General features: G+C 44.5%; 108 protein-coding genes, 7 pseudogenes and 1 riboswitch (1 of these 116 running past the window's edge). Of the genes and pseudogenes, 56 read left to right on the plus strand and 59 right to left on the minus strand.

The window, feature by feature from the left end; all coding sequences use genetic code 11:
- Nucleotides 1–1493 carry the 5' portion of a glycosyltransferase family protein gene (locus FN782_RS06560; protein WP_185956091.1) on the minus strand. 148 nt of this gene lie to the left of the window's left edge, so 1493 of the gene's 1641 nt are visible here — the first part of the coding sequence; its start codon is at nt 1491–1493; its stop codon lies beyond the left edge, outside the window.
- A 292-nt stretch (nt 1494–1785) separates the two neighbouring features.
- On the opposite strand from FN782_RS06560, the gene FN782_RS06565 reads away from it, so the two are divergent.
- The 3 genes from FN782_RS06565 to FN782_RS06575 all read left to right on the plus strand — a co-directional run bounded on the left by FN782_RS06565 (nt 1786) and on the right by FN782_RS06575 (nt 5336).
- The gene (locus FN782_RS06565) at nt 1786–2199 is read left to right on the plus strand and encodes a MerR family transcriptional regulator (protein ID WP_142504975.1); all 414 of its coding nucleotides are present in this window, start codon (nt 1786–1788) and stop codon (nt 2197–2199) included.
- 27 nt (nt 2200–2226) lie between these two features.
- Entirely contained in the window at nt 2227–3567 is a 1341-nt protein-coding gene (gene glnA, locus FN782_RS06570) for a type I glutamate--ammonia ligase (protein ID WP_142504976.1), read from the plus strand.
- Nucleotides 3568–3845: 278 nt separating this feature from the next.
- A complete protein-coding gene (locus tag FN782_RS06575; protein WP_142504977.1) occupies nt 3846–5336 on the plus strand; it encodes an MDR family MFS transporter in 1491 nt (496 codons plus the stop codon).
- A 67-nt stretch (nt 5337–5403) separates the two neighbouring features.
- Here the strand turns inward: FN782_RS06575 and FN782_RS06580 are convergent, their stop codons facing one another.
- The 5 genes from FN782_RS06580 to FN782_RS16730 form a co-directional block, all read right to left on the minus strand.
- Nucleotides 5404–5805 (minus strand): hypothetical protein, encoded by a 402-nt coding sequence (locus tag FN782_RS06580; RefSeq protein ID WP_142504978.1) that lies wholly within the window; start codon nt 5803–5805, stop codon nt 5404–5406.
- A 12-nt stretch (nt 5806–5817) separates the two neighbouring features.
- Complete coding sequence (locus FN782_RS16725) at nt 5818–5973, minus strand: hypothetical protein (protein ID WP_185956092.1); 156 nt, start codon at nt 5971–5973, stop codon at nt 5818–5820.
- Between the two features lie 464 nt (nt 5974–6437).
- Nucleotides 6438–7613 carry an ArsA family ATPase gene (locus FN782_RS06590; RefSeq protein ID WP_142504980.1) on the minus strand — a complete coding sequence of 392 codons (1176 nt, stop codon included), beginning with the start codon at nt 7611–7613 and terminating at the stop codon, nt 6438–6440.
- A gap of 56 nt (nt 7614–7669) precedes the next feature.
- Nucleotides 7670–8146 (minus strand): MarR family winged helix-turn-helix transcriptional regulator, encoded by a 477-nt coding sequence (locus FN782_RS06595; protein WP_142504981.1) that lies wholly within the window; start codon nt 8144–8146, stop codon nt 7670–7672.
- Between the two features lie 200 nt (nt 8147–8346).
- Nucleotides 8347–8559 (minus strand): hypothetical protein, encoded by a 213-nt coding sequence (locus tag FN782_RS16730; RefSeq protein ID WP_185956093.1) that lies wholly within the window; start codon nt 8557–8559, stop codon nt 8347–8349.
- 132 nt (nt 8560–8691) lie between these two features.
- Here FN782_RS16730 and tnpA point away from each other — a divergent pair, with 132 nt between their 5' ends.
- The 10 genes from tnpA to dhaL all read left to right on the plus strand — a co-directional run bounded on the left by tnpA (nt 8692) and on the right by dhaL (nt 17484).
- Entirely contained in the window at nt 8692–8946 is a 255-nt protein-coding gene (gene tnpA / locus FN782_RS06605) for an IS200/IS605 family transposase (RefSeq protein ID WP_425462688.1), read from the plus strand.
- Nucleotides 8925–9077 (plus strand): transposase, encoded by a 153-nt coding sequence (locus FN782_RS17445; protein WP_425462692.1) that lies wholly within the window; start codon nt 8925–8927, stop codon nt 9075–9077. Before tnpA ends, FN782_RS17445 begins: the two co-directional genes overlap by 22 nt.
- Complete coding sequence (locus FN782_RS06610; protein ID WP_142504983.1) at nt 9077–10165, plus strand: RNA-guided endonuclease InsQ/TnpB family protein; 1089 nt, start codon at nt 9077–9079, stop codon at nt 10163–10165. The genes FN782_RS17445 and FN782_RS06610 overlap by 1 nt, the downstream gene beginning before the upstream one ends.
- A 579-nt stretch (nt 10166–10744) precedes the next feature.
- Nucleotides 10745–11215, plus strand: coding sequence for a VOC family protein (locus tag FN782_RS06615; protein WP_142504984.1), 471 nt, complete (start codon nt 10745–10747; stop codon nt 11213–11215).
- Between the two features lie 264 nt (nt 11216–11479).
- Nucleotides 11480–12415, plus strand: coding sequence for an aldo/keto reductase (locus FN782_RS06620; protein WP_142504985.1), 936 nt, complete (start codon nt 11480–11482; stop codon nt 12413–12415).
- Between the two features lie 195 nt (nt 12416–12610).
- On the plus strand, nt 12611–12937 hold the full coding sequence (locus FN782_RS06625) for a YnfA family protein (protein WP_142504986.1): 327 nt from the start codon (nt 12611–12613) through the stop codon (nt 12935–12937).
- Between the two features lie 238 nt (nt 12938–13175).
- Entirely contained in the window at nt 13176–14465 is a 1290-nt protein-coding gene (gene asnS, locus FN782_RS06630) for an asparagine--tRNA ligase (RefSeq protein ID WP_142504987.1), read from the plus strand.
- A 122-nt stretch (nt 14466–14587) separates the two neighbouring features.
- The gene (locus tag FN782_RS06635) at nt 14588–15319 is read left to right on the plus strand and encodes a DnaD domain protein (RefSeq protein WP_185956094.1); all 732 of its coding nucleotides are present in this window, start codon (nt 14588–14590) and stop codon (nt 15317–15319) included.
- A gap of 135 nt (nt 15320–15454) precedes the next feature.
- A complete protein-coding gene (gene dhaK, locus FN782_RS06640) occupies nt 15455–16456 on the plus strand; it encodes a dihydroxyacetone kinase subunit DhaK (RefSeq protein WP_142504989.1) in 1002 nt (333 codons plus the stop codon).
- Nucleotides 16453–17484: a dihydroxyacetone kinase subunit DhaL gene (gene dhaL, locus FN782_RS16735; RefSeq protein WP_185956095.1), complete on the plus strand. Its 1032-nt coding sequence runs from the start codon at nt 16453–16455 to the stop codon at nt 17482–17484. Before dhaK ends, dhaL begins: the two co-directional genes overlap by 4 nt.
- A gap of 32 nt (nt 17485–17516) precedes the next feature.
- On the opposite strand, the gene FN782_RS06650 is transcribed toward dhaL, so the two are convergent.
- Nucleotides 17517–18497, minus strand: a complete 981-nt coding sequence (locus FN782_RS06650) for a UDP-N-acetylmuramoyl-tripeptide--D-alanyl-D-alanine ligase (RefSeq protein WP_142504990.1) — start codon at nt 18495–18497, stop codon at nt 17517–17519.
- Between the two features lie 16 nt (nt 18498–18513).
- A complete protein-coding gene (locus tag FN782_RS06655) occupies nt 18514–20043 on the minus strand; it encodes a recombinase family protein (protein WP_142504991.1) in 1530 nt (509 codons plus the stop codon).
- 139 nt (nt 20044–20182) lie between these two features.
- Here FN782_RS06655 and FN782_RS17135 point away from each other — a divergent pair, with 139 nt between their 5' ends.
- The gene (locus FN782_RS17135; protein WP_246064872.1) at nt 20183–20335 is read left to right on the plus strand and encodes a hypothetical protein; all 153 of its coding nucleotides are present in this window, start codon (nt 20183–20185) and stop codon (nt 20333–20335) included.
- On the opposite strand, the pseudogene FN782_RS17450 reads toward FN782_RS17135, so the two are convergent.
- A pseudogene (locus FN782_RS17450) lies at nt 20332–20472 on the minus strand (Tn3 family transposase); the annotation flags it as partial. The gene FN782_RS17135 and the pseudogene FN782_RS17450 sit on opposite strands and share 4 nt — an antisense overlap.
- A gap of 51 nt (nt 20473–20523) precedes the next feature.
- On the opposite strand from FN782_RS17450, the gene FN782_RS06665 reads away from it, so the two are divergent.
- Together FN782_RS06665 and FN782_RS06670 are read left to right on the plus strand one after the other, a co-directional pair.
- A complete protein-coding gene (locus tag FN782_RS06665) occupies nt 20524–20727 on the plus strand; it encodes a hypothetical protein (protein WP_142504992.1) in 204 nt (67 codons plus the stop codon).
- A gap of 235 nt (nt 20728–20962) precedes the next feature.
- On the plus strand, nt 20963–21190 hold the full coding sequence (locus tag FN782_RS06670) for a hypothetical protein (protein ID WP_142504993.1): 228 nt from the start codon (nt 20963–20965) through the stop codon (nt 21188–21190).
- Between the two features lie 341 nt (nt 21191–21531).
- Here FN782_RS06670 and FN782_RS06675 read toward each other — a convergent pair whose 3' ends face one another.
- The 5 genes from FN782_RS06675 to FN782_RS06690 form a co-directional block, all read right to left on the minus strand.
- The gene (locus tag FN782_RS06675) at nt 21532–22836 is read right to left on the minus strand and encodes an MFS transporter (protein WP_142504994.1); all 1305 of its coding nucleotides are present in this window, start codon (nt 22834–22836) and stop codon (nt 21532–21534) included.
- A gap of 64 nt (nt 22837–22900) precedes the next feature.
- Nucleotides 22901–23137, minus strand: a complete 237-nt coding sequence (locus FN782_RS06680; protein ID WP_185956097.1) for a hypothetical protein — start codon at nt 23135–23137, stop codon at nt 22901–22903.
- Nucleotides 23138–23297: 160 nt separating this feature from the next.
- On the minus strand, nt 23298–23453 hold the full coding sequence (locus FN782_RS16740) for a hypothetical protein (protein ID WP_185956098.1): 156 nt from the start codon (nt 23451–23453) through the stop codon (nt 23298–23300).
- A 7-nt stretch (nt 23454–23460) separates the two neighbouring features.
- Nucleotides 23461–24081 carry a class I SAM-dependent methyltransferase gene (locus FN782_RS06685; protein WP_142504996.1) on the minus strand — a complete coding sequence of 207 codons (621 nt, stop codon included), beginning with the start codon at nt 24079–24081 and terminating at the stop codon, nt 23461–23463.
- An 18-nt stretch (nt 24082–24099) separates the two neighbouring features.
- The gene (locus FN782_RS06690; protein WP_142504997.1) at nt 24100–24282 is read right to left on the minus strand and encodes a helix-turn-helix domain-containing protein; all 183 of its coding nucleotides are present in this window, start codon (nt 24280–24282) and stop codon (nt 24100–24102) included.
- A gap of 150 nt (nt 24283–24432) precedes the next feature.
- On the opposite strand from FN782_RS06690, the pseudogene FN782_RS06695 reads away from it, so the two are divergent.
- A pseudogene (locus FN782_RS06695) lies at nt 24433–26026 on the plus strand (peptide chain release factor 3).
- A 557-nt stretch (nt 26027–26583) separates the two neighbouring features.
- Here FN782_RS06695 and FN782_RS06700 read toward each other — a convergent pair.
- The 6 genes from FN782_RS06700 to FN782_RS06725 form a co-directional block, all read right to left on the minus strand.
- On the minus strand, nt 26584–27045 hold the full coding sequence (locus FN782_RS06700) for a DoxX family protein (RefSeq protein ID WP_142504998.1): 462 nt from the start codon (nt 27043–27045) through the stop codon (nt 26584–26586).
- 4 nt (nt 27046–27049) lie between these two features.
- A complete protein-coding gene (locus FN782_RS06705; protein WP_142504999.1) occupies nt 27050–27508 on the minus strand; it encodes a hypothetical protein in 459 nt (152 codons plus the stop codon).
- 5 nt (nt 27509–27513) lie between these two features.
- Nucleotides 27514–28098 (minus strand): TetR/AcrR family transcriptional regulator, encoded by a 585-nt coding sequence (locus tag FN782_RS06710; RefSeq protein ID WP_142505000.1) that lies wholly within the window; start codon nt 28096–28098, stop codon nt 27514–27516.
- A gap of 269 nt (nt 28099–28367) precedes the next feature.
- Nucleotides 28368–28640 (minus strand): Mur ligase family protein, encoded by a 273-nt coding sequence (locus FN782_RS16745; RefSeq protein WP_185956099.1) that lies wholly within the window; start codon nt 28638–28640, stop codon nt 28368–28370.
- Between the two features lie 269 nt (nt 28641–28909).
- Entirely contained in the window at nt 28910–29587 is a 678-nt protein-coding gene (locus FN782_RS06720) for a TerC family protein (protein WP_142505002.1), read from the minus strand.
- Between the two features lie 71 nt (nt 29588–29658).
- Nucleotides 29659–29746, minus strand: a riboswitch (yybP-ykoY riboswitch).
- A gap of 54 nt (nt 29747–29800) precedes the next feature.
- A complete protein-coding gene (locus FN782_RS06725; protein ID WP_142505003.1) occupies nt 29801–30175 on the minus strand; it encodes a transcriptional regulator in 375 nt (124 codons plus the stop codon).
- A gap of 1008 nt (nt 30176–31183) precedes the next feature.
- Between FN782_RS06725 and FN782_RS06730 the strand changes: the two genes are divergently transcribed.
- A complete protein-coding gene (locus FN782_RS06730) occupies nt 31184–31963 on the plus strand; it encodes a sulfite exporter TauE/SafE family protein (protein WP_142505004.1) in 780 nt (259 codons plus the stop codon).
- A gap of 184 nt (nt 31964–32147) precedes the next feature.
- On the opposite strand, the gene FN782_RS06735 is transcribed toward FN782_RS06730, so the two are convergent.
- Nucleotides 32148–32333, minus strand: coding sequence for a DUF896 domain-containing protein (locus tag FN782_RS06735; protein ID WP_142505005.1), 186 nt, complete (start codon nt 32331–32333; stop codon nt 32148–32150).
- Between the two features lie 83 nt (nt 32334–32416).
- Between FN782_RS06735 and FN782_RS06740 the strand changes: the two genes are divergently transcribed.
- Both FN782_RS06740 and FN782_RS06745 read left to right on the plus strand, forming a co-directional pair.
- Nucleotides 32417–33094: a YneB family resolvase-like protein gene (locus tag FN782_RS06740; RefSeq protein ID WP_185956100.1), complete on the plus strand. Its 678-nt coding sequence runs from the start codon at nt 32417–32419 to the stop codon at nt 33092–33094.
- A 20-nt stretch (nt 33095–33114) separates the two neighbouring features.
- A complete protein-coding gene (locus tag FN782_RS06745) occupies nt 33115–34179 on the plus strand; it encodes a M42 family metallopeptidase (RefSeq protein WP_142505007.1) in 1065 nt (354 codons plus the stop codon).
- 188 nt (nt 34180–34367) lie between these two features.
- Here FN782_RS06745 and arsC read toward each other — a convergent pair whose 3' ends face one another.
- Genes arsC through FN782_RS06760 form a run of 3 tightly spaced genes read right to left on the minus strand, consistent with a single transcriptional unit; the run spans nt 34368 to nt 36195 of the window.
- A complete protein-coding gene (arsC, locus tag FN782_RS06750; RefSeq protein ID WP_142505008.1) occupies nt 34368–34787 on the minus strand; it encodes an arsenate reductase (thioredoxin) in 420 nt (139 codons plus the stop codon).
- Between the two features lie 13 nt (nt 34788–34800).
- Complete coding sequence (gene arsB / locus FN782_RS06755) at nt 34801–35853, minus strand: ACR3 family arsenite efflux transporter (protein ID WP_281285919.1); 1053 nt, start codon at nt 35851–35853, stop codon at nt 34801–34803.
- Between the two features lie 15 nt (nt 35854–35868).
- The gene (locus tag FN782_RS06760; RefSeq protein WP_142505009.1) at nt 35869–36195 is read right to left on the minus strand and encodes an ArsR/SmtB family transcription factor; all 327 of its coding nucleotides are present in this window, start codon (nt 36193–36195) and stop codon (nt 35869–35871) included.
- Between the two features lie 316 nt (nt 36196–36511).
- Here FN782_RS06760 and FN782_RS06765 point away from each other — a divergent pair, with 316 nt between their 5' ends.
- Nucleotides 36512–37129 carry a TetR/AcrR family transcriptional regulator gene (locus FN782_RS06765; RefSeq protein WP_142505010.1) on the plus strand — a complete coding sequence of 206 codons (618 nt, stop codon included), beginning with the start codon at nt 36512–36514 and terminating at the stop codon, nt 37127–37129.
- A 97-nt stretch (nt 37130–37226) separates the two neighbouring features.
- A complete protein-coding gene (locus FN782_RS06770; protein WP_185956101.1) occupies nt 37227–39617 on the plus strand; it encodes an FAD-dependent monooxygenase in 2391 nt (796 codons plus the stop codon).
- 65 nt (nt 39618–39682) lie between these two features.
- Here the strand turns inward: FN782_RS06770 and FN782_RS06775 are convergent, their stop codons facing one another.
- Nucleotides 39683–40585, minus strand: a complete 903-nt coding sequence (locus tag FN782_RS06775) for a PhzF family phenazine biosynthesis protein (protein WP_142505086.1) — start codon at nt 40583–40585, stop codon at nt 39683–39685.
- Nucleotides 40586–40864: 279 nt separating this feature from the next.
- Between FN782_RS06775 and FN782_RS06780 the strand changes: the two genes are divergently transcribed.
- Nucleotides 40865–41389: a spore germination protein gene (locus tag FN782_RS06780; RefSeq protein WP_142505011.1), complete on the plus strand. Its 525-nt coding sequence runs from the start codon at nt 40865–40867 to the stop codon at nt 41387–41389.
- A 15-nt stretch (nt 41390–41404) separates the two neighbouring features.
- Here FN782_RS06780 and FN782_RS17595 read toward each other — a convergent pair whose 3' ends face one another.
- Nucleotides 41405–41620: a YczF family membrane protein gene (locus tag FN782_RS17595; RefSeq protein WP_484177358.1), complete on the minus strand. Its 216-nt coding sequence runs from the start codon at nt 41618–41620 to the stop codon at nt 41405–41407.
- A gap of 202 nt (nt 41621–41822) precedes the next feature.
- Here FN782_RS17595 and FN782_RS06785 point away from each other — a divergent pair, with 202 nt between their 5' ends.
- From FN782_RS06785 to FN782_RS06800, 4 genes and pseudogenes are all read left to right on the plus strand, one after another.
- Nucleotides 41823–42812 carry a zinc-binding dehydrogenase gene (locus tag FN782_RS06785; RefSeq protein WP_142505012.1) on the plus strand — a complete coding sequence of 330 codons (990 nt, stop codon included), beginning with the start codon at nt 41823–41825 and terminating at the stop codon, nt 42810–42812.
- A 17-nt stretch (nt 42813–42829) separates the two neighbouring features.
- Nucleotides 42830–43395, plus strand: a pseudogene (locus FN782_RS06790) (short chain dehydrogenase).
- A 320-nt stretch (nt 43396–43715) separates the two neighbouring features.
- Nucleotides 43716–44273 carry a TetR/AcrR family transcriptional regulator gene (locus tag FN782_RS06795; RefSeq protein ID WP_142505013.1) on the plus strand — a complete coding sequence of 186 codons (558 nt, stop codon included), beginning with the start codon at nt 43716–43718 and terminating at the stop codon, nt 44271–44273.
- Between the two features lie 105 nt (nt 44274–44378).
- Complete coding sequence (locus FN782_RS06800; protein WP_142505014.1) at nt 44379–45497, plus strand: MFS transporter; 1119 nt, start codon at nt 44379–44381, stop codon at nt 45495–45497.
- Nucleotides 45498–45606: 109 nt separating this feature from the next.
- Here the strand turns inward: FN782_RS06800 and FN782_RS06805 are convergent, their stop codons facing one another.
- Nucleotides 45607–46980, minus strand: a complete 1374-nt coding sequence (locus FN782_RS06805) for a PepSY-associated TM helix domain-containing protein (RefSeq protein ID WP_142505015.1) — start codon at nt 46978–46980, stop codon at nt 45607–45609.
- Between the two features lie 760 nt (nt 46981–47740).
- Between FN782_RS06805 and FN782_RS06810 the strand changes: the two genes are divergently transcribed.
- Nucleotides 47741–48517, plus strand: coding sequence for a pectate lyase (locus tag FN782_RS06810; protein ID WP_142505016.1), 777 nt, complete (start codon nt 47741–47743; stop codon nt 48515–48517).
- 308 nt (nt 48518–48825) lie between these two features.
- On the opposite strand, the gene FN782_RS06815 is transcribed toward FN782_RS06810, so the two are convergent.
- From FN782_RS06815 to FN782_RS06825, 3 genes are all read right to left on the minus strand, one after another.
- The gene (locus tag FN782_RS06815) at nt 48826–50019 is read right to left on the minus strand and encodes an MFS transporter (protein WP_185956102.1); all 1194 of its coding nucleotides are present in this window, start codon (nt 50017–50019) and stop codon (nt 48826–48828) included.
- A 115-nt stretch (nt 50020–50134) separates the two neighbouring features.
- Nucleotides 50135–50518, minus strand: a complete 384-nt coding sequence (locus FN782_RS06820; protein WP_142505018.1) for a MerR family transcriptional regulator — start codon at nt 50516–50518, stop codon at nt 50135–50137.
- Nucleotides 50519–50628: 110 nt separating this feature from the next.
- Nucleotides 50629–51483 (minus strand): LysR family transcriptional regulator, encoded by an 855-nt coding sequence (locus FN782_RS06825; RefSeq protein WP_142505019.1) that lies wholly within the window; start codon nt 51481–51483, stop codon nt 50629–50631.
- A 117-nt stretch (nt 51484–51600) separates the two neighbouring features.
- Between FN782_RS06825 and FN782_RS06830 the strand changes: the two genes are divergently transcribed.
- Both FN782_RS06830 and FN782_RS06835 read left to right on the plus strand, forming a co-directional pair.
- Nucleotides 51601–52341 carry an SDR family NAD(P)-dependent oxidoreductase gene (locus FN782_RS06830; RefSeq protein ID WP_142505020.1) on the plus strand — a complete coding sequence of 247 codons (741 nt, stop codon included), beginning with the start codon at nt 51601–51603 and terminating at the stop codon, nt 52339–52341.
- Nucleotides 52342–52508: 167 nt separating this feature from the next.
- Entirely contained in the window at nt 52509–53009 is a 501-nt protein-coding gene (locus FN782_RS06835; protein ID WP_142505021.1) for an arsinothricin resistance N-acetyltransferase ArsN1 family A, read from the plus strand.
- Nucleotides 53010–53129: 120 nt separating this feature from the next.
- Here FN782_RS06835 and yunB read toward each other — a convergent pair whose 3' ends face one another.
- Both yunB and FN782_RS06845 read right to left on the minus strand, forming a co-directional pair.
- Nucleotides 53130–53837 carry a sporulation protein YunB gene (gene yunB, locus FN782_RS06840; protein ID WP_142505022.1) on the minus strand — a complete coding sequence of 236 codons (708 nt, stop codon included), beginning with the start codon at nt 53835–53837 and terminating at the stop codon, nt 53130–53132.
- A gap of 299 nt (nt 53838–54136) precedes the next feature.
- Nucleotides 54137–54748 carry a flavin reductase family protein gene (locus FN782_RS06845; RefSeq protein ID WP_425462689.1) on the minus strand — a complete coding sequence of 204 codons (612 nt, stop codon included), beginning with the start codon at nt 54746–54748 and terminating at the stop codon, nt 54137–54139.
- A 94-nt stretch (nt 54749–54842) separates the two neighbouring features.
- On the opposite strand from FN782_RS06845, the gene FN782_RS06850 reads away from it, so the two are divergent.
- The 6 genes and pseudogenes from FN782_RS06850 (at nt 54843) to FN782_RS06875 (ending at nt 59126) form a co-directional block, all read left to right on the plus strand.
- The gene (locus FN782_RS06850; RefSeq protein WP_142505023.1) at nt 54843–55538 is read left to right on the plus strand and encodes an ArsR/SmtB family transcription factor; all 696 of its coding nucleotides are present in this window, start codon (nt 54843–54845) and stop codon (nt 55536–55538) included.
- A gap of 16 nt (nt 55539–55554) precedes the next feature.
- A complete protein-coding gene (locus tag FN782_RS06855; protein ID WP_142505024.1) occupies nt 55555–56001 on the plus strand; it encodes a GNAT family N-acetyltransferase in 447 nt (148 codons plus the stop codon).
- A gap of 2 nt (nt 56002–56003) precedes the next feature.
- Nucleotides 56004–56394: pseudogene (locus FN782_RS06860) on the plus strand (hypothetical protein).
- 340 nt (nt 56395–56734) lie between these two features.
- Nucleotides 56735–57253, plus strand: coding sequence for a hypothetical protein (locus FN782_RS06865; protein WP_142505025.1), 519 nt, complete (start codon nt 56735–56737; stop codon nt 57251–57253).
- Between the two features lie 334 nt (nt 57254–57587).
- Nucleotides 57588–57797, plus strand: a complete 210-nt coding sequence (locus tag FN782_RS06870; protein WP_246064874.1) for a YunG family protein — start codon at nt 57588–57590, stop codon at nt 57795–57797.
- A gap of 81 nt (nt 57798–57878) precedes the next feature.
- Complete coding sequence (locus FN782_RS06875; protein WP_142505026.1) at nt 57879–59126, plus strand: MFS transporter; 1248 nt, start codon at nt 57879–57881, stop codon at nt 59124–59126.
- Nucleotides 59127–59256: 130 nt separating this feature from the next.
- Here the strand turns inward: FN782_RS06875 and pdxR are convergent, their stop codons facing one another.
- On the minus strand, nt 59257–60639 hold the full coding sequence (gene pdxR / locus FN782_RS06880; RefSeq protein WP_142505027.1) for a MocR-like pyridoxine biosynthesis transcription factor PdxR: 1383 nt from the start codon (nt 60637–60639) through the stop codon (nt 59257–59259).
- A gap of 120 nt (nt 60640–60759) precedes the next feature.
- On the opposite strand from pdxR, the gene FN782_RS06885 reads away from it, so the two are divergent.
- The 3 genes from FN782_RS06885 (at nt 60760) to FN782_RS06895 (ending at nt 63163) form a co-directional block, all read left to right on the plus strand.
- Complete coding sequence (locus FN782_RS06885; protein WP_142505028.1) at nt 60760–61383, plus strand: FMN-binding negative transcriptional regulator; 624 nt, start codon at nt 60760–60762, stop codon at nt 61381–61383.
- A 385-nt stretch (nt 61384–61768) separates the two neighbouring features.
- Nucleotides 61769–62389, plus strand: a complete 621-nt coding sequence (locus tag FN782_RS06890; RefSeq protein ID WP_142505088.1) for a LysE family translocator — start codon at nt 61769–61771, stop codon at nt 62387–62389.
- A gap of 63 nt (nt 62390–62452) precedes the next feature.
- Nucleotides 62453–63163 (plus strand): B3/B4 domain-containing protein, encoded by a 711-nt coding sequence (locus FN782_RS06895; RefSeq protein WP_142505029.1) that lies wholly within the window; start codon nt 62453–62455, stop codon nt 63161–63163.
- 248 nt (nt 63164–63411) lie between these two features.
- Here the strand turns inward: FN782_RS06895 and FN782_RS06900 are convergent, their stop codons facing one another.
- The 7 genes from FN782_RS06900 to FN782_RS06930 form a co-directional block, all read right to left on the minus strand.
- Nucleotides 63412–64626 carry an MFS transporter gene (locus tag FN782_RS06900; RefSeq protein WP_142505030.1) on the minus strand — a complete coding sequence of 405 codons (1215 nt, stop codon included), beginning with the start codon at nt 64624–64626 and terminating at the stop codon, nt 63412–63414.
- A 39-nt stretch (nt 64627–64665) separates the two neighbouring features.
- The gene (locus FN782_RS06905; protein WP_142505031.1) at nt 64666–65133 is read right to left on the minus strand and encodes a MarR family transcriptional regulator; all 468 of its coding nucleotides are present in this window, start codon (nt 65131–65133) and stop codon (nt 64666–64668) included.
- A gap of 505 nt (nt 65134–65638) precedes the next feature.
- Entirely contained in the window at nt 65639–66919 is a 1281-nt protein-coding gene (locus FN782_RS06910; protein WP_142505032.1) for an MFS transporter, read from the minus strand.
- A gap of 298 nt (nt 66920–67217) precedes the next feature.
- Nucleotides 67218–68393, minus strand: coding sequence for an MFS transporter (locus tag FN782_RS06915; protein ID WP_142505089.1), 1176 nt, complete (start codon nt 68391–68393; stop codon nt 67218–67220).
- A gap of 113 nt (nt 68394–68506) precedes the next feature.
- Nucleotides 68507–69235, minus strand: a complete 729-nt coding sequence (locus FN782_RS06920; protein WP_142505033.1) for an MBL fold metallo-hydrolase — start codon at nt 69233–69235, stop codon at nt 68507–68509.
- Nucleotides 69232–69510, minus strand: a complete 279-nt coding sequence (locus tag FN782_RS06925; protein ID WP_142505034.1) for a rhodanese-like domain-containing protein — start codon at nt 69508–69510, stop codon at nt 69232–69234. Before FN782_RS06925 ends, FN782_RS06920 begins: the two co-directional genes overlap by 4 nt.
- 19 nt (nt 69511–69529) lie before the next feature.
- A complete protein-coding gene (locus tag FN782_RS06930; protein ID WP_142505035.1) occupies nt 69530–70183 on the minus strand; it encodes an ArsR/SmtB family transcription factor in 654 nt (217 codons plus the stop codon).
- Nucleotides 70184–70422: 239 nt separating this feature from the next.
- Between FN782_RS06930 and FN782_RS06935 the strand changes: the two are divergent.
- The 6 genes and pseudogenes from FN782_RS06935 to ppsA all read left to right on the plus strand — a co-directional run bounded on the left by FN782_RS06935 (nt 70423) and on the right by ppsA (nt 77574).
- Nucleotides 70423–70750 (plus strand): annotated as a pseudogene (locus FN782_RS06935) (YnfA family protein).
- Nucleotides 70751–70769: 19 nt separating this feature from the next.
- Nucleotides 70770–71386 (plus strand): annotated as a pseudogene (locus tag FN782_RS17455) (DUF4158 domain-containing protein).
- Nucleotides 71341–73416 carry a Tn3 family transposase gene (locus FN782_RS06940; RefSeq protein WP_425462690.1) on the plus strand — a complete coding sequence of 692 codons (2076 nt, stop codon included), beginning with the start codon at nt 71341–71343 and terminating at the stop codon, nt 73414–73416. The pseudogene FN782_RS17455 and the gene FN782_RS06940 overlap by 46 nt, the downstream one beginning before the upstream one ends.
- A 5-nt stretch (nt 73417–73421) precedes the next feature.
- Nucleotides 73422–73706 (plus strand): Tn3 family transposase, encoded by a 285-nt coding sequence (locus FN782_RS17460; protein ID WP_425462691.1) that lies wholly within the window; start codon nt 73422–73424, stop codon nt 73704–73706.
- 138 nt (nt 73707–73844) lie between these two features.
- Nucleotides 73845–74429, plus strand: coding sequence for a tyrosine-type recombinase/integrase (locus tag FN782_RS06945; protein WP_246064884.1), 585 nt, complete (start codon nt 73845–73847; stop codon nt 74427–74429).
- Between the two features lie 532 nt (nt 74430–74961).
- Entirely contained in the window at nt 74962–77574 is a 2613-nt protein-coding gene (gene ppsA / locus FN782_RS06950) for a phosphoenolpyruvate synthase (protein ID WP_142505036.1), read from the plus strand.
- Between the two features lie 403 nt (nt 77575–77977).
- On the opposite strand, the gene FN782_RS06955 is transcribed toward ppsA, so the two are convergent.
- A complete protein-coding gene (locus FN782_RS06955; RefSeq protein ID WP_142505037.1) occupies nt 77978–78670 on the minus strand; it encodes an HAD family hydrolase in 693 nt (230 codons plus the stop codon).
- Nucleotides 78671–79027: 357 nt separating this feature from the next.
- On the opposite strand from FN782_RS06955, the gene FN782_RS06960 reads away from it, so the two are divergent.
- From FN782_RS06960 to eat, 7 genes are all read left to right on the plus strand, one after another.
- Complete coding sequence (locus FN782_RS06960) at nt 79028–80425, plus strand: sensor histidine kinase (RefSeq protein WP_142505038.1); 1398 nt, start codon at nt 79028–79030, stop codon at nt 80423–80425.
- 1 nt (nt 80426) lies between these two features.
- Complete coding sequence (locus FN782_RS06965; RefSeq protein ID WP_142505039.1) at nt 80427–81014, plus strand: ANTAR domain-containing response regulator; 588 nt, start codon at nt 80427–80429, stop codon at nt 81012–81014.
- A gap of 81 nt (nt 81015–81095) precedes the next feature.
- Nucleotides 81096–81866, plus strand: a complete 771-nt coding sequence (locus FN782_RS06970; RefSeq protein ID WP_185956103.1) for a gamma-glutamyl-gamma-aminobutyrate hydrolase family protein — start codon at nt 81096–81098, stop codon at nt 81864–81866.
- The gene (locus tag FN782_RS06975) at nt 81856–83298 is read left to right on the plus strand and encodes an NAD-dependent succinate-semialdehyde dehydrogenase (RefSeq protein ID WP_142505041.1); all 1443 of its coding nucleotides are present in this window, start codon (nt 81856–81858) and stop codon (nt 83296–83298) included. The genes FN782_RS06970 and FN782_RS06975 overlap by 11 nt, the downstream gene beginning before the upstream one ends.
- Before the next feature lie 24 nt (nt 83299–83322).
- A complete protein-coding gene (locus FN782_RS06980; RefSeq protein WP_142505042.1) occupies nt 83323–84720 on the plus strand; it encodes a glutamine synthetase family protein in 1398 nt (465 codons plus the stop codon).
- 18 nt (nt 84721–84738) lie between these two features.
- On the plus strand, nt 84739–85506 hold the full coding sequence (locus FN782_RS06985) for an SDR family NAD(P)-dependent oxidoreductase (protein ID WP_142505043.1): 768 nt from the start codon (nt 84739–84741) through the stop codon (nt 85504–85506).
- 118 nt (nt 85507–85624) lie between these two features.
- Nucleotides 85625–87007 (plus strand): ethanolamine permease, encoded by a 1383-nt coding sequence (gene eat / locus FN782_RS06990; RefSeq protein ID WP_142505044.1) that lies wholly within the window; start codon nt 85625–85627, stop codon nt 87005–87007.
- A gap of 248 nt (nt 87008–87255) precedes the next feature.
- Here eat and FN782_RS06995 read toward each other — a convergent pair whose 3' ends face one another.
- The 5 genes from FN782_RS06995 to FN782_RS16750 all read right to left on the minus strand — a co-directional run bounded on the left by FN782_RS06995 (nt 87256) and on the right by FN782_RS16750 (nt 91600).
- The gene (locus tag FN782_RS06995) at nt 87256–88053 is read right to left on the minus strand and encodes an ABC transporter permease (RefSeq protein ID WP_142505045.1); all 798 of its coding nucleotides are present in this window, start codon (nt 88051–88053) and stop codon (nt 87256–87258) included.
- Entirely contained in the window at nt 88046–88687 is a 642-nt protein-coding gene (locus FN782_RS07000) for an ABC transporter ATP-binding protein (protein WP_142505046.1), read from the minus strand. Before FN782_RS07000 ends, FN782_RS06995 begins: the two co-directional genes overlap by 8 nt.
- 813 nt (nt 88688–89500) lie before the next feature.
- The gene (locus tag FN782_RS07010) at nt 89501–89875 is read right to left on the minus strand and encodes a hypothetical protein (RefSeq protein WP_142505048.1); all 375 of its coding nucleotides are present in this window, start codon (nt 89873–89875) and stop codon (nt 89501–89503) included.
- Nucleotides 89876–89996: 121 nt separating this feature from the next.
- Nucleotides 89997–91244, minus strand: a complete 1248-nt coding sequence (locus FN782_RS07015; RefSeq protein WP_142505049.1) for an MFS transporter — start codon at nt 91242–91244, stop codon at nt 89997–89999.
- A gap of 188 nt (nt 91245–91432) precedes the next feature.
- Complete coding sequence (locus tag FN782_RS16750) at nt 91433–91600, minus strand: hypothetical protein (protein WP_185956104.1); 168 nt, start codon at nt 91598–91600, stop codon at nt 91433–91435.
- Between the two features lie 319 nt (nt 91601–91919).
- On the opposite strand from FN782_RS16750, the gene FN782_RS07020 reads away from it, so the two are divergent.
- The 3 genes from FN782_RS07020 (at nt 91920) to FN782_RS07030 (ending at nt 94067) form a co-directional block, all read left to right on the plus strand.
- Nucleotides 91920–92207 carry a metallophosphoesterase family protein gene (locus tag FN782_RS07020; protein WP_142505050.1) on the plus strand — a complete coding sequence of 96 codons (288 nt, stop codon included), beginning with the start codon at nt 91920–91922 and terminating at the stop codon, nt 92205–92207.
- Nucleotides 92208–92401: 194 nt separating this feature from the next.
- A complete protein-coding gene (locus FN782_RS07025; protein ID WP_246064875.1) occupies nt 92402–92842 on the plus strand; it encodes a MarR family winged helix-turn-helix transcriptional regulator in 441 nt (146 codons plus the stop codon).
- A gap of 7 nt (nt 92843–92849) precedes the next feature.
- Nucleotides 92850–94067, plus strand: coding sequence for an MFS transporter (locus FN782_RS07030; RefSeq protein ID WP_142505052.1), 1218 nt, complete (start codon nt 92850–92852; stop codon nt 94065–94067).
- Nucleotides 94068–94086: 19 nt separating this feature from the next.
- Here the strand turns inward: FN782_RS07030 and FN782_RS16755 are convergent, their stop codons facing one another.
- The 12 genes from FN782_RS16755 to FN782_RS07085 form a co-directional block, all read right to left on the minus strand.
- Nucleotides 94087–94233 carry a hypothetical protein gene (locus FN782_RS16755; RefSeq protein ID WP_185956106.1) on the minus strand — a complete coding sequence of 49 codons (147 nt, stop codon included), beginning with the start codon at nt 94231–94233 and terminating at the stop codon, nt 94087–94089.
- Between the two features lie 51 nt (nt 94234–94284).
- Nucleotides 94285–95277, minus strand: coding sequence for a tagatose 1,6-diphosphate aldolase (locus FN782_RS07035; RefSeq protein ID WP_142505053.1), 993 nt, complete (start codon nt 95275–95277; stop codon nt 94285–94287).
- A gap of 21 nt (nt 95278–95298) precedes the next feature.
- The gene (locus tag FN782_RS07040) at nt 95299–96237 is read right to left on the minus strand and encodes a hexose kinase (protein ID WP_246064876.1); all 939 of its coding nucleotides are present in this window, start codon (nt 96235–96237) and stop codon (nt 95299–95301) included.
- Between the two features lie 108 nt (nt 96238–96345).
- Nucleotides 96346–97761 carry a PTS galactitol transporter subunit IIC gene (locus FN782_RS07045; RefSeq protein WP_246064877.1) on the minus strand — a complete coding sequence of 472 codons (1416 nt, stop codon included), beginning with the start codon at nt 97759–97761 and terminating at the stop codon, nt 96346–96348.
- Between the two features lie 23 nt (nt 97762–97784).
- Complete coding sequence (locus FN782_RS07050; protein WP_142505054.1) at nt 97785–98087, minus strand: PTS sugar transporter subunit IIB; 303 nt, start codon at nt 98085–98087, stop codon at nt 97785–97787.
- Nucleotides 98088–98567, minus strand: coding sequence for a PTS sugar transporter subunit IIA (locus FN782_RS07055; protein WP_185956107.1), 480 nt, complete (start codon nt 98565–98567; stop codon nt 98088–98090).
- Between the two features lie 18 nt (nt 98568–98585).
- The gene (gene lacB / locus FN782_RS07060; RefSeq protein ID WP_142505056.1) at nt 98586–99104 is read right to left on the minus strand and encodes a galactose-6-phosphate isomerase subunit LacB; all 519 of its coding nucleotides are present in this window, start codon (nt 99102–99104) and stop codon (nt 98586–98588) included.
- A gap of 12 nt (nt 99105–99116) precedes the next feature.
- On the minus strand, nt 99117–99545 hold the full coding sequence (gene lacA / locus FN782_RS07065; protein WP_142505057.1) for a galactose-6-phosphate isomerase subunit LacA: 429 nt from the start codon (nt 99543–99545) through the stop codon (nt 99117–99119).
- A 24-nt stretch (nt 99546–99569) separates the two neighbouring features.
- Nucleotides 99570–100349 (minus strand): DeoR/GlpR family DNA-binding transcription regulator, encoded by a 780-nt coding sequence (locus tag FN782_RS07070; protein WP_342778369.1) that lies wholly within the window; start codon nt 100347–100349, stop codon nt 99570–99572.
- A 724-nt stretch (nt 100350–101073) separates the two neighbouring features.
- Nucleotides 101074–103101 (minus strand): glycosyltransferase, encoded by a 2028-nt coding sequence (locus FN782_RS07075; protein ID WP_142505059.1) that lies wholly within the window; start codon nt 103099–103101, stop codon nt 101074–101076.
- 205 nt (nt 103102–103306) lie between these two features.
- Nucleotides 103307–104950: an alkaline phosphatase D family protein gene (locus tag FN782_RS07080; RefSeq protein WP_246064879.1), complete on the minus strand. Its 1644-nt coding sequence runs from the start codon at nt 104948–104950 to the stop codon at nt 103307–103309.
- 141 nt (nt 104951–105091) lie between these two features.
- Nucleotides 105092–106057 carry a site-specific integrase gene (locus FN782_RS07085; RefSeq protein ID WP_142505060.1) on the minus strand — a complete coding sequence of 322 codons (966 nt, stop codon included), beginning with the start codon at nt 106055–106057 and terminating at the stop codon, nt 105092–105094.
- 155 nt (nt 106058–106212) lie between these two features.
- Here FN782_RS07085 and FN782_RS07090 point away from each other — a divergent pair, with 155 nt between their 5' ends.
- Nucleotides 106213–106392: a hypothetical protein gene (locus FN782_RS07090; protein WP_185956108.1), complete on the plus strand. Its 180-nt coding sequence runs from the start codon at nt 106213–106215 to the stop codon at nt 106390–106392.
- A 300-nt stretch (nt 106393–106692) separates the two neighbouring features.
- Here the strand turns inward: FN782_RS07090 and FN782_RS07095 are convergent.
- Nucleotides 106693–107007, minus strand: a pseudogene (locus FN782_RS07095) (esterase/lipase family protein); the annotation flags it as partial.
- Nucleotides 107008–107207: the final 200 nt, after the last annotated feature.

Genomic DNA, 107207 nt, shown 5'->3' on the forward strand with positions numbered 1-107207 from the left:
GACCCTCTTTTCTGTGGAGCAAGCGTGAGACAGATACCATGATTGGACTTTTTGCCAGAAATCCACTGTTGAACCAGTGAAGTCAAATCCAAGCTATACCAATTGTACTTCCAAGGATAATTCGTATCGAAAGGTTTGTCTATGGTTATAGATCCAATCGGCTCTTTTGATATCGAGGGATACTTTCTATCTATTAAGTGTTGAATACTCCAGGACGATTCGACCGCATAGCAGTTTAGAACAGGATTCCCTATGGATGGCATGCCCATAAACAGTTTCAGTGTTGCTGCAGTAACTTCAAAGAAGGCCTCGGAATCCAGTTTAAACTGTATGTAAACCTGAGTTTCCTCGTTGTGATTGGATGTTTCACGGGTGATCGTAAGATACTCCTCTTTTAACTCAGTCTCTACTCTGTTGGAAGCAGTCACATCATATTTCGGACGCACTTCTTTTCTTACTTGTTGGGGAAGAGCAAAAATCGTTTGATTCTCTTTCTTGGCTTCTACATAGGGTTGGATCGTATCCATCATCTTTTTGATTCTAGCGGTATAGGTATGGTTGGCATGAACCTCTTTCTGACCGCTTGTTGCAATATGTTTACGTAAACCGGGGTTGTGTAGCAATCGGTTTACCTGCTGAAGGGTTTCTGTTCGATTGGAGCTGATTGCTACATGCCGGTCTCTTATAAAATGATTTCTGACAGCGGGCGTATCGATGGTCAGGAGAAGCCCACCACTTCCCATGCATTCAAAGGTTCTTCGGGTGAGTAAGATCGGTTCATTTTGTATTCCCAAAATGATTTTGGCTGAATTGTATATTTTAGGTACATACTGATAGTCAACAGGTTCCTTAATGTACTTTTCGGGCAGATCAAAAGGAAGTTTATGACGATGCTCTTTCCAGCCGTTGCCCCAAATTGCGATGTCGTATCCCTCTTTGATCAGAGGTTCCAGCAAAATTTTCAGGCTTTCCATCCGAAGGGGAACGGAGTTGATGCTTAAGGGGTTGAAACTGCCGACCAGAGCAATGTCGGATTGGAATTCAGGGATCGGAGTTTGACTGCAATGAAGGGTGGGTTTAATGGCGAAAGGCAAATAGGCGGAAGGGATTCCAAGCGTTTTATATACGTTTTCAAAACCGATGGCATGGGTAAAAATAAAGTCAGGTGCTGCCATCTCAGCCATATATTTTCCCCAAATATCCGTATGGTTTGGATCTTCAAATGACCAGAATACATGAAAAGCACGGTGATCCCTACAATAATTACGCACGATTTCAAGATATCTTTCTCTTTGAAAATGAGTCCATCCCGTAGTTAAGATAATATCCGGACGAACCGTTTCCAAATGCTTTTTTAGTTTTATAGTAGTAGCAGGAAGCTCAGGAATAGGAGAATAGTTGGGTATAGCTAGAGGAATATTTAAGTCTTTAAAAGCATCTGGAATTGTTTCAAGGAAGAAGTCATGGTGTTCTAAATGAAACCACTGTTTCATCGTACCACTCCTATAGCATCTTATTGATCCAATCATATTCCTGTTCCGATTGCAGGATGACAACGTTTTGTATGCAGTTTAGTTTGGGTGAAGCCGTAGGCTCGTCATATGTAATCTGTTTATCCAAAAAGGAGAATCTCATGAATATGAGTAGGGAGAATAAAGGAAAGCAATTAATATACCAACAGGCAGTGCTCCTAACTTTTTATGTTAAATTTCCTTACATGCATTGACAATATAACCTCACATGGGTATAATGATATCAAAGTTGAATGTAAAGGAGGCGCTGCTGATGAGCGATGAAATCCGTCGGAATATGCCTCTTTTTTCGATGGGAATTGTTACGGACCTGACAGAACTGTCATCTCGACAGGTTCGCTATTATGAGCAGCAGGGCCTGATTCGTCCAGTTCGGACGAAGGGGAATCAGCGGTTGTTCTCGTTTAATGATGTTGACCGGTTGCTTCAGATCAAATCCCTGATGGAAAAAGGGGTTAATATTGCCGGTGTCAAGGAGATGTTGCGTGAAAAGGATCAGCAACAAGCTCAGGAGGCACAGCCGGAGCCGCAGCCACAGGAAGTGACCAAGCCGGATCTGTCGGATGCGGAGCTTCACAAGCTTCTGAAGCGGCAATTGTCGGAGCTGGGATCGCGACCGAATCAGAGCCACTTGATTCGCGGAGAATTGTCTCGTTTCTTTCATTAATCACACAACTTGAAGGGAGTTCCGTTGATGGCGAAAAATATGACAAAAGAAGATGTCTTGAAATCGGTTGAAGAGAACAATGTGGAGTATATTCGGCTTCAGTTTACGGATCTTTTGGGAACGATCAAGAATGTGGAAATACCGAAATCCCAATTGCCCAAAGCATTGGATAACAAACTGATGTTTGACGGTTCTTCAATTGAAGGATTTGTCCGAATTGAAGAATCCGACATGTATCTTTACCCGGATTTGGATACGTGGATTATCTATCCCTGGGGGGGTACGGAAGACTCCCGCGTTGCCGGTCTGATCTGTGATGTCTATACTCCTGACGGAAAGCCTTTTGCCGGCGATCCGCGCGGCATTCTGAAAAAGGTGTTGAAAGAAGCGCAGGACATGGGCTTTTCTGCCTTTAATGTCGGTCCAGAGCCGGAGTTTTTCCTCTTCAAAACCAACGATCAGGGAGAACCGACGATGGATCTGAACGACAAGGGCGGATATTTTGATCTCGCTCCATTGGATCTGGGTGAAAACTGTCGTCGGGATATCGTGGTCACGTTGGACAAAATGGGTTTTGAGATGGAGGCTTCTCATCACGAAGTGGCTCCTGGGCAACATGAGATTGATTTTAAATATGCCAATGCAGTGACGGCAGCCGACAATATCCAGACCTTTAAGCTGGTGGTCAAAAATATCGCCCGTCGCTACGGTTTGCATGCTACCTTTATGCCGAAGCCGCTTTTCGGGGTAAATGGTTCTGGAATGCATATCAACCAGTCCTTGTTTCGGGAGAACGAGAACTCATTCTATGATCCGTCAGATGAATTGGGATTATCCCAAACCGCTCGCCAATATCTAGCCGGTATTTTGAAGCACGCCAGGGCATTTACAGCTGTCACCAATCCGTTGATTAACTCCTATAAACGTTTGGTTCCCGGTTATGAGGCTCCCTGTTATGTAGCCTGGTCACCGACAAACCGGAGTCCCCTGGTTCGCATTCCAGCCTCCCGCGGAATGTCGACCCGGATTGAGGTGCGAAGCCCGGATTCCTCTGCCAACCCGTACTTGGCACTTGCAGTCATGTTAAAGGCAGGCTTGCATGGAATTAAAAACAAGATGGAACCACCGAAAGAAACGGACCGGAACATCTATGTGATGGATGAAGCAGAGCGGGAAAAGGCCGGAATCCAGAGCTTGCCGGCAACGTTGAAAGAGGCGTTGGATGAGCTTAAGAAGGATGCAGTCATCGGTGACGCCTTGGGTGAACATGCTCTTGCTCACTTTATCGAAGCCAAAGAGATTGAATGGGATATGTTCCGTACCCAGGTTCATCCCTGGGAGCGGGAACAGTATATGTCACTGTACTGAACAAAAACCCCCGAAAGGGGGTTTTTGTTTGCTGATAAAAATACTTTCAAAAAAAGATATGGAGTCAATTACCCTAAACCCCCTTTCGGGGTGCTTATATTTTCAAACAAGTTTGTTTTACAAACAAAATAAATCGATCAAAGAAATCCATAATAAATTCAAAAGCTTATATAAGAGTGATTCAGGTTTGACGTTGATGGTATGATACATTTATGGGATTCAGAAATGGATCTCCAGTCAATGGACAACAAATGTATGTACATAAAAGGAGAATGATCATGGAAGAGGCGAATTCCAGGCAATCCTATGAATTTTTGGCTGATGATCCAAACTTCAACGTTAAGCCCGTTATCATTTCATTAATTATCGGCGCTTTCTTTGCCATATTGAATGAAACACTATTAAATATTGCATTTACCACATTGATGGAACAATTTTCCATATCCGAATCGACGGTTCAATGGATGGCAACAGGTTTTATGCTGATCATGGGGATTATGACACCCATATCCGCATTGTTCATTCAATCATTTACCACAAGACAAATGTTTTTGGGTACCATGATCATTTTTACAGTAGGTACAGTTATTTGTGCCATCGCTCCTGCTTATTCGACCTTGCTTGCTGGAAGATTATTGCAAGCGGTGGGCACAGGTTTATTGATCCCGGTTATCTTTCATACCTTTTTGCTGGTGTTTCCTCCTCGCCGTCGTGGAACGGTGATGGGAACCGTTGGGCTGGTGATTATGTTTGCCCCAGCGATTGGACCCACTTTATCCGGTATTATTGTAGAATATCTGGGCTGGAGATATCTGTTTCTTACCGTTGTCCCATTCACTCTTTTCTCCATTGTATTTGCTTTTATATTTCTTAAAAATGTGGGTGAAGTGACCAAACCCAAGCTGGATCTCCTGTCTGTTTTGCTCTCAACCACTGGTTTTGGAGGGATTGTTCTGGGGTTTAGCCTGACAGGGGAAGGGAATTCAGGATTCTCTGCCCCCGTTGTGTGGAGTTTGATCGGTTTGGGGATGGTTTCCCTTGTATTATTTACGCTCAGACAAATTCAATTGCCGGAACCTCTTTTGGATTTGCGTGTGTTTCGATATCCAATGTTCACTCTAGCGCTGATACAATTTATGATCATTATGATGCTGATGTTTTCATCTGAAATTATTTTACCCATGTACCTGCAGGGATCGTTAGATGTCCAGGCTGCGACTGCAGGACTGATTTTACTGCCGGGTGCCTTGTTAAATGGTTTTATGTCACCGGTAATGGGGAGGCTGTTTGACAAGTATGGTCCCCGAATGCTGATGATCCCAGCAACGTTTGTGTTAACTGTAACCATGTTTGCGTTAAGCCGAATTGGGTTGACCACCCCGCTCTGGTATATCATGATTTGCTACCTTTTATTGATGTTGTCTGTTTCTGCGGTCATGATGCCGGCGCAAACCAACGGATTGAATGAACTTCCGAAAAGGCTTTATCCACACGGAACAGCGATGATGAATACACTGCAACCCGTATCTGGAGCGATTGGTGTCTCCGTATTTATAGGGATGATGACATCCAAAAAGAACGCGTATTTGGAGAATGTCCAAAACCCTCAAGACCCCGATGCGGTTCGTCAAGCGCTTGTCTCTGGAGTGGAGTTTGTCTATCTGGTTGTATTTGCAATTGCGGTTATTGCATTTATCCTTTCATTGTTTGTCAAAAGAGCCATGCCGAAAGATGTAACTTCAGATGCAATAGGGAATGAAGGGACGTAGACAAAAAGAGGGCTTTCAGATTTAGAAAGCCCTCTTTTTGTTTTCTGCCCGGTGACGCTCATTCCCATCAAGTCATGGACCCCCAGAAAACCAAACCGCCAATGATATATAGGAGGCTCCATTGCCATAGCCGAAAATAGTTGTAAGGAAATGGTTTGGATATCTTAATCGTTATCAGCCATACCGTTCCATAGCCAAAATAGTAAAGCCCTAATAGAGTAAGCAGAAACTGTTCATGAATGATGATGTTTGTAAAAAGGATAAGAAACAGAACTGTGGAGGTAGCGAATAGATCAAAACTGATCCAGTGCCATCCACAACGGGACATTGTCCACTTCTCCATTCTGTTATGAGCATCATCTTGTTTTTTCTCTGGTCTTAACAACTGGATTTCTCTGTCTCCCATAAATGTGTGTGCAAGAAAAGCCAGTCCGCTTAAGACAGCAGCGATCAAAACAGGGACGTTCATCCAATCACCCCATCACCTATTGTTTTTGATGATCTCTTCGCCAATGATTTTCAACATTTCACGTTGAATCCATCCACTGAAATAGCGAATCACAAGCCAATACAAGGAGAACTTTCTCTTGGCAACGTGTGAGGTACAATGAATTCGGGTTTCTGTACGGATGTTCATATATCTTTCTCCGATCTGTTCAAACGAGAAATTCCAAACCACTTTTACATAGTTCGGTTGTTGAAAAGTCCTGAAATTTTCTCTAGCGATCTCCAATAAATTCCCCTTCAATGTCCACGGTTGTCCAACTATTCCCAGCACTATTTCATGTTCATTTTCATCCAGGAATATGAATCCCTTGTTTATAAGACCGTTTATCGTTATTTTTCGAGCAGGTACAACACCACGCAGAGAAAAAAGAATTCTGATGATGGATGAGACTCCAAAGTCCACATGATAAACAAGTGATATATCAGAGATGGTTTCCGATATCAACGAATATTCATTTTTCTTATCAAAATCCCAGTTCGGCAGGTATTGATCAATTAACATGGAATCAATCCCTTTATATATTACGATATCGCAATAATCGTTTAAAAAAGACAGGTTCTTACATTTTCGTTTTTTGGTGAAGGTGAATCGTTTCAAAAACGACGATCGCCAAAATATATATTCAATTTTTGATGAACAAACCTTGCACCTGTTACAGGTCTTCCCATGAGAACACGTGGAAGAGTAACCTTTCTTTTGTGATTTCCTGCTAAAATTGTCAATTCATCACCCCTTTGCAATACATTCACTTCATCTTTTGTAATGAAAGGGAGTATCAGTTTTAGTACGTATTTTCCCTGTTCCCACTTGATTTCTTCAATCATTCCCTTATACAGCACGGAACCCGCATCCACGTGGGCAAATGCCTCGTCAGCAACTCTGTTCAATGATGGAAGTCCTGTTACTTCGTTTTGCATGAATGGAACGTTTAGAATCGGTATGGGGGAAAAAGAAGCTTTAATTTCCTGTAGATATTCATTCTGTTTTGTATGCCAACCTTGAAAATAGCCCATGCCGGCTTCTTCAGGGAATATCTTGTTGACGACAATGGCATCCGTACGAAAACCAAAGAAATTTAAATATGTAAAGGAACGGCGGGCTTCAGAGATGACCATTTTTTCAGGATTTATGACGATGCGTACAGAGGTCATATCGGACTGAAAAATGAGGCGATGCATTTCTTCCAATTCGCGCCCCAACTGTTCGATGGAATCCATTGTCTGCGGATTAGGGAGTTCCAGTCCTCCGGTAACTGTCTTAGCCACTGGTCTCATAACTTTTACCAACTGCTTTTCATATGGAAAGATTTTTTCCAGCCACCATTTTAATAGGTTTGGGTAGCTTAACAGTCGAAGTGTTTCGCCTGTAGGGGCGCAATCGACAATAATGGTGTCAAATGTACTACTTTTCATATATTGTTTGATTTTCAGGAGACTAAATAACTCTTCCATTCCTGGGAAAACAATCATTTCTTCTGAGGTGATATCATCTAAGTCCGCCCACTCCATGACTCCTTGAAACCATTTTTGAACAGCACCCCAATTTTTTTCAGTTTCTTTTAAAGGGTTTACTTCCACCCCCCACAAGTGGTCTGAGATGGGAACAGGATCATTCTTGAGAGGGTGATTAAAAGAATCAGATAAGCTATGAGCGGTATCGGTACTCAATACTAATGTACATTTTCCTTCTTCCGCCAATCGCAATCCAGTAGCGGCAGCAATACTTGTTTTCCCAACACCGCCTTTTCCTGTGTACAAAATCACTCTCATACCTTATCACTCCATACTATTACGATATCGTAATATTTATCTAAAAAAACAGGTGTTCAATCCTCAATTGGAATATTTCTCAATTTTGTTTCTTTGTTTCTTTGCGGTTGATCTGACTCATTTTGTATGGCTTTAGCCACTTTTACAGCCAAGGACATAAATTGTTGCAATTCTTGTGGGGTTAAAGCCATCTGTACACGATCAAAGAGGTGATTGATTTTTTTCTTAGCCGTTTGAGTAACACCCTCACCGTCAGCCGTCAATTTTACAAGATATATACGACGATCTTTCAAGTCTTTCTCACGCTGGATCAGCTTTCTCTTTTGTAAACGATGGATCATACTGGTTAATGTACTTAATGGTGCTCCTAACTGTTGAGCTAACTCAGACATGCTTAATTCACCATAATAATCCAAGAAAAGCAAGGTCGTCAGTTCGGAATGGGTTAACTTTTGCTCCAGCTCTTCCATCAGAGTATCCAGTTGAAATGGACGAAGTCCTTTTTTTAAGAAAAACTCCATCAGTTGTTCCATGAATATTCACCTTTAGACAGCGATTTTATTACGATATCGTAATATTTATTTGTACTTTACTACGATTATCATGGTTAGTCAAGGGATTTGGGGTAAAAGAATCAAACGTTGATTTCGACATCAATTGAAAAACATTTTCCAGATCTACTGAAACCACTGTTGAGATCACTATTCCACCACACAGTAAAATGATATTTGAATTAATTGGCATATTTACAAAGCAGGACGTCTGTTTTAGGAAATGCGAACGGGAATCCTTCCCATTTCAATGGGGTAGATGAAAGCGAGCGCACCACGGACGACCGAAGGGAATGCCTGTGGTGCACTTCCTTCGGTCGCACCACGGGCACTTCCTTCGGTCGCACCACGGGCACTTCCTTCGGTCGCACCACGGGCACTTCCTTCGGTCGCACCACGGGCACTTCCTTCGGTCGTCGGACGAGGGGGGGATTCCCCCCCTCGTCCGACAATCCGATCAGACCATATGTTAAAGAAAACTCGCTTGAAATATAGCCAATTTCCATTATTTTCACTATACTACATGTATGGGAAAAGAGAACATCAAGCATGCGAGAACCTGTGTCTATAACGTCAATTATCATATCGTTTGGTCCGTCAAATACCGCAGAAAAATACTGGATGCGGAAATCGAATCCTATCTGAAAAAGCTTTTTCAAGAGATCGCGGAAGAAAAGGGCTTTGAAGTGGTCATGATGGAAGTCGGTGAAAATGATCATGTCCATGTATTCGCTTCCGCTCATCCAAAGGTGGTCCCCTCATACATAAGGGGAACTATCTAAAGAAGAGGCTTTGGGGAGGACATCTTTGGAACCATAGTTTCTACATCAGTTTCTACATCGAAACCATCGGTTCCATCTCAGAGGATACCATCCAAAGGTATATCGAAAGCCAGAAGAAAGGGGGAGGGTGATGCTTCGCACCTACAAATTCCGGTTATACCCGAAGACGGAACAACAGGAACGAATCGACTTCACTCTGGAACGGTGCCGCTTATTGTATAATCGCCTTCTGGACGAACGGATTCATGCTTACCGAATGGAAGGCAAGACGTTGTCCTACTATGAGCAGAAGAAAACACTTCCCGTTCGGAAAAAGGCCATCCCAGCCTTAAAGGAAGTTCATTCGCAAGTACTGCAACATGTAGTCGAACGACTGGACAAAGCATATCAATCTTTTTTCAACCGTGTACAAAACGGAGGAAAAGCGGGATTTCCCCGGTTTAAAGGGGTGAACCGTTACCGTAGCTTTACGTATCCGCAAAGCGGATTCGCCCTGAAGGGGAAATATTTGAAGCTGTCCAAAATCGGGGAGGTTCGAATCCGCCTGCACCGCCAGATCGCCGGAACCATCAAGACCTGTTCCATCGTCAAGAAAAATGGGAGGTACTACGCTTGCCTCGCCGTGGAGCAGGCTCTTAAACCGTTACCGAAAACGGGGAAGGAAGTCGGTGTGGATCTGGGAATCAAGCACCTGGCTGTGACATCGGATGAGCAGTTCTTTGCTTCTCCCCACCACTTGCGAAGATCGGAACGCAGACTCAAACGGCTTGGGCGGCTCGTATCCAAAAAGAAAAAAGGTTCCCATCGCAGGAAAAAGGCGATCCGTCTTCTTGCCCGAATGCATGAGAAAATCGCCAATCAGCGGAAGGATTACGCCCATCGGATCAGTCATCAGCTGGTGAAGCGATACGATTTGATTGCGTTTGAAGATCTGAACGTCCAGGGAATGGTAAAGAACCATCACCTGGCGAAAAGCATCGTCGATGCTGGATGGAGGCAACTGGTCCAATACACGACTTACAAGGCTGAAAGTGCCGGTAAGCGTGTGGTCCAGGTCAACCCCCATCAAACCAGTCAACGATGCGCCAGCTGTGGTGACATCGTCAAAAAAACATTGGCCGAACGGGTCCATCGTTGCCCTTTTTGTAGCTATGAACAGGATCGGGATATCAATGCGGCCATCAACATTCTACAACTCGCTAAACAAGAAGCTTCTTAAAACTCAATCAGGCCAGGAACTGGCCTTCGTGGAGAGTGCGGCAAAAGTCGGCTCGATGAAACGAGAAGCTCGCCATTTCAATGGCGAGAGGTTCACTATCCTTTGTTTGGTTTGTATCTCTCACAATTGCCGGAAGCCTTCTGAAAAAGCTACAGTTTGGTGTCATTCCTGTTTTTAATAAAATATCGGCTTTAATTATTTGGGGAAGTGCGATCTATCTGATTATTAACTTTTTGTAGATCAGTCTCAATTCAGTTCAATCCAACTGCATATTCATTCCGTTTGATTGTTTCAACAATACAACTCAAACAAGTCTGTTTCTCAGACTATATAAAACAGAAATATCAACTGGTTCCATCAACAGATGATAAGGGTTGTGTAATTCCTGTTACAAATATGGACGTTTACCTGACCAAAAGTCTGAGTTTAAAATAGATATTTTGACTGATGAGGTTCAGAAGATGATCGGGTAGATTGGTTTGCAGAGGGACCAAACGCAGGGAAATAAAATGAGGAGTGAAACATTTCATAAAGTCTTGAGATTCTATGGCCGGTCGTTAAATAAAAGGGGGAGTTCCAATGATTAAAGGATTGTATGAAGCTCATTTACCTGTCAGTCATCTTGAAACATCCATTGATTTCTATCAAAGGTTAGGCCTCAAATTGGCTCATCGAAAGGGAAGCATTGCTTTTCTTTGGATTGAAAAAGAAAAAAGCTGGCTTGGTTTATGGGAGTGCGAACAGGTTAAAATCCCTTATCATCCTTCCATCAGACATATCGCATTTCAGGTGGATCTTGAAGATATCCAAAAAACAAAAGCTTGGTTGGAAGAGAGGAATATAGAGGTAAGAGAAGCTTTTGGGTTTTTGCCAGAACATCAGCCCCTTGTGTTACCAAATAATCCACAAGCTCATGCTTCTATCTATTTTCGAGATCCGGATGACAATTCGTTGGAGTTGATTGCACCGCTGAGAATAGACGTGGTAGAAGATTTTGAGATGATGAGTCTGGATGACTGGTATAAACAAAAGGGGTTATCACTCGATTAATGTAGAACCGGACAAACGGGAGAGATTAAGGGAAGCAATTTCAAAAGCATTCAGAGGAAAACCTGTTTGGAGGGAGGCATAAGAAACTCCCTTTACAAAAAAGAGTAACAATTCTCCTGTTACTCTTTTTTGTATTTTATAAATATTTACTTGACGAAATAAATTTGATCCTGTTAAATGACTGTGTACGTGATTTCGTGTTAAGGGTATATTCCTTGATGTAGGCTCTTTCGTTGCTTTAAAAAGAAAGGAGCGTATTACGCTATGGATGTTATATCGCTAAAGAAAGCAGATCTTCATGTATCAAAAATTGGTTTGGGTACCAATGCAGTTGGCGGTCATAACCTTTTCACTGATCTGGACGAGGAACAGGGTAAGAGAATGATTGCTGAAGCTTTGCATCAAGGAATCACTTTTTTTGATACAGCAGATGTATATGGCTTTGGTCGCTCGGAAGAGTTATTAGGTGAAATGTTGAAAAACAACCGTACCGATGTCGTGATTGCTACAAAAGGCGGCGTAGAACAATTAAGTGATGGAAAAACACGCATCAACAATCATCCAAGTTATCTGCGAAATGCCTTGGAGAAAAGCTTACAGCGGCTTCAGACTGATTTTGTGGATTTATACTATATCCACTTTCCGGATCAACATACACCGCTTGCAGAATCCATTGGAGAATTGACCCGTTTTAAGGAAGAAGGGAAAATACGAGCTATTGGGATCTCCAATGTCAATCTTGATCAGTTAAACGAAGCGAACCAACATAATGACATCACTGTTCTGCAATCTCCTTATCATATGCTGGATCGACGTGCTGAAAAAGACCTGCTTCCCTATTGCATCCAAAACGAAATTTCCTTTATTCCTTATGGTCCACTTGCTTATGGGATTCTTGGAGGGAAATATACAGAGGATTTCAAGCTGAGTGAGAAGGATTGGCGCAAGGATGTTCCACTGTTCCAGGAAGAAACATTCAAAAACAACCTGTTAAAGGTGGAACAACTTAAACAGCTGGCTGCTCAAAAGAAAACAAGTCTACCCAATTTAGCCCTGTCGTGGTTACTCGCCCAAAACGGGATCGACACAGTTATTCCCGGAGGAAAAAGACCCGAACAAGTCATCGAAAATGCTAAAGCTTGTGATGTCCATTTATCCGAAAACGATTTGGAAACGATTGAACGTATTCTAGTGAGCTAAATCTAATATCAAACAAAAAAGAGTATCTGGGGTCCTCTGGTGATTCCATAGATACTCTTTTATTATACCGTTTTCTTGCAATGTTTTTGGTTGTCAGACTTTTTTCAGCAAGGTTGGCTGGTATGATAAAAAGAAAGTACCAACGCTCCCCTTTCTGGAAATGTTACATTTTTCAAGATCAAGGAGGAAGGTTTTATGGGACGAGCTATTTTATTGTTTTTTATTGCGGGATTAGCTGAAATTGGTGGCGGATATCTCATTTGGCTTTGGTTGCGGGAAGGAAAATCGGCTTGGGTTGGGGGGATCGGCGGTATAACTTTGGCCTTATACGGTGTAATCGCCACCTTGCAAACCTTCCCATCCTTTGGTCGAGTGTATGCAGCATATGGAGGTGTGTTTATTCTGCTTTCAATTCTCTGGGGTTGGGGGATCGATCAAAAGACTCCAGATCGATACGACTGGGTCGGAGCTGCCATCTGTATGGTCGGTGTGTCCGTCATGTTATGGGCTCCTCGGAATTAAGTGAGATGGAAGAGGATACTCTCGCCAGCTTTCAAAAAAATATAAACCAGTTTGCGAAACAAACAATCAATAAAAAAGTATCTGCCCGTTATAAAACGGGTAGATACCGTTTAGGCAGCTTATGACCCCAGCCTGTAGTACTGATATATTCAGTGAAATAGCAAGATGGGTTCGTTGACTCAAGAATGTCGGCAAGGGTATAATGGACGGGTCAATATTGGGATGTGGAGGTTAAAACGTGCTTACCACGATAGGTGATATTTCCGCCCGTGTTGGAGAAAATGTACGTTTGGGCGTATGGCTTTATAATAAACGATCCAGTGGGAAGATCCAGTTCCTCCAACTTAGAGACGGAACAGGGTTCATTCAAGGTGTTCTTGTAAAGAAAAATGTGACACCGGAGGTGTGGGAAAGCGCGTCCGGATTGACACAGGAAAGTTCGCTCTATGTGGAAGGAAGAGTTCGTGCTGATGAACGGTCTCCCAGTGGTTATGAATTGGATGTAACATCGATAGAAGTGATTCAGTTGGCCGAAGAATACCCGATTTCCTTAAAGGAACATGGGGTGGAATTTTTGATGGATCACCGCCATCTGTGGATTCGCTCCCCGCGCCAACATGCGATCCTTCGAATTCGCGGAGAAATCACCAAGGCCATCCAGAATTGGTTGGATGAGCAAAATTTCACCTTGGTTGATCCACCCGTTCTCACCCCTTCTTCCTGTGAAGGAACAACCAATCTGTTTCACACCAAATATTTTGATGAGGATGCTTATCTTACTCAGAGCGGGCAGCTTTATATGGAAGCTGCGGCCATGGCTCTGGGCAGGGTTTATTCTTTTGGGCCCACTTTTCGTGCAGAAAAATCCAAAACTCGTCGCCACTTGATCGAGTTCTGGATGATTGAGCCGGAGATGGCTTTTGTAGATCACGAGGAGAGCCTGCGGATTCAGGAGAATATGTTGTCCCATGTGGTTCAGCATGTTCTTGAGCATTGCCAAGCGGAATTAAAGACGTTAAACAGAGACATATCCTATCTGCAGAACGTAAAGGCACCTTTCCCACGAATCACCTATGATGAGGCTGTGGATTTGTTGAACCGGGAAGGAATGGAATTTACATGGGGAGAGGATTTTGGTGCGCCCCATGAGACCAAAATTGCGGAAAGCTTTGATCGGCCGGTCTTCATTACGCATTATCCGGCAGACATTAAAGCATTCTATATGAAACCGGACCCAAAGCGACCAGAAGTGGTTCTTTGTGCAGATCTGATCGCACCGGAAGGATATGGTGAGATCATTGGAGGAAGCCAACGGATTGATGACCCCAATTTGTTGGAAGAGCGCTTTCAACAGCATCAACTTTCTCAAGAAGCTTATGGATGGTATATGGATCTCCGAAAATATGGTACGGTTCCCCATTCAGGATTTGGACTTGGATTGGAACGAACGGTAAGTTGGATCTGTGGGCTTGACCACGTTCGGGAAACGATACCCTTTCCGCGGATGTTGAATCGACTCTATCCATAATAGGCAACCTGATGCATCTCGGGGAAGCATCCGAAGCATCGGTTTTAAACCGATGCTTCTTTTATTTTCAAGTCTATTTTTACAATCAAGTGCTTGGTATAGTAGGAAGTGAGGTGAAAAAGATGGACCGAAAAATGTCGCCGCACTCCGCTCTGGTGGACGTGATGCAGCAGGGATCGACGGCTTTTCCGGTCATGTTGTTTACGGAATACAAGCGGTTGGGCCTCAATGAAGGACAAATGATGCTTCTTTTACATATCATGGTTTTCCGTGATAAGGAGGGGGTTTTGTTTCCCACCGTTCATCAATTGGAAGAGAGAATGAGTGTATCCGCAGATCAAATTATCCAATGGATACAGACGCTGGTTCGAAAGGGGTATCTTTCTATTGAAGAAACGGTGGAAGAAGGAGGAATACGAAGCGAACGATATTCCATTGTTCCCCTGTTACAGGAGTTGGCTGCCTCTTATTTGGAAAGGGACTCCGATGAGTCGGTCACTCGGACAGAAACGAGTCAAGAGAATTTGTTTCAACTGTTTGAACGGGAGTTTTGCCGTCCTCTTTCTCCTATGGAATACGAAATGCTGACGAAATGGTTGGATGAAGACAAACATCCTGAAGATCTGATTATCGCTGCTTTGAGAGAAGCTGTATTTTGCGGTAAGCTGAGCTGTCGCTATATTGACCGAATCCTGCTGGAATGGAAGCGTAACCGAATCCACACACCAGAGGAAGCAACTGAGTTTTCCAAGAAGTTTCGACAGAAAGGAATCCTCTATCAATCAGAACGATTGCCCGAAGAGAATCGCTCCGGTGAATTTTTCCTCTATAATTGGGTGAACCAAAACTCGTAACTCATGAACGTTGTCCCTTTTGGGGCGGCGTTTTTATTTGGAGTATCGAAAAACAAAGCTGAACATGGAAGGAGATATTATAAAAAAGTAGAAAACTATTATTATGAGAGGATATAAAACCTAGGAGTGTTTTTGATGAAAAAGGTAATGAATCAACCTGAAAATATTGTTGACGAAATGCTAGAAGGTATGGTTCAAGCAACTCCCAACCGTCTGCGTTATTTGAAGGGGAAAGGGGTCTTGGTTCGAACGGATGCCCCGGTGGATGGAAAAGTTGGATTGGTGAGTGGGGGTGGAAGTGGACATGAACCCGCTCATGGAGGTTTTGTGGGTCGAGGAATGTTGGATGCAGCTGTGGCTGGTGAAGTGTTTACATCTCCAACACCGGATCGGATTCTGGAAGCGATCAAAGCAGTCGATAGCGGAAAAGGTGTTCTCTGCATTGTGAAAAACTATACCGGAGATGTCCTTAATTTTGACATGGCGGCAGAGCTAGCTGCGGCTGAAGGAATTCAAGTGGAGCAAGTCGTGGTTAACGATGATGTAGCAGTGGAAGATAGTACTCATACTACAGGCCGACGTGGGATCGCTGGGACGGTGTTTGTTCATAAGATTGCAGGGGCTAAGGCTGACCAAGGAGCTTCGCTTGAGGAAGTGAAGAGGGTGGCCGAAAAAGGAATTCGTCGCATTCGGAGTATGGGGGTAGCGTTGACACCTTGTACACTTCCGGAAGCAGGGAAGCCAAGCTTTACTTTGGAGGAAGATGAGATTGAGATTGGAATTGGTATCCATGGAGAGCCAGGGGTGGAGCGGACAAAACTTTTATCTGCTTCTGCGTTGACCCGTACCTTGGCGGATCGAATCTATGATGATTTGCCTTATCGAGCGGGGGACCGGGTAGCGGTGATGGTGAACGGTATGGGATCCACACCTTTGATGGAATTGAATGTGATCCATAAAGAATTTATCACGTATCTGAATGAAAAACAGAATCAAGTGGTGGATTCTTGGGTGGGAGAGTATATGACCTCCTTGGATATGGCGGGTTTTTCTCTTACATTGTTCCAGCTGGATGAAGAGTTGGAATCGTTATTGGCACATCCTGTAGATACGATGGCGGTGAGGTTTGGGAAATGAAAGTAGTCGATGTGAAGAATTGGTTTTGTCGGTATGCTGAGGTCATTCAGGAAAAGAAATCTTTTCTGACAGAATTGGATTCAGCGATAGGGGATGGAGACCACGGTACCAATATGGCCAGAGGGTGGAAAGAGGTTCAAACGCAACTGAAAGCGTTTAAAGGAGGACTCTCAGAATGCTTTCTCCTAGTTAGCCGCACATTGATCTCCCATGTGGGCGGCGCCTCCGGACCGCTGTACGGAACGGCGTTTTTGCGTATGTCGATGGTTCTCAAAGAGAAAGAACATATAAGTGTTGAAGATTGGAAAGAGCTTTTGAACGCCGGCTGTGAGGGGATTGGACAGCGCGGCGGGACGAGTGGCGGAGAAAAAACAATGTATGATGTTTGGCTCGCCGTAACCAATGAAGCTCAACAGGAAACAGGTGATGATGAGCGTTCATTGTTTTCCCGCCTTTCCGAAGCTGCTCGTAAAAAAGTGGAGGAGTCCAAGGAACTAAAAGCGTTGAAGGGCAGAGCTTCCTATTTGGGGGATCGCAGTATTGGTCACATAGACCCTGGTTCGGAATCGACAGCCCTTCTTTTTGAAACGCTTGATCAAACGATGAGTCAATCCAATGAAGAAAAAACAATGAGAAAACCCAAGACTGCCTTGCTGTTGGTCTCCCATAGTGAACAGTTGGCGGAGGGTACAAAAGAACTGATTTCGGCCATGGCACGGGATGTGCCTGTTCTTACGGCAGCGGGTGATGGAGTGGGGGGACTGGGAACGCGCTCCGAAGCAATTGAGCAGGTTGTCAAATCGAGTGGTGCGGAGCAAGTGTTACTTTTCTTTGATATTGGAAGTGCCCAAATGAATGCTGAAATGGCAGCTGAGCTTCTCAAACCGGAGGGGCATCATGTCATGATCGCAGATGCGCCTTTTGTCGAAGGTGCACTTGTAGCTGCGATCGCTTTGCAGGTGGGGAAAGATATTACCGATGCTGTGAAGGAAGCTGAAGATACACGAAAACAGCCAAAGAAAGGATAAAACAACAAATAAAGCACTCGTTTTTGAGTGCTTTATTTGTTGTTTTGAGCAGATCTTGCAGTCAGGGTATTCACGATTTTTTCAAACTTAAATTTCCGGGATGCTTTAAAATAAATCATGGAACCGGATGGACTGTTTTTCAAATGACGAATCAAAGATTCACGGGAGGTGAAGTGAATCACCCGTTGTGGAGACATTCCATGAGAGATGGCGGTTCTCCCGATCTCTTTGGCATAGTATCCGTAGGTTATTAATTGGTGAAGGTTGATCCGCGCGACAAATCTTCCGATTTCTCTGTGAGCTTCACGGGTGTATTTACCCAGTTCTTTCATATCTCCCAAAACAGCAATTGCCTTTCGTTTCCCTGACAAGTCCCTTAAAACGGACAAACCTGCTTTCATTGCTGAAGGATTGGCATTCCAGGCATCGTTAATCAGGATGCGTCGATTGGTTCCCCTGATTTGTTGCAATCGCATTCGAGGCAATCTTGCCCGCTCTAGTCCTTTTTGAATCCGAGGAATGCTGATTCCGAGTGAACGGGCGATCCCAATGGCAGCCATGGCATTGTAGACGTTGTGTTCTCCCCACGTTGGAATGAAAAAGGTTCCCTGTTTTCCCGCTATATTTGCTTCAAAGGTCATTCCACGAGGCGTATACCGAATGTTTGTGGCCTGGATATCCGAGGGACTGTCTATCCCGAATTTATAAACCGTTCCGTGGAAATTGCGTGTAGAAAGTTTCTTGGAGCGAGAACAGTCAGCATTCAGATACAGTGTGGCACCATTTTTCAGTCCGTCGATCAACTCCTGCTTTGCCATGACAATCCGATTCAATCCACCCAAACTTCCGGCATGTGCTTCTCCAACGTTGGTAACGGCTCCAACATCGGGGCGAACTACCCGACACTGACGTGCGATGTTATTTAACGATTTCATGCCCATTTCCAATAACAGCACCTGAACTCCGGGAGACAGTTTTAACAAATAGGAGGGAAGGAAGCGAAACGTATTCATGTTTCATTGATACCTCTTAAATGCGAAAAAAAATATTAATGGTAAATTCTCCATGCTTAGAGCCTTGTTGACGGCTATACTCAATACGATCCAAAACAGATTTCAACAACCGATTTTTCTTTTCTGCATCATTTGCAACATCATATGCTTCCGAAATGGTTTTCACTTTTGGCTTAAAGACTGCGCAATTCTGTTCTTCCCGATTGATTTCCTTTCGCAGTTTTTTTATTTGTTCTTTTACTTTCCGGATTCGGTCGGAAAGCTTTTTTTGTCTGTCTGCAAAGGTTTTTGCATCATATGTACCCTGTTCCAGAAGATCATGGAGATTTTCGTGTTGTTCCTGAAGTATGCCTAATTGTTTCTCTTTGACTTTCAGGGATTTTTTCTTTAAAGGAATTTCTGTCGGGAATTTGTCAGATAATTGGATATCTAATGTAAATGCTTGGGTGAACTCCTTAATCGAGTCCAAAATTCTTGATTCGATCAGTTGAAGGGAGATGCCTTTGACGATTCCGCGACAACGGATGGAGGGGCAACGTAATATGGCTGTGTTTTTGCTGTCCGCTTTTCGGGTTAAAGCATATCCGCAGTTTTTACAATATACCAATCCGGCCAAGGGGTTAACCAGTTTTTGTGAGCTTTTTACACGTGGAGGATTATGCATTCCATAGTTTTGGTGAGCCAGATCCCATAATTCTTGGGTGATGATGGGCTTGTGAGCATGTTCCTTTCGATACCATTGTTCTGGTGGAAGAGGCTTGGAGATGTATTTTCCGTTCTGTTTTATATATTTATTTTTTCCCCATACAATGTGCCCTAGATAAACTTCGTTTTTCAGTATTTTAGAAATCATGGTATGACTCCACTCTCTGCCTTTCCCTGGGGTGCGAATTCCGAGATTTGTCAGTTCATTTGCAATTTGATTCCGACCCTTACCGCGGGCGACCATTTCAAAAATTTGCTGGACCACCCATGCCGTATCCGGGTCTGGATGAAGTTTCAGGTTGGCATCTCTCCAATAGCCAAACGGTACCTTGGAGGTGATTGACTTTCCTTCACTGGCGGAAGCTCTTCGCCCTCTTTGCATTCGCTTGGTAATGGACTTTAATTCTTCCCGGCTGATAATCGATTTCACGCCAAAGAGCAGTTCAGCTCCTTCTTCACTTGGGTAAATAACTTCATAAGGAGTAATAATATAGGTTTCACTAAGCCGAAACGCCCGAAAGATGATCCCCATGTCGTACAGGTCGCCGCGTCCAAGGCGGTCGAGGTCCATTACGAGCACTGCATCACAGGCTCCCTTTTCCACTGATTTCAACATTTTTTGAATCTGCGGCCGATCAAACAGGTGTTCCCCTGAAACGATTTCCTCATAAATCTCCAGGATGCGATGTTGTTTCTGGTTTGCCAAATCCAAAAGCTGCTTTCGATGTCGTTTTAAAACATCAAATGAAAGGCCTTCTTCCTGGGCGCGTCTTTCTTCTTCGATGTCGGTTCTGCTTTTACGCAGATACATAAAGACGTCCAAGCCGGAAGGCTGATTCATTTTGTATCACCTGTTATATGAGTGATCTGTACATTACTATACGAAACGTCGGGCTTGTTATATAACGTAATTGGAAAGGTGAACCTTTATCTCCATAGAATAGGGTGGGGTGGTGGGAATATGGGAGGAACGGAACTGGATGATCGATAAAACGACGGTCATCATTCACTCTCAATTGGCCAATATGACTTTGGAAAAGAGAAGGGAGTGGTTTGAGAGGGAAAAAGAGATGGGAAACCCGATCCTAAAGCAAATCAGCCAGGCGATTCGCGATTGCCAAACTGCGAGGTGATAGATGATCCCGCTGTATTCCCCGTAACGGATATGGTATTCGGCCAACAGGTTTTCCTCATAGATATCATACTTGGCCCCGTCGGCGGCCGCCGTCTTTGCACTTCCCCACAATCGGGGCAGGTCAAACCGGTAATATTGTCCTTGATTGCTTGATGGTACAATGGAGATATTTAGGAGGTGAGCTCTTTGAATGTTTCTAACAATAAAGCTTCAAATAAAAAACGCCCTTCTTTTTGGAGGAATCAATCGTTAGTTGCTTTATGGACTGGACAGGGTCTTTCTTCACTTGGAACAGGAATTTATCAAGCAGGCTTGGCTTGGGAAGTGGTACATATTACGGGTCCACACTTGCTATGGGTTCCATTCTTATCGCTTCGACTATACCAGTGATTGTATTTTCTCTTTGGTATTTTGTTCAAGAACCCGCTGTTTTTTGGTCAGTGATTCTTATTACTTTTGCGAACCTCTCCGCTGTAAAATCCAAGTAAATATGCCTCAATTTATACAGATCGATCTTAACTGGACTCCCCAGATCTATGGAGTTGTGATTTCCTGTTATGGACTGGGAGCTACAACTGCTTTTTTGTTCCTTTCCGTATATTCTTTAAAAAACAGGAGGGGAATGTTGTACTTAATTACCTTGTTTACTGGCGGAACCATGTTTTTATTTTTCCCATTGGTCCATTATTCTTGGCAACTAGGTGGACTGTTGTTCATCATGGGAGTGGCTTTTGGATTATGGGGAGCTTTGGGAGATTATCTTAATAACACTTTCGTTTTTCTCGCAGCAGGAAGCTTTATATGTCTGGTGGCTCTTATAGGGGGAAAGACACCCTTACGAAAAACAAACTGAAAAGACAAATGTGGTTGATAGATTGCGAATAGTATAATAAATGGAAGTATTAGCATCTATCTTCCAGTATGTCTAAGGGAATACATACAGTTTTGCTCTCAGTGTTCAAATTTCGGAAATACTGATCATGGGATCCGATGATAGGGGATTGATTCGCCAAATGGATCAAATACCCAAATTGCTTGTTTATGTTGCGCGCATATCGGACTACCCTCCTGATATGGCTGGGGTTTAAAATCTCAACTTCCGATAATAGTACGGTATCGGAAGTTAGAATGGAAATCGGAAAGATGTGTATAAAGGGTAATGAACCGGTCACAATGTGACCGGTTCATTGGTTCTTATTTTTTATTCCCAGGTTGGCAGAGATCGGGGGAGACTATTTGATTTGACTTGGGTGATTTTCTTGGAGGTGTAGAGGACAGCGCTGCTACAAATCCAACAATGGGAAATGCAAAGGTTGCCAGGATGACTTCGGTATAGCCGCCGAACCAGTCATATGCGACTCCATAAGGCAGTGGCCCAAGAGCGGAGCTAATGACTGTGGTGGTCATGGCGACTCCCCGAATGCTTCCGAGATAACGACGTCCAAAATACTGAGGCCATATTGCATTGAGGACGATCTGCTCCAAACCGTTGCAAAATCCCCAGAAGACAGCGAATAACACAGCAGTTGTAACGGAATGAACATTCAAGACTAGAACCAGGAAAACAAATTGGAGCAGAAAGACAAATGCCAAGACCCGATGGACCGCGTACCGGTCCACGGCAAACCCAGCGGCAAAGGTCGTAGGGAAACCAATTCCCGCCATCAAACTGAGAACAAGTGCAGCTGTTGATATTCCTAATCCCTGATCCTTCATAATCGAGGTCAGGTGGAAGGTGAGCCCCGTGTTTACCAAGGCTGGGAAGCTGACACACATGAGGATCAACCAGAAGGTCCGGGTTCTCATCGCTTCCTTCAACGTCCAGTCTTCCTCCTGTGTCAATGTTACAGCACCTGATTCCCTACCTGAATTTCCGGATTGATCGGGCAGCATCCCGACATCTTCCGGGCGGTTTCGAACAAAAATGGCTGCCAGTGGAACGAAGACCACCAACAATAAGATGCCCCAGATTCGCCAAGCGGTCGGCCAATCCCAACGATCGATCATCCAGGCATTGAGGATGGGGCTGAAGGTGGCCCCTGCAAATCCTCCGATCATCATCAGGCTGAGCGCACGTCCCCGTTTGCGGATGAACCACTGGGGAACCAGTGTGTTAGGGATCAAGGTCATGGAGCCCTGTCCCAACAACCGGATGGTTAGAAATCCGATGAACAGCATGATGGGTGTGAATACAAAGCTGTTCCAGAAACAGGCGGCTGCGAAGAGGGTTCCCACTCCCACCATCATCGCTCGCTGTCCGAAACGGTCCACCATTCTGCCGACAAGTATCAACAGTAAACCGGCGAACAGCGTGGCTCCGGAATAGATCCCCGAAACGAGCGAACGGCTCCAACCGAAATCATGGATGTAATAGTCGATAAAGATGGAATTGGAATAGGTTTGACCTGGGGCTGAGAAAAAAACGCCCAGTCCAGCGATCAGAACGATCATCCACCCATAATAAAAACGGGTCCGGAAGACAGTCTGACCGTCTTCCATCGAACGTGTCCCTATCTTGGATCCCTCCCAACAAATAAAGAAGCCTGGCGGCTTCCATTGTATCCTACTTCTCCGTTTTTTTGATCAATAGATTGTATTCCTTTGTCGTGAAGATTCCCTGCAGTTTTTCCCTCGCTTCTTTAGGTGTGTAGGACAGATGCTTCAAACGCTTTGCCCGTTCTTTTTCATCATGGTAGGGCAGGTAAATCCAATCCTGATCTTCCAATCCGAGTCGATCAGCATGTCTTTTCGCCAACATCAAGGTTTGAGCGCTAATCAAATATGGTTTTGCTAAAACCATCCCCTTTGGATTCTATTTTGTGGTGATCGTAAGGATCGTCGTCTATTGCCACTTTTGGAGACCATTTCCCTAATAAATCAAACAATAACTCGGACGGGCGAAACTGGTGCTTATAGTTGTAAAAATCTAGTGCGACCCAGGTAATCCCTAATTTGAATTTTTAAAAATGGGTCGATCGGAGTTCCATTTTGGTTTTCCGCAGATGAAGGTCATCCTCCTCACTCACCTCTCTGGTCTTTCCCTGTTCATCATGAACATAATAAAGTAAGCCACGACTGCAGGTATGAATGCTGATGCCACGCACTTGTCGTTTCAACCGTTCGCTACCCTTTTTCTTTTTTACAGACAGCCACACCCAGCGGGTATTTCACGTTCTTCCGCGGCGGTTCGATCGTCACTCCCCGCTGGTAGAAAATCTCGACCTCGGAAAATCCCTCGAAAAGCTCGACGAACTCTTCCGGTGTCAGTTGATGAATATGAAAAGGACATTTACACGGTTTTCCCCGTCCCTTGCCAAAGGGAGTGGACAGCACCAGCGTACCGCCCGGGGTCAGCATCTCGTGTAAATGCCGCATAAACAGTCGATCGTCCTGGAGATGTTCGATCGTTTCAAAAGAAAGGATGGTCTCAAACCGACCCAGTTTCTGCGGCAATGACGTATCCTGAGCGTCCGCCACGCGGTATTCCGTCAAGGGGTGGTAGTAAGTCTTTCGCGCGTACTCGATGGTTTTCGGATCGAGGTCCACCCCAATAATTTTTTCCACCTTCTTTTTGCAGGCTTTGGCCACCATGTGGGTTCCGTAACCGGCCCCACAGGCGATATCCAATACCCGTCCTTTTACATAGGGAGTGGAAAAATAATACCGGGCGAGATGCTCCAGCAACATGCCGTTGGTCGGTTTCATCAATTTCGGTATCACACGTTCTTCCGTCAGTTCTAACAAAATGGTTCACCGCTTTGGTTAAATTCGTTCCCCTTTTTTGCGCTTTTCAATGAATTCCGCCAGATCTTCTTTTTTCACCCGCCAATGACGTCCAATCTTAAAGGCCGGGATCTTTCCTTGCTGCACCAGTTTGTACGTGGTCATTTCGCTGATTTGCAGGTATTTGGCCACCTGTGCGACGGTCAAGACTTCTTGGTCCATCGGAGGCCTCCTTTACTGGTTCTCATAGGATACTATAGCATATGGCGGAGTATAACTCAAACCGCTTCTTTTATATTCTTTTATAATGGAGGATAAATAATTTGTATTCAGATCATCTACATATGTTATAGTCTAAAGAAGAATTATCGGATGAAAGGACATCAAGTGATGAATAGATTGCACATCGAGGTTGCTCGACGACGAACCTTCGCCATTATTTCTCATCCGGATGCCGGCAAAACCACACTGACTGAGAAACTCCTCCTGTTCGGAGGAGCCATTCGGGAAGCCGGTTCCGTGAAAGGTAGAAAGACCGACAAACACGCCGCTTCGGACTGGATGGAGATTGAGAAGCAGCGGGGGATTTCCGTCACGTCCAGCGTACTGGAATTTACCTATCATGGGTATCATGTCAACATCCTGGATACGCCGGGGCACCAAGACTTCAGTGAAGACACCTATCGGACGCTGGCTGCAGCGGACAGCGCCGTCATGTTGATTGACTGTGCCAAGGGGGTGGAAGCCCAGACGATCAAACTTTTCGAAGTCTGTGCCAAGCGGAGGATTCCGATCTTCACCTTTATCAACAAAATGGATCGTCAGGGGAAAGACCCGTTTGATCTCTTGGAAGAAATCGAGTCCGTTCTCGGAATGCGTTCCTACCCCATGAATTGGCCGATAGGGATGGGTTCAGAGTTTTGCGGGATCTATAACCGTCATCGCTTTCGTTTGGAACGTTTCGAGCGACAGAAGGATACGCAGCGACTGAACGTAAATGGTCCGGACGACCCACAGATCCGGGAAGAGGTCGGGGATCTCCTTACCGACCGACTCTCGGAAGAGATCGCGTTGCTGGATATCGCCGGGGAACCCTACGACATCGAAAGAATTGAAAACGGTGAGTTGACTCCGGTCTTTTTCGGCAGTGCCATCACCAACTTTGGGGTGGAAGCGTTTCTGGAGGACTTTCTGGAATTGGCTCCGCCCCCTTCTCCACGGAAAAGCGACCAGGGACTGATTGAACCGATACAGACAGCTTTCTCCGGCTTCGTATTCAAAATCCAAGCCAACATGAACCCCGCTCACCGGGACCGCGTCGCTTTTCTCCGCGTCTGCTCCGGGAAATTCGAACGGGGAATGAGCGTTCGAAACGTTCGCACGGGAAAGACCTTGAAATTGGCACAACCTCAGCAGTTCATGGCACAGGACCGTTCCATCGTGGAAGAAGCCTACGCCGGGGATATCATCGGTCTGTTTGATCCCGGACAGTTTCGGGTGGGGGATACTCTCTGCGAGAAAGGTTCCTATCAGCTTGAACGGCTTCCCAAGTTTCCGCCGGAGCATTTTGCCAAAATCACGAACAAAAACGCCATGCGTTACAAGCAATACCAAAAGGGTTTGGAGCAACTGGTCGAGGAAGGCGCCATCCAAAAATATCGAACCTTCCTCTCCAGAACGGGACGAAATCATCATCGGCGCTGTCGGAGAACTACAATACCAAGTGTTTGAACATCGAATGAAGAGCGAGTACGGCGTGGAGCTGATCTTTGAACGTCTTCCGTACCGTTTTGCCCGCTGGGTTAAAGGAACGATCGAAGACCCCGCCCGTCTCCAACAAGGGGGACGAACCCTGTGTGTGAAGGATGACGAAGACCAATTGTTGGTGCTGTTCGACTCCGAGTTCTACATGCAACATCTCATTCAGCAGAATCCGGAACTGACTTTTGTCAAACAGTCTGACTAGTAATGGAAAAGGAGGAATGGAGGATGGCCATACCTTCCCATGGTGCTTGAGAGTTTCCGAGAAGAATCATACCGTATCCAATAAGTCATGGAAGAGTTGTACTTTCTGGACAAAAGTCAAAGTTACATCGATATCTTGGTGAACGCCAAGTGCCTCGACATCACCGCAGAAACAACTGGCGGTAATTCAGGAAAAAACTACCAATCTCTCCGGGTTCTTTGCCCCGGAGAACAGTGCTTAATCCTCGACAAAATTGTTCCGGCTACCCGGTTGGGCACTGATATACGCGGTTCTGGGAGCCGCGGGTAGAAGAGCATCCGATTGAAGTTGAAAAGGAACATGAGGAGCCCGTTTGGTTCCAAGAAAGCTATCGAATCATCGATTTACGCAAAAAGCCGCAGGGATGATATTCCCTTGCGGCTTTTTGCATTCCTTCTGTAAATACCGATTTATGAAGACAACCTTCTTTTCCAATAGGATAAATTGCAGTTTGTCGTAGCGTTGCTGGTTTTACCCAAAATAGGTCCTTCGAAAAGAAGGGGCGAGAGTCCAGTTTGTTATTTGATTGTGCCAGAGTTCAATTTCCACACCCACAGAGCCCATCCGATAAATAAGGGCTGAAAGAAGAGGCGAATCCATGGATAGCCGGGGATGGAAGGGGTGCCTGACAACTGGATTCCCTGTAACGTTCCGTAAATATTGGCGGGGAAAACAAGTATAAAGTAGACAGCGATTAACAGCCCCGCCTGTCGGCGTGTAAAGGGAATCAACAGTGCAACAGCAAACAACATTTCCAACACACCCGTCCATAACACGACTGCGGTTGGTGCAGGAATCCAAGGGGGAACAATCGATGCAAGTTCCATCGTTTTGGCAAAGTGACTACCTCCGACAAAAAATAGCATAACGACCAATGACCATGTTGCCCAATCGGCACGATTGGTTTTGGAAAAGGGTTTCCACCAAGAAAGAAGATAAAAAAATCCAAACCCGGTGACTAACATCATAAGAGGGGCCATCGGTTTACAACTCCCTTTGATCGATCGTATTTTGCTGTTTGATATGGGTTCGTCCTTTTCGGACCAATCCCACACCAAGCGTGAGCAAGCCGGCGGTTAAAATGACAGCTCCGATGTAGGCCAGATAGATCCATCCGTTTGGTTCAGTAGCATCCGGTTTCAGCACAGAGAAAAAGAACCCTAAAGGCAAAAAGATTGCTGCTGAGGGGATGGAAAAACGGGCAAATTGTTTCCATTTTTTCGAAAGAGCGGCTCGTTCCAGGTACGGAAGGACTGATAATGTAAGGAGTAACAGAACTCCGGCATGAGCATGGCCTGCTCTCCATAAATCCTGTCGCAACGTATTTTCAAGATATCCCGATTCTGTATCGATTAAAAATGAAAGAAGACTGACTCCTCCATATACTACAGTCGGTAGAATAATCAGAAACCAACCGGCTGTCCTGCGTGTCTCGTCTGTCACATGTTTCACTCCTTTTTTCCCTCTAACACATTGAGCATGAACTGATAGTAATCCTTTGAGGTCAAGGTGAACGATTCCGGTGACACCATGGCCATTACACGCATGCCATAAGAATAGGTCATAAGCATAGCGGCGGTTTTTTTGACATCCAGTTGAGATGGAATCACTCCTGCTTGTTGCCCTGCTTCGATCCATGCGATGGAAGCCTGCTCCGAATATTGATAAACCTCCTTTAAAATGCGGGAAACGGTAGGAACCTCTTGACGGCTAAGAAGATAGATGAAAATGAGATTTGTTATATCCTCTCGATCCATAATGTGTTGGGTTCCTTTCTCAATGGCCCTTAGCGGATTTTCCAATTCGGGGTTTTCCAGGTCAACTGCCTGTTGAAATTTACGATTAACTTCTTTAGTCCGTTCTTTCAGGATTAACCCGAACAGTTCATCTTTCCCTGATACATAATGATAAATGGCACCTTTAGAAAGACCGGTCCGATTCATAATCTCTGCCAGCGTTGTTCGTTGACATCCCTTTTCCCGAATTAAATCTTCTGTTATCTGTAATAATCGTCGGTAACTTGAGTTATCCATGAAACCATTCCTTTAAGGTGAAATTTGAAAAGCCGACCTTTAGTCTGTTCACTTCTATTATACAAACCGACCGTCGGTTTGTGAACTTATTTTTTAAACATAACACTGAACAGAAGGATTCGGACGGAAAATAAAGAGCCCTTTAAACGCAAATTTGAAGGCCTAATATTTTCCTTTTTTCAACCGTCATTTTACAATGAATACCAAGATACAAAACTGGTCAGGGATTGATTTCCTGACCAGTTTTGTATCGTCATAGATAAGGGGGATCATTGAAACAAATACGTATTTAAGTTTCCGGTGGTATGGACCACCCGCTTGATTTGCTTCAGGATACTGCTTACCATTGCTGTTGTGGTCGATTTGCCAGCACTCCCGGTAATTGCCGCGACACGGGGAGAGTGTTGTTTCCAGTTCCAGAGTGCCAACCGCCAGCTTGCCTGAGAGATGTTTTTTACCCTGATTAAAGCAGTTTGCTTGGGCAAGGAAAGAAGGGGCATATCTTCAGGTAACACCACAGCGCTCGGTGGTGTTTTTTGCAAGGCATGTTGCTGCTTTTCCCTCGATTGGGATTTTGAAAAAAAATAAATTTGGTCCTTTTTTAGCCTTTTTGTTTTTCCAAGGTTGGCAGACCGCAGTACTTTCTTTTCATTCCCGCGTATAAGCGAACCACCGATAATTTGGACGCATTTTTTCAAGGTGACGGATTTCGTTGGAACCGCCTCCTTTGATCAATGAGTAATATGTGATGTCTTGTTCATCATATCCTATTCCCTAAATGGTCAACTTGGCATGAGAAGGGTGCCCATTTTTAGTTTTCGGCCATTTGTTTTCTTTTTGTCAGGCGACCGAGCAAAAGAACTCCAGCCACAATGAAGATAATCAGTCCCCATTTCAATAAGGGTTGTTCTTCAAAGAATCCCTTTAGAAAGGGTTCGTCTACAATCATCTTGCTGGCGGTCCAAGCCAAAACCCCAGAGCCGATATATATAATGGATGGAAAGCGTTCAATCCAGCCCAGAATCATCGTGCTTCCCCAAACCATAATCGGGATACTGATCAAAAGTCCAAGAATGACCAAAAGGTAGTTGCTGTGAGCTGCTCCGGCCACGGCCAATACATTGTCTAATCCCATCACTGCATCCGCGATAATAATGGTGCTGACGGCCTCCCAAATGTTGTTGCTGGCTTTTACTTCTTCATGGCTTTTTTCTTCCACTAACAGTTTGTAAGCGATCCAGATGAGAATGAGACCGCCGGTGATCAAAAGTCCAGGAATCTTAAGGAGCCATACGACTGCCAGTGTAGCCACCGCCCGAATTACAATGGCACCGGCTGTTCCGCCGATGATGACTTTCTTTTGTTGATTTTTGGGCAGTTTTCTGGCGGCCATCGCAATGACGATGGCATTGTCACCAGCCAAAACCAAGTCAATAATAATGATGGAAATTAGTGCCTGCAAAAATTCCATTGTAAACAAATCTGTCATGTCCTTAACCTCGCTTTTAATAAAGATAATAATAAAAAGACCCTCACCAAATAAATGGTAAAGGTCTTGCTAACAACGGTTGGCGTTGCCAACAAAGCCGGGGGTTCAAACCCCGTAATGACGACTTTGTTGTAATAGCTACTCCCCTTTAACAGGAGACAGAGACTATGTAATTCCATGTCAATATCAGAATACAAAAGATAGTAACAATCGTCAAGTCAAAGCTTGATTGATGGATAGAGGATTTGGGGCGGATCGGTTTTCATTGTTGGCTCCATGGTGACGGATGGATTGATGGATGGAAAGGAGTTGTTTCCAATGTTGGTCCACGGCGGCTTTACCTTCTGATGTGATTCGGATGGTGGTTTGGGGAATTTTCTTTCGGACAAAATGTTTATCAATCACAATCAGATTGGCTTTTTCCAACTTGGACAAATGACTGGAAAGATTCCCTTTCGTTAAGCCGGTCAATTCTTGGAGAAATAGAAATTCTGCCAAGGTACAAGCGGATAGCGCTGTCAAAATGGACAGACGAGCCGGCTCGTGAACGATTTTATCCAGATTGGCCAACTCTTTATAAGGTAACATTAAAGATCCCCCCGAACTCCAAATATTCCGTCGTATATCATTACTATATATTACAAATTTATTTTATTCAATAACTGGTTTGTGATATAAACTATTAATATCATGTACCACTTGGATTAAATGGCGCATCGCGCGACTTAACCAATCTCAATGCGAAACATCCAACGTCCCAGAAAATGTTCCATTCTCTTGATCAATCAAGTATGTCCAGAAAGATAGGTATTTTTTGAATACCTAAGAATGTAGAATAATTCATTGCTTTTTAATTGAGCGCTGTGATGAACATAAAATGGATTCTTAAGGAGACATTGAAGCTTTGAGAAATCTGAAAAAGAGTATCTGAATGACTACATTAGAAAGAGAGCTATTTGGCTCACTTATTTTTTTAAACGTGGAAGATAAAAGTCAATCCATTCGGCTTGTAACCTACCTGAAAATCAGTGAATTCATAGACGATCATTATATGATTTATTTGTTTGATGCACAAATCTTTCTTTTTAGATGGACAAGTTGTGCTATCAGTTAAAAAGCTTCATCCAAATAGAGCCACACCGCCGTAGGTGCCATCGATCAGCTCGTCTTTACCGAATTCGTATATTATCAACCGTGTCACCAGAAAACCCTATCCCGGAATCAGGGTTGATAATATACCTTATAGGGTATATAATTAGTGTCGTGAGCTGGAAATACGTTGTATCTACAATCTTGGATTTGATCCACGGATTAGAAAGAAGGAATGTGCAGAGACGGTGCCTAATGTGGTCACCAATCTATCCCAACCCGCTCCCTTCTCTTACAGAAGGGAGCTCACTCTGTTATAGTTTTCGGTACAAAGAATTTTTTTGCTTCCGTTAATTACTTATACAGGTATAAGTAATTAAGGTGAGAGAAAATGAAAACACGAAACTTGTTCTGGCCATCTTATGCGAGTGAAAAAAGGCTGACAACAACAGGGGGAAGGGCTTGTGACCTTTCCCGCTTTTTCATAAAAGGAGGGAGAGAAAGGATATGATTTCTGGTTTGATTTTGGTTATGTTCCTTATTGGATTTCTGGGGTCGTTTCTGTCCGGGATGTTGGGGATCGGGGGATCAATCGTCAAATACCCGATGCTTCTCTACCTTCCACCTCTGTTCGGGGTGGCGATCTATACGGCTCAAGAAGTGTCCGCTCTGGCCATGGTTCAGGTTTTCTTCGCCACACTGGGGGGTGTGTGGACTTACCGGAAAAGCAATCTGATCGACAAACGACTGGTGTTGGACATGGGGATCAGCATCGTGATCGGGAGCTTGATTGGCGGATACGGTTCAAAATGGATTCCCGGTGATACGATCCATTTGATCTACGGGATCATGGCAGTGATTGCAGCAGTCATGATGTTAAAACCCGGAAAAAAGGAAAGCGGGAAAGCCATGGAAGCGGGGAATTATCATCGGGGAGTCGCAGTTAGCTCTTCCTTTATCGTCGGGGTGCTGTCTGGGATTGTAGGGGCAGGAGGTGCCTTTATCCTAATTCCTATCATGATTTCCATTTTAGGAGTCCCCCTTCGGGTCACCATTGCTTCCTCCTTGGCCATTGTTCTTCTGTCTTCCATCGGAGGGATGGCCGGGAAGATTATAGCTGGACACGTTATGTGGTTCGAGTCGGCCATTCTGGTCGTTGGCAGTCTAATCGGGGCATCCTTTGGAGCCAAGGTGGGACAGACTGCCAAACGCGGTTTCCTTCAGGGAACACTCGCGGTACTTATTCTGGTGACGGCTGTGAAAGTCTGGTATGATATCCTGTTTTAAAGCTAAAACAAACAAGCGGGCATTTCTTCCTAGAGTCCTGCTTGTTTGTTCATTAAACTGAGGCAAATCAGATGTTATAGCATTTTGTTAAATTGCTGGTCGTACCCTGGCAGGGGAACCTCTCGCATGTTTGATGAGTTTTTGGTATCGTTAACATGAAGCCCATGCATTACATATATACCTGTCATGATTGATCCTGGTCATCAACAAACTGAATGCGGTCTAGTTGATCTTTGACAGCTCCACGAATCGCTTTCAGATATTGTTGCCGAAGCTGCTTCTGTTCCTTTTTTTCCTCAGGGGTCAGCCCCTCACTTTTCTGTTTTCGAGCCAATTCATTGATCCGTTGGATCAGTTGATCTGTAATCACCCATATCACTCCTTCAGTCAAACACTTTACTGGATGCGACACTTTTTGGCAAGAGGGATTGGAATGGAGGTGTGAAACATAAGGTGAAGGGCATTATTTATGCAAGAGTCTCCATTCCACAAACGAAAAAAGAAATGGATATAGAGGAACAAGTAAAAGTCCTCAAAAATTGGTCTAACATATTGTCTTGCAAAGTACAGGAAGTGATCACGGAACGGCACAGTGGGTTTGATTTGGATAGAAAAGGATTGTTTCGCCTGCTGGATTGGGTTCGGAAAAAGGAGATAGAAGCTGTCCTGGTGCCAAACGATACTTGTCTTGGAAAAGGAGAGGCCAAGCTGGCGGTGATTCATCAGCTCTTTCAGTCCGGTTGTGATATATACAGCTTTCAATCCGGGGGGAAACTGGAGTTAAGAGCAGATGAATGGACCATGTTGAGCTTGCTGTCCAAATCAGACGAGTTACGGAAGAATTGGAAAAGATATAAAATCTCGCAAGGAATGCGACGGGCAATCTCGGAAAAAGATTATTCGCCTCAGATGAATCTTGCCAATCGGGGTCGTGGCAAACGAACCAAAAAATCAATTCCCATCGAACATATTGTATCTCTTAAAGAAAAGAAGCTGACATTTGAAGAAATCGCTGCGACTCTCCAGGGATGGGGCTATCATATCTCTCGGTCAACGGTACATCGCCGTTATCGGGAATGGATTGCATCTTCAGCAACCCTGAAACCTGTAGAAGAAACAGATGAAAACTAAAGAGATGGAGTGTTTAATCAATGGATTGGAAGCGTTTTGGAGCATTGACGCAGTTGCCAGGAGTCCCCGGTGCAGAAGGGGAAGTTCGGGGGGCTCTTCGCCAGGAACTTAGCCAATATACAGAGGAGAAGGTCCAGGATCGTCTGGGAAGTCTCTTTGGAGTGAAGCGGGGGACAAAGGATCATCCTCGCGTTATGGTGGCTGGACATATGGATGAAGTAGGGTTTATGGTTACCCGAATCACAGAACAGGGATTTCTGAAATTCCAGCCTCTCGGAGGTTGGTGGGGGCAAGTAATGTTGGCCCAGCGTGTACAAGTGGTGACAAGAGCCGGAAAACGAATTCCGGGAGTTATTGGCTCCACTCCCCCACACCTCTTAAATGAAGAGTCGAGAAAAAAACCTGTAGATATCAAGGAAATGTTTATTGATATCGGGGTGGATCATGAAGATGAAGCATATGCCATCGGTGTTCGTCCAGGTGATATGATTGTTCCTGTTTGTCCTGTGGTTGAGATGGAAGGGGGCAAACGCCTGATGACAAAAGCTGTCGACAATCGATTTGGGTGTGCCATGGCGCTGGAGCTTCTGGATGATCTCACAACAATGAATCACCCCAATACGGTTTACGCCGGAGCTACCGTGCAAGAAGAAGTCGGTTTACGCGGAGCGGTTACCTCCGCTCAAACTGTAAATCCTGACGTTTTTTTCGCAGTCGATGCTGGCCCTGCAGGTGATACTCCCGGTGTGAAAGATGGTTTTGGAGCTTTGGGCAAAGGGGTCGTTATTCGGCTTTTTGACCGATCCATGGTTCCTCTTCCGGGAATGCGCCGTTTTTTGGTGGAAACAGCAGAAGAAGAAGGTATTCCTTATCAGTTCTTTGTTTCTCAAGGGGGAACGGATGCCGGAGCGGTTCATAAAACGGGAAGGGGGGTTCCTTCCGCTGCCATCGGGGTCTGTGCCAGATATATTCATTCTCATGCGGCTGTGGTAGATAAGGACGATATCCTAGCGACGAAGAGGTTTTTAGCTTCATTGGTACAGCGCTTAGATCAGGATCGATTGGACCAAATCCGTCTAGGATAGTCATAGATGGAGAGATTGTCCAAAGACCTCGTCAAATTTACCCATACTTGCCACTGAAGGGAAACGGAGTATCATCTGTCCCTTAAACACAAAATAGCTTGAGATCCAAGTGATCTCAAGCTATTTTGTGTTTAAGGTGAGTAGGAAACTCAGAGATGAGGTGCTCATATCCATCCTGACATTTAATTTTACTTGGTTTCGTCTTTAAATCGACGGATCCGATCTTCAATCTGATCGCGGACACGGCGGAACACTTCCCGTACCTCCTCCGATGTTCCTTCTGCCTTCGCCGGATCGTCAAAGCCCCAGTGCTGTCGATTTACATGGGACGGGGTCATGGGGCAGCTTTCGTTGGCATCTCCGCAGAGGGTGATAACATAATCCGCCCGGTTCAGGATGGCCGGATCAATCACCTCCGAAATCTGATCAGAGATGTCGATCCCCTTTTCCTTCATTACTTCTACTGCTTTGGAATTGAGTCCATGGGCTTCAATTCCGGCACTGTGAACATGGAACCGATCCCCTAGGATCTTTTTGCCGAACCCTTCCGCTATTTGGCTGCGGCAGGAGTTGCCGGTGCAGAGGAAGTAGATTGTTTTTTTGTACATGTTTTTGCCTCCTTTATGTTTGTTTCGTTTGGAAAAGCTTGCGCTGGAACCAAAAGGCCACGTTTACCAGGGCGATCAGTATCGGAACTTCCACCAAGGGACCGATTACCGCAGCAAAGGCGGCACCGGAGTGAATCCCGAAGACACCGATAGCGACGGCGATGGCCAGCTCGAAGTTGTTGCTGGCGGCCGTAAAGGAGAGGGACACGGTTTTGGAGTAATCGGCACCCATTTTCTTTCCCATATAGAACGACACCAGGAACATAATTACAAAATAAATCACCAGAGGGATGGCGATCCTGACCACGTCCAAGGGTAACTGCAGTACCAACTCCCCTTTCAGGGAAAACATCACCACGATAGTAAACAGAAGGGCGATTAACGTGAGGGGACTGATTACCGGGATAAATTCCTTTTCATACCATTCCTGACCTTTGGTCCGGACCAGAGAGAACCGGGTCAGCATTCCGGCAACAAAGGGAATGCCCAGATATATCAGCACACTTTCCGCCACTTGGGCCATGGTGATATGGATAACTGCTCCTTCCATGCCGAGCCACTTCGGGATCAAAGTGATGAAGAGATAGGCATAGAAGGAATAAAACACGATCTGAAAGACGGAGTTGAACGCCACCAATCCGGCCGCGTACTCCCGGTTGCCGTTGGCCAGATCGTTCCAAACGATCACCATAGCGATGCAGCGGGCCAATCCGATCAGGATCAACCCCACCATATACGCCGGTTCATCCCGCAAAAACAGGATGGCCAAGACGAACATTAGGATCGGACCGATGATCCAATTCTGAACTAGGGACAACCCCAGGATTCGGGTATTGCGGAACACATGCCCCAACTCCTCGTATCGGACCTTGGCCAGTGGGGGATACATCATCAGAATGAGACCGATGGCAATCGGAATGGAAGTGGTGCCGACCTGATATCCCGTAAGGGTGTTCACCATTCCAGGGAAGAGATAGCCGGAACCGATCCCTATGATCATCGCCAGAAAAATCCACAGGGTTAAGTATCGATCCAAAAAAGAGAGTCGTCTCATCATACCGCTCATTGATGCTCATCCTTTCTAGCTACAGATTACTTTTTTGCCGTTGGTTTTTAATTGTTCAATTTCATCTTGAAGATCCGGCAAGGATTGAATCACTTCCTTGAACAAAGGATACTGACCCCCATCCAAGGAGTAAAAAACCCATTGCCCCTGTCGGCGTTCCTTGACCAGACCGATACTTTTCAAGCGGCGCATATGTTGAGATACGGTAGGTTGTGAGAGTTGGAGAATCTCCACCAGTTCGCAGACACACAGCTCTTCACATTTCAACAAAGACAGAATACGCAAACGGGTTTGATCACCGAGTGCTTTGTAATACTCGGCCATCTGATCAAATGCCTTCATCCTTCATCACAACTCCTTTCAAGACGTTTGCTTATACTTGGGCCACATTCGTGACGCTTCTCCTTGTCACGGATTGATTTTCTACTCAGATCTCCATAGGATATAATTATTATAAAGAGAGTAGTATTTATATTGCAATATACCTATATAACGATTTTTGTTAAACAGTTAAAGTAGCACAAGCATCCATACTCGAAAATGAGCGAATTCTCGCCGAATATTTTTTAAAAATACCGATAGGATCTCTTGATATGCTTTGGTAAGTGACGTATTATAAAACTGTACTGTTCAGTTTGATTAAGAGAGGTGGTATAAAATGAGGAAAGACTTGCGCAAACAAGCGAAGCGCCAACAGATTCGAGAGGGTGCCAAACGCATGTTTCTTGAAAAGGGATTCTCAGAAGCAACCACCGACGCCATTGCAGCCGAAGCAGGGGTCTCTAAACAGACTTTGTATGCGTACTATCCAACGAAAGAGGAACTGATGGCTGATGTTTTGGGCCAACTCATGATGGATGCTCTTCACCAGTGGCCCTCTGTTGAAAACGAATCATTTTTGACAAACCGTGAACAATTGCGAAAAGTACTGACTGAGCAGGCAGAGAGAATGATTGCAAACATTATGCAGCCTGAGTATTTGTCTCTAGTAAGGGTGATTGTCTCTGAAGCTCCCAGATTGCCGCAGCTCGGAAATTTGTTTCGTGAGACGGTGGGTGAGCGTGCACTTGAACGCATGATGTCGATACTGGATCGAGCACGTGGAGAGACAGTCGCTGATGATCTCGATGTGGAGGCCGCCTCGCGTATGTTTGTAGGCTTTCTGCTTACCCACGCCATCCTCGGAGGTCTGCTGATCCCCGAAGGAAAAATGGAACGACCAGAATCTACAAAAATTGATGCGATGGTCGATCTCTACTTAAAAGCGATTACTTAAATCTGAGCAACGGTCCTGTGAGTCTGATATCTTTGTTACACCAAATGTCATTGATTTCTGCTCCCATCCCTAATTATTAATTGAGAGAAGGGATAGAATGACTGTGCAAAAGAATCAAAGAATGAACGGAAACGACACGGAAGTACTGATCGTGGGAGCTGGACCAACCGGACTGGTCATGGCTCACCAGTTGGTTCGACATGGAATTTCGTTTCGTATGATTGACAAGCATGCTTCAGTCCTGGAACTTACGAAGGCTGCTGCACTTCACGCTCGCACGCTGGAGATTTTTGACGACCTTGGAATCGTGAATCGAATCATGGACGAAGGGCAACGCGTAGACCACCTCTTCCTGCGAACCAAGCATCGTGATCGGATCCATATCGATTTTTCCGATCTAGAAGATACGAGATTCCCCCATATGGTAGATATCCCACAGAATCGAACCGAGAATATCCTGATCGAGTCACTTTATGACCTTGGGGTAAATATTGAACGCGAGGTAGAGCTGACAGATCTTCAACAATACCCTGAGGGGATTGAAATCACTCTTCGCCATAAAAATGGAATGGAGGAGAGCTGTCGCGCAGGCTGGTTAGTTGCTTGTGACGGAGCCAAAAGTAAAGTGCGAGATCTTTTGGGACTAGAGTTTCGGGGGGAGCCTTATGCGGATGACTGGGTACTCTGTGACGCAACGATCGAATGGCCGTTGCCCCGCAACGAGATGACCTTTAGTAGCAGTGAGGAAGGAATCTTTGGTGTGTTTCCTCTTCCAGGAGAAAAGCGGTATCGGATCGCCTATACCCAGAATGTTGACGAGCATGGGAATCCTGTGGAACCAACTATAGAGGACGCTCAGCACAGCATGGTGAACCGTACCGGGATTGAGGGAGAAATCTTGTATACGGATAACTTTTCCGTCTTTAATCTCGCCCACCGCCAAGCTAAGCATTATCGACAGGGAAGAGCGTTTCTCGTTGGAGATGCCGCCCACATACACACTCCGTTTGGTGGCCAAGGCATGAATCTCGGAATCGCGGATGCCTACAATATCGGATGGAAACTCGCATATGTGCTCAAGGGGTATGCACCGGAAAATCTCTTGGATAGCTATGAGGCGGAACGTCATCCTATTGGAAGAAACGTGGTACGTACCACTCATATCGGTGCATATGCCATGCTTATGAGAGAAGGTGGAAAAACGTATTTGCGGGACAGCCTCATGACCGTTTTCAATACCAGTGCGACTTTTCGCTTAGGGATGATTCATCGACTTTCACAACTCGCACATCACTACCGGGGAACCCAGCTGGTTTCCGGTAAAGCTGGAAGCTTAACCGCCGGAGATCGAGTGCCGAACCAGCTGTTTTTCGATGGTCGCTCCAACTCATACCTTAGGTTGTTCGACCTGTTGGATCACACCAAGTTTTCCTTGTTTCTGGTAGATGGAGGAAACAAAGGATCGCTTGTGAACCATTCATGGCGAGAGATTGTCAAACATATCAGAGAGCACTACCCTGACCTGATTAAACCGCACCTCATAACCACCCAATATAGCGAGCTCAAAGACGTTCCTGAAGGAACAAAGGTTTGGCTTGATCGAGCGATGGATCTCACACATTATCATCAACCTGGCACCTTAACAGCTTACCTTGTACGCCCTGACGGACACTTGGCCTATGTTCACTCACCTGTACAGCTTGAGCATTTAACTTCGTTTCTACACCACACTCCATACTTTCAACCAAAAGCACACGCGAAGAGACCGAAAGACATAGAAATTGGCACCTATCGTACAGAAGGTGACAGGTTATCCGAGAAGCCAGAGGTAGTACCCATTATTACGCCAGCAGTGAACTGCTACATGATCCGGGGAGAGGAAGGTTCTGTACTTGTGGATACCGGCTTTCCAGGCAAAACGGATGTCTTGCTGAAGAAACTGAAGAGAAAGGGCGTGAACCCGAAGGAGATTTCCCTGATCCTCCTTACTCACGGACACCCTGATCACGCGGGGAATGCTGCCGAATTGAGGCAGTGTCTTGGTGTTCCGGTGGCAATTCACCGGCTTGAGGCAGAATGGATGCGCACCGGTAAAACGGTTATCCCTTCTCCCGTTCGACCCTTTGGCCACGTGATTAAGGCCTTGTCGAAACCGGAGATTCCCTCGTTCGAACCGGATTTGCAAATCGAAGAGGGCACGAGTCTCAATAAGTATGGCGTAAAAGGCAGGGTACTTCATACTCCCGGTCACAGCCCTGGTTCGATCTCTCTGCTGCTCGACAGCGGTGATGCGCTTGTCGGGGATCTTATGGCCGGAGGATTGATGTTTAAGGATCGGCCCGACTACATGTTCCTGCTCGAAGACGTCTCCCTTACCCGCAACAGCATTAAGAAATTGCTCACATATAAGCCATCGAGGCTGTTCTTTGGCCATGGTCAACCAGCAAGTGGTGAGTCTGCTCAACGGTGCTTTGTTTTCAGAAGATAGCTAAAAAAGGCTGGTTTAATTTTGGTCATTAGAATGTTTTTGATGAAACGATGACTCCGTTTCCTTCATTCAGGAAGTCGCAATGTTCCGGATATGGTTATAACAGCAGATCCCCCCACCTGAATCACAGGTTTGTTTCCCTTTGTAACTGTTACAAACAGGGTGCCGGGCCGTCCCATCGTATGCCCCTGGGCGATTTTCAATTGATGCCTGTGCTGTAGAGGGAGTATTCCTTCCATAGCAAGGTATCCAGCAAGGGCGCCATTTGCTGAGCCGGTCACAGGGTCTTCCTGGATGCCGACCGCTGGTCCAAAATCACGGGTGTACAAGTCGTATCCTGGTTCTGTTGTGTTAAATGTAAATAGATGTGTAGTACTTGCTTTTTGTATCTGATTCAACGTTTTAAGTTCTTCTATCTGTGGTCGGGCGGCGTCGATCTCCTTTTGGGACTTGACAGGGACAATCAGGTGCCAGTTCCCCGTATACGCCAATTTGATCGGGTATCGCTGATCCAAGGCCTCAGGTGAAATTCCAGCCAGTCGGGCAATCTCGCCCGGATCTGTTTGGATATCTTTTACCTTGGGTGGAACTTGTGTCATGGTGACAGCAGTAAGGTTTTGATTTTCTGTGGCTAATTCCACTGGAACCGTTCCAATATTGGTTTCCAATCGAATTTGTTTGGTTTTGTCCTGCCATCCGTATGTTGTGGCCAACAGCCATGAAAGCCCCACTGTGGCGTGACCGCAAAAATCCATTTCATCCGTCGGTGTAAAATAGCGAACGCGAAAATCATGTTCAGATTGGTTGGAGGAAAACAGAAATGCTGTCTCGGACAAATTAAGCTCTTTAGCTATGTTTTTCATTTCCTCCTCTGTCAAACGATCCGCCTCAGGAACAACGCCCGCCGGATTTCCCCTGAAAGGCACGTTGGTAAAAGCGTCTACATGATAAACCTGAATGTTTTTCATCTCTTTCCCATCCTTTTCCTGTTGTTGAATATATCGTACAGGACGAATGATGATTAGTAAAATCAATACAAGTGGGTAAACCGATGACACTCTTGCAGATTGGAGGTATTCATCAGAAACTTTCAAAAAGCTGGCTTTCACAAGAAACCGTATAAGTCCACAAAGGGTCACATTCATTTGTGGCTCTTTTTTCTAGACATCCATTCCTTCGTTATATTTTTATTGATTCCAGTCAATACAGGTAATATAAAACATCCATATCAAGAGGAATGAAGCCGAGTGAGATTCCGTCGTTATCCTCGAAAACAGAATAAGAAAAAAGCCTATAAAAAAGAAGCCAAACGGATTGAATACAGTCACGAATTACATCATCAACTCGATCGAAATGTGGATGAACTGAAGCGACGGCTTTATGACTCTCCAGACCTGGTGATCCGTACATTTGAATTGGGTACTAACCACCGGGTAGAAGTGGCGATTGCCTATATTGAGAATTTAGTGGGAAATGACAGAGTGGACAACTTTATCATGAAATCGATGATGCGAAATCCGGAAGAACATCGAACGATCACGGTGGAAAACGCTTTCGATTGGATCAGGGAAAATGCCTTGATGACCGGAGAAGTAAGAGTAACCAGCCAGTGGATCGCAATTGCTGGTGATTATTCCGTACATATCGAAGAGGGCCTAAAAGTTGTCCCCTTGTACTTGCATCTCCCATTTCAGATCGGCATCCCCCTTCTTTTGTGGCTCACAAGCTTGGTCCGCAATCGGAGAAATATACAAATTCGGGGGGAGATATAAAAAAAGAAAAGGCGGTCAAGACCGTTTTTTTCTGGATTGTCTAACACGTTGTGCAGCATACAAAAACAGAAAAGCAACTAGGACCACATATTCCGATTGATCCATTGTAAAGAAATAATAGAGTATATTGTCTAAGATGTTATCAGAAGACTGGCCCAACAAAAAATCCATACCGGACTGAAGCAGCATGGTTAAAAACAGGAGAAATAGAAAAATGAATATGTTTTTCATTGCGTTCACCCGATACTCGTCATTACTTCTAGTGTTGGTCTATCTAGAAGACGCTATACAGTCTCTGAAATGACCCTACAGGCATCAACTGCTTCCAGGAATGGTCATCCATCTGTTCATAAAACTGAGTATGCATAGAAGGACATAGGGTGTAGATTCTTGAAGTATATGAGTGAATTACAACATGAAGGAGAGAGATCCCTTGAAAGCAATTGTACATGCGCATCCAGAGGGGTTTAGCGGATTGCGAGTGATGGAAATGGATGAACCGGTTCCAGGTCCTGGCGAAGTTGTCGTATCGCTTCAAGCCTCCGGTTTGAATCACCGGGATATATGGACTGTTTTTAAAAAACGAAATGATCCTGTTATTCTTGGTTCGGATGGTGCTGGAGTTGTAGAGGCGATCGGGACTGGAGTGAACCGAGTAGAGGTAGGACAAGAAGTGATCATCAACCCCAGTTTGGGTTGGCCACTCAAAAGTGATGCACCTCCGGAAGGATTTGAAATTCTGGGTTTTCCGAAACATGGTACATTTGCCGAAAAGGTTCGAGTACCGGTTGAGAATATCGAACCAAAACCACAACACTTGACATGGGAAGAGGCCGGAGTTCTTCCCCTGGCTGCTTTAACGGCTTACCGTGCGCTCTTTACCAGAGGACAAGTAAAAGAAGGGGAGCATGTTCTGGTTCCAGGAATCGGAAGTGGAGTGGCGACGTTCATCCTGCTGATGGCCAAAGCAGTGGGTGCTCAGGTAACGGTTACCTCCCGCAGTAAGGAGAAGCGGGATCAGGCCTTACAGTTGGGAGCGGATGCCGCGATTGACAGCCATGGGGACTGGGCAGAGCAAATGGCAGGGGAGCAGGTGGATCTGGTTGTTGACAGTGTTGGACCGGCTACCTTTGATCAATCTTTGGATCGTCTTCGTCCAGGAGGGAGATTTGTCAACTTTGGGGAAACCACCGGAAAAGCGGTGAAGCTTCCTTTACGTCCCTTTTTTTTCGGTCAGTTTACTCTGATGGGAACCACGATGGGGAGTGCGGAGGAGTTTCGCGAGATGCTACGTTTTATCTCTGATCACCAAATACGACCTGTGATCGACAAAATATATCCTTTCACGGAAGCACAAAACGCTTTTTTACGAATGGAAGAAGGAGAGCAATTCGGAAAAATATGCTTTGTCGCAAGTCTTTGAAAAGGGGTTACAGATCGATGAAGATCCTTGTCATTGGTGCGAGTGGTACCATAGGAAGTGCAGTTGTTAAGGAGCTGAAAGCCAATCATGATATCATTTATGCCGGACGAAGCGGTTCAGATGTTTCTGTGGATATCACTTCAATAGATAGTATTAAGCAAATGTATAAAAAATGGGTAAAGTGGATGCTGTTGTCAGCGCCGCAGGAAGTGCGCATTTTGGACCGATAGCGGACTAAATGAAGTGGCCATTGAAAGCAAGCTGAAAGGTCAAATCAATTTGGTTCATCTGGGTTTGGACTCTGTTCGTGATTATGGTAGCTTTACGTTAAGACAGGTGTTTTAATGGATGGTCCCATTCCGCAGGGAGCCCCAGCAGCCGTGAGTAAAATCAGCTGTGATCAATATGCCCAGAGGAATTCGCATTAAACAATGTAAGCCCTACTGTTTTAAAAGAATCATTGCATAAGTATGGTGACTTTTTCCCCGGTTTTGAAGCGGTTTCGGCAAACCGTGTGGCTCTCGCTTTCCGGAAGGGCGTGGAGGGAGCTCAGACGGGACAAACCTATCAAGTATATTCATAAGAGTATTTATGAAAAAAAGACCATCACCATCAGATGGTCTTTTTTTTGTTTAACAAGGTATGTTCCTACATCTTCTCGATCTAATGATCAATTGTCCCAAAACGATGCCAAAACAAGGAAACCTGTAGCGAAAGGTAATTGGGAGGGGGTTTAACCCAGCAAACATTGCTACCACTCCTAGTGCAGAACCTGTAGCTCTTTGCTTCCCCAATGGTTTATTTAAGGAATTCCCACTTTTAGAACGTTTGACATCCAGGTAGGGTAAATGCTTAAATGAAATTATAATGATCGTTCTATCTAAAGCGGGAGGATAGGTAAAAATGAGCCGATCCATAAAAAAAGAGGCAATACTCGACACTGCTGAGTCACTGTTTTATGATCATGGGTTTCACGCCATAGGATTGAAAAAAATTCTTGAAGAGGCCAACGTAGCAATCATGACGCTTTACAACCATTTTTCATCCAAAGAACAACTGATAGAAGAGATTCTTAAAAGACGCGAATCACAATATTGGTTATACCTTGATTCATTTGTTGAAGAGGGCTCAGCGTCTCCTTTTTTACAAGTGGTAAAAGCACATGTCAACTGGTTAAATGATAAGGGAAAGAACGGTTGTATGTTTCTACGGGCGATGGAAGAGTTTGCGGGAACAGACAATCAGATTGAAAACATAGCAAGAAATCATAAGAACAAATTGCTGAAATATTTACGGGATCTTGGTCAGAAAAGCGGATATGCGAATGATGAAGATATTGCTTTTCAAATGACAGTATTATTAGAGGGGGCCACTTCGATGGCTGAAATTGTTGGACCCCAACAAGCAGGAAAGCAAGCGATCTCTATGGCGCAATCGCTTTTAAACACGTGGAGAAGATAAATATCGTATGAGAGTATGCGGTTGGCGACGCATTGTGAGTGAAAGGACACTCACAATTTCTTCACACCAATAATAGAAAGATCGTTCTATATAAGAGGTGGAGATATGAGAAACATTGTCTGCCCTGGTATTGCCATGATTGGCGTTTCCTATGCCTTTGCCCGGTTTAGTTTTGGACTATTTTTGCCAGAAATCTCGAATACCCTTGGGTTAACTGAGGCAAGCTCAGGATTTATTGGTTCTGTTGCCTATGTCGCTTATTGTATCGCTCTTCTAACATCATCGTTATTGATTCAGAAAAGCGGGCAAAACATAACCATTCGTTTAGCAGGTATAAGCGCGGTACTTGGCATGGTTGGTATCGCACTTTCACCGAACACTATTGTTCTGGCAGGCAGTGTCTTTCTCGCTGGACTAAGCACTGGCTGGGCTTCCCCTGCTTTTGGCAATGTTGCTGCGAACGAACTAAATAAACAGGATAGAGATCGCGGCAATACGTGGATTAACACTGGCACGAGTTTTGGAATCATTTTATCGGGGCCAATTGCTTTGGTTTTTACTGAATACTGGCGATTATCTTATACACTGTTCGCAATCATCGCTCTTGCAGTTTTGATATGGAACGCAAAGGCAATCCCGATGCGAAAGCCGAAAACCACATCTTTTTCATTCAGAAAACCAATGAAGTTGTGGAATAAAAGTGATCGGCTTATTCTGGCTTCCTTTCTTATTGGCATTAGTTCCTCGATTTATTGGGCGTTCTCTAGAAGCTTTCTTGCACTGGAACACAACGTTTCGTATACTGTATCCATTTGGTTTTGGATGATTATGGGGGTTTCCGGAATTGTTGGTGGTTCAGCAGGAGGATTCATTCAACGCGTGGGAATACAATGTGCATATCGAATTGGAGTATCCTTAATGATTACTTCTGTTGCTCTTTTAACGGTTCCTCATTTATCGTTTAGCTTTCTTTCTGCAATCCTATTTGGGATCACTTATATTTTTTTGACGGGTGTATTCATTGTCTGGGGGACGCGGCTTTTCCCGAAAAATCCGTCCATAGGGATTAGTCTTTCCTTTTTATTATTAGGGTTAGGGCAATTTGTGGGAACATCCGTTGCCGGAAGCGTCATTGAGTTCTCCTCGTATACAGCGGCTTTCCTCCTTTTTTCGTTTATCGGACTGATTGGATTGCTTGTACGAGTAAAACAGTTACATGTATAGAAGGAGAGGTTATTTGACCGAGAAATAAAAAATGAAACCTAAAACCAACCTGTGAAGGTTGGTTTTAGGTTTCCTGGATAGAGTTTTTAGTTACCATTTTTTGATGGCATCATCCAATCCACTGCTTTAGAATTGGAACTCTCCGAATGATTAACCAATCTATGGACAACACAAGGAGCAAAGAGAGCCCAACCATTGGAAAAAGGATCCCTAATGCAACCACAAGCATGCTGACAACTTTGACGAGTTTAAAGTTTTTGGGGAGAGGAGGGGCTCCCAGTCGGTTGCTCGGTTTTCTTTTCCACCACATCACAACACCGGTAAATGCGATGACTACAATTCCGATGCAGACGATCAATCCACCAAGTTGGTTTAGAAACCCAAAATGGGTGCCTTTGTGAAGGGTAATCCCGGTCGCGATGAGTTTCGCCATTGGACCGTAGTCGTCAAACCGATAATCATCGAGCACCTTTCCACTGTATTGGTCCAAATGTAATGTGGCTTCGTCCGTGGATTTATCAGGGAAGACGGAGATGGTGTAACCCCCTTTTTGCCCCTTTGGAAAATAGACATCATAACCGGGGTGAACGTGACGAGTATCGGCGATCTTTACGACCTTGTCGATTGAAATGGGAGAAGCTTTGTAATCATTGGATTGAGGAGCGGGCCGTTGTTCGGCTGCCCACGGAACGTCAGCCACATTCTTGGAAGGAACCGTTGATTCAGGTTTTTCTCCAAACCAAATGGCGGCCGGATATCCGATACCTGCTTCCGTCCCCAGCCTTTGAACCTGCTCTCCCCAAAATCCGGACCAGGGTAGACCCGTAAGGATGAGAAAAGCGATTCCCAACGACAGCCAAAACGCCGGAACGGCATGGAGATCCCGCCAAAACGTTCGTTTTCCTGTCTTCAGCCGGGGAAGCAGGGTCCCGAACACTCCGAATCGCCCCCGTGGCCACCAAAGATACACACCAGTGATCAGGAGGATGAGTCCCCAACAGGCTGCCAGTTCCACCAGTCGGTCTCCCCATGTCCCGGCCATCAATTCCCCATGGATTTTTTCCAATTGATCCATCAAACGACTGTCGTCGTTCAGTTCCCCTAAGATGGCTCCATTGTACGGATTGACAAAAACGGTAAGGGACTTTCCTCCATCCACGATCCCCACTTCGGATGACCGATTCGCCTCCTCAGGGGGGCGGTACCGGGTGACCTGTGCATCCGGATACGCCTGTTTCACTTGATTGATTTGGTCAGAGGGCGTCCATTCCTTTCTTTCCACCTGTACCTGATACAGATCCTTGTACATCATGGATTCAATTTGAGACTTGAAAAGGTAGATACCACCGGTTATCGCCAACATGACCAAGAGCGGGGCGAAAATCATTCCGGCATAGAAATGCCAGCGCCAGATCGCCCGGAAGAGCTCTTGAGATCGGCTTGGTTGAATGGAATCTTTGGATTGAGGTTGAGAAAAGCCCATCAGTGCGACTCCTTTCAATGTTGTTCATGATTTTCGCGATTTTTTGTGATTTAGTCGAGTATTACTTCATCCTCGACGTTCATGGGCTTTCCCTCGTGGCCAATGGTGACTGCGAGGGTGGTGGAACTCCCGGCTTTTAGTCTGTTCTGGTTCATTGCCGCATCCCATAATGTCTCAAGACTTCTGCCTGGATTCGTTCATTGCATGTTGTGACTGTGACAAAAAATCACATACAGACTCATAGCATTATACCTTCATTTATAGAGGTAAATAGACTTTATATACGAAAAAAGCGTGACACTATGTTGATAGTATCACGCTAATCTCTTGGATCACTCTTCGCTTTCCTCTGGGCAATTTTAACAATCAAGTTTAGCAAAGATGTTTGGGCACGCCGAAGCATTGCTACATTCGCAATGAGGTACCCTATCTTTCGTAATTCTCTGAGGATAGAACTAGGCCAAATCCAATTTATGATGCATTTGGTGGGATATATGAAGTAAATTAAAAGATTGTATATAATTTTTTGTATTCCTCTTCCCATTCCTTTGTTTACTGACAGAGATAGAAGGAATCGATTCCGGTATACAAAAAGAACCGATATTATACAGTAACCACTATACTGGCAGACCTTTTTTTCACCTGAAAAATTGTTTATTTTAATTGAATGTTTATGGTTGTAAAATATATTTTTTAATATTATAATCTAGTGCGTAAACGATATTTTTTAACCATCTTAAGAAAGCAGGAGGTTGAATCTATGAAAAAATGGCTGAATTGGTCTCTAGTGTTGGGTCTGACGGTTGCTGCGTTCAGTCTCTTTCCCGCAACTACAAAAGCGGCAGATGATGATGAAGTTCTCCATGAAACCATCGTAGTGGAAGCCGGGAAAACCTTCGATGGTGAAGGGCAGAGGTATATTGCCGGACCCGAATTGGGAGACGGCAGCCAGGATGAAGATCAAAAACCACTCTTTAGGCTGGAGGAAGGCGCCACTTTGAAAAACGTGGTACTCGGTGCTCCAGCTGCGGATGGGGTTCATTGCTACGGTGATTGCCTTGTTGAAAATGTCGTGTGGGAAGATATCGGTGAAGATGCGCTGACGGTGAAAAAAGAGGGAACGGTGACCATTAAAGGCGGTTCGGCACAAAAAGGCGATGACAAAATATTCCAGATCAACGCCCCGTCCACCTTCAAGGTATATAATTTCAAAGGGGATAACGCCGGAAAATTCATTCGCCAAAATGGTGGAACCAAATATAAAGTATCTGTTTATATTGAAAATTGCACCATCACCAATATGAAAGAGGCCATTTTCAGAACGGACAGCAACACCAGTGAAGTGACCATGGTCAATACCAAATACGGAAACGTGGGAGAAAAATGGATAGGAGTCAAACACGTCACCGAAAGAGGCAATACGGACATCGGTAACAACATGGAAGAAGCCTCGGAAGTTCAAAAAAAAGAGAAAGAAGACTCAGAATTTAAAGAGAAAGGGTTCCTTTCCAGTATCATGGGATGGTTGGGCATCTGATCTCGGATTGTTTAACCATGGGTTTGTATTCCCACTTTCGAGCGTCGAAAATGACGCTCGAAAGTGGGAATTTGTTTGTTATGAACGTCGGCCTGAACTTCTTGATTACTGGGTAACTTAACTGATAAAAAAGAGTTATCCAGTAAAAACTCAAGATTAAAATGAAAAGTGATCCAAGGAAAATCAAAAAGGAGAGAACCACCTCACTAGAGGGGACCTATCTAATATGGTTTCTTCGTAAAAAAATTTCAATAAACTAGTTTGCGAGTCAAATAAATAAGTGATAAATTTTCCAAAAAAGTGGCATATCATGTCTGGCTGCTTTTTGCTTGAACCTCACGAACCCCTACAATGGTAATGAAGATAACGGATATTGTAGCAGCTGCACACATCATTCCAATTTCAAAAAAGCCATTTTGTGTGAGTAATATTGCAGCAATTGTTGATAGCAGACTAGAACCAATGTACATAGCAGAGCTATTCAGTGACACTACCGTTCCCCGTGCATCAGGGTTTAATTCAGATATCAAGGCCGTGAACGCGGATTGTCCGACTCCAAAGAATGTTGCCCAAAGTATATGGATTGTAATCGCCAACCATAAAATCTGTGTAAACAGAGAAAGAGACAGTACAGAAACGGATACCAAAAGGCTCGCGAGAACAAACACCGTTTTCTTGCTCCATCTGTCTGAAGCCTCTCCTCCCAATATACTCCCAACGACGCTTCCAATTCCTGCAATCATAAGAATCATCCCTGTTTGTCCGGCAGTCAAATCGAAAAAGGTGTAGTAATAGACGCCTATTAAAACAAACATCCCCTGTAAACCGCCGAAGTACAACAGAGAAGCAAGCAGAGAAAGGAAAACTGCAGAATTGGACAGCACGAAGTGGAATTGTTTAGACAATGATTGGAATGTTTCCTTGGACTCTGTTTTTGCTGAATAAGAAGGAAGGATTTTTTTAGCTAGAAAAAATGTGATGAAAGAGAGGATGGCGATCACCCAGAAAGACCAGCTCCAACTCCCTAGTTCAGCGATGTACCCAGCTAGCGGAACCCCAATAACTGCCGAAGAAATCAAGGCTGCAGTAACAATCCCCATCGCTTTCCCACGCTGTTCGTAGGAGTAGGAATCTCCCACAATGGAATAGACACTCGGTTCAATCATCCCTGCTCCTATTCCAGATAGAACACGGAAAAGAATCAAGGTAACAAATGTTTTACTGAAACCTACAAGGGCAGTTGCAATTGAAAAGACCAGCAATCCCAAGCATAACATCTTTTTTCGATCCCACCGATCAGAAACAGCTCCCATTATTGGAGCGGAAACAGCATACGCGATGGCATAGCTGGCATAAAGGAGACCGCCAAGCTTTAAAGGCATATCAGTGTTCCTCGAAATCTCAGGTAACAAAGGTACCGTAACCATGGAATCAAAACCTACCAAAAATGAACAAAAAGCCAGTATAGAAAGAATGGTCTTAGACGGCCGATTTGTGCTCATTGATTCAACCTCCAAAAAATTAAATCCAATACTTCCTTCACTGTAAACCCTGACACCAATGTTAGGGTCAAGGTTTTTACCAATAAAAGCAGCCTTCCAGTTGGGAAGGCTGCTTTTATTGGCTGTCTTCATATTCTTTTATTCTCTCTTCTATACTGTAAATGCTTTCTTGCAGTCGTTTCTTCACATCCAGTAACAGATGTAATTGATCATCAACTTCACGCAAACGGTTGCGATAAAGGTCTAATAATTCTTCACACAGATCATCTTCTTCTGGAACCTGATGATGGTCTTTACAACGGAGGATCTGTTCAATCTGTTTACTGTTTAGTCCCAATCCCAAGTACAGTTGAATTAAACGTACACGCTCAACACTTGATTCATCAAAAGATCGATAGCCATTTTCCAATCGCTTGGCGTGTAAAAGGTTTTGTTTGTCATAATAGCGTAACGAACGAACGCTAACACCCGTTTTTTTCGACAATTCTCCTATACGCATCGTTTAACCCTTTCATTGCTGATCTATTTATTGGTAGAAGCCATTTAAAGCTGTAGGTAGCGCTACAACGAATGATTAGGAGCAATCACCCATGAGAGAGAATGGAAGTATCAAAGTTTGCTCACTCTGATTGATTGTAAAAAATGAATAAACCTTCTCAGGCTTTGAGATTGCTTTTTTCTGTACGGGACAACAAAATGGATCTTGATTGTTTCAGGCAGTTCTTGATATTGAACAGTGTCTGTTTCTTTTCGACTATAAGCAACGTCTGCAGGCAGGATACTGATTCCCAATCCATTATGAACCGCTTGCAGAATGGATTCAAGCGAATCAAACTCCAGCAATGATGACGTTTTTAAGCCGTGCTCTTTGGTAAAACCCAGCGTTTTTCGTCTGTAAATGCAATTTGGATCGCTATGAACCAGCAATGCTTGCCCCTTTTGCTTTTCAATTGGATGATGTTTCGGTGAGATGAGTACAATTTTCTCAACATAACTATAGACGGTTTCAAATGGGAAATGATCCGTTCCGCTTAAAAAAACTCCATCAATTTCTCCGTAAGAGAGCATTTCCAGTAATCTTTGTTTACGATTCATTCTTACTTTGACATCAATGTGTTGATGTTCCCTCAAAAAAAATGAAAACAGTTGAGGAATTTTAATGGCAGAAATCGTTTGTGATGCACCAATGGTTAATGTTTCCCTCCATTTTTGAGGGTTTATCCTTGACTTGGCTTCGTCCATTAACCGCATAATACGATTGGTATATTCGAATAAAACAGCCCCCTCCTCGGTCAATGTAACGCCTTGATTGTTACGCATAAATAATTTGACGCCTAGTTCATTCTCCAAAAACTTCATTCGTTGACTGACATTGGGTTGTACATAGCCCAGTTGTTCAGCCGCTTTCGATACGGATTGCAACTCTGCTACATGTTTAAAAATCCACAAATCTCGGCTTTCCAAGGTAAGACTCCTCCATGGGTATCATTTTAAATGATACCCCTTTTATTACTGAGTATTATACTCTTCAAACGCGGGAAGGTATAATGGAAGATATTAAACTTAGTAAGGAGGTTTGATATGGAATTAGAAGATAAGGTTGTCCTCATAACGGGTGGCGGTACGGGTATTGGAAAAGCAACCGCCTTGAAAGTTGCCGATGCAGGAGCCAAAGTGGTTGTAAATTATAGCCGATCGGAAAAAGAGGCTGAAGAAGTCGTCAAGGAGATTATTCAGCAAGGAGGCAAAGCATTTTCTGTTAAAGCAAATGTGGCAAATGAAAAGGAAGTAAATGATATGGTTTCCCAAACCATTACATCGTTTGGGAAAGTAGATGGTTTAGTCAACAATGCGAGCATTACAGCTCAAATACCCATGGATGACTTTGATGCCGTAACCGATGAAGTGTGGGATACTCTTTTCAGTGTAAATGTGAAAGGTATGTTTCATTGTGTAAAAGTTGTTGCTCCCTATATGAAGAAGCAACAATCGGGTGTGATTGTAAACATGGGCAGTGTGGCCGGAACAACGGGAATCGGTTCATCCATCCCGTATGCAGCAACAAAGTCAGCGGTTCACACAATGACAAAATCGTTAGCGATCGCATTAGCACCCTCGATCAGAGTGAATGGTATTTCGCCTGGGGCAGTGGATACAAGGTGGTGGTCTGGTAATGAAGAGAAAATGTATCAACTGGCGGGCCACTTACCCCTTAAGAGAATTTCAACACCGGATAACATAGCAGAAGCTATTCTTTTTCTATTGACTCAAGAATCTGTCACCGGACAAGTCATTACAATTGATAATGGGCAAACACTTTGACGAGAAGACCTCTTTCCACTGTTAGCAGCGGGGTCGTGGCTGGAGCAATCAACACTGTACATTGGCTTAATTGATTATTCCATAATCGGTCTTTCGAATAAATGCCCTGCAATAACAGCTGAGTGATTCAAACATGAAATGTGATAAAGGAAAGCGGTGATCATCTCATGAATGATTCTTGGATCATTCGAAAGGCGCAGGAAGAGGACTGGCGGCAGATTCAAGCCATTTATAATCAAGGAATAGAAGATCGAATTGCCACTTTGGAGGAGCAACCCAAAAGCTTGGAAGAGGTGCTGAAAGATCGATCCTCTCGGTATGTAGTATTGGTCGCGATTCAGGGCGGAGAAGTATACGGGTGGGCCTCCTTAAATCCTTATTCCTATCGTTGCGCCTATTCCGGGGTAGTCGATCTTTCAGTTTACGTGGATCGAAACTGGAGAGGCAAGGGAGTGGGTTCTCGCTTACTAAACGCTTTGGAATCGGAAGCTCAAGCTCATCATTTTCACAAAATGATTCACTATACGCTACCCTTTAACAAACTTGGACAAGGATTATACAGAAAATGCGGTTTCCGAGAAGTCGGAGTTTTGCAAAACCAAGGGGTGTTAGATGGTCGTTTTGTTGATGTACTGGTCATGGAGAAGTGTTTATCACCTAGCCGATAATCCACATTGATTTTAGGGGTTCAAAATAGCTGACCGTATTCAATCCAAATAATAACCGCTCTACACAAAGCGGTTATTATTTGGATTGGTTGGCAGTTTTAAAGGTATAGTGTATTGTTACTATTCTTTCTGGGGAGGTGTGGGAACCACAGGGACTGGTCCTTCCATTCCTTCTTTGTCACCTTCGTTATTATAATAGTAATAATTGTCGGGAACATCTCCGGGTATGGTGGTCCAGGCAATTGGGTACCTATAATCAATCTTAATTTCATCTTCGTTGTTTGCGGGCACAAGAATGCTCAATTCATTCGTGATATGCAAATACAAGGTTACTTGCACGGTGTTAATTCCTTTTTCCTTCATTGTCGAGATCATTTCAATCCGAGTAGACCCTTTGGGCCAGATTTGTAAGGGGACATCTGGTCCTACATCGGAAAACAGACTGCTTTGCAATACCGAACCGAGTGGGATGGCATTATCTTTGTGTTCCAGCTTCTTTAATTCCTTTTGAATGGTGTGACTTGCAATATCATACACTTTCGCTTGAATTTCGGAATCAACATGAACATATTGTACCCGACCATTGGCTGTCTTTATGGACATCATCTTGTTTAGATCCGCCCCCATGGATCGCCGCATGTCTTGGATTCCTTTTGATACTGCTTCTTGAGAAATATTTTTCACTTGGCTTTTTGCTAGTTTTAGCAAGGTTGATTCCACTTGTAATTCAAACAAAAGGATCAGACCAACGATGAATAGAGAAAGGATCGTAATGATCCAGTATCTTTTTTTTCGAGGGCCACGAAAACGTTTATGTCTTCTGAACATTACCGTCACCTCTATAGGGGAGCTTCAATCTAACCTGTTTTATTCTATGTTCTAAAAGCGGAAACAAGACTTCATTCATTGAATAGCAGGCGAAGATCTCGAAACATTTGCCGATCAAGACAAGGGTACCGTGGTACCCTTGTCTTCTATCATTTCCCAATGAAATAGAGGATTTTGTCTAATGATGTAGAATTAATGTCTTTTGTAATGGTTTAATTGAATAGTTTTTAACTAATACAAACAAGTTTGTGAAACAAACTTTTTCAGATACTATACGAACCACAGGAAACAAAATCAATTTATACATTAGAGCGGAAACTTTTACCCAATGGCTTACCCAGACCGAAATAATGACGAAAATTATATATGAGCGGACTCCATTTATTTGGATCAACATGATTTTCTCCAATTATGATTTCCTGATGAGCATGTACATGTATTGTTTGAGTCTCAATAATAGAAACGTGAGGAGAATGGTCAGGGGTTCGGACCCCCTTTACTTTTGCTTCAATTTGTAATGGACATTCCATAATGCGAGTAGGTTTTACCACTTCAGACTCGGCGGACGTTAATCCACTGACATCATACTTTTCCTTTCGGTATGTGAATCCAATTTTCTTCTTGAAATCTGGGACTGGATTTTTTCCTGTGTAAGGCGCTAGCTTTTCAACATTCTCCCATAGAGAAGGATCGGGAACATTGATCACACACTCAGGATGTCGTTTCAAATTTTCAAGCCCCTTTCCACCAAAACCAATCCCCAATACAATACAATCCCCCAATGCCCATGATGACGATATGGGGCTGATATTTACCGTCCCATCCTCATTTAGTGTGTTTAGTAGGATCACAGGCGTACCGTAATACAAAATCTTCGGTTGAATCGTTTTTGTGTTTGGAATTTGAGCCACGTTTATACCTCCTACATTTTTTGCTCTTTTTCATTGTAAAACATAAACACTTCGATTATTATCGAAATATGAATTACATTAAGGAGGAATTGAAATGAAGGCCAACTCAAATGCAGCAATCGTTGCTACGCTTGTAAGTGAGCCTTCTCGTGCAGCCATATTAACCGCCTTATTAGATGGTAGGCTTCATCCTGCAAGTGAATTAGCCTATATGGCCGGAATTAAACCACAAACGGCCAGTTTCCATTTAGCAAAAATGGTTAGTGCAAATATCGTTACTGTTGAAAAATATGGGAGACACCGATACTACGGAATTCAAAATCAGGAAGTGGCTCACATCCTGGAATCGCTTCTATCCATTGCTCCACCCGTTGAAGTTAAGTCACTAAAACAAGCGTCGGAAGAGAAAGCCATCCGTTTGGCAAGAACATGTTATGATCATCTCGCTGGGAACTTGGGCGTACAATTAACAGATTCTTTAAATAAAATGGGTGTTATTGGTGAGAAAAAGGATGAGTTTATTGTTACAGAAAAAGGAGAGGAGTTCTTTACAGCGTTTCAGATTGATCTTGGGAAGGTTAAGAAGGAACGCCGTTCATTCTCACGCAAGTGTTTAGATTGGAGTGAAAGACGTCACCACCTTGCTGGAGCATTGGGAAATGCCCTTCTAGAGAGGCTGTTGGAATTGAACTGGATTCAACGTTTACCTAAAACACGAGCAGTAAAAATCACGATGGACGGTCAAAAAGGCTTGAAAGAAACGTTTTCCATTGAGATCGAAACCGTCTGACATCAGGAGTGAATTTATGGAGTATATACAAATTCAATCGATCCCACCGAAAAAATGGTTGCATGGAATGTTACAACTACATGAACAGATTTTTGGAGATTCCAATCCACTGATGAAGCAACTGGGAAACAAACAAGGGCTGTTAACCCTTTTAGCAATCAATCAACAACAAGTTGTCGGATATAAGGTTGGTTATGAACTGAAACCCCATAAGTTTTACAGTTGGTTAGGCGGAGTGCACCAAGATTACAGAGATCTAGGGATTGCTTCAGAGTTAATGAAGAAACAACATCAATTTTTGAAAAATGCTGGATACCAGGTTGTCCAGACAAAAACAAAAAACAAATGGCGTCATATGCTCATCCTGAACATTAAGAACGGTTTTGATGTTATTGGAACCTATAACGATGAGAAAGGAGAGCCCAAGATCATTCTTGAGAAAAGATTAGATAAGGAAAAATAATCATGTTTACATACTACGGCCCTGTTGAGGAACCGATTGAAAATCCGAGTAATGAAATGATAAGAAATATTATGTTTGAAAAAGGGGAGGATTAGTGGAGATTCATGTTTTGAAGTAGAGGGATGCGCTGAATCGTTCATCTTTTTTTATAATGAGCCGTATGGCTTTTTTATCATGAGACACCCTGACTATTTCGTCCCCCTGAATAAGAAAGGAGAAATAGAAACCGTGGAACATTTAGTGGGAGGAGAGCCTATGAAGGTGCCTTCTTGCAGTTATGTTAATCGCGATTTGGCATATCACATCATCAATGAGTTTATCACCAAAAAGGCAATACCCACATTTATAGAGTGGATCGATTTGTATGAAATTGATTTTGACCATGGATTTTAAGGCACCTATGGAGTTGATGTAAAATGGAGGCGAAAGAATGAAAAAGAAGGTAGCTGCTCTCTACGATATTCATAGAAATGATGGAGCCCTTCAAGCGGTGTTGGGGAATATTTACGTGAACCCAGTCTTTATTCGAATCTAAGCAGATGGCGGGTTTTGCGGCAACAGACAGAAGTCCTTGAAAATCGTGGATGATTTCGCTACATATTCATTGTCCGAGAATGTGCAGTAAATGTCTTAACAAATTCTTCGCAATCATAATCCCCTATAAAAGGAGGAGTTGGGAGATATATGAATAATAGAGTAATGGTAAACAAATTTGAATCTAGGGGTGTATCATATGAAAAAGGTAGCCTTATTGCTGTGCGCATTGGTCATAGCGGTGGTATTCAGTCCAATGAGTGGTAGTCAAGTAGATGCTGCCACTACAGAGTCCACTCCTTCATACCAAGTACTTAAACAAAATGCGAAAGGAAAACAAGTTAGCTTAGAATTTAAAAGCAAAGCCGCATTTGAGAAATACTTAAGAGAACATCCTGTTAAAGGCAAATTTTCTATTCAGGAACAGATTCGCTCCGTTTTTTATGAACATAAAGATGGAAGAGGTTGGAGCTTCAACGTAGATGCAAGTCGGAACCCAACCGTGATCTTCAATTTTGGCCAATTCAATGATCAAGTGTCCTCTATTCGCACTCACTCCCACGGAAATTACACGATTATTTATGAGCACATCAATGCACAGGGACGCGCGTTGGCCTTAGCGAACACAGGTGCGCTCTACAATCTGGTTTCCCCAATGGGCGACGGAGAAAGGACCTGGAATGATGAGGCTTCTTCCGCTATCGTCCGTTCCAATTAAGCAACCATTTAGCCGACTTTAGGCAACACCCACTTCTGTCATGTGCGATGACAGAAGTGGGTGTCTTATTTAATAAATCCAGGAAGAGCAATACATTTAGATGTATAAGCGCAAACCGGGTCAAGCCGGTTGAAACGTTGATGATCCTTCCGTTATCGGCAATTCATGAAATCAAATTCTGTGTGCAGAGACTAGCAAGCCTGAAACGATTCAGCAAATCAAGACCTATTCCGTTTATAAATCATTAAGACAATATTCCTGTGACTACCTACAGCATGAGGAAATTCGAAATGAGATCCAAGAAGGGCTCCTATTCCTATGTCGAGAGGTTCACATGATAAAAGTTGGGGTTAAAGCGTTGAATCCTATTTACGAAAAACTTCTTGAGATCCTATTTGATGTTTCGTCAGAACAATCCAGCACCAAATCTGCTCCGGAAAATCCAGCATGTGGACAATGTGATGTTACAGCTCTCGTCGTTCAGGATGTATTAGGTGGAAACATCCTGAAAACCCCTTTACCGGCAGGTTGGCATTTTATATAACGAAGGCCTTTGCAAATACAAACGATAAACAATACCATTACCTGAAGCAGGCTGTACTCACTAGACTGGAAGGAAGATAAAATGGAGACAACCGTTCAACACCTGTTCCGAAAGTCTCATTTCGTTAAACTTTGGGGTTCACAGATCCTACAATCATTCGCAAGTATCCTATTACAAGTGATTGTAATGGTTGAAGTCTATCAATCCACGGATTCGATCCTCGGTTCGGCTTCAGTGTTGGCCATCATGGCTATTGGTTCATTCGTCGGGGGGCTTGTGGGTTCATATCGCATACATCGATTTTCCTTACTGAATATCCTTTATTGGAGCGGATGGGCACGGGCTCTCTCGACCAGTTTGCTAGTTGTTTTCTTATCTCAAATGGGGACCATTCATCTGTTTTTACTCCTGCTTACTCTGTTTTTCATCTCCTTTGTCGGAGCATGGTATCAGCCTGCCCGCTTTGCATTATTACCAATGATCGTATCAAAGAGAGAATATATGAAAGCAAATGGAACACTGAATATGATTCACCAAATGTTTTCAGTTGCAGGGTGGGGACTCGGCGGGATTTTAACTGTTGTCCTGCCTTTCTATATGGTTGTTATCATGATTTCCGTTTCATTTTTACTTTCAGGAATATTCGTTCGCCTGATTCAGATCCATCCATCCGTGAAACACGAAAACATTTCAGGGAACCCTGAATCTGCATGGCGCAAAGTTTTTGGTGTGCATCTTATTCGAAGCCTAACCATGATGGATCTTAGTGAAGCTTTGGCTAACGCTGTGTGGAGTAGTGCGTTAATTCTTGCTTTTACAAAAGAGGTATTAAACAAGGGCAGTGAATGGTGGGGATTTATCAATGCTTTCTATTGGCTCGGAGGGGTTCTTGGCAGTATCATAGTTGTTGCGATCACAAAGCACTTGGAAAAACGAGTCGGTTGGATAATTGGATTGAGCGCATTGGCAATGGCTGTCTTGACACTTTTCTTTGCCATGGGTTCAAACGCCATCCTGGCATTGACACTCTGTCTATTCATGGGTCCCCTCTATCAAGCTAGAGATATATGCCAAGAAACCGTTCTTCAAGATTTAACCTCTCCTGAAGAATGCGCCGGGATCATGGCTGCCAGAAACGCTGTTTTAACTCCCTGGTGGGGGATCACATATATTATCATGGGGTGGTTGGCGGATCGTATCGGAATCCAGGCAACTTATATACTCGCAGCAGCTTTATATGCACTAACATGCTTCCTTGTCTTTTTCCAACCTTCCATTCGGGATTATCAATATGGCACTGATAAGAGACGTTTGATCTCACGAAAATGAATAATTTCTTTCCAGCAATTTGGATGTTGATGGTTACCACATATGGAAGTGGTGGAGGAAACAACGGCGGTGACCAGGGTGGTAAAGGCGGAAATAAGCTGCATTCAACTTCCTGATATCCTGAGTATTTTTATGACCAAGCTTTTTTTAAGAGCTCCACACCAAGCTGGATTTCATCAAAAGAAAGATTATTGAAACCAAGTTTAATCATTGGTTGATCAGGATTGTTTTTAACGAAGTAGCGTGAGGTGGGATACACTTTAACACCGTAAGAGAAAGCACGCTCGATTAGCCATTCTTCTGAACGCTTCAAGTGTACTTTGACTAATAAGTATAAACCAGACTGCTCGCCAATAATGGAGATATCTTGCCCAAACTCTTTTCTCAATACGGATACTAAGTGCTGCATTTTTCGTTTATAAACAAGACGCATGCGTTTAATATGGCGATTCCATTCTCCATCTTCCATAAATTTAGCCATGGTAAGTTGGCTAAGAATGGAAGTGGTACTTTCAAAAAGGTGGAATTGATGTTTATAACGGTCTAAAAGGGGTTGCGGCAATACCATATAACTTAAACGGATTCCGGGAAGAAATGATTTTGAGAAATTCCCTAAATAAATGACTCTTGCTGAATCAATGGAGGCAAGAGCAGGGAATGGTTTTTGTGTATAGCGAAATTCACTATCATAATCGTCTTCGATAATATATCCACACAATTTGTTAACCCAATGAATAAGCATGTGCCGTTGTTGTATCGACATGCTTACTCCCATTGGACTTTGATGAGAAGGAGTTACATAAATGAATCGTGATTTCATTTGATCCAATTGTGAAAGATCCACACCTGCTTCATCCACCGGCAACGTTTCAAACATAAAACGATGGAATTGAAAAGCTTTCCTAGCACCGTCGTAACCAGGGTCTTCAACGATAATACTCTGGAACTCATCCTTCAGTATATGCCCAAGGTATACAAGCATCTGTTGGGTGCTGCTTCCGATAATGATTGCATCTGGATCTGTTCTCACCCCACGAGACTGGAGTATATATGCTGCGATTTGTTCGCGTAGGCACAATTCGCCAAAAGGTTCCCCGTATCGAAAGATGTCCTTTACCGCTAATACTTGATTTGAGATCCTCCTCCACGTTTTTAAAGGGAAATGTGATTGGTCGACCACGTCCGCACGGAAATCGATGTGAACAGGTGGTACCTGCTCTGTTCGCTTGTGATGAGAAGAGCTGTGAGCTTCTTCCTGAAATAAAAGGGGTTCTATTTTATTTACAAAATAACCTTTTCGGCTCTCTCCACGAATATACCCTTCAGCAACAAGTTGTTCATATGCCATTAATGTTGTATTCCGGCTTACATGTAAGGAATCTGCAAGTTGACGAATGGAGGGCAATGGCTCATTCGCCTTTAAGTCGCCTTGTTCAATAAATGATTTGAATTTCTCGTAGATTTGTTTGTATTTAGGAGCGCTATCTTTGAAGGTGAAAATGGTATTTTTCATTTGTATCCCCCCTGACATGTATATTTGCTTGTTATTGTATCTTTTTTTATGTCAATTCGTATAATATGATTCTTTTGTCGGACTTAAAAAGTTCAATTATGAGTTGAAAGGATGATTATTGTGTACATTCCTAAAAAATATCGCATGAATCATGATGAGGCAGTTCAAATGATGAAGTCTTACCCGTTTGCCTTATTGATTACGGTTGATGAAGATCTCCCGTTGGCTACACACATTCCGTTGGAAATTCGTGAAGATGAAGGCAAAATCTATGCGACTGGGCACATTGCATACGGAAACATACAGAAGAAAACGTTGGATCAAAACAGTAATGTGTTGCTTATATTTCAAGGACCACACGCTTACATTTCGTCAAGTTGGTATGAGAAAGAAGATGTTCCCACATGGAACTATCTTGCTGTACATGCGTATGGAACAGCGCGTTTACTCACTGAGGATGAGTTGAAATCAGCTTTGGATTCTATGCTTAAACGGTATGAATCTCACCGAGAAAATGGTCGGCTCTGGGATACGTATAATCCTGGGTTGCTTGAGAATCAAATGAAAGGAATCGTTGGTTTTGAAATTGAAATCACCTCTATTCAAGGTGCAGCCAAAATGAGCCAGAATCGCAACAATACCGATTATCAATCGATTGTTGCCGAACTTAAAAAATCAAATGAACAAGGGGAAACTCAGGTTGCTCAGTGGATGCATGAGAAACGGAAAGGGTTATTTAAATGATCCAGCCTGATTAATACGGCTTGTTTTCTTTTTGGGGTGAAGTTGGCGGAGGATTTGTAGATCAATGAACGTTGTAAATTCCCGTTTTGCTAGAGACGCCCCTCCAAGCAAAAAAGGTGTTTATCACTTGTCATCTCACTGACATGCACATTTTTTCAGTATTGTACCTTTTTAAATGTCAGCTTGAATTATATCATACCATGTAATTGATATCATTTTAAATGTACTCCAGCAATGTCAATAATTGTTTTCCATTTCCAAACGAGCAACAAATGGTCTCCTTGATGAAAGCGAACCTTAACAATGAAGTGTAACCTTGCTTTCGTCAATCAAGGAGGAACCCAATTAAATCATGGTGCAAAAATACAACAAGGAGTTGCGTTTTATGGAGTTTTCAACTATTTGGCTATTTGTAATTGCTGCTGCTACATTGTTAGTAATACCTGGACCAGCTGTGTTCTATATTATGGCAAGAAGTATCGATCAAGGGAAGAAAGCTGGTCTGGTTTCCGTTCTTGGTGTATCTCTTGGTGGTTCTGTTCACGTTATAGCTGGGGCAATTGGAGTTTCTGCAATCCTTATGACATCAGCCACAGCTTTTAATATCGTTAAATACTTGGGTGCTGCTTATCTTATCTATCTGGGATGCAAGACTTTATTTTCCAAATCAACTTCGGATATTCCAAAAACCTCTCGCAAAAAATTATTAAAGATTTTTTACCAGTCAGCGCTGGTAGAAGTAATGAATCCTAAGACCGCACTCTTTTTTCTAGCCTTTTTTCCACAATTTATATCACCTTCTGCTGGATCTGTCACCATACAATTTTTATTTTTAGGAGTTATCTTTATCATCATAGCCTTTATGAGTGATAGTCTGTATGCAGTTCTTGCAGCAAGCATTCGAAAACGGATCAAAATGAGTTCAAGGATACAGAATCGGGTCACTGGTTATTTATATATTGTTCTAGGGGTATTCTCCGCCTTTGCGAGCCCCTCCAAAACATAAAAGTGTTATAACAAACAGCGTTTTTACCAAGACAGTAAGTAAAATGAAATGGAGAGATATGTTATGCCCAAATTTATCATTGAAGATGATTTTTGGTCGATATTCCCCCATGCAAAAATAGGCACTGTTATTTGCCAGGGGATTGACAATTCAATAAGGGATGTTGGAATCTACGAGAAGCTGCTGAAGGAGGCAGAGAAAGAAGCACATAAATTTATCAGTCTGGAGGAATTCAGCAGTAATCCAGTCATATCCGTTTGGCGAGAAGCTTTTAAGAAATTCAAGACAAAGAAAGGGGCAAGGTGTTCCATTGAAGCTTTATTAAAAAGAGTGAAAAATGGCAATCATATTGGAACAATAAACCCACTTGTTGATATCTATAATTCAATTTCATTGCGTTATGGGCTTCCGTGCGGAGGAGAAGATATCGACACTTTTGTAGGCGATATTCGGCTAACGCAGGCAAATGGTAATGAACCGTTTATCCCATTGGGAAATGATGAAAATGCTTCGCCATATGAAGGTGAAATTGTTTATAAAGATGATGATGGTGTAATATGCAGATGCTGGAATTGGCGTGAAGCTCAGAGGACGATGCTGACAGAAAATACGAAAAATGCATTCCTCTGTATTGAATTGATAGATAAAACAAGAAACGATGAGTTTCATATGGCGCTTAAAGAATTGGCTGGTTTAGTGTCACAGAATCTTGGTGGTACTGTGAAGATTGAAGTGTTAGATATTAATAATAGGGGAATTACAGTCTTTGGGTAATAGACAAAAATACTGTTTCGTCCACAATAAAAGATAGACGCCGATTTTTCCATCTTTTTAACCTATTGACGGCAAAATCGGCGTTCGCTACCTCCATCCCTACTACAGAAACTGATCAAACCCGATGTAACATTGTGGCGATGTCTCGTCGTAGTGTGCAAGGTGCCTGATATAGTTAATTGATTGTACGGCTTCGGTCATTATCTAAATATAGGAACGCGCTATTGTTCAGTTTTTACCAAAAGACCTCAGTTGAGGGTTTTATTTTTTATGGTATTTACTCTTCTCCTGTCCCTAATCCATATCAGCAGGAGGATACTTAATATTCCGAACAGAATTCCCAATGCTGCAAAGACGATTGCAGCATTTGTTCGCGCCATTAAGAAGCCCGATGCAACAGGACCGATAGCCATACCCATATATCGGATAAAATTGAACACTCCCATCGCACTTCCCCGATGATGTTCAAATTCATTGGTCATCATTGTGGCATACAGAGGGGTTAGGACCCCTATCGATATTCCATAAACACATAAAATGATAGACATGCTCATTAGGGAAGATGTACTGGTAAATGAAAATAATACAACACTTAAAGCTATGATTAAATGATTGAATGTAAAGAGTTTTTGAAGCGGGATGACCTTTTGGATGTATTTAAAGATTATACTTCCTATGATTAAACTTACAGTCATTGGTAAATAGAGCATCCCGACAATTTTTAAACTTAAATGATAATGATCTGTCAGCAGAACGGGGAGATATACAAGAAGCGCAAAGTATATGAAAAAGTTTAGAAAGCTCAAGATTAAAATGGAATTTCCCAATTTACTTTTAAAAATGATTCGATAATGGTTCCATATATCTTTTGTGCCTATATTCTGTTTTTGTGGTTTTTTGTCTCTTGGAAAATAAAGGGTATTAGCCAATAGCAAAATCACCGATATCCCTACGAGAAGCCAGAAAACCCCATGGTAGCTGTACTGGTCGCCAACCCATCCGCCAAGTACCGGTGCAATTGCGGGAGCAATAGATAACAGCGTTTGATAGGTTCCCATCGCACTTCCACGATCACTCCCTTGAAACAGGCGACCAATTGTGGTTGCTGCGATCAGTGGAATGACAGCCGTCCCCACTGCCTGCAGGGAGCGAAATATAAGAAACACGGCGAAATGATGTGTAATTGCACAAACAATACTCGCGACAACGATCAATATGATGCCGGGTATGAGAACGAACCTAGCACCTTTTATATCAATGAGTGATCCAAGAGCAATTTGCATGATCGCTGCAATCAATATAAAGATCGAAACCGACAGGTTCACCATCGTTAAAGAAACATGAAATGAATCTTTTATTAAAGGGATGAGTGGGGAATAGATATTCTGATTGAAAGACGCAAAAAATGCACTGATGCAGACCAAGTATAAGATGAAAGTAGATCCTGTGTTCACACGTCCCATGTGAAAGCCTCCTAGATTAGCGAATAGCATTGTTATTCGCTATATTTGTTTGGACCATTCGTTGAGAAATTTAATTACGACTTCCAATTCGGAATCGGAAAACTTCTCAAACAGTTGCATATAACGGCTCTTTACCATTTCGTGTATGCGATCATGAATTGCGGCTAACTGCTTTCCTTTTTCTGTTAAAGAATAGTGAATCTCTCGATTATTGTTTGCATTCCTGTGCGCTGAAAGCATGTTATGCTCCATAAGGACGCTGATTGCCTTTGAAACAGCTGCTTTTGAAATATTTAGTTGATCGGCGAGGAACGTGTTATTTATCGGTTTTTCGTTATCATGAATCAGTGAGACAATGTGAAGTTGCGTAATCGTCCAATTTCGGTTTGAATCATTCAGTTCTTTCGCCAACTTGTCTTCCATTGATTTCCTATTTTGAATGTTCCTTTCTCTTTTTACGACAAAGTCTTGAATTGCTTGAAAGGCTTTTTCATGTACGTCTCTCATAGCAAAACGCTCCTTTTCTATAGTTAACCGGTTAACTATAGAAATAGTTTACTGGTTAACTATGAGGATGTCAAGCGACGGGAGGGCGGCTGTCGAATCCTAAGGATGAGACAGCCAAAAATCCGTTGCTTGGGGTCACCGGACCGAAAAAAGAAAATTGTACGTTAAGGGGTAATACCAGCAACGCTGCAAAAACGGAAATTTAATTTTTAGGTAAATAAACCAGTAAATAACCCCCCTCTGTAGAGGGCGGTTATTTACTACATTGGGATTTCTGTCATTCGGAAGGATGAAACGAGTCCAGTAATGAGAGGTAACAAAGCCACTAATCCAATAGTTCATGTAATATTCAACAGATTTGACGCTAATAAAGCTCCGAAGGCATAACCACTATCCCACCAAGAGGGATAAACACCTAACGAGTTTGGACGCCAACCTTGATATAATATTCAAAGCAGGAAGTATCTCAATTCTTCACTTTATTTATGAACAGTATATTTTTGGATCAGTGACTGCGACGAGACCAAATACCGACTGGTATCAGTAGTAATGATAGGATGCCTCCGGTAAGTGAGAGTGCTCCGTAACTAGAGTGTGCAACAACTATTCCAGAAAATGCACCCCCTGATGCCCCAGCCAAAGCAATCAAGACATCAATCGTCCCCTGTGTTTTCGCTCGAGTAGCCGGGTGAGTTGCATCCACGATAAGCGCTGTGCCACTAATCAAACCACAGTTCCAACCTAATCCTAACAGTGCGAGAGCGGTGATAAGTACTATTATAGAATCGGGAGGTGCTATTGCAGCAATAGTACCAGCAGCAAGTAGAACCGCACCAGAAGCGAACAACATTGTAGTGCGACCAATCTTGTCTACGAGGATACCAGTCAAGAGGGATGGGAGGTACATTGCACCGATATGAATACCGATTACTAATCCTACCTCATTCAGACCATGACCGTGGTGTTTCATGTGTAATGGAGTCATCGTCATAATTGCGATCATAACGATTTGAGTTAATACCATCACGGTGGCTCCAACAATGATTCCCCGTTTGTTTACTGCTAGTCTATTCGAATTCATGGTTGAGTGGGTGCTCTGGTCCGTTTTTTGTGCTTCAGCGATTACTTTGGCAACGACAAATGGGTCTGGGTGCAGGAAGGTCAATAGGACCAAACCAGCCAAGATGTAGGCTATGGCAGCTAAAATGAAAGTACCGGCTAGAGCTGGGATACCAAGTGACGTAGCAAACCGACCCATTCCATCAACCAAGTTTGGGCCTGCAACAGCACCGAAAGTAGTTGCCCCCATTGCAATGCTTACTGCTGTTGCCCGCTGTGTAGGTTTTGCTAAGTCTGTACCTGCATAGCGTGCTTGCAAGTTTGTAGCAGTGCCTGCACCATAGATAAATAGTGATGCAAAAAGAAGTGGAATATTGTGATCTACTGTAGCAATTACTACCCCGATTGCGCCAATGCCTCCAGCTAAGAATCCTGTTGCGAGTCCTGAACGACGACCAAAACGTTGAGAAAGTCGCCCTACCAAAAGCGCGGCTAAGGCTGAACCAACAGTGAACAATGCAACAGGAATGCCAGCAAAACTTTCCGTTCCCAACATATCCTGAGCGAGGAGCGCTCCAACCGTTACTCCCGCTGCAAGCCCTGCACCACCTAAAATTTGTGAAATGACAACGATAAGCAACGTTCTTTTATATAGCTGTTCCTGCATTTCTGGGGAATCAATGTAATTCCGAAAGCTGGATTTTTGACTTTTGATTGAATAGTTCATGCGATATTACTCAGAACCACCTTTCTACAGACCCACATAAGGTTTGAGATCGGACAATATCTCCTAAAGAAAATTAAACCTAAATTTGCACTTAAGTGTTAAAGTGTTTGGTCTCTTTCATGAAGAATAAAACGATGATACCAGAGCTTATTGTGAAAACACCGATGACTCCAATCGACTAGTTGAAATTGAGTAATCAGCAATTACACTAGGGAGATCAAATGCCTCAAGTACATACCCTCCGTCTCCAGAACGACAATTAGATAATCGCTCTTTGCAGAGAGTCATTATCTTCTACTTACTTCAAGGTTTCTGCCATTCTGAAGGCTACAACCAGTCCAGCAATGAGAGGTAACAAAGCCACTAACCCAATGGCCCATGTAATGTTTAACAGATCTGCTAACACTCCCGCTAATAGGGCCCCGAAGGCATAACCACTGTCTCGCCAAGAACGATAAACACCTAACGAGCTCGCGCGCCAACTGGGATGGGCCACATCACTAATCGCAGCAAGCAACGTCGGATACACCATTGCCGTACCGAGCCCCATGAATATGGCACCGATCACCCATCCGGTAAAGCTATTGGAAATTAAGATGCCCCAAATAGCTAACGCCTGTACCCACATCCCCGACACAATCATCCATTTTCGGCCCCACCGATCACTCAATCCACCGGTAAAAAGCTGAAAAATCCCCCATGCTGCTGGATAAAGGGCAACAAGAAATCCGACTTTGCCCACTGACAGCCCCGCTGTTGTAAAAAACAACGGAAACAACCCCCACGCCATGCCGTCTTTTAAATTGGTAACCAGACCGGAGAATGTACAGCTCGATAGAGTAGGATTGCTAAATGTCGTTGTGCGAAAGATGGTTCCCATCGAAGGAGATTCCTTTGCCTCCGTTGATGCGTGTTGTTTTTGCATCCGAAGATGGTTTCCCGTATCTTTTATAAACAACGAAAGCACCAACCCGAGCAAAGCGATTCCTATTCCAAAATAAAAAGGTTCTGGTCGTAAAGCATATTGGGCCGCTAGGTATCCAGAAATGGCCGTGGTTCCTGCCAGACCGACATATCCGGCAAATTCGTTCCATCCTAACGCCAAGCCCCGTTGCGTCGGGTGCACAATGTCCATTTTCATGTTGACGGTCATCGACCAGGCAAGCGCTTGATTGATCCCTAACAGAATGTTGGCCCCAATAATCCACCACCAGGAATCAGCAACGATCACCAAGAGCGGTACTGCTATTCCAAACATCCACCCAACTACCAACACTTTTTTACGGCCCCATCGATCCGCCAAGGCTCCCGCCAAAAAATTCACCATTGCCTTGGTAAAACCAAAGCTCACAATGAAAGATAATGTGGCCGTAGCGGATGCCAAACCAAAGGTCTTCTCCCCCAACAAGGGTAAAACGGTTCGTTCCAGCCCCACCATCGAACCGACGAACAAATTAACGACGACCAACATCATGAACAAGAATCGATTTTCTTTTAATCCAATGCGAATGGTTTGATCCAAAGAAGTTTGCAATCGGCTCACCACCTTTTTACATATGGGACCCCCAAGATTGGGGGTCCGTGAAGTTAATATCCTTGATTGGACTGACGAATTTGTTGGAAGTCATCCGGTTGAGGAGGAATATTTTCCAACATAAACTGAATGAACTCGGTGGGATTGGTTCGTTGCAAGGCCGGGTTGAACCGCTTTTCAAAACCAATGGTCGAGAAGGGTTTTCCGCTTAAGGAACGCCCACAAACGGACCCCGAAAAGGCGCCGGGATAGATTTCAATGTGATCTTCCAAACCAAGTAGTTTTTCAAACACGCTATGATATAAATCACGAGCCCCTTCTTCTATATTGGAAGCTAACTCGGTCCGACCGACATCTCCGATCATCAGCGTATGACCCGTTAAAACAAACCAAGGATCCTCTCCACGGGTTCGATCGGTAACCAAAAGCGAAATATGTTCCGGTGTGTGCCCCGGTGTATGCAACACACGGATTTTGACGTTGCCTAAGTCCAAAAAATCCCCGTCTTGCACGCCAAAGAAGTCATATTTCACGTCCGCATTCTTATGAAGAACATATTTTGCTCCGGTTTCTTCCGCCAGTTTTCGCCCCCCGGAAAGATGATCCGCATGAAGATGTGTGTCAATCACATATTTAATGTTCATTCCCGTTTCTTCCGAAGCTTTGAGATACGGCTCAATATCAAGTTGTGGATCCACCACAGCGGCCGAAGCCTTTCCCCCGCACCCAAAGACATAGGAAGCACCAACCGGATCGAAGTGAAGTAGCTGGCGAAAAATCATTTGGTACCCTCTCCTTCCCCTTGTTTGGATTTCCAACCGTGATATCCTCCAGGTAAAATGCTGACCGATACCCCGTTTTCCTCTAAAATTTCCTTTGCTTTTTGACTGCGTTGGCCTCCGTAGTTGCAAACGACTGTGACCTCATGTTCCTGCCATTCGAAACTCTTCTCAGTCAGTTCTTCCAAGGGAACAGAGATGGCACCATCAACATGGCCTTGCTCATACTCATCTCGATCCCGTACATCCACCAGAAGCGTTTTTTTATCCTTCTTCATGAATCAAACCTCCTCTTATTCATTCCGGAATCGAAAGGACTTTCCACTCCCGGATTCCTTCCTCCAATCGAACGGCTTGATATCCGTGAGATCGAAGTTGGTCCACTGCTTGGGCAGCATACACACAATATCGTCCACGACAGTAAGCCACGATTTTTTGCTCTGGTGGGAGCTGCTTCAAATGTTGCTCCAATTCAGTGATGGGAACAGAATAAGCTCCCGGAATATGGGCGTATTCGTATTCTTCCTTCGGTCGAACGTCAATCAGTATGACGTCTTCGTTTTGCATCCGGTCTTGAAGTCCTTCCAGGCTAATTGCTTCCAATTCTCCTCGATAAAATTGCTCGCGAAGCTGTTTCACTTCCGCCAATAGCTCTTCTGCCAGTTCCTGCATGAGAAGGAGCAACCGAGAGGTGGTGGAACTGGATAAACGGTAAATAGCGTAAGTACCTTTTTTTTCGAAAATAACCAAGCGAGCTTCCAGCAAGGTTTGCAGATGTTGCGAGACATTGGCCACGCTCATCATGGTCTCTCGGGATAATGTCTCCACACTTTTCGGTCCCTGCGATAGTAAATCCAAAAGTTCCAATCGTCGGGGGCTGGACAGGGCTTTGCCGATCCGGGCAAATTGTCCATAAATCCCGTCTTTCAGCATCCGCACATCTTCTTTCATGGGCTCCCTCCATTATTCAATTGATTTATTGAATTAAAGATAGCATATCACATTGTCCCATTTCAAGTGGTAGGAGAACAATGAAGGAGTACCGAATAATAAATCGGGAAAGGAACTTCGGTTATTTTCAAGTACTTTTATCATCTATACCAAGAGAAAATCGCCTTGAGCAAGATTAAAGTTCCGACTCTGACGCTTCTAAGAACTTTACTCACTAAAGATAAAGGAGGATTCACTTCATGGGCCGAGCCATTATCTTGTTTCTGATCGCGGGACTCGCTGAAATCGGTGGGGGGTATCTGATTTGGTTGTAATTGCGGGAGGGAAAATCGGCTTGGATCGGGGGGGATCGGCGGTGTTGTGTTGGCGTTATATGGCGTGATTGCAACCTTGCAGACCTTCCCGTCCTTTGGCCGGGTGTATGCCGCGTATGGAGGGGTGTTCATTCTGGTTTCTATTTTATGGGGTTGGGGGATCGACCAAAAGACCCCGGATCGTTACGACTGGATCGGGGCCAGCATCTGCCTGATCGGTGTGTCCGTGATGTTGTGGGCCCCTCGAAATTAAACGGCCCAGGAGGAGTGCTATGAAGAATTATTGGGATCCTGAAGCGCTGATCGAGCAATTTACGATTCTTCCAAAGGAACAAATGTGGATCGAAGAAAAGCGTTTGGATAATCGACTGGGCTTTGCCGTTCTCTTCAAAGTGTTCCAGCAAGAAGCCCGTTTCCCGGCCAATCCTAAAGAAGTGCCGATGGGGGTCGTCCGCTTTCTCGCTAAACAGTTAAAGGTGCCCATAGCGACATGGGACCAATACCTTGGAAGGAAAGGACAGGAACCAGCCATCGCGCGGAGATCCGTCGCCATTTTGGATTTCGGGATGGGTCTCTTCAAGATGAAACGGAAATCATCCAATGGTTGCTCCCTCAGGTTTGGGATCACGCCCAGGACGAAGAGGCGTTACAAGCCGTTGTATATGCGGAATATCGGCGGCGTAAAGTGGAACCACCCCCGGATGGTCAACTCGGACGCCTAGTTCGTTCAGCAATACGGACGCAGGAGCAACAGTTTTTCGTAGAGACGTACCAGAAGCTCTCTGCGGGTTCTGTCGCCCGAGTGGATGCTCTCATCGACTCCTGGGCGGAAATGGAGGAGGTGTGGAGAGTAACGATCCCTCGGAAGCGATCACCTTCCGGAAGTTGACGCTGGGACCCGGACGCGCTTGCAAAGAGAGCCTGCTTCTGGAGATCCGAAAGTTAAAGACCATCCGTCACCTGGAACTCCCGGCGGACTTGCTGTCCCACGTACCCACGAAGATGCTGAAACGATATCGGATGCGGGCTGTCTCAGAGGAGCTTCGGGAACTTCGTCGGCATCAGCCACCGGTTCGGTACTCATTATTCGCCGCCTTCTTTTGGTCCCGGGCCCAGGAGATTACGGATAGTTTGGTGGAATTGTTAATCACCATTGTCCATAACATCCGGATCCGGTCCGAACGAAAAGTGGAACGGGAGCTGTTGCATGAAGTGAAGCGGGTGCGGGGAAAGAGAGACTTGCTGGTGCAACTCTTGGAGGCGACGCTGGGCCACCCAGATGGCATCATTGGAGAGGTCCTATATTCCGTAGTCGATCCCGAAACTCTGCTTGACCTGTTGAAGGAGTTGAAGTACACCCAATTGGTCTACAAGGAAAAAGTATACGTCAAGATGCGAGCCTCTTACAGCCAATCCTACCGCCGGGCCCTTGCCGACCTCCTGGAGATCCTAACGTTCCGTTCCAATAACGAAATCCACCGACCGGTGCTCGCCGCTTTGAAGCTCGTGAAACAGTACATTGGAACGAACCAGAAGTATTTCCCCGTCACCGATGAGGTGCCCATCGAGGGGGTGATCCGTCCGATGTGGCGGGAGACGGTTTTGGAGACCGATCCGCAGGGCCGACCCAGGGTCAACCGGATCAACTACGAAATCTGTGTCTTCCATGCGTTGCGGGATCAATTGCGGTGCAAAGAGATCTGGGTAGTCGGAGCGGACCGCTACCGCAACCCGGAGGAGGATTTACCCGATGATTTTGAAGCCCGCCGGCAGGAGCACTACCACACCTTGCAACAGCCTTTGGATGCCGATGCCTTTATCGCTCAAATGAAGAAAGCCCAGCATGCGGCTTTGTCACAACTGAATCAAGGACTTCCCAGGAATAAAAAAGTGGCCGTGACCCCTCACAAAGGTGGCTGGATCTCCGTTTCCCCTTTGGAGGCTCAGCCGGAACCAAAACAACTCTCCCGGTTAAAACAGGAAATTGCCCGTCGTTGGTGGATGGTCAAGCTTATCGATTTGTTGAAGGAAGCGGATTTGCGTGTGGGCTTTACAGACGCCTTTCAGTCGTTGGCCACCCATGAACGCCTGGACCGGAAGGTTATCCAGAAGCGGCTGCTGCTGTGTCTATACGGGTTGGGCACCAACATGGGGTTGAAGCGGGTCGCCGCCGGTAACCCCGATGTGACCTACAAGGATCTGTTGTACATCAAGCGGAAGTTCATCCATCGGGACAACGTGAAGGGCGCGATCGCCGAAGTCGTGAACCACATCCTCAAGGAGCGACTGGAGGAGGTTTGGGGCGAGGCTACGACCAGCTGTGCGTCCGACTCGAAGAAGTTCGGTGCCTGGGATCAAAACCTGATGACGGAATGGCACATCCGCTACCGCGGCCGCGGGGTAATGGTCTATTGGCATGTGGAGGAGAAATCCGCCTGTATCTACTCTCAACTGAAAACCTGTTCCTCTTCGGAGGTCGCGGCCATGATCGAAGGTCTGTTGCGCCATTGCACCGACAAGGATGTGGAGAAGAACTACGTGGACACCCACGGGCAAAGCGAGGTAGCCTTTGCTTTCTGCCATCTGTTGAACTTCCAACTAATGCCCCGGTTTAAAAATATCGGATCCCAGCGGCTCTACAAGCCGGAGGCGGGGTCCGCAGAGGCCTATCCAAACCTGCAACCGGTGTTGGCCAAGAACCCGATCCGATGGGATCTGATCTGGCACCAATACGATCAGATGGTGAAGTATGCCACGGCTCTTCGTTTGGGAACGGCGGAGACAGAGGCGATTCTAAAGCGATTCCAGCAGAACCGTTCCCACCCCACGTACCAAGCGTTAAGCGAACTGGGTAAAGTCGTGAAGACAATTTTTACCTGCAATCCGAAGAAGTCCGCCGTGAAATCCACTAAGGGTTGAATGTCGTGGAGAATTGGAACTCCGCCAACCATTTTATCTTCTTCGGGCGAAGCGGCGAAATCACCAAAAATCAGCCGGAGGAACAGGAGATCGCCATTCTCTGCCTCCATCTACTCCAGAACTGTTTAGTCTATATGAATACCTTGAAGATCCAGCATCTCCTGAAAGAAAAATCGTGGAGAGAGACCATGACCCCCGAGGATTTCCGGGCACTCTCCCCGCTGATTTACAGCCATATCAACCCTTATGGCGAGTTTAATGTCGACTTAACTCAACGACTTGCATTGTAGAGAGGAGATCCATCATGATCGAGCATCGGACACCCGCCCACAAAAAGGCCAAGGAATTGGCCAAGTACTTGCGCGGGGAACGGCCGAACTATGATTACCTGAAAAGTGTCTTCCGCCACCTGAGAAACTGAATTGGAAGTGGAGGTGCCCCAGGCACCCAAAAAACTGCCCTATGTTCCTACCGAGGAGGAAATTCGACGGTATTACGAAGCGGTGTGGAAAGCGAAAAATATTCAGGACATGATGATCATCAAAACCCTTCTTTATACTGGAGTCCGGGTGAGTGAACTGGTCGGAATCCGCCTGACGGATGTCGACTTGCAGCATTGTCAGATCCGGATCAATCAAGGTAAGGGCAAGAAAGATCGGGTGGTCCCATTTCCGCCAGCCTTCAAAGAAACGTTGGCTCTCCATATCCAGCATGCTAAACAAAACGGAGGCACCTACCTATTTGAATCCAATTGGAAAAAGAAATACACGGACCGCGGGATCCGTAAAATCCTCAAAAAGTATTCCGACCAGGCGGGGATGGAACAATCCATCTCCCCCCACAAGCTCCGTCACTTTTTGCTGACCTGCTTGAAAAAGAAAGGGATCGACGATGCCTTAATCCAGCCGTACTCAGGGCATGCCAGTCGGCAGTCCTTGGAGGTTTATTCGAAGTTAGCGATCACAGAGGCGCAAGGAGAATATAACCGAGTGATCCACGAGTTTCCGGTATAAAAAAGCCACCCTCATAAATAAGGACGAATTAAATCCCATTTATTGTATGTATTGCGGATTTCGTAGCATTGCTAGTTCTGCCCCGTTAAGGCGATCAGAAGCCACAAAAAACCCGGCATCCTGTACGTTAAGGAGCCGGGTTTTTGGAGGAGTCGTCGGTAGAATCTCCGTCTACGCTTCCTTATTTTAACTTTCTAAAATAAATGGGTATAAATTGATATTATATTTTTCTTTGACTGGAACGAAGAAATTCAAAAGAATCAGGTGGATGGGCAAGAAATCGCGGTGTTGAGCCTTATACGTCTCTCCCAATTTAATTATACAATATAGATAGGATTAGATATAGACTGTTTATTCTTAAAGATACGTTATAGAATTTATGCATATTCTGACTTATGCATATGCTTTGCAACTCGCAAGGGACTATTATCGAACCGACTCTAATACAAACTCCAAAAAAATTAGAGATATGCTCCAGATCACCAAAGGTGGAATTGCGACAGATAGAGTCTGAAAGAAGGAGAGAATTGAAATGGGTTCCTATGTTATCAGTTTTCAGGAGATTGATACGCAACATTTGCTGGTCGGAAGAAAAGGGTGGAATTTAGGAGAACTATCGAAGATTCATGGAATACAAGTGCCAGAAGGATTTTGTGTTACGACAGAAGCCTATCAAAAAGCCCTCAAACAAAACGAAGCCTTCCACGCATTGTTGGATCAACTAACATTGCTAAAAGTAGAAGATCGAGATCAAATTGGTGAAATCAGCAGGAAGATTCGACAAATCATTATGGAAGTAGAAATTCCTTCCGATGTTGTGAAAGAAGTTGCTCACTATCTCTCCCAGTTTGGCGCTGAACATGCTTATGCAGTGCGTTCCAGTGCAACTGCTGAAGATTTGCCACATGCCTCTTTTGCTGGTCAACAAGACACCTATTTAAATATCATTGGAAAAGAAGCCATCCTGCAACATATCAGCAAATGTTGGGCTTCCCTTTTCACGGATCGCGCAGTAATTTACCGAATCCAAAACGGATTTGATCACAGCCAAGTTGACCTATCCGTTATCATTCAACGGATGATTTTCCCACAAGCTTCAGGAATTTTATTTACTGCTGATCCGATTACTTCCAATCGAAAGCTACTATCTATCGATGCTAGCTTTGGACTAGGAGAGGCCCTTGTCTCCGGGTTGGTATCTGCCGATTGCTATAAGGTACAAGAAGATAAAATCGTCGATAAGATGATAGCAACCAAAAAATTGGCTGTTTATGGACGAAAAGAAGGTGGGACAGAGACACAGCAGATCGATCCTGATCAGCAAAAGACGCAAACACTTACTGAACAACAAATTTTACAACTGGCACGTATCGGAAGACAGATTGAAGCTTATTTTGGTTGCCCACAAGATATCGAATGGTGTTTGGTTGATGATACATTTTATATTGTCCAGAGTCGTCCAATCACTGCTTTATACCCCATCCCTAAAGCGAATGATCAAGAAAATCACGTCTATGTATCTGTTGGTCATCAGCAAATGATGATCGACCCCATGAAACCGTTGGGATTGTCTTTTTTCCTGTTAACGACTCATGCACCCATGCAAACAGCTGGTGGAAGATTGTTTGTTGATATCACACATAATCTGGCTTCACCTGTTAGCAGAGAAATTTTATTAGATACCCTGGGACAATCCGATCCGCTCATAAAAGACGCACTTATGACCATAATAGAGCGGGAAGATTTTATAAAATCGTTACCAAATGATAGAAAAGAACAGAGTCCCGGTAAAAACAATAAAGGTATGTCGCCTGCCGGTTTTCAAGCACAAATCGAAAACGATCCGACAATCGTTTCTGATTTGATTAAGAGCAGTCAAACATCGATAGAAGAGTTAAAGTATAATATCCAAACGAAATCAGGACCGGATTTATTTGATTTTATTCTAGAAGATATCCAGCGATTAAAGAAGGTTTTATTTGATCCACAAAGCTTGGGTGTGATTCAAGTTGCTATGAATGCTTCATCATGGATCAATGAAAAAATGAACAAGTGGTTAGGTGAAAAAAACGCAGCAGACACGCTTTCTCTATCTGTACCAAACGATATTACTTCGGAAATGGGTCTGGCGCTACTGGACGTCGCAGATGTGATTCGTCCTTATCCAGAAGTAATTGATTATTTACGGCATGTAAAAGATGATAACTTTTTGGATAAACTGGTCAATTTTGATGGTGGGCAGGAGACCCAAAACGCTATCCTTGCTTATCTCAACAAATACGGAATGCGATGTGCCGGAGAAATCGATATTACGAAAACTCGTTGGAGCGAAAAACCAACTACACTCATCCCCATGATTCTCAATAACATCAAAAACTTTGAACATAATGCTGGCAATCGGAAGTTTGAGCAAGGGCGACAGAAAGCTTTGAAAAAAGAACAAGAGTTATTAGATCGGTTGAAACAACTACCGGATGGTAAACGAAAAGGCAAAGAGACAAAACGAATGATCAGCCTAATCCGGAATTTCATCGGTTATCGTGAATATCCAAAATACGGCATGGTTAATCGCTACTTCGTTTATAAGCAGGCTTTACTCAAACAAGCCGAACAACTCGTACAAGCCAACGTTATTCATGAAAAAGAAGATATATACTATCTCACTTTTGAAGAACTTCGCGAAGTTGTACGCACAAATAAACTGGAATACCAGATCATTAGCAAACGAAAAGACGAGTACAAATTATATGAAAAACTGACTCCCCCGCGTGTTATCACGTCTGATGGTGAAATCATTACGGGTGAGTACAAACGGGAAAATCTCCCAGCTGAAGCGATTGTAGGTCTGCCTGTTTCTTCCGGAGTTACAGAGGGACGAGCACGTGTCATCTTAAACATGGAAGATGCTGATCTAGAAGAAGGAGATATATTAGTCACTTCCTTTACTGATCCTGGCTGGACACCATTGTTTGTGTCCATAAAAGGTCTTGTCACCGAAGTTGGTGGACTGATGACCCACGGAGCAGTTATCGCACGTGAATATGGCCTGCCAGCAGTTGTCGGAGTGGAAAATGCCACCAAGCTAATAAAAGATGGGCAACGTATTCGAGTAAATGGAACAGATGGCTATATCGAAATATTATGATTGCTGAATACCTCCGGATTTAATTAATAGCACACTGCAGTGTTTACCAGAGCGGTATCTCGCCATCCCTACCGGGCACCATTGAAAAAAACCGGCTCTTTAGCGTACAATTTTCTTTTTTCGGTCCGCTGACCCCTGCTTCGACAGGGGCGCGCTTTTTGATGGGCGAGGAGGTGATGGAGCATACACGATCCCCCAATTAATTCCACCTAGAACTGTATATATTACATGTATCTCGGACTACCCCCTTGTTAATGTGATCCTGAACCATCGGTTACAGGAGATCTGGGGGGGACAACGTCCTGCGTTTCGGATTCGAGGTGAAATTCAAACCAATCAGTTGGAGGATCAGGAAGTATAACTAAAACCTAAAGAGTGCTCCAATTTATGTAGCAATATCAAATTATTGTGAACCTAGCTCCTTTAACAGAGGTAATAACCCCCATAGGTTCTGGAGAACGTATTCCGGCGATGGGAGGTCCAGGGGCCAAGAATCTTGTTGCTTTAGCCAGGCGACTTTCATGCCAGCCTGTCGGGCACCGGTAACATCGTTTATCGGATGATCACCAACGTAAAGGCACTCTTCAGGTAAAATCCCTAAACGTTTAGCACCGCGATGAAAAAGAACAGGATCAGGCTTTTTTATTCCTTCCTCCTCTGATACAAGCACCGCATTGATATAGGGAGAGAGCCCTAATTGGTGAATATTTGCCTTTTGGAACACAGTTTCTCCATTCGTAATAATTGCTGTCTTTAATCCTGTGTTTCTCAGTAATCGGAGAAGTTGGCGAGCGCAAGGACGGCTGACACAGTGGGGAGCGAAACTACTTTGGTATTCTTCTAACAGGCTCTCGTACGCTAAACCTTCGATTGGCCATTCCTGTAACAGTTGTTTATACACTTGGTCTTTGGTCACATACCCACCTGTATCCAATTGAATAAACCGATTACACCACTCGTTCAACGGAACGGATTGAAGTTTGTTGTAATGCTGGTGGTACTGAGCCTGAATAAATCTGCGAAGAGACTCGCTACGTTTAGCAATGTTTCGTCTAGATTGAACAGAACGGCTCGTATCATCATATCCTCCTAGCATCGGATTTTTACTTGATCATATCACAGTCAAAACTCTCTCTAGTTTGGGAGTTAAAAGCGGGGTGAGAAGTAATTGTTCCTTGAAAAAGTAAAGACATCACACAATTCTCTAAAGAAGCATGATTCTTACCCGGACCCTAAGCTCGCTGGTATCACTATATACATTAACGGTTGCTGTGCGGCGGTTCTGCCCCTATTGGTGAGTTTTGGATGCAGAATATTATCTTAATTTCATTTACTTGTCTTCACAAGTCTGTTACAATACAAACATAAAGTGAATAGATTGTGACGGCAAAGGCGCCTTCAATGTTTACCATTGGGGTGCCTTTTTGCCAAAAAGGAGAAAGACGATGCGGTGATGTCGATTGAGAATCTTTGCAGAAAACACACTTCATTGACGGATGAAGATATCCAGCAAATCTGCGATTTGAGTAAAAATCTCCAAATGATCGCTGATCTGTCCCAAGCGAATGTATTTATCGATTGTCCGGTCCAAGACGGCCCCCACGCCGTAGTGGTTGCGGAAGCGAGCCCCTCGACGGGATCTTCCCTGTACAAGAAATCCGTTGTGGGACAGTGGGCCTATGAGATGTACGAGCCAGCGGTGGCACGGACTCATCAGACGGGAGAACCTACCATTCGCAACCGGGCGATTACTCAAGAGGGGAAAACGGTAAAACAAAGTGTGGTTCCAGTAAAGAACGATCAAGGCAAAACGATCGGCTCCCTGATTATGGAGCAGGATATCAGTCTGCAGCTACGGCATGAGAACCAACTGCGTGCCCTATCTCATACAACGGAGCATCTCAGCGAGACGTTGATGGGGATGACAGAGCAGGGGTCGCTGATCTCCGATCTGATTCAGGAAGCGCTGTTCCTGGTGAACCGTAAAGGCCACATTGTCTACGCGAATACACAGGCGCTCAATTTGCTGGGGGAGAATAAAGGACAGGAAGTCCCAGTAGAAGATCAGCTTGAGTTTCTTCGCGACCTGGATTACCGATCACACGTGGTTCACTATGAAGAAGTCCGATCGGGGAGAAAGACGCTGGGGGTCAAGAGCATCAGTCTGCGAAAGGACAACCGGCGCATCGGCACCCTGTTGATGATTCGGGATGTAACGGAACTTCGGGAAAAAGAGCGGCAACTAATGGTGAAATCTACGGTGATCAAGGAGATTCACCATCGGGTGAAGAACAACCTGCAGATGATCGCCAGCCTCCTTCGCCTGCAAATGAGGAGGACTCGCTCTAAAGAAGTGAAAAGCATCTTTCAGGAGAGTCTGAATCGAATCCTCAGCATCGCCTCCGTCCACGAGATCTTCTCCAATACCGGTCTGGAAGAAGTGGAGATCCTGGAGATGATGAAAAAGATCGGGGCAAAGCTGGTGGTGAACGGTCAACCTGACAAGGAGATTGAAATCGCTTTCACTGGGAAACCGATCATTCTCTCATCCGACAAGGCGGTGTCGCTGGCCCTGGTGGTGAATGAGCTGATCCAGAACAGTGTTGAACACGCCTTTGTTGACCAGCCATACGGTCGGATCGGAGTACACCTTGAGCCCCTGGGGTATGAGGTACGGGTACGGATTTGGGATGATGGATACGGGTTACCCACCGAGCGAAACGAGGGAGCTTCACTCGGTCTGCAAATTGTTCGGACCTTGGTGGAACAGGACTTAGCCGGTTCCTTCTCCATCTTTCCGACAACAAAAGGGACTGAAGCGATCGTCCAGATTCCGTTGGAGGAGGGATAACATGCCGGAACGCATCCTAGTGGCGGAAGATGAATCGATCATGCGTATGGATCTGAAGGAGATGCTGATGGAAGCGGGATACGAAATCGCCGGGGAAGCCGGCGACGGAGAGCGGGCGGTGGAATTGTCCTACCGCTTTCGCCCTGACCTGATCATCATGGACATCAAGATGCCGAAGATGAACGGGATCAAAGCGAGCCGGATCATCACCCGTTCTCTACAGATTCCCATCCTGCTATTGACTGCGTACAGCCAGAGGGAGTTGATAGAGCAGGCGAAAGACGCGCTGGTTACCGGTTATCTGGTAAAGCCAGTCCGCGAATCGGACCTGATTCCGGCGGTGGAAGTCGCCCTCGCCCAAGCTGGACGAATCGCCTCTATGCAACAGAAGATGGACACAGTGGAGCAGAAACTCAAGGATCGAAAGGTGGTGGAACGAGCGAAGGGCCTATTGATGAAACAGTACGACTGGTCGGAAGAACAGGCATATCAGTATCTGCGGAAGAGCAGTATGGACCGGCAAATACCCATCGGTGAGCGGGCCGGGGAGATTTTGAAGAAGCAAGAAGGAAAAGTATATCAAAAATGAATAGAAAAAGAGGCAATGGCGCCCAAGAACCCTCATCAGAGGGAGTTTCTTGGGTGCTTTTCTGTTAAGGGAGGCAAAAAGATGGGGAAGAAACCGTTAATCGGCATCACCGGATACCACGTTCGGGGAGAGGAGGGGTACGGTGGGAGCTTTCGCGGGTTACCCGGTCAGGGATTCAGCATCGTCGGCCACGACTATATTCGCGCGGTCGAGCGGACGGGTGGTGTGGCTGTGGGAGTTCCCGTCGGAAGACAGAAAGATTGCCGCACCATCCTGGAAGGGTTGGACGGTCTGGTCTTGAGTGGTGGAGAGGATATCGATCCTTCTCTGTACGGAGAGCGACCGGACATGCGCTGCTGGCAGCTAACCCCGGAGCGGGACTGGTTTGAATTGGCGCTGATTGAAGAGGCGATCCATTTACGGAAACCAGTGTTGGCCATTTGCCGCGGAATGCAGCTGTTCAACATTCATTTCGGAGGGACATTGTATAAGGATGTCGCCGATGTAAGAGTTGAGACCCTAACCCACCAATTTAACCGGGCTCCGCGCTGGTATTTAGCCCACCGGGTCAAGCTGCTCCATCCTATCCTAACCGATTTATATGGAAAGGCGGAAATCGATACAAACAGCTACCACCATCAGGTGATCAAAGAACCAGGTGAGGGACTGTTCGTGTCAGCCACCGCCGAGGACGGGGTGGTGGAAGGATTGTATCACCCGGACCACCCCAATATTCTCGCTGTCCAGTGGCACCCGGAGACGATGGCGGTGGAGTATGAGGAAGGGTTGCTCCCTTTCCGTTGGCTTATCGAACAAGTTAAGGGCGAAGGAGGAAAAAAAGATGAAAAGTGAGATTCAATCACGCTGGAATTACTGTTGGATTGATGGCCGTAAAGTGGAATGGGCCGAGTCGGTGGAGGTGACCAATCCAGCAACGGGGGAGGAGATCGGTTACATTCCCAACGGGGGAGAGGAGCTGGCAATAAAGGCTGTCGATGCTGCCCATCAAGCATTTCCTGCGTGGTCCAAGCAGCCAGGCCCTGAGCGATCTCGTTATTTGAAGGAATGGGCGCGAAGGATTCAAGCAAAGAGCACTGAATTGGCCCAACTCCTCTCCCAAGAGCAGGGTAAGCCCGTCTCTGAGGCGGAGGGAGAGCTAAGGGTTGCCGCTGAGTTTGTGGAGTGGTATGCCGAAGAGGCCAAGCGAATCTACGGGGAAGTAATCCCTCCTTCCCGCTCCAATCATCGGATTACTGTTCTGCGACAGCCGGTGGGGGTGGCGGCGCTGATCACTCCCTGGAACTATCCTGCGGCGATGGTCACCCGTAAGGTAGCTCCAGCCCTTGCAGCCGGTTGTACGGTTGTTATGAAACCACCAAAGGAAACGCCCTTGATTGCTGTGGCTTTGTTCGAAGAGTTAATGGCGACGGGTCTGCCCGATGGGGTGGCCAACCTGGTGACAGGCAAGGCATCAGCTATCGGTCAGGCATGGCTCACTGATTCACGGGTGCGCAAACTCTCCTTCACCGGGTCGACAGAAGTGGGCAAGATGTTGATGCGCCAGGCGGCGGACCAAGTGAAACGTCTTTCTCTGGAGCTGGGAGGAAACGCGCCAGCGATCGTCTTTTCTGACGCCGACCTGGACAAAGCTGCTGACGCTATTGTGGACAACAAATTTGAAAACTGTGGCCAGATGTGCAATGGGATCAATCTGATCTATGCTCACCGAGAGATTGCCGATGCTTTGACGGAGCGAATCACTGACCGAGTACGGCAACTGAAGGTGGGAGAGGGGAGCCAGCCAGGGATGCAAGTGGGGCCCCTGATCAATGAAGAAGCACGCCATAAAGTGTCCTCTTTGATCGAAGATGCCCGGAAAAAAGGAGCAGAAATCCGGGTTGGGGGAGAGGAGTTGTTTGAGAAAGGCAGTTTTTATGCGCCGACTGTTCTGTCTGGAGTGGATGATTCCATGAAGCTCACCCAAGAAGAGGTATTCGGTCCCGTCGCTCCCATTCTCGCCTTTGATAAGGAAGAGGAGGTGATCGCTCGCAGTAACCGGACACCCTACGGACTAGCAGCCTATCTATTCACCCAAGACGTTAGCCGTATTCATCGTGTCAGCGAAGCGTTGGAGTTCGGCATGGTCGGGGTGAACGGAACCTCTCTCAGTTTCCCGCAAGCTCCCTTTGGCGGTATCAAGGAGAGTGGCATGGGTCGGGAAGGGGGACACCACGGGTTGAAGGAGTTCCTTGAGTTGAAGTATATCGCCACAGTATTGGATTGATTGAACCATAAGGAGGGGCCGATAATGAGCCAGACGTATACCAAAGCGCGAGCCAAAGGGATGATGACCAAACAGGAGCTGGAAGAAGCCGTCCGGGACGGGCGTATTGACACTGTGATCGTTGCAATTGTTGATATGCAGGGACGATTGATGGGGAAACGCTTGACAGGGGATTATTTTCTGCAAGGTGGACTGGATCACGGCACACATTTTTGCAATTATCTGTTGGGAACGGATATGGAGATGAACACGCCTCCAGGGTTCCGGGAGATGAACTGGGAAGGGGGATACGGCGACTGGCTGGCCCGTCCGGACTGGTCTACCCTGCGTTGGATTCCCTGGTTGAACAAAACGGCAATGGTGTTAGCCGATGTCGTCTCCGAGGAGACTGGGGAACTAATTGACATTGCTCCCCGCAGCATTTTGAAGAAGCAACTTCAAAAAAGTCGGAATCGTGGTTTTCACGTCGTGATGGCCAGCGAGCTGGAGTTTTATACGATGGAGGAAACCTATGAATCGATTCACGACAAGGGTTATGAGGGATTATTAACGGCAGGCCGTTACAATGAGGATTACAACCTGCTACAGGGAACGAAAAATGAGCCGCTTTATCACAAATTCCGACAATATATGACAGAATCAGGGATTCCCGTCGAATCCTCTAAGGGGGAAGCCTGCGCCGGCCAGCACGAGGTGAATTTGGTATATGCCGATGCGCTCACCTCGGCGGACCGTCACGTTTCGTTCAAACACGGTTTGAAGGAGATCAGCATTCAGGAAGGATATGCAATCACGTTTATGGCCAAACCAGATCATCAGTGGACGGGGTCCAGTGGCCATATCCACATCAGCTTGTGGGACCCGGATAAAACGAACAATCTCTTCTATGACCCCACCGCAGAGAATCGCATGTCGGAGACGATGCGTCACTTCCTTGGAGGTGTGATGAAATATACACGGGACTTCTCCCTCTGCTTCGCTCCAAACGTCAATTCCTACAAGCGATTTGCTCTGGAGAGCTGGGCTCCAGTCCATATCGTATGGAGTCGCGACAACCGTTCTGCTGGTATCCGCATCGTCGGGGACAAGCAAGGTCTCCGGATTGAGAATCGGATTACAGGGGCGGATATTAATCCATACCTGGCCTATGCGGCAATGATTGGCGCCGGTCTGGAGGGAATTGAACAGAAAATCGAACCGGAAGAGGAATTGAAGGGGAACGCCTATGAATCGAACGGTTCACTCCGCATCCCCAAATCGCTGTACGAGGCGATTGACTGCTGGGAAGAAAGCGATGCGGTGAAAAAGATTCTGGGCGAGAGTGTGGCTTACCATTACGGGTATGCCGCCAAGCTAGAGCAGCAGGCCTATGATGCGGTTGTCACCACTTGGGAACGCGCCCGATATTTTGAGCAAGGATAAAGAAGGGGGAAGAAAATCATGCGGTTAAAAGATAAGGTTAGCATCATCACTGGTGCTGGAGGCGGAATGGGCTTGGTTGCCGCTCAGAAATTCGCTCAAGAAGGAGCCAAGGTAGCCGTCTTTGAAATCAGCGAGGAAGCGGGGAAAAAAGCGGCGGAAGAGATTAAGGCGAAGGGAGGGGAAGCGGAGTTTTTCCACTGTAACGTCGCCGATGAGACCAGTGTAAAGGCAGCCGTTCAGGAGACGGTGCAAACCTTTGGGAAAATCGATGTGCTCTACAACAATGCCGGAATTATGCCGGAAGATGACGAGTCGGTGATCAATACAGAGACGGCAGCCTGGGATCGCGTGCTGAATGTCAACGTGAAAGGGGTGATGCTAACTTGCAAATATGCCATCCCGGAAATGCTGAAGCAGGGGAGGGGATCAATCATTAACATCGCCTCTTTTGTCGCCTACATGGGATGTAGTGTGCCCCAGGATGCCTATACCGCTTCTAAAGGAGCTGTAGTCTCCCTGACCAAATCCTTAGCGATACAGTTTCGTCCCCAAGGAGTTCGAACCAACGCCATCGCCCCTGGACCGATCGAGACCCCGTTGATGACCGAGTGGTTGTTGACAGATAAAGAAGCACGGGATGTTCGCTTAGGTCGACAGCCCAGCGGCCGTTTCGGCAAACCGGAGGATATCGTTAACTGCGCTATCTATCTGGCTTCCGACGAGTCGGATTGGACGAATGGTTCAGTCATCCACGTGGATGGGGGAATCACCAGTAATTATTTTTGATCCCTTACCACATGGATTGTTGGCCCCACACTCTCGTTTGTGTTCGGGGCCATGAACCCCTTGTTGTTAGAAAATTTTAATAAAATCACTGATCATTCAAAATGCGAGGTGAATGTTCATGGCTGATACTCATTTAAAGAAAGCGCTCAAACCGATCCATCTGTGGGGGATCAGCGTAGGTATGGTGATATCCGGTCAGTATTTCGGGTGGAACTACGGTTTTGAACAGGGTGGTACCCTAGGCCTAGCTGTCGCAGCTTTGATCATTACCGTCTTTTATGCCACCTTCATCTTCAGTTATTCGGAGTTGTCTACATCCATCCCTCATGCGGGTGGGCCCTCCGCCTACGCCCGCAGGGCGATGGGACCGTTTATGGGCTTCATGACCGGATTGGCGGTGCTGTTTGAGTTTGTTTTCGCCCCACCGGCAATCGCTGTCGCTACCGGAGCCTACATCAACTTCCTGTTACCGGCAATCCCGACAATCTACGCTACCGTGGCTATTTTCATCTTCTTTATCCTGATTAACCTGGTTGGGGTAAAGGGGGCCGCTTTGATCGAAATGGTGGCTACGATTCTCGCCCTGATCGGGTTGGCCATTTACTTTGGAGCGGGGGCACCGCATGTTGAACTCTCCAATATTGTTAATGAGAAGGCCTTTGCTGGCGGCTGGACCGGAGTGTTTGCGGCAATTCCCTTCGCTATCTGGTTCTACTTGGCCTTTGAGGGAGCGGCTATGGCTGCCGAGGAAGTGGAAAACCCGAAACGGGATATCCCCATCGGCTTTATCACTGGGATACTCACTTTGATGCTCTGCACCGTCGGTACTCTGACCATTACTGCCGGATTGGGAGGGGGAGAGGGGAAACCCGCCGATTATCCGCTTCCCCAAGCGCTGGCTGACGCTTACGGAGAAAGCTCTTTCCTGCCTACATTGGTGGCTATCATCGGCTTAGCCGGATTGATCGCCAGCCTGCATGGGATTATCATCGGCTATTCCCGACAAGCTTTTGCACTGTCCCGTGCTGGCTATCTCCCAGCTTTTCTGTCCCGGCTGAACAGCCGAAAAGTTCCACACTGGGCTCTGATCGTACCGGGAGCCATCGGAGTTATTTGCGCCGCTTCGGCAGATTTTGCCAACGCCCTGATCATTCTGTCCGTCTTCGGGGCAGTGGTTATGTACATCCTTAGCATGATCTCTCTGTTTATCCTGCGCAAAAAAGAACCGAAACTGGAACGACCCTTTAAGGTATCCTATCCGGTGGTTCCAGGGATCGCGCTAATCCTAGCCCTGATCGCCATGTACAGTGTGATGAAGTATAGCGTATTGACTACCAGCCTTCCTTTTCTAGGGTTTAACATTCCTCTCATCGTTGTGATCTTGCTCTTTTTTGGATTGGCAGCCGTCTATTATGCAGTGCAAGGAAACTCCCGGCTGCGACCGTTATCCGAGGAATTCGGTCTGATGGATGTACTGGAAGAGGGAAACGTTAATAAATAAACAGGCCTGGGTTGAAGATGAAACAAGCGAACTGATCGACTACGGACCAGCATGGACAAAGATATCTTCTTAACCCCAAACTTCCTAATCCCCTGCAAATAAGGGATTAGGAAGTTTGGGGTTTTCCCGTTCCTATCAATTATTTGAGCCACAAAAAATATATTGGCATAAATCCGCTGTAAAGGGATTATTCAACACTTATCCATCAATCATTTATTCGCCAATTCCTTACTGACCTTGAATAAAATTCATTTTTCAGTGTTTTCATCATTGAGTTGACTGCGCTCGTTAAAAAAGGTTTTGTATCCGAGCTGTACAAACAAAATGACTGTTAACGATACAGCCCCAGTGATTCCAAGCATGACAGCAATCTGATATTCAATCGCTACGAGCGGGGAGATACCGGAAAGAATTTGACCGGTCATCATACCCGGTAAAAAAACGATCCCCATACCAACCATTGAGTTGATCGTAGGAAGAATCGCCGAATCAAAGGCATGATTGACTATTTCTTTTGTGGCTGCCTTGGGGGTAGCGCCCATCATCAAGGCCGCCTCCACGGTATGTTTTTGTGTTTTCATCCCTTTGACAAGTGTACTGACTCCGAGTGTGATTCCCGTCATGGAGTTTCCGATAATCATTCCGGCAAGCGGGATGAAGTAACGTGGTTCATACCACGGTGAAAAGTGAATGACGATGAAGTCAAAGTATAGCAGGCTGCACAATGTACCGATGATCATGGACAGGGCAATCACGTTCTTGATGGCCCGTGAGATCCCCAGCTTCACTCGCTTATAGATGTTATGAATGGCGAACGCTTCCATCAACGCTACAACAAGGATGGTGTATAACGGATGGGGATGCGCGAACAGATACATCAAGATATAGCCGACAATTACTAACTGGAGGGTCATGCGTAGGGTAGCAATCAAAATTTCCTTTTCACGTGGAATTTTCCGCTGCTTTACCATTACGAGCAGTAGCAAAACAAAAATATAGGAGGCAACTAATTGCCAAAACGTGAGATCAATCATCTTATCACTCATATGATGACTCCTCTGTCACCGTAAAGGGTCGGATGTCAATGATCTGATCGGCAAATTGGTGGGCTAGATGGTTGGAATGTGTCACGATTACAATAGTTTTTTGTTTATCCTTCATCGCATCAAAAAAACTTTGCATTACAACCTCTTCCAGTTCCTCATCCAGTGCCGAGGTCGGTTCATCCAATAAATAAACGGGTGCGTCCATCAGCAACATCCGTCCCAATGCAAGCCGCTGTTGTTCACCGCCGGAAAGCTGTTCGGCTTTTTCTTCCAGATCTTTATCCAGATGGACAGCATGCAAGGCTTTCTGCAATTGTTTGTCTGGTACCGGGGATTTTTCAGCAAAGTGCAACCCGATTAACAGGTTGTCTTTTACAGTCTCACCAAAAAGAGCCGGTGTTTGCGGTAGCATAACCACCTGTCTTCTCAGATCAACCGAGTCGTAACTTTCAATCGGTTTCCCATTAAATTGGATGCTCCCCTGATCGTAGCTGATCAAGTGATTCAACAGTTTCAACAGTGTCGATTTTCCGCTTCCGCTTTTTCCGACGATACAAGTCGCTTGAGCTGTGGGGATATCAAGCTTCGGTATACTTAGAATGTTTTTATATTTTACGTTTCTTAAGGTGAACAAAGAGAATGACTCCTTTAACAGATCATGTATCAGAGTACGATTATACCATGAAAAGAATGGGAAGATACACCATAAAAGCATTACTTAAGTTGAAATATGAATAAATAGAAGATATCAAATGAAAAGATTGTTAATGGGATAAAAAACAATTTAAACAAAATATATATGATAATATTAATAATGGTAAAATAATGAAATAAAGAGTTGTCGTATTAATATTAATACTATTCCATTATATTCAACACCACGATAGAGGGATGATATAAATATATACATTATTAACATAAAATAGGTCTTCGTAATCCGCTTTATTTAAGCGAAAAAATATACATGAATACAAATGTTCACGAATCATCAAAAACCGACGAATATCATCTCATTTGCTTAGTTAACTTTAATTAGCGAGAAATAAAAGTATGAAAATCGTCTGCTCTTATCCTCTCCCCCTAATAACGTTACAAAAGAATGATTTTGTAACGTTATTAGGGCTTCTTTTGCCACTTTTTTCATTGGATCAAGTTCATCAGGGTTTTGAGATATTTAAAATAAAAATGCGTATTGTGTGCAAGGAAAAAACAGCACGATCCGCCACCGCTCCTTATAAAGTGCAGCGATGATTTCGGGAGAGGCCTGCCACCAATTTGTCGCCACACGGATAGGTTTGCCACGTTGATCGGTAAAAGTCACCACGCGAAAGCGATGTGTGGTCTGCTTGGCAGAACCAAGGAAGGCACTCATATCCCCTGTCACGTCGGAACCATCGACCTTTAGCCGTTTTACCCCCTTCTGTTGCGTCGTTTTTTGTATTTGTCTTTAATCGGATAGCAAACAAATGTCCCTGCTCTTCCCACTGGTCCATCCGTTCGAGCTCCAGATAGCCCCGGTCATACACAGTAATGCCTTTTGCCGGTTGCAGCGCCGGATCAGAAGATGAAACACTTGCTTGAAAATCTCATAGGGAATCTGCGTGGCTTTCTTGGCCAGTGTGGAGTGATCGACATGAACCATATCTGACCGGGTTACCAGCCGATTCTCACTGTCACGGTAACTGTGCCACTCGGTAGCCATGATAACGCTAAACTTTAGAAACTCCCGTACCGTAATTTTCGCGCTGTATCCCCAATATTTGTTTTCATTCAGGATGTTTTGGAGATCATCGAGTGTGAAATCATATGCTGTTTTATTCATGAAGAGCATCTTTCTTATGGGTAAAACTTTGGTAGATAGAGGATGCTCTTTTTGTTTATCCTTAATTTTGGCTAATCGACAGGCCTGGTTTGGTTCATATCGGCCATTTGAGAGAATGTAATCACGGCGCAGAGGTTTCCTGAGATAGGGATGATTGTTTAATTCCCCAATTAGCTGATTTTAATTTTGTAGTAAAGGCTATCAAAGTAGATAAGACAATAATCACTCCTCCACCAGCAAAAACATAAGTCGATTGATATACTTCGGTAATCCATCCGGCAATCATTACACTTAAAGGTGCTAACATCGTGGAAATTAGGCGAGAAGCACTTAATACACGTCCCAACATATTATCAGGGACATTTAATTGAAATAACATATGAATCAGCCGGGAGTTGATCCCGATACTAAACATGAGCACACAGACTGAAGTACCAGCAAAAAACCAATGTATCTGAAAAGGAAATGAAAATAAGGCAAGGGAAACAACAAGCGAAGAGACTAATAACAACCTACCTGAATTGAACATGGACTGAATTCTAGAAAAGATAAGCCCACTGATGATCCCACCGATTGCTGACATCGTCATTACCAGTCCGATTTCTGTACTACTTAACCCAATTACTTCTTTCACATGAAACAAGATCATTAATACTGCACCACTCAAGCCAAAATTAACAAATAAGTTCCAAATCAGGATGGTGCGAAATAATTTATTCTTCAACGTATACAAAAGTCCTTCTACACTTGATGACCAGATCTGTTTTGGATTAGATACTCCTGTTTTCTGTTCTATGGTTTGATAACGAATGAGCGACAACGTTGACAACAATAATAGAAAGGTTCCAACATTAATCCATAAGGACCCGAATAATCCGGCTATTGCTATTAAAAGACCAGAAATAGCGGGCCCTACAGCTTCTGCTGATGAGATAGCCATTTGCATATAACCATTTGCTTGTGGAAGTTCTTTTTTATCCAGCAGCTGGGGAACAATAGATATGTCTACAATTCGGTATAAAGCGATACACATGTCCAAAATAAATGCCACAACAAAAATAAAGATCACATTAAAGAATCCTAAATTGGCTGATAAGGGTAAAATACTAATGAAAAGAGTCTGAAGCAAAGAGATGGTAATTAGTAATTTCTTACGGTTAACACTATCTATAATGCTTCCACCAAAAAAACCGACCAAGAATTCTGCCATAAAACCCAGTGCATACATTGTCCCCATAAGAACAGATGATCCAGTTGCATATAGAATTAACAAGGGAATCGCTAAATCATAAAGCGCTTCACCAATCTTATGTATAAAATGGCTGGATAGAATAAACATAAAAGCTTTATTTTTATATACTTTCGTCATGATTGCCTGCCTCCTGATGATCTGTTTTGAAGCAGTTAAGGCCCTCTTGCGAGAGCCCTAACTGCGGTTAAATTTAGTCAAAGTCTTGAATAGAGATTGTCCGTTTTATTCAATTTCGATGTAGAAATCCTTTTTCAGGGCTTCCAAGGCCTCCTCAACTGAAGGGGCATTCGTAATGTCAACGCCTATCATTTGAGCGATTTTCCCCAAGAAGGAAGCCGTCGCGTCTTCACCAAATGAGGCGTCACACAGTCGATAAACGCTTTCAGGCCTTCACGCTCCAAGGGATCATCGGTCTTTTCCACCAAGGATTCCAATTCTTCCAAGGAAGTATGGACCTTTTCCAGAAGAGCCATAGTTTTCACCTCCTTTCAATAGGTTTAAACCATGACTAATCCTTATGTTTAAGCGTTATTCTCCTAATATCCCCGTTAAAGCCCGTCAATACCGTTTTTTCGTACTATTCGATCATTTCTATCCATATCAAAACTCCTTACCAGTTTTATATATACAAGATAATTTTAATCCATTATTACAAATATTATAAATAACATTTTTTCATTTCAGAATTTTTGGTTAATCATTGGTTGGTTTTTCAAGGAAGGTGTGCCTTTTAAAAGGCCTCAATTGAGGGTTTTACTTTTTATGAAATCTACTTTGCGGTAAACGGGAGCGATGCCCCCTTTACCTCTGAAAGGAATGTGGCAACAAATTCTCGTCTGCGAATATACGCATATCCAGTTTTATCGTCAAGTCGACGGCATCCGGATTATCAATCCCAGAAGTGTAGGATTACCGAGCGGTGCAGTTGGATCTTGTTGGGCTATCCTGGGGCCGGATGTAAGTTTCATGGAAACCCACTACGACATTCAGGGCACCGCGAAACGAATCGAAGGGTCTGGAGTACCCTATGCCGGCGAGTTTGCAGCCCATATTCGCAGGCCTCCCATTCAGGGACCGTGAATTGACATGTACGCCCAAGTATAAGGGATTAACACTTTGACTGTATTCTCTTATATGTAAATTATTTTGGATCCCACGGCAACATTGCTGGTTCTACCCCTAATAGTGATTTGCTTGACATTCCATTCAGGCACACTGTATAGTTAAGTTGAGTTAACTTAACTATACTTTCATTGATGGAGATGATCGTTAAGTTGGAAGACTATCGAAAAGTGGTGAATGCGTTAAATCAAGCTTTGGAAGACTTTGACGCTTTGATACACCATGAGCTTAAACCTTTGGATCAATTTGGATTAACAGCACAACAAGAGAGGATCATGTTTTTTGTTATTCGGCATGAACCTTTAACAGCAAAAGAGATTGCCGTTCATTTTAATATCTCTTACAGTGCGGTCAGTCAAGTTGTGAACAAGCTTGAAAAACAGGGAATGGTTGTTCGCCAAACGAATGCAGATAATCGCCGCGAATCCTATATTAAACTTGGTGAGAGTGGAAAACGTTATGCCTTGACATTATCCGAGATTGACGACACGTTGATCGAAAAGTATTATTCCAAGGCAGATTTACAGGATCTTAAGCATATGCTGCAAACTTTAGAAAACCTAAACCAAAAAATAAAAACCGAGAAGAAGTAGGTGGCAAATGAATCATTTCTCATTGATAAAGAATCGACCTTTCATGTTTTTATGGCTGGCAGAATGTACAGCTGTATTGGGTTTTTCAATGTTTCAAATCACGATTTCCTGGTACGTCGCTGATGAACTTCACTTAGCTCAGTATCTGGGGTTGTTGTTGGCAGCTTCCGCCATTCCAAGGGTCATTTTGATGGTTTTTGGTGGTTTGATTGCCGATAAAATACAGAAATCACGAATTATGTTTGTTACTAACTTATGTCAGGCGATTTTATTAGGTGTTTTATTATTCATTTATATAAATGAGGCGCTAACCTTCACAGTATTGCTTGTGATTACATTTTTATTCGGCTCTTTGGATGCTTTTTTATTTCCGGCATTAACATCGTTAATACCGAGTTTGGTTAAGAAGGAACAGTTGCAAAGCGCGAATGCTTTGATTAATGGAAGTTCAGAATTCTTTTTTATGATCGGCCCCCTCATAGCAGGTATTTTATTGACGTGGTTTTCGTTTTCAATGACATTCAGCATGGCAGCATTGTCCGTTTTATTGTCCGCGGTTTTTGTAATTCCACCGTTCATCGGCGATAAGAAGCCGGAGAAAACAGACATTAAGGAGGGAATGATTGAAGAGCTCAGGGAAGGTATTTCATACATTTGGAAATCCCCCGTTCATAAAACCGGATCACTTGTTATCGTCATTGTGAATCTATTTGTTTTCGGACCGATGTTCATCAGCTTTCCGATTATCGTCAGCGAAATGGGAAAAACAGCATTTCATTTGAGTTTATTGGAAAGCAGTTTTGCCATTGGATCTTTATCTGCGACCATATTATTGTTTTTTATTACACTACGGGAAAAGCGTGGTAAATGGGTGCTGATTTTTTTAATGGTTACCATAATAGCATCCGCATTGTTTGGCCAGATTGAATCCTCTTTTTCATTATTGATAGGATTGGCTACCCTGATTGGTTTAGGAGGATTTCTGACCTATCTGCCTGTGAATGTGATGATACAGGAGAAGACAGATCCGGATAAGTTAGGACGGGTGATGAGCATTGTCTTTTTAGCATCCTCAGGATTTGATCCATTGGCATTTGCGTTGGTTTCGTTTTTGATGACAGCCGGATTATCGATTCATACATTGATAACTGTAATGAGTTTGATCGGCTTCCTGTCAGCAATCCTCATCACAGTTAAGGGAAAACATTTCCGAACTGTTGAATAAGGTTTTGATATCTAAACAATCAATTGATCGCCATTTCTCTCGCGATCATCACAAAAAAGGCGCCATTCAATACAGAATGGCGCCTTTCATGACAAAGTGGAAGGAGTCCGCTAAACGGTTTTGACCGAAAGCTGTTCCATTGGGTCGTCGGAAAAGGATGCTCCACCGGAAATCCCCCTCTTATTCACTTTGTAAGCAGTCTCAGGCAACGCCTGGGCTATTCTACGATATCGTCCCATGGTGTTGCTGCCTCTTTGATCGCGGTGATGACTTTTCGCAGGTTATTGGCCCCGGTTGTTTTCAGCCATCTATAATAGGCGTTGTCGCCTTCTTCCGCAAAGGAGCAGATCCCCTCCTTCCAGATGGCTCGACCGCTCAAACAGCCATTAAATTTAGATCCAGCTTCTTTGGCAAAGTATAGGGTTTCAATAAATTGCTCATTGGTCACTCCGCCGCTCAGGTAGATAAAAGGCAAACGGCTCTTTTTCGAGCAATTGTAGTAAAAGGTTGCTGCTTCTTCCCTGCTGTATACGGGTTGGTACGAATCATACTGCTGATAGCCTTCAATGTTGTAAATGGCTACGGGAACCTCCACCTTTAATAGATCGATGCCATAGACTTCTCTCGAGAATTCCTCCATGAAATACTCAATGATTTCCGGCTTTCTCTTCGCAAATGCCACACCTTTGGAGTCAAGGCCAGCGGCACTGTACGATACGGGCTCTAGAATAAATAACACATCATTTTGTCGACATTCGTCCCCAACCCGTTTGATAAACGTCTTTTTGATGTCATTATACTTTTTTTCCTCTTCTGTATCGTAATAGACCAGCAATTTAATGGCATCTGCACCCGCTTTGACGAGATCCTGAACAGCATAATAGTCAACGAGGTTGGGCAAGCGTCCCTTTTCAGAGGCATCATAACCCGTTTTTTCGTATGCCATGATGAGTCCGATGTTCTCATCTAACCTCTCGGCCGCTTCCCAGCCGTATTCTGGATCGAGGAGCAGAGAGGATGATTGATTCCCCAGCACTTCACTAACCCCTATTTTAAAACGGATCAGTCCATCACCATAGGAGATGTTTTCGTTATATGTCTGAATCATTTTCCCCAAGGAACCTCGTTGATCCATGGCTGTCGCCAATACAACATGATCCTCATCAGAAATGGCTTCCAACCCCCGGCGTTTACCTGGTGTTAATCGCATCGATCTGCCTCCTAATCATGTTTATAAGCGCTCGATACCCATTTCGGACATGCACCAATCGATTTTTTTCAGATCCACTGCTCCTGTCTGCTCCTCGATTGCATTTAATACGCCCATGGAAAGAGCGAATTGGATCAATTCCTCTTCGGACAAGCCACGGGATAAACCGGCAGCGAACCCTGCAATGACGGAATCACCGGAACCAACTGGATTTTTGGTTTCCGCTTCGGGAATCGTTACTCGATATAATGCCTCCCGGTGTTTGACGACAGCTCCGTCGCTTCCCATGGTGGCGACTATCCAGGGGATCCCCGCAAAGTTGGGTGATTGTAATGCTTCTACCGGATCAATGTCTTTTTGCCCTGACATAGCAGTTAATTCTTCCTGATTGGGTTTGATCAGGTAAGGTTTATGATTACTCGCCAGCGCAAGAGCCAACAGATCCCCTTTCGTATCGAGCAAGACGGGTTTTTGGTGTTGGGTGGCGATTTGAATTAATCGGGTATAAAAATCTGCTGGCAAGCCTTTGGGAAGACTGCCTGAAATCGTGATCAAGTTCACGTCTTCACTCTGGGCATCTTCGGAAAATTGCCGGAGAAACGAGGCAGCTTCTTCCTCTGAAATAACCGGCCCGCTTTCCAAAATTTCCGTCTGCCGACCATCCCCATGAATGATCGCGATGCAGTTCCGGGTATCTCCGCTAATGGTGATGAAATGATCGTGCACGCCCAGCTGGGAAATCTCTTTTCTGATGAACATTCCCAAGCTTCCACCCAAAAAACCGGTAGCCGCCACCTCTTCTTCAAGTTGGCGCAAAACCCGGGTCACATTCAGACCTTTTCCGCCTGCTGTTTTAGATACGTCGTCCACTCGGTTTCCAGCATCCAATTGGAATGAATCCAGACGGTAGCCGATATCAACAGATGGGTTGGAAGTGATGGTTAAAATCAATTTTTTCACCTTACCTTAGCAATTCCGATTTAAATTTAATTGCTTTTTATCGAACCGTATATTATAATATAATTTTGTAAAAGGAGCTGATATGCTTATTTTGATTTGAAGCGATGCTTAGGCCGCTTCTCTTTTTTGTTCATACACTTTGTTCCTCTTCTGCATCTGTTTGGCATACCAGACGAACAGCAGAATATATGCTGTCAACGCGCCAATTGTCATCATAATGTATTCGAAGGAGAAGCTTTCCCCCATTTTCCCGACTAAAATGGCTAGAAATTTTTCTACCGGACCTTCCAGTGTGGAGTGACTGATCAATACGTCTTGATTCACTTCCGCCGGAAAGGCGCCGACGGATTTGGCAGTCTCTGTCACAAAGGGAGCGATCGCTGTTCCGGACCAGAGGAAAACGGGAACCATGATGGACCCGATGATGATCATTCGCAAAATTTTACCGCGCGTAACCACTAACAGAGCCGGCGTCAAACCGATCGCGATAATCCCACCTAATGGGAGGAGCTTGTTGCCGGGTAAAATCAAAGCGATTCCGAGCATAATCGGTGCGATGACGTTGGCCGCAGCCCACATTTCCGGACGGGCAGCAACAAAGGGCCAGTCAATCCCGATAAAGAATTGTCTCCCCTTCATCTTTGCGCTCAAAAAATTGGTGATCCCTTTAGATAGAGGTTCAACCGCCGAAATGAACCAGGTACCGACGACGGAGAACAATTCCAGCGAAACACCACCGATAAAGGCTAGTGTAAAGGTCGTATGCACCGATTGTTGACCAAGGATTCCAACGAACGCACCGAGATAGACCCCGATAGCGAACTTGCTACCCCAAAAGCCAATTTTTTCATTGAGTTGGGCGGCGTCAAAGTCATACTTATCGATGAATGGAAGCAGCTTGTCAAACAATTTATCAAATACCATGATCAAGGGATTGAGCATGAAATTTAGATGCGTGGTTGTCGTCGGGTTGGTATCCGGCATGTCCAACAGGTCATTAAATGTGGGCTTCATGAGGTCGGAGTTGATAAACTTCATAACTCCTAACATGATCACGAGCAAGGTGGCCAACAGGAGATTGTCCGAGTAATGCATGACCAGAAGTCCGATGATCGACAGGTGCCAGAAGTTGAAAATATCGACGTCTAAGGTGTTCGTCTTGTTCCAAATCAGCATGACGATGTTGATCAAGACCAGAATGAAGAGGAAGAATAACGTGTAGGCTGAACCCCAGGTGATCGTTGCCAGAGGGGCCCAACCGACGTCAGTAACTGACAATTCAATTCCGGTCGATTTGACAAAATCCTTTAACGCCGGCGCAAAATTCCCTGTGAGAATATCGATGACGGCGCCGATGCCTGTCAAGGCGATCGCTAATTTCAATCCACCTTCGATGGCGCTGCTTGGCTTGACACGCATCAACATCGCAAGCAGGCTGAGCAGAATAAACATGAGCGGGGCTGCACCGAGATCGACCAGAGGTTTGAACAGCGAGTTGGCAAACTGTATAATTACATCCATCATTCTTCCCCACCTTTTGGAAAGCGTTATTTATTTAATTTTTTGATAATTCCTTCTAACTCATCAAAGACAGGATCGGCCATCGCCGGGATGCGATACAGAATGGGACCTGCCTCCACGATCGGGATCTGGACGTCGAAGCCGAGTTTGGGCTTGGAGATCGGAGCGAAAATATCATATTGCTCCATCATCGCTTTATTGATATCCTTGATCACCACTGCATCCACTTTGACACTGTAGCCTCTCTTTTTCATCTCCTCTTCCAACGCCGTTTTGATTTGATGACTGGAATTCACTCCTGCTCCACAAGCCGCCAAAATGTTAATCATTTAAAAGCACTCCTTTTTTAGGACATGATAGATCTCGTCTTTAGAGGTTGACGTTTCCAAAGCTCTCATTCTTTCCTCATTGGTCATAATCGCCATCAAGTCAGAAAGAACCTGCGATTGATTCGATTTTTCATGATTGATGATAAAGAATAAATATTTAACATCAATTTCCTGATCCGGGGCGATCATATTTTTGAAGGGAATTTCATGTTTTAGCTTGACGAACGCGATCACCTTCCCATTGCAGAACTCCGCTTCTGTATGGGGGATGGCTGCATTCGGCAATCCCGTTGCGACAGGACTCAAGTCGATCCCTGTCGGGTAATGCCGTTCCCGTTCCATAAGTGCCTCGGTAAACTCCTTATTGACAAGTCCCCTTTCCAGGAGAATTTTACTGATTTTAGTAAACACCTCCTTTTGCGTGGTATCATCGGTTGTGAAGATCAATTCTTTGGTAAAAAGTGATTGTAGCGCTTCCAAGGTATTCACCTCTTCTGTTTATTGCTTCGGATATTCACCACGATCCCATTTTTCCAGGAACTCATCGAAATAATGATCATTATTCATTTGCTCTTCATTGGTAACGAGAGCATCGATCTTTTTGATGATCTCTTCCTTCTCTTTGCTCGGCTTGTATTCCGTTTCCAGAAAGACGTCGATGATATTTTCGATCAAGCCGATCCCCACAATTCGACCGCCCACGGCAATCACATTGGCATTGAGGTTTTCTTTAGCATATCTGGCCGCTTCCATATCTCCTACCAAGGCAGCGCGAACCCCTTTGACTTTGTTGGCGCTTACAGTTACCCCGACACCGGTTCCACAGAGTACAACACCTAAATCCGCTTCACCGGAAGCCACCTTTTCACCCGCTCTTTTTCCGAAGATGGGATAATGGGTGCGCTGCTTGTCATAGGTACCATGATCAATCACTTCATGCCCCTTTTTCTCTAAATAGGATGCGATGTAGTCCTTGATTTCTGTCACGATATGGTCGCAACCGATTGAAATTTTCATCTCAAAATCCTCCTAGCACATTTTGTTTAGCATATCGACTCGGATTTGATGACGACCGCCATCATAATCGGTGTTTAGAAAGGCCTCGCAGATTTTCTCTGCTAAACGGGGTCCGACGATACCAGAGCCGATCGCGATCATATTGGCATTGTTGTGTCTGATCGTCATTTGCGCGGAGTGTTCATCAAAGGCATTGGCGCAGACGATATATTTGTACTTATTGGCAACCATAAACGGGCCTACACCGTATTCATCAATGACAATTCCCCGCTCTGCCCTCTTTTCTTTTACAACCTTAACCACTTGTGTCGCCGCATCGAAGAAATCCAGATCTTTTCCAGTGGTTTCGTCCACAATCTCATGTCCGAGGTTGCTGAGATGCCGCTTCAAGTGTTCTTTTAATGTAAAGCCCTTCGTATCACTGCCAATGGCCAGTTTCATTTCCCCAATCCTCCCTAAGCTTTTTCAATTGATAATCTGGCATTGTGATCGGTAGAACGCCTCAAACTCTTCGGGCAGCTCTTTGTCGGTGATGATCGCCGTGACTTCGTCAGCGTTGCAGATCACCTGAAATGCTTCCACGCCGAACTTGCTGTGATCGGCTACAATATAGCGGTTTTGGGAGTTGTTCAAAATAATTTGTTGAACGACACTCTCCTCTTCGTCTGCCGTAGTGATTCGTCCATCCATGATCCCGTTGGTACCGATAAAGGACTTTTGTACTTTTATTTCCTGCATCAATTTGCGGGTGAAATAGCCAATAAATGATCCCGTTCGTTCTCGGAGCTTGCCTCCGATCAAAATCAGATCGTAGGTCGGATCACCCTTAAAGCGATCAAAGATGGATAGGGAATTGGTGATAACCTTTACATGGGTCGCTTGCAGATAATCATAGATTAACTCCGTGGTCGTCCCAGCACCGATAAAGACCGTATCATCGTCTTCGATTAGCTCTGCGGCTTTTTTAGCTACATGCCGTTTCGCTTCGATATTCATTTCCCGTTTTTCGCTGTGGGATAATTCCGTAAACCGTTCCTTCGTTTTCTTCTTCGCACCACCATGAATTCGCTCGATAACCCCTTGCTTTTCCAAATCCAGCAGATCGCGTCTGATCGTCATGGGTGTGACATTCATCAACTTGGAAGCTTCCGATACTTTCAAAAAATTCTTCTCATCGATGAGTTGAAGGATCTGTTTTTGACGTTCATCCTTCAGGGCAACCCACCTCCTTAATTGTTCTATAATGTTTTTATTTGTTTATATAATGTTAGAATAAAATATGTAAACGCTTTAATCAAGTCTTTTTTCTGTTCGTTCAAACATTTTTAGCGGAAATTTTTCTGCATATAGAGGTAATTAGTGAAAAATAGCGATTTTGATGTTTCTTTATGTTTTTTTGCTGTCTCGTTTTCACTTCTGTCTGCATGGAACTGCCTCCAGTAATGGAATCCCCGGGGATGCTGTCACCAGGGGTAAAGCAAACCTGCATACCAGTCCAACTGATGCGGTAAAATGAAAATCCCGTTGGAATAGTGGATCTTTAAAAAATCGTTAGCCCTAGGTAAGGCAATCAAACAAAAAAGGCTGTCCTATAAGGTGATGTACATCACCTTATAGGACAGCCTCAAATACCTCTAGACGAGATATATCACAAATTTTTTCCGCTCCGTTTCTGCACTAGCGCCCCTTAAAATGGGCTGTCGTTCGAGAAAAGAATTCACGCCTTCTTTGGCTTCCTCCGTTTTCAGTAAGTTCCAAATCCATCTTGTTACATCTTTAGTGATTCATGATAACCTTGGATAGCGAAGATCCGATACCAACGTGAACTGCTCTCCACGAAAGTGGTAGAGCTTCATAGATTCAGAAACAGTAGACTTTTGACTCCTATGGATCCAAAGGAGTTTGTAACCTTATCAGGGTTGAAAAAGCCTACCAGTTTTTCGTTCCTTGCTACTTCATCCGTACAAGACTAAGATGGTGCTAGTTTATGAAAAAATGATCGAAGGTTCTTCTTCGCTTGGTTTTCAAGTTTTTGCAGACCAATATCCAAGCTGATATTTCCATATTTCGTATAATAGGTATTTACAAGAACCATGGGATTCTTTAACACCCGCGGGTAGCTGGGGATGTTACTTTCTTTTCCTGCAAGTCGAATAAAATGATGATCATTATAAGCGGAACAACTGATATACAGATCCCATATACCTCTTTGAATCCATTCGTGCAGAGCTAAATCGCATTGAAATTCAAAGGTAGACGAACTGGTTCGCTCAATGCTTATCGGAACATAGCGATCCATTAATTGATCACGTCTACGAACATATAACTGAAGATTTAATGCCTCTCCAATGTTCTCTTGTTCCTTCTCAAACTGAATTTTCCCTTCCAGAGAAAGCACCCCACTTGTAATCCATTCTATGCGGGTCAATCTGCATTGAGGAGGATTTAATTGTACACGTCGGTTCTTTTGTTTGAATACCGCTTTGTAGACATTGATCCAATTTTTCGTAAACCGTTCCTCACTTAATTGAGTCGAAATCTTGCAGGCTTCTTTACTCATGGCCTCCAATTTTTTTTGATCCGTAAACAGCTCAATCATCGATTCACTTAACAAATCCACGTCTCCATAACGAACCAAAATTCCGTTTTGATTGTTGATAATCATTTCGCGAGGGCCATAGTTAACATCATAACTGATTACCGGAGTACCTGCCGCCATACTCTCTGCCACGACAAGCCCAAATCCTTCTCTGCTGGACGGTAAAACTGAAAACGCAGCCTTTTTGAATACATCAATCGCATCATGAGCAAATCCTTTTATAAATACGTGGGATTCCAGTCCTAATTTTTGGATTAGCTGACGCAAGTTTTCTTCCTCCGGACCAAACCCCCATAGCTCCAATATTGCATCAGGGACGTGATCCACTACTTTTGAAAAAGCTCGAATCGCATGATCCAAGTTTTTTTTGGCAGTAAATCGAGATACTATAACTGCGGTTCGCAATTTTCTGTTCATCACGGGGTAAATGCTAGCTATCTTTGGAGCATAATGGGGAACAGAGTGATAAATAGACCGAGGACCAAATTGTCTTTCAATGTCCTTTTTTTGCTGTTCAGTGATAAAAACCATACCATCAAATTGACTGGCTTGTTTAAGAATCTTTTTATGCTCTTTCATTAGAGGCGCTCCATAAGTATATGGTTTGCGCAAATGATTACTGTGCATCATTTTAACCTTGGCTACTTTTGGATGTTTTACTCCCAGGAGTAAAACATCGGTTTTGTACATTTCAGATTGAAATAGAGGATTCTCCGATTTTTCGGCGATCTGTTCCAGCCAATAAATCTTCAACTCCTTTTCACTGTTAAATACTTTGGTGTCATCCTGCTCACTGTCAAACCAATATACTTCATAGCTTTTTCCGGTTTCAGGATGATACCAGTTGGACAGAAAAAGCCGTCCGTTTTCATCAAAAAAGGAAGACTGGCGTGGTTTATTTAAAACATCATCCATATAAACAGCTCGTCTCAAACGGCCTTTTAAATCAAAATATTCTCGGTGTGTTCGACTTTGATTCTCATTATAATAATCAATAAATTTTATCCTATGATTGTGATCATAGGATTTATGCTTAACCAGCCACCCATCTTGAAATAAACAGTATTCATTCTCATCATCTATTTTCTCTGCTACCAAACCCTCTTCTTCCACAGGGTGTTCAATCTCCTGGGTATCTGTTTCCATCATTTTTTTGCGACGTGCTAAGAACTCAAAAAAATTACTAATCGTTACGTATTCGTTGATGATCCCTGATTGCAAAAGCTCTTTTCTGACCGAATCATACTCCGGATTATAATTGAATGTGAGAATATGAATGGTTTGTTGCAGTTCCATGCCCACCAAACTCGCTCGCCTTAGTACATTCCTCGTCAATCCACCACGAACAACACTTAATGAATGGATTAGATAATAGATTTGCCCATCCAACGATTTCATACAGCTCCCTCTTTCAATTTGACTTTTTATGTATCCAAGGGAAATACTCTCTATCTTGTTATTCGTTGCAAGATCTCGTTTTCTTGTTTATTGAAGCAGAAAAAATCGCAGAATGCGGTAAAAAATATATTGCTAATCCTTAGATTGGCCGAGAAATTCCCGCAAAAAAGCAGTCATTTTTGAAAAAATGACTGCAATGATATCGTTAACCATTCTTTTGATATGTCATGGCTTCACCGGTTCTATGAAGCCCTGGTTGACCATTCTCGATAACAAACGAGGCTCGAGTAAAAATGGGCGCATCGGGTCGACTGACATAGGGAAGTACTCGAAAGTCTGTTTTCCAAACGTCTGGTGTCAAGCGACAACGTACATAACCGCGCTGGTGATTTACAAAGTGAATATGAGGATTTTCAGCTAGAAACCGTTGATCATTTTTTGTACCGTCCTTGCCATCTCCTTCTGAGGTGATCGAAGTCCCGACAAGTTCAACCCCAATGGTTTTCGAATTTGGGTTGTTAAAATCAGCCTTTAAGTCACAAGCCCAGTTGGAATGAACGTCTCCGGTGAGAACAACTGGATTGGAGATCTTCTCCTTCGAAAGGAACTTTAATATTCGATCCCTGGAGGCGCTGTACCCATCCCATGTATCCATATTCCGCAACCGATTGGGTCCCTTTTTCAGGACTCTTTGTGAAAAAAAGACTTGTTGAGCGAGAATGTTCCATCGAGCTTCAGATTGACGAAGGCCTTGAAACAGCCATTTCTCTTGCTCATCCCCCAATATACTACGATCTGGTGAAGCAGCGCTCCACCCTGCCGGACTCCAACCATCTCCGTACACCTGATTATGACGATATTGCCGGGTGTCCAACATATTAAACTCTGCTAAATTTCCAAAGGTAAATCGCCGATAAAGGTTCATATCCGGTCCATGAGGAAGTGATGATTGACGCAAAGGCATGTGTTCATAGTAAGCTTGATAAGCAGCAGCCCGCCGGCGAATAAATTTCGACGATGATTGCCCTTTCTCAGGCGTTGTATTTGCATAATTATTGTCCACCTCGTGATCATCCCAAACAGGAATCCAGGGAAAGGTGGCATGCGCCTCCTTCAGATCGGCATCTGACCGATATTGCGCATAACGGTTACGGTATTCATTTAGTGTTTTCGGTTCACCCCCTTGATGGGTACGGACATTTCCGCTGGAGGCAACATACTGTTTTGGAGCATGTTCATAGATGTAGTCCCCCAAATGAATGACAAAATCCAAATTTTCTTCTACCATCCGACGGTATGCCGTATAGTATCCATGTTCGTAGTGTTGACAGGAAGCAAATGCAAAAGTCAGCTCCGAGAGACGGCTTCCATATGGCGGAGCTGTTTTCGTACGACCCGCAGGACTGATTTCCGAGCCCGCTTTAAACCGATACCAATATTCCCGCCCCGGTTTCAAGTTTCTGACGTCTACATGAACGGAATGTCCCAGATCATGTCTAGCAACAGACTCTCCCCGTTGTACTACGTTACGAAACTCTCTATCTGAGGCAACCTCCCATTGCACCAATTGATTTTCCGGAGGCATTCCTCCCCCATTCAACGGATCAGGGGCGAGTCGGGTCCATAGTACAATTCCGTCAGGAAGCGGATCCCCAGAAGCGACTCCCAATGTAAACGGATAAGACGGAAACCGTGGGGCTGCATCGATGCGCATCCCGGAAATGGGATACAAAATGGTATAACCCAAAGCTAAGGCAGTAACTTTTCCTAGTGACTTTAAAAAGTCGCGCCGATTGAGCTCAGTGTTTAAGAGTCTCTCCCACGCGGGATGACTTGGAGAATCTTTCAATAGAATAGCCTCCCTTTTTTCCGTTTGGATTATTTAGGTAGTGTGAACGAAATCAAGGGAGACAATACTGAAGCAATAAAAAAGTCCCCAACCTGAAACACGCTGGGGACTGAAAGATTCGTCTTTGAAATCCTGTATCATCTATAATCCGAGACCCATCGCTGCATTTTCGTTAAAGAGCTCACCATCCCGGATATATCTTCGCACCATGTTGGTGGATTTGTGACGTGTTTGTTTCATAATGGCCCTCTCATCTTTCCCAGCCATAGCTGCAGAAGTGGCGATTCCCGCACGTAGGCTGTGACCAGCGAAACGCTTCGGATCAAGACCAATGCTTTCCACTGCTTTTTTAACAATCAAAGCAACAGAGCGATCCGTTAACCGACGGTTCCTCACTTGGCCATAGCGATTAATGGGACGAAAAATCGGTCCTTCGGTGATGCCAGCTGTCGTTAACCAATCTTCCAACGATCGAAGAGGACACGTTTCCGGGCGAGATCCGCGAGGAATTCCCACCTTTTCCCCTCTTCCCTCTTGGTCCGTTTTGGAACGGCGAAGGTTAACGACCATCCCTCGTTGAACGGTTTGAATATCCTCACGGTTTATGGAAACCAGTTCTGAACGCCGAAACCCTCCGGAAAATCCGATCAAAAGAAGCGCCCGATCCCGCTTTCCCGTTAAAGTATCAGGAAGCATTTCCACCATCTGACGAAGATCCTCCACCAAGATTGGATCCTTCCCTTCTTCCTTTACACCTTTTGTTCGACGAATTCCAGCCCATACGGTTCGAACCAGATGACTGTTGGTCGGCGAATCATATCCTGCTGTTTGATGCGCTTGACTGATTGCTGACAAGCGGCGCTGTAAGGTTGACGTCTTCCGGGAATCCGCCAGATCGGTCAAGTAGAGGGCTACCGTTTGCGGATCAGCAGGTAGGACCGACAATGAACGCGCTTGACACCAAGAGGTAAAATCCTGCCAATCTGCACGGTAACTTTTTGTGGTATTCGCAGCCTTTGCGTGTTGTGTATAATCTTTCGCTTTTTCCAGCACTTCTTGCAACTCTGTCGATATACTCTGATTTTGTACTTCTACCAATTCGCTCATCTTTCACCTCTCCGCTTCCCTTTCTTCATTAAAACATAACGTGGAAAAAGAAACCAAGGGAATTTTATTATAGCAAAAAAGAAATCGGTGTGATAAAAATCACAGCATTTTCCCTTCAAAAGCTTTACAATAGCAAGGAAAGAGAGGGATCTATAATGGAACAAAACGATAAACAAGCAAGGCTTCAATCAATGTTAAAAGAAGCTCTCCAACCTCTGGAGGAAAAATTGGATGCTATTCAAAAAGAGATTCTAGATTTAAAGCAAGAACAATCCGCAATTCGAGAAATGATACAAAATCAAAAAAAGCGGCCCCCATATTTATCCGATAAGTAACTAAAAAATAAAAATGAAAAAGGTACAATAACCCTTCCGCGAAATTAAACATCCCTTAAAAACGAAATTTGAAACCCTAGAAATTTCCATAAAACAACACTCAACAGAAACCATTCCTGCTACCCAAAAAGAGGGTGATCTCATACCCTCTTTTTAGGGTTTATCATGACAAAATATTTCCTAAATTCAGCTGAATGAACCTTTGATCGGATCGAACCTGTTTCAAGGCCATCATTCCATTAAACAAAAAGAGACAGTAGCGCATTAAGCATCTCTGACTGTCTCTTTTCATATCTCAGATCACTTCGCTAAGTTTTCAATAATAAGATTTTGGACCCTGCGATCTGTCAATAAACCCAGGTGCGTCACACCTAGAATATGAATATTGTTAGCTCCATCGATTCGTGACAAACTATTAGCCACGATTAAATCTGAACTGCTATAGATTGAAGTGAAATCCACACCATCCGGAACGGAACTTGCTCCCAAACGGTTCGCTCCTCCTAAGGTAATCACTTTGTTGACATTTTTAACACCGTCAAGTCTGGTAAGATAATATAAAGTGTTTGAGCCCCCCATGCTGTGTGCGATAATATTCACTTGGTCTACATTATATCTTTGCGAGCGAGAAAACCCCTAGCTTTAGCTATGGGGATGAGAGCGAGCGTCAGGCGAGGGAGGGGTGTTTTTTACCCCTCTCGCAAGCCTGACCCTCTTTTGCTCTCTTTTTTTGCATCTGTTTAATTAGATATATTGAATCTATATAATATTCGTTGTAAAATTGGCAATAGGTGATGAATTTGAGAACGGTTCAA

Source organism: Melghirimyces algeriensis, from assembly GCF_900182565.1.
Lineage (GTDB): Bacteria > Bacillota > Bacilli > Thermoactinomycetales > DSM-45169 > Melghirimyces > Melghirimyces algeriensis.

What these genes read in the sequence shown, in the direction of transcription:
- FN782_RS06565 (WP_142504975.1), top strand. Translation starts at nt 1,786, where the DNA reads ATGAGCGATGAAATCCGTCGGAATATGCCTCTTTTTTCGATGGGAATT.
- glnA (WP_142504976.1), top strand. Translation starts at nt 2,227, where the DNA reads ATGGCGAAAAATATGACAAAAGAAGATGTCTTGAAATCGGTTGAAGAG.
- FN782_RS06575 (WP_142504977.1), top strand. Translation starts at nt 3,846, where the DNA reads ATGGAAGAGGCGAATTCCAGGCAATCCTATGAATTTTTGGCTGATGAT.
- FN782_RS06580 (WP_142504978.1), bottom strand. Translation starts at nt 5,805, where the DNA reads ATGAACGTCCCTGTTTTGATCGCTGCTGTCTTAAGCGGACTGGCTTTT.
- FN782_RS16725 (WP_185956092.1), bottom strand. Translation starts at nt 5,973, where the DNA reads ATGAACATCCGTACAGAAACCCGAATTCATTGTACCTCACACGTTGCC.
- FN782_RS06590 (WP_142504980.1), bottom strand. Translation starts at nt 7,613, where the DNA reads ATGAGAGTGATTTTGTACACAGGAAAAGGCGGTGTTGGGAAAACAAGT.
- FN782_RS06595 (WP_142504981.1), bottom strand. Translation starts at nt 8,146, where the DNA reads ATGGAACAACTGATGGAGTTTTTCTTAAAAAAAGGACTTCGTCCATTT.
- tnpA (WP_425462688.1), top strand. Translation starts at nt 8,692, where the DNA reads ATGGGAAAAGAGAACATCAAGCATGCGAGAACCTGTGTCTATAACGTC.
- FN782_RS06610 (WP_142504983.1), top strand. Translation starts at nt 9,077, where the DNA reads ATGCTTCGCACCTACAAATTCCGGTTATACCCGAAGACGGAACAACAG.
- FN782_RS06615 (WP_142504984.1), top strand. Translation starts at nt 10,745, where the DNA reads ATGATTAAAGGATTGTATGAAGCTCATTTACCTGTCAGTCATCTTGAA.
- FN782_RS06620 (WP_142504985.1), top strand. Translation starts at nt 11,480, where the DNA reads ATGGATGTTATATCGCTAAAGAAAGCAGATCTTCATGTATCAAAAATT.
- FN782_RS06625 (WP_142504986.1), top strand. Translation starts at nt 12,611, where the DNA reads ATGGGACGAGCTATTTTATTGTTTTTTATTGCGGGATTAGCTGAAATT.
- FN782_RS06635 (WP_185956094.1), top strand. Translation starts at nt 14,588, where the DNA reads ATGGACCGAAAAATGTCGCCGCACTCCGCTCTGGTGGACGTGATGCAG.
- dhaK (WP_142504989.1), top strand. Translation starts at nt 15,455, where the DNA reads ATGAAAAAGGTAATGAATCAACCTGAAAATATTGTTGACGAAATGCTA.
- dhaL (WP_185956095.1), top strand. Translation starts at nt 16,453, where the DNA reads ATGAAAGTAGTCGATGTGAAGAATTGGTTTTGTCGGTATGCTGAGGTC.
- FN782_RS06650 (WP_142504990.1), bottom strand. Translation starts at nt 18,497, where the DNA reads ATGAATACGTTTCGCTTCCTTCCCTCCTATTTGTTAAAACTGTCTCCC.
- FN782_RS06655 (WP_142504991.1), bottom strand. Translation starts at nt 20,043, where the DNA reads ATGAATCAGCCTTCCGGCTTGGACGTCTTTATGTATCTGCGTAAAAGC.
- FN782_RS17135 (WP_246064872.1), top strand. Translation starts at nt 20,183, where the DNA reads ATGATCGATAAAACGACGGTCATCATTCACTCTCAATTGGCCAATATG.
- FN782_RS06675 (WP_142504994.1), bottom strand. Translation starts at nt 22,836, where the DNA reads ATGGAAGACGGTCAGACTGTCTTCCGGACCCGTTTTTATTATGGGTGG.
- FN782_RS06680 (WP_185956097.1), bottom strand. Translation starts at nt 23,137, where the DNA reads ATGGTTTTAGCAAAACCATATTTGATTAGCGCTCAAACCTTGATGTTG.
- FN782_RS06690 (WP_142504997.1), bottom strand. Translation starts at nt 24,282, where the DNA reads ATGGACCAAGAAGTCTTGACCGTCGCACAGGTGGCCAAATACCTGCAA.
- FN782_RS06700 (WP_142504998.1), bottom strand. Translation starts at nt 27,045, where the DNA reads ATGGCCCCTCTTATGATGTTAGTCACCGGGTTTGGATTTTTTTATCTT.
- FN782_RS06710 (WP_142505000.1), bottom strand. Translation starts at nt 28,098, where the DNA reads ATGGATAACTCAAGTTACCGACGATTATTACAGATAACAGAAGATTTA.
- FN782_RS06720 (WP_142505002.1), bottom strand. Translation starts at nt 29,587, where the DNA reads ATGACAGATTTGTTTACAATGGAATTTTTGCAGGCACTAATTTCCATC.
- FN782_RS06725 (WP_142505003.1), bottom strand. Translation starts at nt 30,175, where the DNA reads ATGTTACCTTATAAAGAGTTGGCCAATCTGGATAAAATCGTTCACGAG.
- FN782_RS06730 (WP_142505004.1), top strand. Translation starts at nt 31,184, where the DNA reads ATGATTTCTGGTTTGATTTTGGTTATGTTCCTTATTGGATTTCTGGGG.
- FN782_RS06745 (WP_142505007.1), top strand. Translation starts at nt 33,115, where the DNA reads ATGGATTGGAAGCGTTTTGGAGCATTGACGCAGTTGCCAGGAGTCCCC.
- arsC (WP_142505008.1), bottom strand. Translation starts at nt 34,787, where the DNA reads ATGTACAAAAAAACAATCTACTTCCTCTGCACCGGCAACTCCTGCCGC.
- arsB (WP_281285919.1), bottom strand. Translation starts at nt 35,853, where the DNA reads ATGAGCGGTATGATGAGACGACTCTCTTTTTTGGATCGATACTTAACC.
- FN782_RS06760 (WP_142505009.1), bottom strand. Translation starts at nt 36,195, where the DNA reads ATGAAGGCATTTGATCAGATGGCCGAGTATTACAAAGCACTCGGTGAT.
- FN782_RS06765 (WP_142505010.1), top strand. Translation starts at nt 36,512, where the DNA reads ATGAGGAAAGACTTGCGCAAACAAGCGAAGCGCCAACAGATTCGAGAG.
- FN782_RS06770 (WP_185956101.1), top strand. Translation starts at nt 37,227, where the DNA reads ATGACTGTGCAAAAGAATCAAAGAATGAACGGAAACGACACGGAAGTA.
- FN782_RS06775 (WP_142505086.1), bottom strand. Translation starts at nt 40,585, where the DNA reads ATGAAAAACATTCAGGTTTATCATGTAGACGCTTTTACCAACGTGCCT.
- FN782_RS17595 (WP_484177358.1), bottom strand. Translation starts at nt 41,620, where the DNA reads ATGAAAAACATATTCATTTTTCTATTTCTCCTGTTTTTAACCATGCTG.
- FN782_RS06795 (WP_142505013.1), top strand. Translation starts at nt 43,716, where the DNA reads ATGAGCCGATCCATAAAAAAAGAGGCAATACTCGACACTGCTGAGTCA.
- FN782_RS06800 (WP_142505014.1), top strand. Translation starts at nt 44,379, where the DNA reads ATGAGAAACATTGTCTGCCCTGGTATTGCCATGATTGGCGTTTCCTAT.
- FN782_RS06805 (WP_142505015.1), bottom strand. Translation starts at nt 46,980, where the DNA reads ATGGGCTTTTCTCAACCTCAATCCAAAGATTCCATTCAACCAAGCCGA.
- FN782_RS06810 (WP_142505016.1), top strand. Translation starts at nt 47,741, where the DNA reads ATGAAAAAATGGCTGAATTGGTCTCTAGTGTTGGGTCTGACGGTTGCT.
- FN782_RS06815 (WP_185956102.1), bottom strand. Translation starts at nt 50,019, where the DNA reads ATGAGCACAAATCGGCCGTCTAAGACCATTCTTTCTATACTGGCTTTT.
- FN782_RS06820 (WP_142505018.1), bottom strand. Translation starts at nt 50,518, where the DNA reads ATGCGTATAGGAGAATTGTCGAAAAAAACGGGTGTTAGCGTTCGTTCG.
- FN782_RS06830 (WP_142505020.1), top strand. Translation starts at nt 51,601, where the DNA reads ATGGAATTAGAAGATAAGGTTGTCCTCATAACGGGTGGCGGTACGGGT.
- FN782_RS06835 (WP_142505021.1), top strand. Translation starts at nt 52,509, where the DNA reads ATGAATGATTCTTGGATCATTCGAAAGGCGCAGGAAGAGGACTGGCGG.
- yunB (WP_142505022.1), bottom strand. Translation starts at nt 53,837, where the DNA reads ATGTTCAGAAGACATAAACGTTTTCGTGGCCCTCGAAAAAAAAGATAC.
- FN782_RS06850 (WP_142505023.1), top strand. Translation starts at nt 54,843, where the DNA reads ATGAAGGCCAACTCAAATGCAGCAATCGTTGCTACGCTTGTAAGTGAG.
- FN782_RS06855 (WP_142505024.1), top strand. Translation starts at nt 55,555, where the DNA reads ATGGAGTATATACAAATTCAATCGATCCCACCGAAAAAATGGTTGCAT.
- FN782_RS06865 (WP_142505025.1), top strand. Translation starts at nt 56,735, where the DNA reads ATGAAAAAGGTAGCCTTATTGCTGTGCGCATTGGTCATAGCGGTGGTA.
- FN782_RS06870 (WP_246064874.1), top strand. Translation starts at nt 57,588, where the DNA reads ATGATAAAAGTTGGGGTTAAAGCGTTGAATCCTATTTACGAAAAACTT.
- FN782_RS06875 (WP_142505026.1), top strand. Translation starts at nt 57,879, where the DNA reads ATGGAGACAACCGTTCAACACCTGTTCCGAAAGTCTCATTTCGTTAAA.
- pdxR (WP_142505027.1), bottom strand. Translation starts at nt 60,639, where the DNA reads ATGAAAAATACCATTTTCACCTTCAAAGATAGCGCTCCTAAATACAAA.
- FN782_RS06890 (WP_142505088.1), top strand. Translation starts at nt 61,769, where the DNA reads ATGGAGTTTTCAACTATTTGGCTATTTGTAATTGCTGCTGCTACATTG.
- FN782_RS06895 (WP_142505029.1), top strand. Translation starts at nt 62,453, where the DNA reads ATGCCCAAATTTATCATTGAAGATGATTTTTGGTCGATATTCCCCCAT.
- FN782_RS06900 (WP_142505030.1), bottom strand. Translation starts at nt 64,626, where the DNA reads ATGGGACGTGTGAACACAGGATCTACTTTCATCTTATACTTGGTCTGC.
- FN782_RS06905 (WP_142505031.1), bottom strand. Translation starts at nt 65,133, where the DNA reads ATGAGAGACGTACATGAAAAAGCCTTTCAAGCAATTCAAGACTTTGTC.
- FN782_RS06910 (WP_142505032.1), bottom strand. Translation starts at nt 66,919, where the DNA reads ATGAACTATTCAATCAAAAGTCAAAAATCCAGCTTTCGGAATTACATT.
- FN782_RS06915 (WP_142505089.1), bottom strand. Translation starts at nt 68,393, where the DNA reads ATGATGTTGGTCGTCGTTAATTTGTTCGTCGGTTCGATGGTGGGGCTG.
- FN782_RS06920 (WP_142505033.1), bottom strand. Translation starts at nt 69,235, where the DNA reads ATGATTTTTCGCCAGCTACTTCACTTCGATCCGGTTGGTGCTTCCTAT.
- FN782_RS06925 (WP_142505034.1), bottom strand. Translation starts at nt 69,510, where the DNA reads ATGAAGAAGGATAAAAAAACGCTTCTGGTGGATGTACGGGATCGAGAT.
- FN782_RS06930 (WP_142505035.1), bottom strand. Translation starts at nt 70,183, where the DNA reads ATGAAAGAAGATGTGCGGATGCTGAAAGACGGGATTTATGGACAATTT.
- ppsA (WP_142505036.1), top strand. Translation starts at nt 74,962, where the DNA reads ATGGGTTCCTATGTTATCAGTTTTCAGGAGATTGATACGCAACATTTG.
- FN782_RS06955 (WP_142505037.1), bottom strand. Translation starts at nt 78,670, where the DNA reads ATGCTAGGAGGATATGATGATACGAGCCGTTCTGTTCAATCTAGACGA.
- FN782_RS06960 (WP_142505038.1), top strand. Translation starts at nt 79,028, where the DNA reads ATGTCGATTGAGAATCTTTGCAGAAAACACACTTCATTGACGGATGAA.
- FN782_RS06965 (WP_142505039.1), top strand. Translation starts at nt 80,427, where the DNA reads ATGCCGGAACGCATCCTAGTGGCGGAAGATGAATCGATCATGCGTATG.
- FN782_RS06970 (WP_185956103.1), top strand. Translation starts at nt 81,096, where the DNA reads ATGGGGAAGAAACCGTTAATCGGCATCACCGGATACCACGTTCGGGGA.
- FN782_RS06975 (WP_142505041.1), top strand. Translation starts at nt 81,856, where the DNA reads ATGAAAAGTGAGATTCAATCACGCTGGAATTACTGTTGGATTGATGGC.
- FN782_RS06980 (WP_142505042.1), top strand. Translation starts at nt 83,323, where the DNA reads ATGAGCCAGACGTATACCAAAGCGCGAGCCAAAGGGATGATGACCAAA.
- FN782_RS06985 (WP_142505043.1), top strand. Translation starts at nt 84,739, where the DNA reads ATGCGGTTAAAAGATAAGGTTAGCATCATCACTGGTGCTGGAGGCGGA.
- eat (WP_142505044.1), top strand. Translation starts at nt 85,625, where the DNA reads ATGGCTGATACTCATTTAAAGAAAGCGCTCAAACCGATCCATCTGTGG.
- FN782_RS06995 (WP_142505045.1), bottom strand. Translation starts at nt 88,053, where the DNA reads ATGAGTGATAAGATGATTGATCTCACGTTTTGGCAATTAGTTGCCTCC.
- FN782_RS07010 (WP_142505048.1), bottom strand. Translation starts at nt 89,875, where the DNA reads ATGAATAAAACAGCATATGATTTCACACTCGATGATCTCCAAAACATC.
- FN782_RS07015 (WP_142505049.1), bottom strand. Translation starts at nt 91,244, where the DNA reads ATGACGAAAGTATATAAAAATAAAGCTTTTATGTTTATTCTATCCAGC.
- FN782_RS16750 (WP_185956104.1), bottom strand. Translation starts at nt 91,600, where the DNA reads ATGGCTCTTCTGGAAAAGGTCCATACTTCCTTGGAAGAATTGGAATCC.
- FN782_RS07020 (WP_142505050.1), top strand. Translation starts at nt 91,920, where the DNA reads ATGCCCCCTTTACCTCTGAAAGGAATGTGGCAACAAATTCTCGTCTGC.
- FN782_RS07030 (WP_142505052.1), top strand. Translation starts at nt 92,850, where the DNA reads ATGAATCATTTCTCATTGATAAAGAATCGACCTTTCATGTTTTTATGG.
- FN782_RS07035 (WP_142505053.1), bottom strand. Translation starts at nt 95,277, where the DNA reads ATGCGATTAACACCAGGTAAACGCCGGGGGTTGGAAGCCATTTCTGAT.
- FN782_RS07045 (WP_246064877.1), bottom strand. Translation starts at nt 97,761, where the DNA reads ATGATGGATGTAATTATACAGTTTGCCAACTCGCTGTTCAAACCTCTG.
- FN782_RS07050 (WP_142505054.1), bottom strand. Translation starts at nt 98,087, where the DNA reads ATGATTAACATTTTGGCGGCTTGTGGAGCAGGAGTGAATTCCAGTCAT.
- lacB (WP_142505056.1), bottom strand. Translation starts at nt 99,104, where the DNA reads ATGAAAATTTCAATCGGTTGCGACCATATCGTGACAGAAATCAAGGAC.
- lacA (WP_142505057.1), bottom strand. Translation starts at nt 99,545, where the DNA reads ATGAAACTGGCCATTGGCAGTGATACGAAGGGCTTTACATTAAAAGAA.
- FN782_RS07075 (WP_142505059.1), bottom strand. Translation starts at nt 103,101, where the DNA reads ATGAAATCGTTGGATGGGCAAATCTATTATCTAATCCATTCATTAAGT.
- FN782_RS07085 (WP_142505060.1), bottom strand. Translation starts at nt 106,057, where the DNA reads ATGAGCGAATTGGTAGAAGTACAAAATCAGAGTATATCGACAGAGTTG.
- FN782_RS07090 (WP_185956108.1), top strand. Translation starts at nt 106,213, where the DNA reads ATGGAACAAAACGATAAACAAGCAAGGCTTCAATCAATGTTAAAAGAA.